This is a genomic window from Bifidobacterium aquikefiri, from assembly GCF_002259795.1.
Taxonomy (GTDB): domain Bacteria; phylum Actinomycetota; class Actinomycetes; order Actinomycetales; family Bifidobacteriaceae; genus Bombiscardovia; species Bombiscardovia aquikefiri.
On the sequence record NZ_MWXA01000007.1, the window covers coordinates 1 to 115,343 of the forward strand.

Genomic DNA, 115,343 nt, shown 5'->3' on the forward strand with positions numbered 1-115,343 from the left:
CACGAACGCTTGTGCCACACGCCGTCCATGAACACATACGGGTAGGGCTGGGATAGCGGGCGTTCGCGCCAGGCGTCGATGTCCCCGTAGACCTTCCTGAGCTTGTCCGACAGGGTCTGCGACGGCATCCGCGCTCCCCACAGCGCCTGGGAGATGTCGTCGACGCGGCGGGTGGACACGCCCGCCAGGTACATGTCGATCAAGGCCTCCTCCACGCTCTCCTCCCGGCGTCGGTACCGTTCGATGACCGCCGACTCGAACAGGGCGCCCTTCAGCTTCGGCACCCTCACACTCAATTTGCCGGCCTTGACCGTCAGATCGCGTTCGTAATGGCCGGCACGATACGCCTTCCTGCCGCAGGAACGCTCGTAGCGGGCCGCGCCGGTGATCTCGTCGGCCTCGGCGTCCAGCATCCGGTTGAGGATCTCGGTGACCTTCTCGCTCACCATCCGGTCCAGTTGGGTCTCGAACATGGGTTGATTCACCTGTAAAATGTGCTTGGGCATGGCCCGTACCTGCTTTCCAATCGGTTTTCTCTTTCAGCGATTGAAAATCGTACACACAGGACGGGCTATGCTCCCACCACCTCAAAACTGCGCAAGAATCCGGACGTTATCTTGGCATAATTATCTCGCTTGTTAAAAATAGAAATCGTCAGGAAGACGACGCTGTCTTCCACCCATAACCGAGACTTTCAACGAAGTCAGTTATCGCTCATCTCCTTTCTGATACTGCGCAATGCCGTATTCCGCATGAAATGATGACTTTTCTGACGCGGGCTTCATGGCACGGCATTTCCCTATAGACCGCAGGCATCTTCAACTCAGTTCAACACCGTGAAGAATAACTGCCTATCTGAGCATCTGACTATTTAACAGAGCCGGCAGTCAATCCAGACACAATGTATCTTTGCAGGAAGAGGAAAAATATGACTACAGGAACCGCCGCCAATACTGCTCCTGCTGAGAAAAGTCCCCAATTCTGCGAGAACTGCTGGGAGACAAATGCATAAAGTCCCACAGCCAAGGTTTGTTTCTGTGGAGCGACGAGAACGGTACTTGCCACGGCATATTCGCTCACCGTCCCTATGAATGAGAGCAAGGCGATCACTGCCAGAATTGGTGTCACCAGGGGAAGAATGATCGTGAAGAAAATCCGGGCGTGACCAGCTCCATCAATCTTTGCAGCCTCATCAATTTCTTTAGGAACCGTGTTGAAGAAACCATACATAAGGTAGGTATTCGTTCCCAACGCTCCTCCTAGATATACGCAGATAAGGGCTAGCTGGCTATCGATGCCAAGGGCAGGAACAATGTAACCGATGTTGGTGAGAAGCAAATAAATCGCAACAATCGAGAGAATCTGAGGGAACATCTGCAACAGGATTAAAGCCAACAGTCCCACCCGTCGACCTGCGAATCTTAATCGCGAAAAAGCATATGCTGCGAGAGCTCCCACAACAACCGAAGAGATTGCAGTGGACAGACCAATCACGATTGTATTGATATACCAATCGCCATAAGGCTGCTCGGGCAGGTGAAACAGCTGAATGTAATTGTCAATGGCGACATGCGAGAAAAGATTGTTGGCCGACATCAAAGTGCCCTGCTGATTCAACGATGCTGACAGGATATAGAGAATGGGGAATCCGGCAAAGCAACAGGCCACCACTGCAACGCAGTGCCTCCACCCAGTTCTTCTGAACCAACGTGCGAACTGGAAGAACCTTGGACTGGACTTTTGCGTCTTTGACTCGGCTGAGTTGCTACCAGACTCTGTGATTCTTTGAGCAGATCTTTCAACAATTGTATTTCTCATCAGTTCAACTCCTCCAAGGATCGTGAAGCTCTAAAGCCTATTGCCGAGACAACAGCCACCACGATAAAGATAATGATTGAGAAGGCAGACGCCAGTCCATAGTTGCGGTCGGCACCAACAAAAGCGATCTTATAAACCATTGAGATCAAGATGTCAGTGCTTCCAACGTTCATGTTCGTATTGGCATTGATCGGCCCACCGTTGGTCAGCATATAGATGAGGTTGAAATTATTGAAGTTCATGGCAAACGACGAAATCAATAATGGTGCGATTGATACCAGGAGCAGCGGGAACTTGATTAATCTGAAGATCTGCCATGCATTTGCCCCATCAAGTTCGGCAGCTTCTGAAAGATCTTTCGGAATCGATTGCAGGGCACCCATGGAAACCAGGAACATGTATGGGAAACCGAGCCAAAGATTAACTATCAAAACAGCAATCTTTGCAAGCGCAGGTGATTCCAGCCAAGGAATATCGACACCGTGCAGCAGGACTTGGTTGATATAACCGAATTTCTCATTCAATAATCCTTGCCACACAAGAGCTGATAGAAATGCTGGGAAGGCGTATGGCAAAATCAAGATTGACCTATAGACAGCGCGTCCTTTCATGCGCGAATTGTTAAACACAAGGGCCAGAAGAAGGCCCAGAACGAATGTTGAGGCAACTGATATCACTGAAAATTCAATAGTCCACACTAAGACTTGGAGGAAAGGCCCACGCATCTCTTGGGAAGTGAAAACTTGACGAAAGTTTGATATCCCGACATTAATCTGCCATCCCGGCGATAACCGACTCCCGCCCTTGGATGTAAAGGCTCCTACTCCAGTATCGTAATATCTTACCCGTGTTTGCGTGTTGATCATGATGTCTTTCGCAGCATCATATTTCAGTAAGGATTTGTATACCAGCGCCGTTTGTCCATCTGCTGTTTTCAAAGTGCCATCCTGAGAATCAGCACTCATCGGAACACGCATTGAGGTCACTTCGTCCTGCCGGCTCAAGAGGTCGTTAAAGCTCAGCGTGGAGCATCCAGGCGTTGAGACAGCCTGACCTGCATCATCCTTGGTGGCACTGGCAACTTCATGGAGTGGAGTCTTTTCGCTGCCTATTTGGGCTTCACCGTGTGGCATGGTGACGAGAAAGTTAAGCGTCTTTCCACATTCAACTATGGAAATTTTGTATGATGCCGATCCCTGCACCCTTCTCTGTGAAGATTGGATGAGCGAACTTATCGCTTGTTCCTTTGTACTGTTGTGCCCTGTGCCATAATCGGTAAAAGCGATATAGGTTGAATAGCAAATTGCAAAAAGTTGAAAAATCAGCAGAAAGATCAAACCCGGAGTGAGATATTTAGCCACCAGTCCATCACGACGGAAATAGATCCAGTTAACCACGATGGTGGTTGCCACGACGATTGAAAGAATGATCCAATTTCCCTGTTCGGCTAACATGAAGGCAGAATAAGCGCTTAAGGCATCCACGAGACCAAGTAGAACGATTTTAATCAGCATCGTACCAATCCGAGTGCTTGCCTGGCTCGCGACCCGATTCGCCTGCTTCTTCTTCCTGATATCTTTTCGACTCGGCGAAGAATCATGCTGTATCATGATTGTCACTCTCTCCTTGTTTGACAATCTGCCCACTGACTACTGTGGATGAATAGAGTGCAACTCCAAAATCGCAACGGCTATTCTCCCGTCAACGGGCAGGTTGTGCTTTGCTCTCCGCTTGATTGCTTTCTTCAGGAGGCACTTACCAGCTATGACTGTTTTGCAATCGAAGATTTGATGGAATCAGCCATATTGTTCCACAGAGTTGACGAATCACCTTGATTGTTGATGATCGAGACTTCAGCGGCATTCAGATACTGCCAAACAGACGACATCTGCGTAATGTTTGGCATTGGCACGCCGTTTTCACCAGCCTTTTTGAATCCTTGTATCACAGAATCCGATTGAGCCTCAGCATTGTATGCCTTAGTCAACGCAGATGGCACTCCACCAGACTTGAATAGGGCTTGCTGAACCTTTTCACTTCCAATGTATGTTGTCAGAAAGTTGGTTGCAGCCAGCTTGTTCTTGCTCTTGGCGCTCAGGAAGAAACCATTGACACCGACAAATGGTTTAGCAGCCTGGCCACCGGCGGAAGGAATCGGATCAACCGCAATCTTGATACCAGCCTTCTGAATGGCACTGATATTCCATGGACCGGTAATGATATAGGGTGACTGACCTTGTTCGAACTTTGACAGTGCAATATCAGCCGTCATCGATGTGCTCAGATTTCCTGCTTTGGCCTGAGTCTGCACCCATTTAGCGAAGGCAAGACCATTCGCATCGCCAACGGTGAGCTTCTTCGCATTGTATGAGCCATCGCTGTTCTGTCCAAAAACGAATGATCCGAAAGACGTTTGAACAGGATACATCGTGTAGGAATCGCCCTGCGAGCCGACCTGCAGCAAATATGGATACTTCGTTTTCGCGGCGGTCGCCGTGGTGGCCATATCATCCCACGAGCTTGGAGCGTTCGGAGCGAGTTGGGTGTTACGGATCAAAGCCACATTTTCAACCGAATACGGCAACCCATAAATATTGCCGTTGTAATTGAAAGCGTCAATGGCAACCTTTTGATATGCCGACTTCATATTACCCAGCTCGATTGGCTGAATCACGCCGTCAGTGGCCAATAAGCCAGTCCAATCATTTGGGCCAATCGCAACATCAGGTCCCTTGCCAGCCGGTATCTGTGTGATCATATCTTGCTCGATCGAACCCATATCCTTCTGCACAAGCTTGACTTTGACACCAGTTTTCTTGGTGAATTCTGCCGCCACACTTTTCAATGTGGCCGTATGATCAGCATCAGCCCAGACCGTTATTGTGCTGGAGCCTGCTGAAACCGATGCGTTGGTATTCGAAGCACCTGTGGAACCGCATCCCGTCAAAGCCACCAACATTGCGCTGGTCATCGCAGCCGCAGCCACGATGCTACGTTTTGAAAAGACTGCCATAGTGTCCCCCTTCTTTTTTCAGGATCATCCCGCAATACGTGATGAAGTCCTTAATCGAAGAGTATAGAAGCTCTGAAGCATTCTATAAAAATATTTCTACTTTCTGTAAAGATATTTCTTATATCTGATGTATTTTTTCATAGCTTTCATTGCACAATCGTTACTGATGCGCTGCCGTGGAACCGCGAATAACCAACTCCGGCGGAAATAGGGACTCTCCCGATGGCATTTCGCTACCGTTAATGCAATCAACAAGAGTATGCGCAGTGAAGGTACCCATCGCCAACATAGGTTGGCGCACCGTTGTCAGGGGCGTGGCCATATATGTCATCATCTTTGAATCACCATATCCGACCACTGATATATCCTGGGGAACCTGTTTCCCATGCTGCTGCAAAGCATGAATCGCCCCGATGGCCAACAAATCCGAATCACAGACGATACCTGTCATACCTTTTTCCAGCAGACGAATGGCACCGGCATAGCCCCCTTCTTCACCGGTGAAACTGACATCAATCCAATCTTCATGTGTCTCACCAAACGCACGCTTCATGGCATCACAATAGCCTTCAGCGAGCCGTATGTCAGAAACATTGGTCGCGGATGACAGCAAGAGTCCGATACGACGATGACCAAGAGTGAACAGATGACGAACAGCCAACTTCCCAGCAGCCTGATCATCGCAAGAAACAAAAGGCGCGGAAATCCCTTTCATGAACCCATTGACAAATACCATGGGAAGGTGCTGAGCCTCTAGATTTTCGTAATGGGCATTGTCAAACTTGGTGTCTGAATGACGGCCTGCAACAAAGATAATGCCGGAAACACCACGATCCAATAATATCCCAACATATTCATCTTCTTTGGTGCTACCTGAGTCTTGAATGCACAGCACCGGAGTGTATCCAAGATTGCCTAGATTTGTCTGAACGACCTGGGCAAAAATCGGATATATCGGATCTTCCAGACTCGGTATGATGAGACCAACCAGGCCTGAACTGCGGGGCCGTAAACCATTGGGGCGTTCCAGACCAAGAACATCAATCGCCGTGAGCACAGCCTTCTGCAATCGTGTGCTCACTCCTGGTCGCTCATTAAGAACCCGGGACACCGTTGCTTTGCTGACCGCTGCCTGCTTAGCTATCTGATCTATTCGAGAAGTCATAGGCTCATTATGCAGCACAAGAAATTTCTTTGCAAATCTTTGAAATTTAAATCATTCAACTGAAAAATCAATCTTGATTTGTAATTGGGCATTAACGTAAAGGAAGAATTGAACATTTCAAGAATATTAGGGAATACCATGAATGACGAAGACGTTGATCTATTGCAGGCTCCTCTGGCTCATCACGATGGTTCAGGCTGTTATGTGAGCAACTCCCGTCCTGAACTCGGCACGGTTGTCGAAGTATCCGCCCGTTTCGCTGATTCTTTGCACGTCAAGAGTGTCTATGTGCGAGTTGTCGTCGATGGTGAACCCCAATATAGAAAAGCCAAAGTTTCGAGGCACCACGCAGAAACCGCTGAAACATGGTGGACCGTTTCCATCGACATCATCAATACTCTGACGAGCTATCGGTTCATGGCGCAAACGGATCGCACAACCCTTTGGCTCAATGGAGCGGGACTGCACGAACACAATATCCCCGATGCGCAAGATTTCAAATTGTCTGTTCATCATGCTCCCCATTGGGCCAAAAGCGCCGTCATCTATCAAATATTCCCCGATCGCTTCGCACGATCGAGAAGTCACCCCCTACCCCCATACCCACAGTGGGCAATTCCTGCCGAATGGGAAACCCCTGTAGCTGCCAATACACCGGATGGGGTGCACCAAGTCTATGGTGGCTCACTCTGGGGCATTACCGAAAAACTAGACTACATTCAGGGACTCGGAGCCAATACCATCTATGTGACGCCATTCTTCCCCGGACAATCGAACCATCGCTATGATGCCTCGACCTTTGAATGTGTAGACCCATTGCTTGGTGGCAATGAAGCATTGAAAACCCTGACGGCAGCAATACATCAGCGTGGCATGCATCTGATCGGTGATTTAACGTTGAACCATACCGGCATCAGCCATGAATGGTTCACCACCGGATTATCCCAGCCAGAAAGCCCGGAAGCGGGCTTCTATTATATTGATCGAAACCCTCCATATTCCTATGCCTGTTTCAACGGTGCAAGCAGCCTGCCCAAACTCGATCATCGCTCCCCTCAGCTGCGTCGACGACTGTATTCGGGTTCAAATTCAGTGGTGGCCCGCTACATTCGCGATTTCGGACTTGATGGATGGCGCATTGATGTGGCTCAAGCAGCGGGAAAATACCATGATATTGACCTGGGACATCTTGTTGCCAGCGAAACGCGGAAGACAATGGACCAGACGCGTCCAGACCTGCTCTTGATCGCAGAGCACCAATTTGATGCATCAGCCGCACTCCAAGGGGATGGATGGCAGGGCATCATGGCCTACAGCTGGTTCACAAAACCTATCTGGGCATGGATTGGGCCATATCAAGATGGCAACAGCTGGGGCGCACCGGGAGAAGCCGAATCAATTGGCGGAAACGAGCTTGCCCAGATGATGCAGGAATATGCCTCACTGATCCCCTGGCAGTCATACATCACCAGCATGAACCTACTAGATTCGCATGATACTGCACGTTTCCGCACGATATCCAAGGAATTTCAACCCCTTGGCATTGCTCTTCTCATGACGTTACCGGGCATTCCGTCAATCTTCTCAGGCGACGAAGTGGGCGTCGAAGGCAATAGCCTTGAAGCGGGCCGTCAACCTTTTCCCTGGGACAAACACCAATGGGATGTAAACACATATTCGCTTTACCAACAATTAATGACTCTGAGGGCCAATCATCCAGCACTGCAAGATGGAGGCATCCGTTGGTTCAACTCCGATACGAATTCGATCATCTTTGAGCGGGCTGACAACACCGAGACACTGCTCATTGAGGTCAGTCGAGCGCCTCACAAGCCCCTTATATCAACAGTCAACGGCACCGATGTATATGGAGGTACAGATCTCATCGCAGGTCGGCGAATGCCGTCCGAAGGGCCTTCCTTCCATATTTGGCAAGTGTCATAGTACGGAACTGCCATGATACATAAGCAGTGGATCATTGCTTGATGGTGTTGCCAATCTTTTCGGAGAACTCGACGAGTCTGTTGGAGAATGCCCATTCGTTGTCATACCAGCCGAACACCTTGACCTGGCTGCCGCGGGCCTGGGTCAGTGGGGCATCAAAGATCGTGGAATGCGGGTTGCCGGTAATGTCACGTGAAACGATCGGCGCCTCGTTATATGCGAGATAGCGTGCAAGTTCACCGTTGGCTGCCTCGCGGAACGCTGCGTTGACCGACTCGACATCGGTGTGCTGTCTGGTGACCACAGTGAGATCGGTGATCGAACCCACTGGCACCGGAACGCGCAGAGCCAGACCGGTGAGCTTGCCGTCAAGTTCGGGAATGATCTTGCCGATCGTGCGTGCAGCCCCCGACGTGGTCGGGATGGTCGAGAGGGCGGCCGCACGGGCACGGCGCAGATCATGGTGCGGCGCGTCATGAATGCGCTGATCGCTGGTGTATGCGTGCACGGTGGTCATAAGACCACTTTCGATGCCGAAGGCATCGTTGAGCACCTTGGCCAGAGGTGCCAGGCTGTTCGTGGTGCACGATCCGTTGGAGAACACGTCATAGCGCGACACGTCAAGCGTGTTGTCATTCACACCAAGAATGATGGCCTGTGCATCGCCCTTGGCCGGCGCAGAAATCAAGACCTTCTTCGCGCCGCCCTGCAGATGCGCCCGCGCATCCTGCGCATCGGTGAACCTGCCAGTCGACTCAACCACCACGTCGGCACCGACCTGCGCCCAGGGAATCAGCGACGGGTCACGTTGTGAGAACACCCGAATCCTTGAAGACCCCACGCGGATGCTGTCCCCGTCGACGCTCACCCCATCGAGATGACCATTGATGGAATCCCACTCCAACAGGTCGGCGAGCGTTGCCACATCGGTGATGTCGTTGACCGCCACAACATTGACATCTGCGTGGCTGCTCAGCGCCGCACGGACATACGTGCGGCCGATACGACCAAAACCATTGATACCTATATTGATACTCATCTCACATTCACTTTCTCTTAGAGGGACAAGATGACATGAACACAATCATGAACGCACCATCGAGATGCAGCGCGGCCGGACGGCGAACCCGCCTCGGACAACCCTGCCGCATTCATGTGCTGGCATTCGCCCCATGCTCTGCGCTCAGGGCGTGCAGGACACCGATAATTCCATTCACCGCCTGGTCCATCGGCAGCTGAGCATGGTTCGCTCGCGCAAGCACGTATCCGCCCTGAATCACTGCGACCATCGTGCGAGCCAGATCCTCTGCATTCACGGTCGCAGGCAGCTCGCCGACATCGACGGCCTCCTGCAACACTCCAGTCCACAGGGTTAGCTGGCGCTGAAATGCTTCAGCGATCAGCGCGATCATCTCAGGGTCGTCAAACACCTGCGGGTCTTGAGTCATGCGCCCGATACGACAGCCCCGAGTTCCAGCACGGGGAACGCGCAGATAGCGTTCAATGCGGTCCAGCGGAGAGCCCGATTCCTCAAGAATCTCACGCCCGCCGAAAGACTGCGCAACGTTATGGCGTAACGCCTCCAACGCAAGATCATGCTTGCCCGCAAAAAAGTGGTACATGCTCCCCTGCCCGACCCCTGCGGCATGCAGTACTTCATGCGGACTCGTGTCCGCGTAGCCGCGCTCCCACAGCAGCCGGCTCATAGCCATAACAAGACGATTCCGGGACGATATTGAAGAACTTGTCATACCCAAAAGTGTAACTACTAGTATGTACACTGTCAAGTAGGCCCGCAGCCAACCTATGCTCCTTCCCAGGAACACCTGCATCGGCAGCCCAATGAACAGGAAGCATTGCAACCATACCAACGTCGACAATTACTCATGCACAGAAAATCACCACTGGACGGTCTACAGCGGGAATGCATGCGATCCGCAATCGACTGCGATCAACCAACACGGCAGCAAACCCGAAATCCATAACGTTCTCATGACTGCCGCCTGACAGATGGAGGCCTTGATGGCAGGAACCGGTAGATGAGACGTAGGTTGCCCTTCTGATGCATGATTCATGACGGAGTTTTTCATATTGGCATATTGTCTGCATGCAACGATTGTTCAGACAGAAGAAAGGGTGTCCGAAGCAGAGATACATGCTTCGAACACCCAGACTGTTTCAATGACTATTTATTGATTCACTTCTGAATTCGCCGAATCTTGAGGATGGTAAGTCCAAGAGCCAACGTCACCATCAACGCCACTGCAATCTGGCTGACATCGCTTCCAGTCTTTGAAAGCTCGGATTGCGCCGTCTTGCTCACCGGCTTGGCCACAGACTTGGCGGCACGTTGCGAAGTGGCTGTGCCTTTCTCATTGACGATCGGGTGAGTCTTTGAGTTTTCAGCCTCATTGTCAGGTACTCCTTCCGCAGGGTTGCCGGGCTTGGTGGTGGAACCGGATGAATGGCCGGAATCGTTGCTGGGTGCAGCGGTAACGACCAGGTCGGAGGATGCCGTGATGCCGCCAGTCGTAATGCTGATGGACACCGTTCCGGCCTTGTGTGCGGTTACCAGTCCGCTCTTTGCATCAACGGATGCAATGGTTGGATTGCTGCTTGCCCACACATGTGAGACCGGGTCGGCAATATGCAACGAGATTGCCGGGTTACCATTGTCTCCTTGCTGGGCGATGCCGGTTGCACTGTATTGCTTGGTCTGCCCTGTTTCCAGAGTGTCGCTCTTCGTGGAATCCACAACTTTCACAGTCGACGACTGGCCGTCTGCCGCTGTGGCCGCAGCTGTCCCTTGATCAATGGCAAGCGAGGATAAGAGTGGTTCCACTGAGAATTCGACAGAACCATCATCGTTTACATGGACCAACCCGAAATGATAGAAGCCACCTTGGTCTGGGGTTGAATAGGCAGGCATGCCGAGGTCGGCGAATGTGAATTGCGGTATTCCCGATGGCCAGGTGACGCTCTGCCCTTCAGGGTTGAGAAGCTGTTCTGAGAAACCGCGGGCATGTCCATAGACAATCATGACATGCTTGTCAGGATGAGCGTTCTGATAGTTTTGGACCAGCTGCAGGAACTGCTGCGCTTCCCAGCGGTCTGAGAATTCGCTGTTCTGTGCAGGGAACGGATCGTAGGCAGGCATATGAATGCCAACGATGACGACAGGCGTGGACGAGGATTCAAGCTGCTGCTGCAACCAGGGGTATTGACCGTTTGCCAGGCTTGGAGATTGATATTTGTCGGAACTCGTGACTCCACCGTGCGAATTGTCGACCGCGATGAAGGTGGATTTCCCGGTCCGATACATGTAATGGGTGTCGCCAAATACCTGGGCAAAGTTGTCTGCTTCGGAGAGCGTTCCCTGGGTATCTTCATGGTTGCCGACAAGGTCATGGTAGGGCAGTCCAATGTTAGCCACCAACGACTGTGCATACTGCAAGTCCTTGAGTTCGCCGTCGTCTGGCATGTCTCCGAGCATTTGTACCTGCGTCGGCGTGGCAGTCGATGAGAGTGGCTCAACGGTCTGGCCACTGTCGGTCGTATATGACTTGCCTGCCACGCGTTCAGCGATATGCTCCAGATTCACTGCGCTGGCGCTTTTGGTGTCTGACGCGAGAAGATGAGCGTCATCTCCCATGAGATAGGTGGTTCCACCTGATTTGAAGTCCGAGGAGTCTTCATCGAACTTCAACCATTCCGGGTTGCTTGCTATGCCTGAATACGCATACGCGCTGGCAGGCCTGGGCGAGTAATCGCCGGTGACATAGCCGAGGTGAATGGTCCCCTTGGATTCGGCGCTTGGTCGAATGCTGAGAAGATCGACAAAGTTGAACGTCACTGGCAGGGAACTTCCAGATGGGATCTGCACCGTGATGGGAGCCCATTTCCCGTAGGTCAGATTTGAAACGTACTCATTCGTTTTTTGTCCGTTTGCCTGTATGAAGGAAATGCACACCTCAAAGGCGCTGTGGACGGGATCGTCGATTTTTGCCCATACGGTTATGGATGTCGGCGTCACGCCTTCACCGTTCTTGTCGATGGTGACCGTGTTCTTGGGCCACATGACGAGCTGGTGCACACCGGAGCTGCTGGGCATGTCGTAGGACAGCCGTATCGACTGCTTCTGGGAGCTTGGAGTGTCGGTCGCATCGGCTGTGTATGCAGCATCCCCTGTGGCTCCTCCATAGTATGAGAGTGACCACGCGCTCGGGTCATCGGCTGTCGCGGCGGTTTCGTGCGCAGTTCCGACGGCGACCTGTGTCGTTGCGGTCTGCGTGCCGACAGTCGCTGTGACCGTTGCAAGACCACTGCCATCGGCTGCACCGGTGAACACACCTGTCTGAGAGATGGATCCCAAGGTTGGATCCGCCACCTTCCATGTAGCCGACTTTGCATCGAGCGTGGTGGTCGTCGTCCCATTCTTCCCGATCACTGAGAGGGTACCGGACCCGCCGTTGACAACATCCAGATCATCGGGGTTGATGGTGAGTGCATCATACTTGCTGGTCACAGTGAGGGACACGCTCGCCACGGCATCTCCGATGCGAGCGGTGATCGTTCCGGTTCCAACGCCTTTGGCCGTGAATTCATTGTTCGACCAGGTTCCCAGGCTCGCTGGAGAGACGGTGACTCGAGGCTGATCCTTGGTCGTTGCATTTCCTGCGGAGTCGCTTGCATACACGTCGACTGGAACCGTTGCTCCAAGGGCGGTCGATACCGCCTTGTCTGAATTGATGTGGGCCGCCTGGCTTCTGCCGTTTGCGGGTGCTGTGCTGTACAGGAAGATGCCATTAGTCACGGGTCGTTCCTGACCGTCCGAGGGAGTATTCATCACGGAAACCGTAGTGTTGCCCGTCTTTCGAGCGACCATTTCGGTCGATCCACCGCCGTCAAGTTGAACGGCATTGGTGACTCCCTTGCTGAGCATGTAGGAAGTCACCTGTGCCATGGTTACACCCAGAGCATTGCTGTTGGTCTGATGTCCATCAAAGGTAGCCATGATCAGATGACCATCTTCGGTCGTCCCTATCGCAGTTCTCGGAACGATATCCGTGTTGCCAGTGGAGACGCCGGCGGAATCGGTGTTGGCCTTCCCGTTGGCGATGATTCTGTATGAAGCCTCAACGAGTTGCTGGATACCAGCATTGGGAGTGATGCTTGACGTAAGGCTGACATCGTCACCCTGATGTATGTTCGTTCGAATCCACTTGCCTCCGGCGCTCGGCGAATCAGACGCAAGCAGCCCGTACGTGTCTGAAGGAAGCTTGTCGACGTGATCTGCGGTTGTTATGGAAGTGACGTGAATCGTCTTGCCGTTGTCGCTTGAAGTCCCCAAGACAATGAGGCGGGTACCTCCAAGATACTGCGATGAGATTGCTCCGGTATGCGGCGTAATCTCGGTTATGCCATCTCCCTGGGCATCTGACTCCCATCCAATTGAGGTCAATGCGTGGGTCGCACTACCGTCAGCGATCGTTCCCGAGAACCGTTGAGTGTCGAAAGTCACTTTCCCATCACTGGTCACGCCAAAACTGGCATCATAGGAGTTTTTGGGGCTTTTGTAGATTTCTCCATTGATAATCTCGCCATCGGTAGGTTCGCCAGAGGCATTGATGCTGAAGTATCCGCCGTTGATGCCCGCTACTGCGCCGGAGCGGTTTGCCATTGATGAAATCGTCTCATCGCTGGAATTCACCACCTCGTCGCCCGCTCCGACGACTCCAAGCTTGACGTTGGAGCTCGAAAGGTCGCTGTCCAGCTCTTCAACGGGCTGCTTTCCCTGCACGGAGTTAACATCCTCAGACGAATAATGCACGCCTGAGGTCACGTCATACGACGATGTGCTTTGTCTGCTTGCTATCTGTGGCCAGCCGTCGATCTGCGCAACGCCGCTGCTGGAATCTGCAGCCTGAGCATACGAGGGAATAAAGAGAAGAGGAAGAAGGAAACAGGACGTGGTTACTATCGCAATGTGTCTCATGGCATGCATGCGATGATTTTTTTGCTGTAATATTCGCACACGTTCACTCTAAAGCCGTGAGAACTGTGCAAGAGTCTTCGAAAATGAAATTCAGACCAACAATGAAGAAACATCTTCACTTCGCTCTCACATCAATATGAAAGCTTGTACCAGTGCCGGTAGATCAGGCAAAGAGAAAGAAGAGCAGTCAGAGAACAGCGAAAACAGATAAGGCTGGATGTATATCTGTTGCTGTTTTCGTTATTATCGTGGTGGTTGTGGTTCAGCTCGAGCAATGGATGAGCCACCTATCAATCAGGGCAGTATCCATAGATGTACAGTTCTATTTCACACTCTGAAAACAACGCGAGGTGGGTTTGCCGGTAATGCCTGTTCAGCAAATCATTTGGATATCAAGTTTGTCTGCGCTGAATTTGCTCCAGCGTATATGCAAGCGGACAGTCCGAAAGCGTGCATGCACCGATCTTCAACGACTGCTATGCACGATTCAAACGCAACTGGCTAAAGACCACACAGACATATCATCTGAAGGCTCCCCATAAAAGATGTTCCCCTTGCAGGCATGCAAAGCTGCCACTCAAGGGTAATCACCATTGCTCTTAAACGATTCACCAAGTTAGCAGTGTGTAGAAACAGTTGTTTTGCTGTGTGCGGCAACATAAACGCATCGGATCAATCTGTCCGCCCCGTTTCCCTGATAATTGTTTCTTCTTCAGCAGATGCCGTTGATGATAACGCGCTTATTTATCGTACGCTCTTCGAGCATGCCGTCTTGGAGCAGTATTTCAAGGATTGAGTATTCGGATTCCATCATTGTCACATTCTCTTTGTGCACGGTGGCAGAAATATCAGCAATTATAATTGTGCAATAATAGTTGTACAAATTGAGTTGTGGAGATATCGTTGCTCCTATGAGTTCCGAAGAATTGAGCAAAGATACACGGGCGGATGGTGCCCTGGCGACTATCAGACAGGATTCGATTCTGCTGGCGGTGGCCAATCCGCTGCGCATGAGGATATTGGGATTGTTGCGTACCGAAGGCGAAAAAACGGTAGGACAAATCAGCGAGCTCACCGGGGTGGCACCTGGGAGTGTGAGCTTCCACTTGCGCAAGCTCTCTGATGCGGGGATGGTATGTCAGGATGTCAAACCGCAGGGTGATGCGCGTAGAAGTTGGTGGAAGGCCACATATCAGGCAATGCGTCCCCCAACACGGGATGACGCAGATAGGACCAGCGATGCCGACTATGCATACCGTCGGGCCGTTGCGGTCACTTATGAATCGATCTATGAGCGCTATCTTGATGCACTGCCCGATCTGCCCCAGGATTGGCATGGTGTAGGCCTGAGCGAGGACAGAATCATGGAACTGACACCGGAGGAAACCGAGGAAATGAGCCATGAGTTCGATGAGCTGGCACGCAAGTGGCAGGGGCGCGCACAGCATCATGCGGATCATGATGACAGGCGCAAGGTGGCTCTGATCTTGCAGGCGTTCCCATGGATCCCATGATCGTGGACAAGCGCAATACCAATTCATCATGCAAAGCGGAAGAACACAGGACCAAGGGAATTTCGGCTCCGCTTTGGCGTCAACCTCGATATATGTCGTGGTTCACGGCCGACACTGCGTCAGCCGCTGGCACTGCCATGCAAGGATTCGCAATTTCCCTCGTTGCGTTTAAGCTGTCAGGATCGGTGGTGAGTGCCGGATGGCTCACCACACTCATGCGTGTGGTGCAACAGTTCGCGAACCTTTTCGGTGGCACCTTTGTTGACAGACACGGGCGAAAACAACTGATCATCATCAACTGTGCTGCCGAGGCTGCATTGTGGGGCACGGTATTCATCCTGCTCTTCCAAGGCAATCTCACATTCTGGGTTTTCGCAATGCTCGCCGTGTGCTCATCGCTCTGCAACGGCTTTCTGGGGGGTGCCACGGATGCAGTGCTCCGTTCGATCATCGATATCCGGGATTATCCGAAGGCACGAAGTGTCAGTGAGGGAAGGGATGCGACAATCAATCTTGTTGGCAGTCCGCTGGGCGGTGCTCTTTACGGCTTCACACCCTGGCTTCCCTTTCTTATGGCAGTCATTCTCTATGCATTAGCTGGAGTGTCAGCCAATCGGATCAACTTCAAGATTCATGACCAACAAATCGCAGGCAAGCGTCCAGCCAGAACGCCTTTCTTCGATGATTTCAAGACTGGCTGGCGTTACGTATTCTCCAGCGGTCTGATCGTGGTTCTGTTGATCATGACAGCGCTTCTCAATCTTGGTATCAACGGAGTGCAGTATGCGATACAGCTGTATCTGGTGAGCATACATACCAATGCCTTCTTCATCGGACTCATCGACTCCAGCACCTGCATCGGAGTACTCGTTGGTGCCTTCATGGCCGGCAAACTGAGCGATAGTGCGCCGGTCGGCACCAGCATCCTGGCATCATCCGTTATTACTCTCGCTGTCTGCATTCCTATGATGCTCAATGGTTCGTATGTGCTTGTACTCGTCTGCTCCGCGCTCATCGGTCTGCCCTTCCCACTGTATAATGCAATGTGTCTCGGCTTCATATTCGCCAAAACCCCCAACAGGCTTCAAGGCCGTGTAAAATCCGCAATGTCGGTAAGTGTGCAGACGCTATCCATATTTAGCAGTGCCATAGCAGGTATGCTGCTGGGACACTTTGGATTCACCGCTGCGATCATGGCGTTCGGCGTGCCCCTCACAGCAGCAACCATTGTTGCCTTTGCCTCGCAACGAATCCGCAAAATCCCGGCAGCCGACGAGTGGGAGCGGACGGGCTTATAGGGCGCTTACCCGTGGTGGGCGGACCAGTGGCAGCTTAACCGTTGGCAGCTTAACCGTTGAGGTCAAGAATAGTATGGCTGTAATGGTGTGCGGAGACAGTCTTGTCCACCACAAGGAGTGGTCTGAATATAGACGATTTCATCATTCGGCGCAATGCCGATTCCTATCGATAAGCAAGGGAGAAACACATGAATACAACAGTGGTAATCACTGGGGCAGTGTCGGGCATCGGGTTGAGCGCATCAAAGCAGTTCTTGGCAAAGGGATGGAATGTGATGATGGCCGACTTCAATAACGACCTGGGCCAGAAGGTATATAAGGAGCTATCAGAACAGTACTCCCCCGAACAAGTCGCCTTTGCACCATGTGATGTGTCAAATGCACAGTCCGTTGATGACCTGGCAAAGGCTGCGTACCAAACATTCGGACATGTTGACAGTGTGATCAACAATGCCGGAATCTTTGCCAAGGGCGCGGTTCACGAGATCGACGAGAAGGTTTGGGATCGCGTGATGGCAACCGATGTAAAGTCGATATATCTGACAACGAAGGCATTCGTGCCCAAAATGATCGAACGGAAGTCAGGGACAATCGTCAACACCTCCTCAATTTCCGGACTTCAGGGTGATTACAACATGGCAGTATATAACGCGGCAAAGGGAGCAGTCGTCAATCTGGTACGAGCCATGGCGCTGGATTATGGCAAGTATGGCATCCGTGTCAACAACGTCAACCCCGGACCAACCATGACTCCGATGTTCAAGAGCAACCCTCAGTCAGTGATTGACGAGTTTGCCAAGGCAAGTCCGCTCGGCAGACTCGTGAAGCCCGAAGACATCGCTCGAACCATGTATTTCTTAGCATCAGACGAGTCAGATCCGATTACCGGCGAAAACATACCAGTCTCTGCCGGCTTCGAAATCTACAGCGGTCAGCCCGTACAAGAGTAAGAACCGCACACATGAGTTCAAGGATTCAGAAAATATCCTGGTAGAAGGGACTCCTAACGGATGCCGAAAAGTCCCTTCTATACAAATACATGAAAAGCCCAGGCAGCAGTCCTTGAAAGCTCGAACACATTACGAGCGGCACATGCCGTTGTGGGCTTCTTTCCATACATTTACGCAGAGCAACGATAGTCCCACCAATGCTGCGGGAGCGATTCACAGACTTGCTATCAGTTCTCCTTGGGAACACAGACAAGGCTGCATGCAACAGACGCTGTCAGCCCGGCATATGCTCAATTATCATGGACTTATATTGTTGACACCCTTATACAACCACCAAGCTGCAGCTTGCTGAACTCTTTTGCGACTCGGGTCAAGTCTGTAAATATCCTAGGCAACTCAAACAGGATAACAATCTCAAGCGGTGCTTTGCCAAAGCGAGAGACTACTCGATCAAACTTGAATCAGCTCCGCTTTTTCACACATAGTGGCATATGACCTCAAGCACTTGAAAAAGGAGCAAGCCGCTATACACGTAACACTATGTTTACTGACGAAGCTATATTCAGAAACTTTTGATGATTTATATCATTCATATGAATAGATTATGAATTATCTCATTCATGCACGATATCCATTGAAGAGCGAACTTGGGAGATATAGATGAAGAATAAGTTTGTCGCAATAGTTGCAGCTTCGCTGGCAGCCATCACAATGCTTGGTGGCTGCGGTGCCGGGTCGGCAGATTCGACAGCCGCCGGGAACAGCACATTGACAGTGGGGACCGATGCCACATTTCAACCCTTCGAGTATCAAGAGGGCGGAAATTACAAGGGGTTCGACATAGACCTGGTACAGGCCCTTGCCAAGAAGCTCGGATATAGCAAAGTTCAATTCGTAAACACTGAATTCAAAGGATTGATTCCTGGGTTGCTTTCGAAGAAATTCGACATGGTGGCATCAGCTGTATACATTACCGACGAAAGAAAGCAGCAAATCGATTTCAGCGACCCCTATTATCCTGGTGGCCTTTCAATCATGATTCCCAGCGACGACACAACCATTTCCAAGGGCAGTGACCTTGCCGGCAAAACCGTTGTGGTTCAGACAGGGACCAAATCCGTTGAATGGCTCAAGGCCAATGTCCCCACTGCAAAAATAGTGGAAGTTGAGAGCAACAACGAAATGTTTCTCCAAGTGTCAAGCGGCAAGGCAGATGCTGCCGTCACAGGTAAACCAGCAGCGGAATCTTATGCAAAAACTGACCCCAAGGTCAAAGTAGTAGAACAAACATTGACAACGGAAGAATATGGTTTCGGATTCCGGAAAAATGATTCTGCTTTGAAAAATAAGATCAACGGTGCTTTGAAAGAGCTGAAGAGCAATGGCACATATGACAAGATCAAAAGTGAATACTTCTAGGAGAAGATTTGCAACTTTCAAGTTCATCACTGCCGACTTGAAAGTTGCAAACGGAATTTCACACTTTCGAACACACAGAGGCGAAAGGTAAGAGATGCTCGATTTCAATGCTTTGTTCAATGGCACTACATGGTTTATGCTCCTTGGCGGCTTAAAATACACGATATTGTATACTCTGGCAGGCTTTGTCATATCCTTGTTAATCGGTTTCGTGATTGCCCAATGCCAGTTATCGAAGAATCTTATCCTGAACAAACTGGCATGGCTCTATCTTCTTTGGTTCAGAAGCACTCCGCTGCTCATTCAACTCGTCCTCATGTTCTACGGTTTGCCCATACTCTTCAATATTGAGACTGATGCTTGGGTCGTCGGAGTCATATCTATGGGATTGTATTCGGGATCATATGTATCTCAAATCATGCGTGGTGCCATTATTTCCATCGATCGTGGACAGATGGAAGCTGGCCGATCTCTTGGATACAGCAATCTGCAGGTAATGCTCAAGATCATCTTGCCTCAGGCCGTTCGGCGAGCGATTGCACCCCTCACCAATGAATTCATCTCCCTGACCAAGAATTCTTCGTTGTTGTCGGTTATCACCGTTGTTGAGTTATTTAGAGAGGCAGATGTTGTGATTTCAACAAACTATAAGACTTTGGAAGTCTATCTCATCGCCGCAGTAATGTACTTCGTTTTGAACAATCTCATTGGCTGGCTCGGAATAAGGCTAGAGAAGCTTACGAAGACTGGGGAGGAACTGGCATGATTAGTATTTCTGCGTTGCATAAATATTTTGGTTCAAACCATGTGCTCAATAACATCAACTTGGAAATTCAAGATGGTGAGGTGGTGGTAATCATAGGACCATCCGGATCTGGAAAATCAACCTTGTTGCGTTGTATAAACTATCTTGAGACCTTTACACAGGGATCCATCAGAATACATGGTGAAGAGGTAGGACCGCAATCTCAAGATGGCAAGATGACCCGTCTTGATGAAAAGAGACTGAATGCATTACGCCAGGGGTTGGGAATGGTGTTTCAAGGCTTTAACCTTTTTCCACACAAAAGTGTCCTCGATAACATCATGATGGCACCGATTGACCTCCAACATCTATCTCGCACGGAGGCAAAGACCCGTGCAATGAAGCTATTGCAGCAGGTTGATCTTCAAGATAAGGCGGAAGCAATGCCTGCAAGCCTTTCAGGAGGCCAGAAGCAACGCATTGCCATTGCCCGGGCACTGGCAATGGAGCCTCAAGTGATGTTGTTCGATGAGCCGACATCGGCTCTCGATCCGGAAATGGTCGGGGAAGTCCTGAAAGTCATGGAGAAGCTCGCCAAAACAGGCATGACCATGATTGTTGTCACCCACGAAATGAACTTTGCCAGACATATTGCAGATAAGGTCTGCTTTATGGAGCATGGCCAAATAATTGACAGTGGCGCTCCTGAAGATATATTTAGTCGTAGCAATGATTCAAGAGTAGGAAAATTCGTAAATAAGCTGGAACAGCAATAGCGAATTGACTCATAACTTCGCGGTAATGCTCAGGTACTACTGCCATGTAGATTGAGCATCAAGAAAGGCTTTTATGACACAAAAAGTTGAAGAGCTTGCCTTAACGCCCTCACAACCCATGCAGCTTTCTTCTCTCGACGACCTTTTCGCTTGCCTCGTCAAAGCAGCCGAGAGCTCTCCAACCGCCCGAAAAGTCGCGACATGCATTGAAAAGAATTATTCAGAAATTGTGTTTATGACCGCGGCTGAAGTGGCATCGCGAGCTGGTGTCTCACAGGGAAGCGTGTCTAGGTTCTGTATGCTATTGGGTTTCGCTGGCTACAACAACTTTCAGCGAAACCTTCAGCATATACACGGTATCGGTCTCACCGCACCAGAAAGACTGGAACGCATTTCGCAACAGAATGAAAACAATCCAGCTTCAGCAACCCAACCGCGAGATTCGGGCCACCAGCAGAACGCCGCAAGTTCGGTCAAAGCAATAAGACACAGATCGTTACTCCAAGAAGATATCAATGCGATCAATCAACTGCAGCCTATCTTTGCACAAAAGCAATACAACAAGCTTGTCGAGTCTCTCGCAGCATACCCACATATAATTTTGACATCAGCAAGAATTTCGGCAACCTTGCTTCCCTATTTTGCTTACACACTCAATAAAATCCGTACTGGTATCCAGATGACCCTGCCCGGCGCCCAGGAATGGGAGCTTATGGACTTGAACAATCCGAAAGACACCCTTGTCGTCACTACTGTATTCCCCAGATATTCAGAAACTCTCATGAGAAAATTAGAGCAGCTCCATCAACGCGGTTTTACCATTATCGCATTGACTGATTCAAGGCTATCCCCCATTGTAAAGCTAAGCGATGAGTCAATAATTCTCCCGGTGAATATGACCTCAGCGTTTGACGATTATGCGGCACTTGCAGCATTCTTCAGCATCGTTTTGGAAGATTGCGCAGCAAAAATCACAAATCTCTCCCAACGCATAGAACTCATCAATGAATTGGAAGCAGAAAACAAGACATATCGAAACAGATGATCCAATCTCAGTTTCGTATGATTTCAGAAATGTTTGCAATGTCCCTGGCTGCGCTGATTCCACTACTGTGTCGCTTGTTCTGAACGATTTGTCGCCCATTTATGACGACATCGCTGACATCCTCACCCACAGCGGTAATTGGAACGCTCTCAGGGCTAGATCCTGCTGTGCGAAGCGACTCCATATCAATAGCTATAAAATCTGCATTGTATCCTTCACGCAGCAATCCGGAACGTTTCCAACCACAGGCTGCCTGGCCAACAGCCGTCAAATTATTCAAAAGCTCTTCGGGACTAAAAGCATCACGGTTCCCAGAAGCCAGACGCTCATGCGCATCCAACAGCCTTATCTCCTCAAATGGGTCTATACACACACATTCATCCGAACCAACACACAGAGGAATGCCATGTTCCTGAAACATTCTTGCAGGGCCAATCCCATCGGCCAGATCTGCCTCAGTGGTTGGGCACATAGCCACACTTGAGCCCGATGCTTCTAAGATGCTTATATCGTTGTGTTCCATATGCGTCGCATGTACGGCAACGGATTCAGGTCCCCAAAAACCCGCCTGATTCAGTAGCTGCGTTGGGGTCATGCCGGTATATTTTCGGCAGGATTCGTTCTCTGCAATCTGTTCAGAAAGATGGACATGCAGAGGATGCCCCTTCCCTGATTGAGCCCAGGCTGTCACTGCAGCTATCTCTTCGAGGGTGCATGCACGAACGGAATGTACAGCTGCGCCAATTTGTATTGTCGGATAGTCTCGTGAAACAATTTCATCATCAAGAGCTTCTGCCCGCTCTTGCCATTGTGCAACCGATCCGTCACCGAAGCGCTTCTGGTAACGGCCAAGTGAAGACCCTTCTACATCAGCGTGCAGATAGCATGCATCAAGTAGAGTCAATCGAATACCAGAGTCAAGTGCCGCCTGAATGAGCGCTTTTCCAAAGATATTTGGATCTTCGTATGGAGACCCATCACTGTGATGGTGAATGTAATGAAATTCTGCCACAGTTGTATAGCCATGCATGACCATTTCCGTGTATACCGCCCGCGCAAAGCAATAGTACAACTCTGGGGTGAGCCCATGAGCGACGTGATACATCGTCTCTCTCCACTTCCAAAACGTTCCACCCTCCTTTCCTAAGCCGCGCAGAGCACGATGGAAGGTATGAGCATGACAATTCGCAGCACCGGGGATGACCATTCCATGAAGTGCAATATCTTCGGCTCTTTTGGGGACATTGCACTCAATTTTTGCGATCACCCCTTCCTGAACGATAATTCTGGTCGAACTTCTGACTTTATTGTCTTTCCACACACAGGGAGCCCAGTATGCAAGCTGACTAGGTTGCATAGGTACATGGCGATTGAAAGGAAAACGCTGTGAAACGAAAATTTCATTATTCTCTGTCATCTGGCTGCTCCCATTCCGTTATCTCCTCGAATGCATCGTTTTGAAAAATCTTTGATTATTCCCATGTAGGCTCGCACTCCATATGCACAATCTTCGGGCGTCGCAAATTCAATGGGGGTATGCGAAGCACCACTAAAGTTCCGCACAAAAATCATCCCCGCCTGTACGCCTGCTTCTGCCAGAATTGCAGCATCATGCCCGGCAGCACTGCTGATGGTGGGAGGAATCACATGCCGAACGTTCTTCCGATTGCCAGAACCATATACCGATGCAGCTACCGAATTTACTAATGATTGTCGAATCGCATCCGGAAAAGTTGTTGATCGCGTCCATGATTCCTGAGTAATGTCACAGTCATATGGAAGGTCGCCAGCATCTGGCTCCCCATGCACGGCAATTGGATACGCATCGAATTCGCCAGACTTCGCAAGATCTCGAACCTCCTGCATCAGCCCCTTCACATCCCGCTCCAATTGGCCTCGGCAATCAATCCATGCAGTAATTCTTGAAGGAATCACGTTCACACCATTCGGCTGAACTATGACTTTACCAATGGTCGCTCTCACTTTTCTTCGTTTCGAAATATCTTGGACATCCAATACCAGTTTTGCAAAAGCGATCATCGGATTACGACGCTCCATCATAGGCGTGGTTCCAGCATGGTTGGCTTCTCCATGCATCACAATGCACCACCGGCCATGTGGCCATATTCCTTCTGCCACCGCGATGGGAGCATTCAAGTTTCGCTGATCGCAACCCTGTTCGATATGAAGCTCCGTATGAGAGAAAATCGATTGCTTAAAGGCAATGAGCCTATCTGCATCATAGTCATCGAGATGGGGCTCAGGAGCAGCCGACTTATTGATAGCATCCGTGATTTCCTGATCGCTGAAAGTTCCCAAGGCTCTTGAATGCGATGCCATTCTTTTGACGCTCCCCAGTTTCGACTTGAATTTCTGAAGAGCTTGCGCATAATTCAGCCCCTGCCTGTCTCTCATGGATATAGCTTGTTCCCATGTCAGTAGTCCCATTTTCATGCGAGAGCCGAAGCAAGCTATGGCAAAGCGCCCACCTTCTTCATCATGAAAGTTCGCAATGCCAAGTGGACATTCAGGTTTCCATCCTTCCTCGCTTAAGAGATCGAAAGCGACAATGGCGCTCAACACCCCTAAAGGCCCGTCGAATGCTCCTCCATCAGGAACTGAGTCCATATGAGAACCAAGAGAGATGCCGCGATTCTGTGGAGTCGGGACACCGCCAATCCATGCCCATTGATTTCCTGCTTCGTCCACTGAAACCTTGAAACCCCTTCGATTCATCTGTGCTGCAAACCATGTGCGCAGCCATGCTTCCTGATCGGTCCACGCCAATCTGTTATACGGCGTGGGATGATAATGATCTTTACCAGGAGTATGGCCAATATCATCGATTGACCAGAATAAATCTCCCAGCATTTGTGCAATCCGCAGATTCCTTTCATCATTCATTGACAGGTCTTGCGTCGTCCAGAAACTAGGCAAATGCACCAGTGAACCTCCTGAAGCCAAAATGAATTGTTATATTCATATTATTATAGTTTGAATTGTTTCATTCATATATATGCATGTGTCAGTTGGTATCATTGCTATCGATATTTCTTTGAAGCTGGAAACGCCGACACGCAAGGCAACGGCATACTGAACGCTGCCGATGCCTTTAACCCTGGATTTGGACAAGAGACCTCGCCCAAGAACTCATCGGGCAATACGGCATTGGTTGCGAATGATGGCGGCATGACACATTCGGATGATCCTGCGACGCACGGCGAGCATTCGGGAGCATACGACATAAACAGGGTCAAACCCCTTTTGCCCATAACCCAAACATTGGGGCTTAGGGCATGGAAAAGGGCTTTGAGACAAAGCTCAAAGCTCCTGCGGACGGGGCGAGATTCGACGAGGAAGCCTGAGAGGGCTTGAAAACATTAGCGTTTTATAAAATCATCAAAATCTCACACCACTGTTCACGCTATTAGGGAAACCATTACATGAGCCTTTATGTGCATGATACAGCGCAATTTACAGCAGGACGCGCATCACAGGGTTTGGGTTGTTTCGCCAAGTTCTCGATTGCACGCAGCATGTCTATAACATTGCATCTTAATTATGATGACTCAATTCCTTCCACAGCTCCTCACTCTCAGATTGGGTGAGTTCCAAAGCGTTCTCGCATGAACGTCAGCTTCGGGTTTGCCGCGCTGGTCGGCCGGGCAGTCCAATCCCTTACGCTGCATCACACGGTAGCGCCGGTCAAACCGTCTGGCGATATGTTCCCAGGGCTCGACCGGCTGCCCATCCACGCCGAACGCTTCGAGCATGTCGTCGCTGGCACAAAGCAAATGCTAGTCCGTGTGCTCATTATGCCGTCCCCTACCGAACAGATATCTGAGCAGCCCCTTGGGGTTCGAGCCTCGCGTGATGTTAGGAATCATATGACGATTCTTGCGTTTCTTCAAAGTAGCTCTGGTGTATAGAGAAGACACACTGTCATAAGATCGGTGACGATCAGTCGCAACAGATAACTAGCTGATTATCTTGGTTATTGGCTGACCACATCATTCAAGTGACAGCAAGGATCACAAATTGTGCAGATCAGCAGAATAAAAGGAGCAAAATAAATATGGTGAATTCCCAGAACAAGAATAATGAGAAGCCCAAGAACCGCTATACAGTCAAGGGTTGGGTTTTTTTCATCTGTTTCATAGCATCTATACCAGCTACGATATATATGTTTATTGGAGAATATTATTTCCACTCTGAAGCACGAACATTGTGGGATTCCATTGTTCATTGGGAATGGATGAACGGAAAAATTAATTTCGCTTCACTACGAAGTGTGATTCATCCAACTATTGAAAACTCTTTAGAAGTTGTTCTTGGATTCCAAATATTATTGATTACCGTTGCCATTGCGGTGTGCGCAGAACGATGGGAAACTCGACCGCTCAACCCAAATACAGATACTGGCGAAAATGTTTCTTTCGCGGAAATGTCGCGCATATTGTACTGGATGAGCTTCGCGGTAATGATTTTGATGTTTTTCTTCACACCAGGATTGGCTTACAAACTTGGAATTATCCCTTGTGCGTTGATTTTTATCCCCTGTTTATGGATGGATATAAAGTTCATTCTGTTCTCGTATCTAGACTCTGACATCAGGCACAGATATGCTGCCAATAGATTACTTATCAAACGCCTTGGTGATACTTTACAGGCACAAGAGTTCTCGGGCTTCGCGAAAACCGACGACGCTGCCACATTCAAACATGAACGACAGCAAGGAAACAACAACTACCGCACAGGAAAGACACTTCCACTATTTACTCGGATTGGGATATTATCCTGCTTTAGTACGATACCGAGATTTGCCCTATCTCTTTCGACGCTGTTCTTCTTAGTGGCAACAGCGACGATTGTATTTGCCGGAAACCATTCGTGGGAATATGGTCTGTTTTTTGCAGTATGCATTGCCTTATTGTGGTTACCAACGTTCGTGACGATCGGACTTGGCATTGCAAACTTGGAATTTAATCTGGACGAGTCTTATCGGAGACAAAACGCGAGTCTATGGTTCATGACTTCAGCTTTTTATACACTTCTCTTCCCAGTTTCAATCAGTGTGATGTTGATTCAAACCACATCGTATGGAATATCTTGGTTATCAATGCTTACTCCGTGCGCAGTCATCACCGTTGTTTGTATTCTTGCATTTTGTTTCAAGGGCAGGATACTCACTCGAAGTAGATTCAACAGACTAGTGAATCTTCAGAGAAACTTGGAACATTCAAATGAAAATCTTCAAACATCATATCCTGATCTTCATTTAGGAAACCTTGATAATCGGGAAATTGAACCTGATATAACAGTGAATTGTCTTGAAAACAAGCCAGGCTCAGACACTTTGAGTTGCCTAGAAGCTAAAGGGACTAAAGAGATTAAGTCACCAGCCCCCTCAAAAAATGCAAATTCAACGAACACGCTGAATCAAAAAGAGCCTACCTGCCATTATTACAATCGAGTCTCTCTTCTATTGGTGATTTCATTCACAGTCTCTCTCTTGCCCATAATAAAAATCGTTCATAACAAGCTGAAATCAACGAGAATAAGCTAGACGTAAGTAATTTGCGAAACTGCTACTTTGCCCAGCCGCTCTCGCTCGGGCTGTTGATTTCTCCGGATTCATATCCGATATCGAATACGTCAGTGGTCGATTGCGCGTCCGGTTCCGGCACATCTTTGTGTGTGCGCAGCTCAGGAAGAGATATTGACGGGTCGAAGAGCGTGGCCGTTTCGAAGGCTCGCAACGGCTGCATCGTACGCAACTGGCGGCTGCTCGCGTTTGCTAGAGCCAGTGCGTCGCGCAGATAGGTTGCGTGCTGCTCGAACGGTCGGTTGTCTACGTCGAAGCCAAGAAATCTGAGATATTGGATGGCAAACACGGCGCAGGTGCGTGTGTTGCCTTCCCTGAACGGATGTATCTGCCATATGCCGCTGATGAACGAGAACACGCCATCGGCTGTCGCTTTGTCGCCCATATCCGCGTAAGCGTCGAGCTGTCTGCGTTCCTGTGCGAAATCGTAGTCAAGGGTTGCCTCGATGTTCCCATAATCCGAGTACGATACCGATGCGCCATTGAGAACCGGCTCGCTCTTGGTGATGTTCACACTGCGCCATACGCCCACCCATTCCGCATTGAATACACCTTCGAACAGGCGCTTATGAATGCCCTGCAACGCTCCCGGTGATAGCGCAAATGTTCGTGTTTGCAACATCGCGCTGATGCGCTGGGCTACCAGGTCGGCCTCGCGGTGTGGTTCCTGACCGGGATTGTTCTGATGATATTCACGCAGTTGCTGCGATGCCTGTGCATATGAGATGCGTCCGTCGATGTGCTCCTGCGCCACTTCGACCGCATATCGTGATGGTGTCAAACCATCGGTCTGCTGGAGACCGAAGCCGACTTTCCAGCCATATTCACGTGATGCCTTATCGCCTTCACCACTGACGACTTGGTATTCATCATCCGTCATCTGCGCTCCCTTCGTATTCTCGAATGTCTTCGTTAGTCTGCCCGACAGTTCTCGATTCCGCTTATCCTATTGTCTCATTGTTCGGCGTTTTCGATTGGCTGCTTTAGCTTACGTGATCCAGTATTTGTTGCTGGCGGTCGAGGTGTTTTTCAATACGTTTGCCTGCTTGGTAGGCGCTGCTTTCGTCTTCGATGCTGGCGTTCATGTCGCGGTTGACGTTGTGCGCGATCTGGTTGACGTTGTGTCCTATGCGCCAGATTTCAGTGCGGATGCGTCGCAGTTCCACGACGGTTGGGGACTCATCTTCCACATCTTCTTCGTGAATCATTCCCGCTTCTCGACTTACCAGTTCGAGTATGAGACGCAACGTCTTGCATAGCGGAATAGGCGAACGCATGGTGCTCAGGTTGTGCTTTTGCAGTCAGTTTTTCTCCAGGTTGTGTTGGAAAGTCGCTTCTCACTTGAGTTTGCTCGAAAAGCGACTTTCCAAGCACAACCTGCGCAGTATACGCAACATGCAGCAGATAACGACCGGACACACTTTCTGCCTATAACCCCGGCATCGCTGAGGTGAGATCTCTCGACTCCGCTACGCTCCGCTCGAGATGACGGGGAAAAATGCCGCTCGAGATGACGGGGGGGGAATGCCGCTCGAAATGACGGGGACACACTTTTTTGCCTATAACCCCCGGGGTTGAGGGGCGAAGCTCGGATTGCCTATAACCCCAAGCCGTGCCATAGGCATGGAAAAAGGGCTTTGAGACAAAGCTCAAAGCCCCTGCGGACGGGGCGAGATTCGAACTCGCGGAACTTACGTTCAACGGTTTTCAAGACCGTCTCTTTCGACCGCTCAGACACCCGTCCATGTACTAGAAATAGGGCAACTCATATGCAGCCCTCTTCAAGCACGGGTTTCATGATAAACCTGACCATGGATTTCTACAAATTCAAATTCCGATGATTCAGACTTCCCTGAAATCAAATTCCAGACGACTACGCTTCCCATTTGGTCGGTTCGATGATCTCGCGACCACCCATGTAGGCACGCATTGCTTCTGGTACAACGATGGAACCGTCCTCCTGCTGATGGTTTTCCATGATGGCAACGAGCCAACGAGTCGTCGCCAAGGTACCGTTCAGCGTTGCTACTGCGCGAGTTCCACCGTCTTCAACGCGCTCACGAATGTTCAGACGACGGGCTTGATATTCCGTGCAGTTCGATGTCGAGGTAAGCTCGCGATAACGATCCTGTGTCGGAACCCAAGCCTCACAATCGAACTTGCGGGCAGCGGAAGAACCCAAATCGCCGGCGGCAGTATCGATGATGCGGTACGGAACCTCGACCTTGCCGAGCATTTCCTGCTCCATGCCGAGCAGCTGCTGATGCTGGTCGCGCGAATCCTCCTGCTTGCAATACACAAACATCTCAACCTTGTTGAACTGGTGCACGCGAATAATGCCGCTCGTATCCTTCCCAGCGGCACCAGCCTCACGGCGATAGCAGCTTGACCAACCGCAGTAGCGTAGAGGCCCCTGCTCCAGGTCAAGAATTTCATTCTCGTGCATTCCTGCGAGCGCCACCTCGGATGTTCCAACCAAATACTGGTCATCGGGTTCGCGCAGACGATAGATTTCGTCGGCATGGGAGTTCAGGAATCCGGTTCCTGCCATGACTTCCGGGCGCACCAGCGTTGGCGTGATCGTAGGGATGAATCCGTGCTCTTCTGCCTGATCAACCGCCATGGTGAGCATCGCGATTTCCATACGTGCGATTGCCCCACGCAGGAAGTAGAAGCGTGAACCGGAAACCTTGACGCCACGGCGCATATCGATGCCAGCCACACCAACGCCCAACTCAAGGTGGTCCTTTGGCTTGAAGCCCTTGGCCTCGAATTCTGGCAGCGTTCCAACCTTTTTCACGACAACATAATCGTCTTCGCCACCCTCTGGTGCCTCAGGCTCCACGACATTGCTCAGCTTCCACATCGCAGTGGTGTACGTTTCCGTGGCAGCATCGGCCTGAGCCTTGTATGTGCCTACCGTCGCTGCAAGCTCCTTGGTCTGCGCAATCAGCTGTGCTCGTTCTTCAGGGGCAGCGGAAGCGACTTTTCTACCCATTTCCTTCTGCTCAGCACGAGAGGTTTCAAAAGATCGCAGCGCTTCTCTACGCTCGGAATCCGACTTCAGAACTTCATCAACAAGTTCGACAGACTCCCCTCTTTTTCGTTGTGAATCTTTGACAATATCGGCATGATCGCGAATAAATTGGATATCAAGCATAAGGCAAAGCCTAATGCCGGATTGAGACACTCTGTGACCATCGCATCGCCATCATTGATACTACGTGCAGGATTCGTTGAGTTATTGCCGCGGCTGGAACATTTTGCACATGAGTATTGCACAATTACGGTATGCCCATTTCAGCGATAATCGTGCTCTCATCACTTGCGGGGCTCGTGCTCATTCTTGCAGTGACCATTGTTTCCATACGCATGTATCGCAGGCATTCCTTTCTTCATCGTCTCTTCAAACGTGGCAACGATCACGTTCACTATGCGTTCATCATCAACCCATCGAAGCCAAACGCCAAGCGGCTCAAAGGGCGAATTCGTAAGTACTGTGCAGAAAAAGGGCTGAAGGACATCACCTTCATCAACACCGAGCTCGATAAGGATGGAAGAGCGTGCGCATTGCAGGCGCTTGACGATGGTGCCGATGTCATCGTTGCCGTTGGCGGCGATGGAACGGTTCGCACCGTTGCGAGTGCCCTTGCGGGTACCTGCCATGCGATGGGCATCATTCCGATAGGAACAGGCAACCTCTTCGCCAGGAATTTGGGCATTCCCATCGATGACATTGATTCCGCTCTCGCAGTCGCAACTTCGCATGGCTCGCGTTTCGTGGATGTCGGTCGGTTGGAAATGCTGGATTCTGAAGAGGACAACGATGCTCACGCATTTCTTATCATCGCCGGCACCGGCTTCGATGCGCTGATGATTGACAATACCGATCCAACTTTGAAGAAGAACATCAGCTGGCTTGCATATTTTGTCAGCGGAGCGCAGCATCTCTTTGCAAAGAAATATACCGGCACTGTCACCATTACTGGGGCCGACGGTCAGACGCGCACCCAGGAGTCAATTGTCTTTCGCACGCTGATGGCTGGTAACTGCGGGCAGATTCCTGGTCTTTCACTGATGCCCGAGGCTTCTTGGAACGATGGTCTGCTTGACTTCGAAATCATTGATACATCTGGTGGCATCATTGGATGGGCGAACCTGTTTGGCGATGTGCTTCACCAGACCATAACGCACAAGGCTGAACAAAGTCCTCTCTCCACGAATTCTAAGGTCGAGCAGTTGCAGGGATTAAGCGCTGAAATCACTCTTGACAAGGCTGCTCCCGTGCAGGTTGATGGCGATGTCCTAGGTGAGACCAGCCATATTCGCTTCTCCGTTGAACAAGAAGCTCTTTGCGTGCGCGTACCTGACTTCCCTCAGGAATAGGCAGTGAGTCCCCTTTGTCGTTGCGTATATGCTGAGACGCTCAACAACACGGTCTTTTCCAGACATCCTCAGAGCGTGGCAGTATGGGTATATGGTTGCAAAAAATGCGGGCTTACCCGCCACAGAAAAGGATCTGATTGACGTCGATTACGTCATCGGACAATACTATGATTCCATTCCCGATCCTGATGTAGCCGAACAGCGTGTTATCTTCGGCACTTCCGGGCATCGAGGCTCGAGTCTCAAGACCTCGTTCAACGAAGCACACATCGTTGCCATAACACAGGCAATTGCAGAGCATCGCAAGGCCGCCAACATTACCGGTCCTTTATATATTGGCCGCGATACCCACGCCCTGAGCCACCCAGCCTGGAAAACCGCGATCGAGGTTCTTGTCGCGAACGGTGTACGCGTGCGCATCGATGCGAATGATGATTTCACTCCAACACCAACCGTTTCGCAGGCCATTCTTACACATAACCGTGCGGCTGATGGCACACAGCGCTTCACAGGCGACGACCTTGCGGATGGCATTGTGGTCACACCTTCGCACAACCCTCCAACTGATGGTGGTTTCAAGTATGATCCGCCAACAGGCGGCCCTGCTCCCGCGGAAACCACGAATGCGATTGCAGCCCGTGCCAACGAGCTGCTGGGATCATTCAAATCCATCAAGCGCGTACCTTTCGAACAAGCGCTGAAGTCAGAGCTGGTTGAGCGCTTCGATTACCGCGAGCACTATGTTGCTGATTTGGGCAACGTGATCGACTTTGATGTGATTCGTTCTTCTGGCGTGCGCCTCGGAATAGATCCTTTGGGTGGTGCAAGCGTTCATTACTGGCCGCTGATCAATGAAAAATATGGTCTTGACATCGGTGTCATCAACCCGGATACCGACCCAACCTGGCGTTTCATGACCATCGATCACGATGGCAAGATTCGTATTGATCCAAGCTCCCCATATGCAATGAAGGGCTTGGTCGACCGGCTGAATAACGGTGCATGGGATAAATACGACCTGGTTGGCGGAACAGATCCAGACGCGGATCGTCACGGTATTGTGTGCCCAGGCTGGGGTGTGATGAATCCTAACCATTACATCGCTGTATGCGTTGAATACCTGTTCTCGGGCAATCGTCCAGGATGGCCAGATCATGCAGGAATCGGGAAAACGCTCGTGTCGAGTTCGCTGATTGACCGCGTTGCCGAGTCCATCGGTGCCAAGCTGGTTGAGGTCCCAGTCGGTTTCAAGTGGTTCGTTGACCCGTTGTTCTCCGGCGAGGTTGCTTTCGGTGGCGAGGAAAGCTCTGGCATGAGCTTCCTACGCCGTGATGGTCGTGTGTGGACGACCGACAAGGACGGTCTGATTCCGGACCTTCTGGCTGCAGAAATCACTGCAAAGACTGGCAAGAATCCTGCGGAATTGCACAAGGATCAGGTCTCTCGCTTTGGTGAGAGCTGGTACAGCCGTGTCGATACGCCAACGACTCTTGCGCAGAAGCAAAAGTTTGCTCAGCTGAGTGGTGAGGATGTTGAGACTTCCAAGCTTGCAGGCGAAGACATCACTGCCAAGCTCACCGAGGCTCCGGGTAACCACGCCAAGATCGGTGGTTTGAAAGTCACGACCAAGGACAATTGGTTCGCAGCACGACCATCGGGCACGGAGAACATCTATAAGGTCTATGCGGAGTCCTTCGTTTCGCCTTCTGCGCTCGATACCGTGCTTGACGAAGCAAAGGAAGTCGTAGATAAGGCACTCGGAGAGTAATTTCTTCCATTCGCTGTTCAAATCGTCCTCGAATTGACGGAATTCAATCAATTCGAGGACGATTTTTACGAATCTAATTATTTTGTTGCCTATGGTTCTGTACTCTGGTTTGAAAACGTTGAAATGGCGTAGCGAATTTCGCTTGATACTCGGCATATTCTCAAAATAGGCAACAAAATAATTTGTAATGCGAAAAATGGTCAGTTTTTAAAGACTCGGACGCTATCTCGCACTTTCTGTATTCTAGAATCATGACTTATTCGATAGAAACCGAACAAACTCTCACAGTCTCCACCGACGGATCGGCATTGGGAAATCCGAAAGCTGAGCCGACAGGTGGAAAACCCAGCGGGCTTTCCACAGGCGAAGTGAGCGCCCCTCACAGGGCGCGAAGGGCCCATTCGGAGTCCCCAATGACAGTCTCCACCGACGGATCGGCATTGGGAAATCCGAATGGGCCTATGGGCTGGGGCTGGGTCGATCATTATGGTTCAGGATGTGATGCTGGAGGCGCCTCGAACGGCACCAATCAGATTGGCGAACTTTGCGCTGTACTCCAGGCACTACGCGCCCATCCCTCCGACGTGTCGCTGGTCATCGAGAGCGATTCGAAATATGCGATTCAATGCTCAACCGTCTGGCTCAAGGGATGGAAGCGCAATGGCTGGAAGAACAGCAAGAAGCAACCAGTAAAGAACGTTGAAATAATCAAGGCCATAGATCGTGAGATTGCATCGAGAGAAGCCCCCGTCAAGTTCGTATGGGTCAAGGGACATGCCGGAAATGAATTCAACGAGAAGGTCGACATTCTTGCTCACGGCTATGCAACAGCAGTCGGAAATGGCAGAAAATCAGGATATCTTCCCATCGAAGGTTGGCAGTCCCTTCTCGCATCGCCCTATGCCGCAGGTGTCTCGGTTCCCGCTGATGTCAGAGCACAGCTTTCAGCTTCTTCGCATGCGCGAAACGAAACCTCCTTCCTCTCTGATCGATCTTCTGCAGCACGTCCACAATCACTTGTGCACACGCATGAAAAGCCCAAGGAACCCGCACAAGATGTCTTGGACTTTGCTCTCCCTGAGGAACAGACAAGTCGATCCCAACTCGCTGTTTCCGGCGCTATTCGCATCACTCCTCCACCGTCATCGAGTTCGACACACCCAGATCATGTCATGCATGTCACGGGTACCGTTTCCATCGATGTTGCCGTCGATAGCGAGGGCAATGCAATATTGCGCAATGCACCCTTGCAGATCGATCGTGTGGAAAGACTCAGCAATAACAACTAATCGTATGATTTCGGGCATGCGGGCCACTACTATGGAGAATTGTGCTCTTCATTAAGAATTGAGCCCACACGGTATGAAACATGGTATGGAAAGAGGCACCTATGGATAAGTCTGAACAGGACGCGTTGAAGAAGGCAGCCGGCATTGAAGCCGCAAAACTGGTTGACAACGATATGATTGCGGGACTGGGTACTGGCTCGACGGTGAAGTTCTTCGTTGATGAGCTGGGCAGACGAGTCCAGGAGGAAGGTCTGCACTTCACCGGAGTCACCACGTCCAATCGCACCAAGGCGCAGGCTGAATCATTTGGTATCAAGATCGTCGACATCGATGATGTATCCCATATCGATATCACCGTTGATGGCGCCGACGAAGTTGACCAGAACTTCAACGGAATCAAAGGCGGCGGTGCTGCACTGCTGTGGGAGAAGATTGTTGCAACCAACTCAGACAGGATCGTCTGGATCGTTGATGAATCCAAGGTCGTTGACACGATTGGTCGCTTCCCACTGCCCGTAGAAGTCATCCCATTCGGCGTGCAGCATGTGATCACTCGCTTCAAAAATCGTGGATATGACCCGACACTCAGGGTTGATGCCGAAGGAACTCCAATTCACACCGATGAGAAGAACTTCATCGTGGACCTTCATATGAACCGCATCGATCATCCGCAGGATTTGGCCGAAGATCTGATTACCACCGTTGGTGTTGTCGAGCATGGTCTATTTCTCAACATGGTCAACACAGTGATTGTCGGAGATCCTCGCGGTCCACGCGTCTTGACGAATTCAAATAAGTAGCCATGTTCCGGCAGCCTGCCTCCATCAGAAAGCATTGAGTCCAGAATAAAAAAATCCCCGGCTTAACAGTCGGGGAATATTATAAAAGCTACTTGCGCTGGTGGCGAGTCTTACGCAGCATTTTACGATGCTTCTTCTTACTCATCCGCTTGCGGCGCTTCTTGATGACAGAACCCATCCGAGCCTCCGTTCCTTACTTGAAAGATTGCAACTCGCCCTATACTACACTGCTTCAACGACGATTATCGAGGTTTTTCCAAGCCAGACACTCCCGATCCTCTTCACAACGAATTGATGGCATGTGCAGAGTGTGAGAATTGCAATCATGTAGCCAACCATCGAAGAACACAGGCACCGGTAAGAATCGGTAAAATCGGGCACATCCGTTGTTATGGCTAACAGTTACGGCTTGCTGTTATAACCCATAATTGAGTTACAGTTGAGTTTCAGCTGACTTATAACGGGAACTTCTGATAGAAGTTCTTGACGGCTTCCTTCTCGCCATGAGCCTGAATCAGAACCGTGCTGTTCTGCCACAAAGCTGTAGCATCTTTCTCATTCGAGGTATCGGTTTTGACGACATACGCTCCGGTAGCCGAACCAGAAACCTTCACATTTCCCGATGCAATCTCGCTACCCGTGAGTGTTGCCGCGACAGTATCATATTGCTGCTTGGCCTCATCTGATGTCGCCCATTGCGCGACGGTGAGGGTGATGTCCTCGGTCGTGTCACCTGTCGAATACACCACCGTATATTCCTCGATTGGCGATGATGAGCTCCACGTCGTTGCCGAGGCTGCCTGAGTTCGTGCATAGTTGCGAACCGAATCCGGCATGGTCTTCAACAGGGTCGTTGCATCTGACGGCAATGCAGAAGGTGAAATTGTCGGAGCTGTGGGAGTTGCTGAAGCGCTGGTGCTCTGCGATGACGAGGCACTCTGTGTGGCTGTGACATCATTGGTGCTGCGAATCGCCCAACGTGGCCAGACAAATGCGCTGACAAGAACGATGACAATTATTGCTGCGATAGCCCACAGAACCGTGAACAGCATGCGACGGGATTTTGCTGATTGATATTGCGCCATGAAGCCGATTCTCTCACAGCCAGACGACTCAGAGCTGAAAATCAGCTGAATTGTCCGTCAAGTTTTATAGCGTTTCGGTATGGCGAAAAGCACGACCCAATACGTATGCACGGAATGTGGGTGGAGTGGTGTGAAATGGTTCGGTCGCTGCCCTCAGTGCGGCGAATGGGGAACCATCGAGGAATTTCATGAGGCAAAGATCAGTGGCATATCGAAAACGGGCGCATCCAATAGACGTGCACCGAGAATCGATGTTTCGCAGGCAGCCACACCCATAACCGAGATCGGATCCGATCAGGTACACCGCATTGCCACCGGCTTTGAGGAATTTGACCGCGTGTTAGGCGGTGGGATCGTTCCTGGATCGGTCGTTCTGATTGCCGGCGAACCAGGAATCGGCAAGTCCACTCTATTGCTCGAGTCTGCAGGACGCATAGCAGCGCGGGAGAATCAGACGGTTCTCTACATTTCCGGCGAGGAATCACAGGCTCAGATCCGCATGCGCGCTACACGTGTCGATGCGGTTCAGCCACGACTCCTCCTCGCCTCTACCACCGATTTAGGTACCGTCATCGCTCTGATCGAGCAGGAAAAGCCTTCTCTGGTCATGGTTGATTCTGCACAGACCATTTCTTCCGCAGACGTCGACGGCATCACCGGAGGGTCGTCGCAGGTGCGAGAAGTCGCGAGCGCATTGATTGATGCTGCCAAGACTCTTAATATTCCAACGTTTCTGGTTGGTCATGTAACCAAGGACGGGTCGATTGCCGGCCCCCGGACCTTGGAACATCTGGTGGATGTGGTTTGCCAGTTCGAAGGCGATTCCCAGACCGCACTGCGTATGCTTCGTGCGGTCAAGAACCGTTTCGGGCCGACCGATGAGGTTGGCTGCTTCGACATGAGTGGCGATGGCATTGAGGAGGTGCGCAATCCTGCCGGATTGTTTCTCTCCCCTGACGAGCATGCGGTGGAAGGAACATGCATTACCTTCACGGTCGATGGCCATCGCAGTCTTCCCATCGAACTTCAGGCGCTCGTCACAAACTCGGTGCTTCCTGCGCCTCGACGCGCCACGAACGGGGTTGATACGAATCGACTTGCGATGCTGGTTGCTGTGCTGTACCGCCACGGCCGAATCCCATTGCTCAGCAATGATCTCTATGTTTCGACAATGGCCGGAGCAACCGCCCGTGAGCCTGCCTGTGATCTGGCTGTCGTTGCCGCGCTTGCGAGCGCTGCAACGCATAGCCCCATTCCAAGAACGATGTGCGCGATTGGCGAGATTTCATTGACCGGGCAGGTTCGGCCAGTTCCACGATTGCAACAACGCATCGACGAGGCAGCGCGTCTCGGATTTTCCACTGCCGTGATTGCCAGGCAACGCCGTAGCGCCCGAGAATTGAACCCTCGAAAGATGAAGCTTCTCGAAGTTTCCTCCATAAGGGAGGCCTTGAATGCCCTTGGAATCTCCAGCAGCCACTAGATTCTCAGGACTATTCTCAGGACTATTCTCAGGACTATTCTCCGAAAATTCGCCCTTGCGTTGTTCATTGTGAACTTGTCAAAGTACAGTGGCACTTTTTACTGGAGTTTCAGGCAGAATCTCGTTCAAATAATGCCATTCCAGTGGTTTTATACTTTCGGAAGTTCACAATGAACGGCGCTTTTCCCATACTTAGCCTTGAAGTAACGTGAGTGCGCTGTGTTCGTCCTTTTTGAGCTGGGCGACAAGTTCCTCGGACGTGTCATATTTGAATTGGGGACGCAGGAAGTTGGTGAACTCGACGCGAACGTCGTGATCATAGAGGTCAAGCCAATGATCGCTCATCGCGTATGCTTCCACGACCCGCTGCTGCAACCCAGTCTCTTCTTCGTAGGTTTCCTTGGTGCCAATTGAAATTGCTGCCGGCCAGCGCCACGGTGATCCCGGCGAGATGCGCGCATCGACATTGGCCTGCGAAATTGCGGCAGTATCTTCTCCTGCAAGTTCGCCAAAATCCTTGACATGTTCGCCAAGATCAATCAGCCAACCAGCGTAGACCCCATCGACAGGAATGTAGCCGCCAACAGGATCGCCCAGGTTCGCGGTGGGGAAACCGAGATCTCTTCCTCGCTGCTCACCGTGTACGACCTTGCCTTCGATGACATGGTTGTGCCCCAGCACCTCGTTGGCTTCCACCATTCGACCCTGCGAGAGCAGAAAGCGTACATTCGTTGAACTCCATACACGAACTTTGGCAGCATCGTGGCTTTTACTCCATGCCCGCTGCTCATCCTTATTCAAGTGTGTGAGCGGATCATCCGGTTCTCCAGCCTCTTTCGGAGCTTGCGGAACAATCGTTCGAGGAACGCGGGTATATCCTGGGCCTACATCTTCGACAACATCCAATTGGAAAACGCCGGTAGCCTCAGCAAGGCGCTGAATCGCATCTATATCGCCTGCACGATTGGAGCCCATTTCTGCGTCGCTGCCAAGCACGAGCGTGCGCATGCCGATTTTGCCAACCAGTTGTCCGAGAAAGAAACGGTACGATTTGGCTGCAAATGCCATGCTATATGACACGATCAGCAAATGGTCGATGCCCAATTGAGCCATCCTGTGTGCACGCTCATCAACGCTCATCAACGCCTGAGAATCGACGGCGAGATCTTCTGCAGTTGGTTCCAAACCTTGATGTTCCTTCACAAAATGGTGAACCACGCCAGGACGCGGGTCGAACATGACTACAACGGAATACGCCCGTTGCTGCTCGGCAAGTGTCTTCACACGCTCGAGAAGCGCCGTATGCCCCCGATGCATGCCATCGAATACGCCAACCGTAACCACTGCCTTCTTGGACACGCTCAACGTTGGCCATGGAACAATGCCGCTTTCGTCAGGCGTAAGTCTGCTGATCCTCATTCAACTCCCATCGCTGCATTCGGTCGAGTCCGAATGCACACCGTCATTTCACCGAAACTTCAATCTAACCTCAACACATCTTACTCACTTCTGATGTAGTTGCTATTCCTTGAAGTTACAAGGGGAAAACGGTTTGAGGCCTAGCCATATCATTGCCATCGGGCACAAGAATGGCGCACAATCTTGGGGAGTTCAGCTCCTCGGCAATACGCGGCGCATCCGTTTCCACGCTGTCACGAGCCACATAAATGGCCGCAGTCGTTGCATTGATAGGCCTGTCGATAGCGCGTCCATGGGCAAGATCCATGGCTTCCTTGGGTGAGATCTCAACAAAGTCCATGATTGTTGAAGCCGCCTCCGCTGGGCTTAGAGCATATTCAAGAAGCGTTTCGGCGCTGTCCGCCATCACCGCTCGGTTACGGATCTCAACTTCGCCGGTTTTCCTGTCCTTGTGTTCTCGTTGCACGACTTTCACGGTGGCTATGTTTTCTGCAGACGTTGTGTCTTCATTGCGTTCTGTGGATTCGTCTCCAAAACTTCCACTCATCTCTGCAGAGCCAGAAGATTCGCTAGAACCAATGCGAAAGTTGCCGACTTGAGTCCTGCGCAGTGCGATAAGATGACCGCCCGTTCCCAATCGTGAACCCAGGTCTCGTGCCAGAGCGCGAATATAGGTTCCACTCGAACAGCTTACGCGAACCTTCACATCAACAACCGGCATCGCAATCATGTGCTCTCCCCCAGCTGACGACTCTGTGTCTCCGCCAAGAGAACGTTGGCTCGTCAATGACTGCTCATCCTCTGACGTCTGTGCAACAGCCGCAACTCCAGGTGCCTCATTGCCAGAAATCTCAACTTCGCTGTGCTGCACATCAAGAATCTGGAATGAGAAAATAGTGATTGCCCGTGCCTTGAGATTCGGAATTTCACCATTGCGTGCAAGTTCATATGCGTGCTTCCCATGCACGCGGACTGACGAGAATGCGCTGGGAACCTGATCAATCATGCCGACAAAGAACTCGTTGACAAGTGTCTGGAGACCTTCTTGCGTAATGGCTTTGAGAACGGATTCAATCTCATTCATCGCAGAATTCTCTGGGCGAATCAAGGTTCCATCTGCATCGTCTGAATCGGTAGCAAGACCGAGTCTTATCGTCGCGACGTATTCCTTATGATGACCAACCATATATCGCAACAGTCTGGTGGCCTTGCCAAATCCCACTACAAGAAGTCCGGTAGCCATCGGGTCGAGAGTTCCCGCATGGCCTACATGGCGTGTATGCAAAGTCCCTCTTACCGCTCCCACCACATCGTGGCTTGTGACACCTTGTGGTTTGTCGACAAGCAGGATCCCCGATTCTCCCATTTCTTATATCCATTCAGTTATGCCGTCTCAGCCTTACGAATCAGATATTTGAGGAGCTGCTGTGACTATCTTCGGCAGCGTCTTCACCTTCATCCTCAATCGTCTTTTCGCTCTGATCCTGTTCGTCAGTGGCATCATCATCATGGCGGTAAGGATCTTCATCACCAGCATAGCTTGCAGTGCTGCGTAAATCAGCTAATTCTTCATCACGTTTACGCGCAGCAACAAGAATGTCCTCGATCTCGGTTGCCTCTTGTGGAACCTCATCGAATTGGAATCTCAGCTGTGGCGTCAAACGCAGACCTGCCTTTGTACCCACCAGGCTGCGCAGACGACCTTTTGCCTGGTTCAATGCCTGCTGCGCACGCTTTCTCTCGCCCTGTTCGTGGCCTTCCTGGCCAAGCTGCGTCCAGAAAACATGTGCAATCTGCAAATCGTTCGTAACACGCACATCAGTGATGGTTACGCCTTGAAGTCGTTGATCATGAAGTTGTGACTCAATCGAGGATGCAATCACTCGCTGAATCAACGCTGCAATGCGAACCGCGCGCGGATTCGTTCCTGCCATTTTCCTCACCCCTAGTCTTTTTCACTGGAATTTTCCATCAAATGTCCGATTGAAATTATTTTGCGGCCTGATTTTGCGATATACCGAGTATCGGACTGATTTCTCTACGGTATTAAGCCAAAAATCAAGCCTCGTTTCAAACACAGGCAACAAAATAATTTGACTCGAAGAAAATTAGCCGCCGTAACGTGCTGCGGCGGCTAATTTTGTTCGTTTCTGTTTACTTTCGTTCAACTTCTTGCATTTCGAAGGTCTCGATGACATCCCCGATCTGGATATCGTTGAAGGTGCCAAGGTTGATACCTGCCTCATAGCCTTCCTTGACCTCGTTGACGTCATCCTTGAAGCGGCGCAGCGTTGATATCTCCAAATCATTGACGGTGACCACGCCTTCGCGCATAATGCGTGCCTTGGTTCCCTTGGTGACTGTACCGTCAAGCACCTTGACACCGGCAATGTTGCCCCACTTGGAGGAGCGGAAGATTTCACGAATCTCGGAGTGCGAGGTTGTAACCTCTTCATATTCAGGCTTGAGCATGCCCTTCAAGGCGGCTTCGATATCTTCAATTGCCTTGTAGATAACGGAGTAGTACTTGATTTCGACACCCTCACGGTCCGCGAGCTCCTGAACCTGACGGTTTGGACGGACATTGAAACCGATGATGACAGCCTTATCAACAGTTGCAAGATTGACATCGTTCTGTGTGATTGCACCAACACCACGATGAATCACCTGAATGCCGACCTCTTCGGAAACCTCGATCTTCATCAAGGAATCTTCCAAAGCCTCAACCGAACCAGAGGATTCACCCTTGATGACAATATTGAGCATATCAATCTCAGACTTGGCGAACTGTTCCTTCAAGCTCTCAAGCGATACGATCTTGCGACGCTTGGCAAGCTGTGCAGCGCGCTCGGTCGCCTGACGCTTCTCGGCAATCTGGCGTGCAGTGCGATCATCGGAAGCGACAAGGAACAAATCCCCTGCGCTTGGAACCGATGTCAGACCAAGCACCGCAACAGGTGTCGAAGGAGTGGCCTCCTGCATCTGCTGGCTGTTTTCGTCAAGCATGGCACGCACTCGGCCATACGATGTCCCAGCAACGATGGCATCGCCGACATGCAAGGTGCCCTGCTGGACCAGAACCGTTGCAACTGCACCGCGTCCCTTGTCCAAACGAGCCTCGACCGTTGCACCTCGAGCATCCATATCTGGGTTGGCGCGCAAGTCGAGTGAAGCATCCGCAGTCAAGAGAACTGCTTCAAGAAGCTTGTCGACATTCGTTCCCAACTTTGCTGAAATATCGACGAACATTGTGTCTCCGCCGTATTCCTCAGGAACCAGGCCGAACTCGGTGAGCTGACCACGAACTTTCTCAGGATTGGCGCCAGGCACATCGATCTTGTTGACTGCCACCACAATCGGCACATTTGCAGCCTGTGCATGGTTGATGGCCTCAACGGTCTGCGGCATCACACCATCATCGGCAGCTACGACCAATACGGCGACGTCGGTCAATTCCGCACCGCGGGCACGCATGGCGGTGAACGCCTCATGTCCTGGGGTATCAAGGAATGTGATCTTTCGCGCTTCACCCTCAAGATTCACATTCACCTGATAAGCACCAATGCGCTGCGTTATGCCGCCTGCCTCGTGAGCCGAGGTGTTGGTCTTGCGGATGGTGTCGAGCAGCCGCGTCTTACCATGATCGACATGGCCCATAACTGTGACCACCGGTGGACGAGGCTTCAAATTCGAGTCGTCTCGGCCCTCTTCTTCTTGCTCAAGATTGATGTCGAACTCCTGCAGAAGCTCTTTGTCCTCTTCTTCTGCGGAAACGATCTTGATATCCCAGCCAATTTCTTCGCCGAGAATCTGGAAGGTTGCCTCATCCAGCGATTGCGTTGCCGTTGCCATCTCACCCAAATGGAAGAGCACGGTCACCAACGACGCTGCATTGACATTGATTTTCTCTGCCAGATCCGAAAGTGTTGCGCCCTGACGAAGCTTGATTGTCTTGCCATTGCCAGCAGGAATTCTCACGCCACCGATGACAGGTGCTTGAAGTTCGTTGAACTCCTGGCGCTTTGCCATACGGTTCTTGCGAGACCTTGATGACTTTCCGCCCTGACGTCCAAATGCACCTGCTGCACCGCCACGACCACGTCCGCCGCGACCATTGCTGCTGCTCGATGGCCCATTCGAAGGCGTCGAGAAGTTGTTGCCACCGCCGAAGCGGTTGCCACCCTGCCCCGAATGCTGGCCACCCTGGCCAATGCCTTGTGTGTGGTTGTTGTGACCCCACTGCCCTTGGCCGCCACCCTGACGCTGACCCGGTCTTCCGTTGTGGAATCCTCCATTGCGGCCGCCAGGTCTTCCGCCCCTACCGTGGCCTTCATTGACAGTCGGTCGCGCCATTGGATGTGGACGTGGAATGTCGCCAGGCGTTGGAGCACTCATGCCCTGTCTGCGACTGAATGGATTGTTTCCTGGACGTGGCGTTCCTGTCGTGCGCGGACGCGGAGTCGACCCGCTGGCACCTTGTGGACGACCACCGCGGTTGTCGCGCGAATCGTGCCGGTCGCGACCGTCACGCTCATTGCGCCCATCGCGGCCGTCTCTGCCATCGCGGCCGAAGTGCTGTCCACGATTTGGACGATTTCCACCATTTGGACGGGGTCCACGGTCGTTGCGGCGCTGATCGCCGTGTTCACCACGCTCTGAGCGTTCGCCGCGCTCATTACGAGCATCACGGCGCTGATCGCCAAAGCCACCACGCTCATGTCGCGACTGCCCCGGCATGGGAGCGTGCGATGAACCGCCGGATCTTCCGGAACGACGCGAATCTCGGTGCTCCTCCTCAGCGGCCATCAACGGCGTTACATGCTGAGATGAGGCTGAATGTACATCTTCCGCCTGCTGCGCTTCAACTGCGCGGTTTGTTGCCTGTGAAGCACCGGAGTGTGGGGCTCCATTCTGCGATCCTGCTGACACATTATGTGGTCCGGGTCTGTTCATGCTCGAATTGGATGCATGAGAAGATCCATGTGAGGCACCTTTTGGCGTTGGGTGCTGCGATGACCCATGGGCTGGGGCTGCATGGGAATTCTGCTGGTTCTGATTCGATTGTGGGAATGCGTTTTTCAGTCTTCTGACAACTGGCGCTTCCACCGTTGAAGAAGCTGACTTTACGAATTCACCCATGTCCTTGAGCTTCTCAAGGACTGTTTTGCTATCCACGCCTAGCGCTTTAGCCAATTCATATACGCGTGCTTTGGGCACCAATATCTCCTATTCCAGACCGCGCATATGACCGGCGCGGTCACTCATCCATGACGGCGAACATATCCTGTCTCATCGTGCGACCATGATCGTGTTACCTCGTCTCTTAAGCCGAATCGGGCGCGACTTGCACCCACTCGGATACCGAGTTAAGCATACTCGACTCTATGGATGTGCTCTACGTGCGAGCGCGCCTGAAAGCGTGATTAATTCTCAGCGCCTTGAGATGACTCCTGTTGCGCATGTGCCTCGGCTGATTCGATTCCAATCTTCCAGCCTGTAAGTTTGGCTGAAAGTCGGGCATTCTGCCCTTCCTTGCCAATAGCCAAGGATAGCTGGTCATCGTGGATGAACGCAATCGCTGTCTTGTTTTTTTCGCTGATGACGTTAACCTGCGTTGCAACTGCGGGAGAGAGCGCTGCAGCAACGAACTTCGCCGGATCAACCGACCAATCGACGATATCGATCTTCTCGGGCCCAAGATTCTCCATGACTGCGCGAACACGTGCACCGCCAGGTCCGATCAAAGCGCCCTTGGGATTGACCCCCTGCGTGTTTGCACGAACCGCGATCTTGGTACGTGCGCCGGCCTCGCGTGCGATGGCCATGATGGAAACTGCACCGGATACGAGTTCAGGAACTTCGCGCTCGAACAGACGACGCACCAACTCGGGGTGAGAGCGGGAAACGATGATTTCGGGCCCCTTCAGACCACGCGCTACATTAACGACGTACACACGGATGCGCTCGCCGTGGCGATAGCGCTCTCCGGGGATCTGCTCGCGTTTTGGCAACAATGCCTCTGTATCGCCGACTGCAACGTGAACATTACTTGGGTCGTTGGCATCCTGCTGGACGATTCCGGTGACCAACTTGCCTTTTTGACCAGAGAATGCTCCGAAAATCTTGTTGTCTTCAGCATCTCTGAAAAGCTGCGTAATGACCTGACGGGCAGTTGCGGCAGCAAGACGTCCAAAGTTATGTGGCGTATCGTCGTATTCTTCGCCGAGATGAATGACCGGGCGATTCTCGCGTGCATAGGCTCCGAATGCTGCGTGGTTGCGCTCGTGAGAGCTTGCCACCGTAGGGGCCGCCGCGCGGGCTGACGTAGCAGGGGTTGGTGTAGCGGGGGCCTGCACAGGTGCCTGCTCTGATTCGTCGGACTGAGCCGTCTGAACCGCGTTGGGACTTTCTGGGTTCGTTGCGATTTCGGGGGTTACTGCGCTATTGGAAGTTTGTGGCATGGCACCCTCGGGTGTCGTCACGTCAGTCTTTTCGGCCGTATCAGGAGTGGCTTCTGCGGAAGTGTTGCTCTCAGCGCTTTCAGCGCTTGTAGCACTCTCCGTGCTTTTGGCGGTATCCGCGGGCTTATCGGATGTACCATCTGCCAACTCGGATTCACTGATCTCATCCTGAGCCCAGACGGTGAATGTTCCAGCACGATCATCAAGTTCAACGCGGGCATGTTTTGCTGCATGAGGTGTCTTCAAGTATGCCTGTCGCAAGGCCTCAGCCAATGCTTCATCAAGAGTTTCCGTGTCTATGCCCTGTTCAGCTGCCAACTGATGGATTCCAGTTAGGTCAAGTTCCATTGCTAGACCTCCTATGAAGTTATAAAACGGACTCCCTGCCCGTATGGTCTGCGTTCCAGACTACTCTAACGATTCATGCAGACACATCGGCGAACAATCATGAGTGGTAGTCGCAATCATGGAAGCGCCGTGTTTGCTCAGCATTCCAGATTTCGGCGGCTTTCAGCATCTTTCGCATCTTTTTTGACTGTCTTGGCTGTATTCACTTGCTCTGGCTGTGCTGGAGCCCCTGGCCTGAGCATGCGTCTGGCAGGCCGCGACGAAGGGCAGGACACGCTGAGTTCCTGCGAGTCGGCTTTGAAATCCGCAACTGAAAACGATGCCGATTCTGCCCCCGGACTTCCTCTGATGCTGCGACGATATGCCGCACAGCATGCGCAGGATGAATGGCTCGATGTTGCCGAATATTGCAGTGGCCGCTTCGCAGAGGGTTCACTTTCCAGCGCTTTGGCAGCATATCGCTATTATCAGCTTTCCCAACAGCGGGAAGATTCGACCGCTCCACACTCTGCACTAGCGCAGGACGGTTTGAATGAATCTGAGCTGTCATCTCTGGGCTTCGACTCATCAACTATCACGGAGACGCAATCCTCTGCAATCGCACTGGCGGAGGATCGATCCGCATTTGCGTTAGAAATTCTTGCGGCTAAGAACGACAACGATTCGACCTTGCTCGCATTGAGCGATAACCAGAAAGCTGTGGCGCAAACTTTTGTTTCGGTGAATCCCAAGGCGGATGACCCGCGCGAAAAGGTATATTCAATCACTAATCTCCTCACCCACACGCAGACCATCGACGATGCGTCGACAGGATTGCTTGCGCCGACCGCCTCCGCCGTATTGATGAACTGCGCACGTGCCGAAATTGCGGCGCTCACTGCGAAAACTGCGCAGGATGAATCTTCGGGAGATGCGTCTTCGGATGATGGTTCTGCCTCGGATGCAGACACAGAGTCCGGCACAACAACTGCCACAACGTCTGACGCAGCATCTGACACTGATTCAACTACCACCGATACAGCCAGCGCAACGCAACAAATGACCCGATTGGTTGCAGAACTCGTTGTGTTAAGGGCTTATCAGGCATTCAAGCTCGGATACCCCGCCTTCGAAGCCGCGATTTTTGCACCCACGAAATAATCACCGGCGTCTCCCCCGATTCAGGGTCAATGTTGCCCCGGCCAGCCTAACTGTGATAACACGTTCTCACACAATCTCGAGAGTTAGCTGGCTCTTCACATTTTGGTGTGCATGATTCCGAGGATTCTTGAATGCCGTCGGCTGGCAATCCTGTATACCAGTCGCAGTCGCCTTCGATGTGCAATTCACGATACGAAAGCAACTGCCCTGCAGCCTATGATCTCGGTGGCGAGTTGTGAGCGTCTGCACGTCGTAGCATTGTGCCAAGTAAAGATTGACGGGGTGCAATGCTTGCCGTCCTAGCGCTGATAATCCGTCATCCTCGACTGGTCTGGTTATTTTGCGGCCGAATTTTGGAATTTGCCAAGTATTGCTGATTTCCACCGTTGGTATGAAGCCATTCTTGAAGGGTCGGAAGGCATATTTTCCGAAGGCAGGCAACAATTTAGCCAAGGCGACCCCAGAGTGGTGGGACGGTCGCCGGCCGTCCCACATCTAGAGACAAGTCGTCTCAAATAATGGAATCTATGAAGGGATGCTGCTCAGCTTGCACTTTTGAGATCAGTTTTGCTACACGTTGCGTTTCGAGAGTTGCTTTTCAAGCAGATTCGAGAGAAAAGCGACTCATGAAGCGCAACGCGCGCTACATGCGCGGGGTTGGGGATAATAAAACAGAAAGGGCCTTGAGCCGAAACTCAAAACCCTTGGCGGCGGTTGAGGAGAGATTCGAACTCTCGGAGGTTTTCACCTCACACGCTTTCGAGGCGTGCTCCTTAGACCGCTCGGACACTCAACCAGTCACTTCTTTTCAGTCACTTCACTGCAAGCGCATCCATCTTTCCAACAGATGCGGATTCGCAAAAGCAACTTTGCTATTATGCCACAGAGAGCCGACCACACGCCCGGTGACATATTGATTGCTCTCGACTGCACCGTTTTTCCGCTCTGCGTTTTCGGCTTACGCGTTCATCATGCATTTTGCTGCACGGGTATAACCTCAAACGAGCGTGGAATCTTTTCTCGTTTCGAAAAGCGATACGACGATTCGTGTCAATGCTCATTTGTCATTGTTCGATTATCATTGAGAAGAACTGATTTCCTCATGAGATCGAATCAGCCGGCGGTAGCCGCTACCGGCATACCCCTGACTAGGACTTTAGCTGTTCCCCAGCTAGCATCGTGTGCCAAATCAGCTCCAACCCAGCAATGACTGAGACGTATGTGCGCTTATCGCCGCTCAATCATCCAGGCTGCGTTTCGCCTTGATGGCCGCTGCTCTGATTGCGAGTTCATCGTCAGGCGGATATTGCACGTGCTCCAGTGTCAGCCCGCAGGGTTCAATCGGTCCTGTTGACCCTTCACGCAGAGGGGTATTGATCTTTCTGCCAAACCATTCCTTGGTCCTCTTGCCAAGGCCGATACTCACGCAAGCATTCGTGAGAGATCTGACCATATTGTGGGCGAATGCATCGGCAACGATGGTGAACATGATCATGCCAGGGAGTGAGAGGATGTTACTTTTGGTTCGGGCTACTTCCTTGGTGCTGGTCGATGCTCGGAATTCGTCATTCTCAGGGATCGTGCGAATCCAGTGCGCTGACTTTACTTTTCGGATGGTTGTTCCGCCGGGATTGGCAGTTGCGAATGATCCGAAATCATGCAAGCCGATTATTAGTTGCACTGCATTGTCCATTGCCTCTACGTTAAGCGAGCCGCGGACGGTGAGTACGCAGTTTCGGAGCCTAGGATCGGCTTTGCAATTGCCATCAAAGATGCGATAGATGTAGGTGCGCTCGAGGGCGGAGAATCGTGCGTCGAAACCTTCGGGTGCCTGCGAAAGGCTCAGAATTGCAATGTCACTGGGAAGAATGTGTCGGAGCCGATGTTCGAGCGCGGAGATGCCGTCAAGGTTCAAGTATCCTACACAGTGCTGAAGCAGATTCTCATCAACGTCAAAATGTGTGACTTGATGAGCGGCGTGGACACCCGTGTCGGTTCGGCCGGCGACGGTAACGTGCAGTTTCTCGAAAGCACCCATCTGATTCTCTCTGCGATGAATCAACAGGGTATTCAGGGCCTTTTCCAACTCCCCCTGCACGGTTCGTAGCCCAGGTTGCTTCGCCCACCCATGAAATCCCGTCCCGTCATAGGCAATATCCATCCGAATTCGCATCACGCTCCATATTTTCTCATAACTACCGCTTTGCGCAAACGAGATTCTAGGTTTTGCGAACTCTATCAGATATAAAAGTCACAAACTGGGTTGTACACTTGATGAAGCTCACTTGATGAAGCTCCAAAAACTTGTTGAAACGTTTCGATGCTGGCACAGCAGCGTGACGTTGCGTGCCACCGACAATCATCTTAAGATAAGCGCGACGACGGAATTGGAGGCGCACGACATTGACCGTGACATTTGACTACGCAACGCGTGCCGATCTGCCTGCCATCGTCCATATTTACAACGAAATCATTCCCAGCCGCCTAGCGACCGCAGACCTGGAACCCATTTCAGTTGCCTCACGAGAAAACTGGTTTCAGTCCTTCGATTCCGCAACCCGGCCGCTTTGGGTGATAAAGGATGGGAACAGGATTGCCGGCTGGGTCGGTCTCGAATCGTTTTATGGCAGGCCGGCCTATCATCAAACGGCGGAAATCAGCCTTTACATCGATGCAGATTTCCGTCATCAAGGGCTTGGTCAGCAATCACTGGACCATGTGTTCGCCCAAATGCCACGATTGGGACTGCAAAGCATCGTTGCGTTTATCTTTAGCCACAATGCACCCAGCCAGGGCCTGTTCAGAAAGAACAGCTTCGAAACCTGGGGACACCTACCGAAAATCGCTGAAATGGACGGCAAGCTGCGGAGTCTGGATATTCTCGGCTGGCAGTCGAAGACCGAGTGAGCAAATGCAAGCAGTTCGTTATGGTCTGTCTCTATTGCCCGTTCTATTAATTGGCTCATGTCACAACTTCCGCTTCAGTATGCGTCCTCGGCGCCGCAAGTGAGCAGGCTGCAACACCGGCTATCCTACCTCTCAGCGACTTAGTCAATGCTGTATTTGCCGCTGCAAAATTTCCACCGTGCAGCAGATCCACTACGCTCCCTATCGTAGCGAGGCTGATCCGTCCTTTTTATGCTTAAATGCAGCCCATTATTATGCTCCTGGCTCTCACGAGGTGCCTCATTTAAGGATGAGCGGGAAATTGTCTATGAGATACGTGCGATTCCCTGATAAGATTCGGAATTCTGGACTTCAATGGAACATTATTCCTCTCATGATGCTAATTCTTTCTCTCTGTACACGAGAACGGCCAGCAAACTGCCTCTCCTCCACTGTTTGAATTTATTTTGCGGCCTGTTTCTGAAAGAAGTTGAGTATTGACGGTTTTCCGTGTTGGTATTTCAACGTTTTTACTCGGTGATTTTAAAACCAGGCCGCAAAATAATTATCCCGGGTTGAATAAACCGAAATTCGACATTCGACCACACGAGTGGGCTGCTTTGCGACTGGAAAAATGTGCAGTTAGCCTTTTGCGATGATAAATTTTCGTGACTTCACTGCAGATCAGAAACATAACTTCAATGTGGAAGCCGAGCGCTGCGCGGATATTGCGCGGCGGTCACGTAACGACGTGACTTTTTGTGGTCTGAGTGCAGTGCGTCTTTTGGGCATTACCGAACCGAAATACAAAAGGAAGATGGATACAGCAGTTCAGGTTTGCGTGCATAAACCAGGTCAGAGAACCCGTCTCACGGGTGTGCACTTCATAATGTGGACCTTGCCTTTCAACACTGAAAGCATTCAATTCGGCGAAGACGTGATCGAAGTCGTTGATCCGGTGACAGCGGCGGCACAGCTTCTCCGATATGTTGAAAAAGAAGAAGCGGTTGTCCTATTTGACGCTTTGCTCTGTCGAAATGCCCGAAACCGCGAGCAAACCTTGAATGACCTCCATGAGCTGCTTCATGTCGCGCAAAGATTCCCCGGAAAATTGAAGGGCCAGTGGGCATTGCAATATACGCGTGAAGGTACTGACTCGGCGATGGAATCAAGATTGCGACTCAAACTGGTTACCAATGGGTTCCAATGCCCCGTTGTCAATCATCAGATTGTTCATCCTCAGACAAGAGAAATCTGGTTTGCTGATCTTGCTTATCCGGAGCTCAGAATTGCAATTGAATATCAGGGTTTCGATTTTCATTCGTCGCGGGCAAGTCTTGCGCATGACAGTCGGAAAGTAACCGCCTTGCAAGGCACAGACTGGAACGTTCTTCCCATAACCTACGAGGAAATCAGCAGCGAAATGGCTTGGAATCGCTTTGTGGACACTCTCACGACGCTGATGAGGGCTCGAAATGCCTCGGAAAATTATTTTGTTGCCTGATTTGAGGAAATAGCGAGTATAAGCCCGATTCCGCTACGCCATTTCAACGCTTTTCGAGGGAGATATAAAACCACTGGCAACAAAATAATGGCTGACACCATTTTTTGGTGTCAGCCATTATTTTGTTGTTGTGTTTCACTCAATTTTGAGTGAAACACAACAGTTTTTAGAGATCAGAGATTACTTCTCGGCCTTTGTGTCAGCTGATTCGGCATCCTCTGCCTCATCGGCGTCTTCCTCGGCCTGGTCAGCTGCCTCATCGGCAGACTTCGCATCCTTTTCAAGGTCGACGGCAGCCTTGTCGGCATCGGCAACATCGGTGTCGGTTTCGTTAGCATCGACAGCCTCGTTCACCGCATCATCAGCCGCACCCTCGACGATCGCTGCCTCTGTTGCGTCTGCAACCTCAGCGGCTTCATCCTTGGCTGCAACCTTTGTCGCTGCTTCAGCTTCCTTTACAGTCGCCTGCTTGGCCGACACTGGCTCGGTAACAAGTTCAATGACGGCCTGAGGCGCATTGTCTCCGTGACGTGCAGGAATGCGCACAATGCGGGTATAACCACCCTCGCGCTGCTCCATTTGCTCAGCAATCTGAGTGAACAGAAGGTGGACAATGGACTTGTTGCGAATGACGCGCATAACACGACGACGTGAGTGAAGATCTCCGCGCTTTGCGAAGGTGATCAGGCGTTCCGCCACTGGGCGAAGGCACTTTGCCTTCTGCAATGTGGTGGTAATGCGACCGTGCATGAATAGGCTCGTCGACATATTGGCGAGCATCAGGCGCTCATGTGCTGGGCTTGAAGCCAGACGTGGCCCTTGCTTTGGTCTTGGCATGTGAATTCTCCTTATGTGTCCCGCATTCAGGTGGGCATCAGCCCGAACGTCCGAAAACAGAACGATTAAACAAAAACGGTTACGATCCCACCGTCGAAAACAGCAGCATCGGTCGGGAGCGAACTCCCGACCAAAAAACTACTCGTCTTCAGGCGAGAAGAAAGTGCCGCCTTCGAGGTTACTGGTATCGAAACCAAGCGGCGATGCCTTGAGAGACAGACCCATGGTCTGCAACTTCTCTTTAACCTCGTCAATTGACTTCATACCAAAATTGCGAATATCGAGCAGATCCTGCTCTGTGTGCGATACAAGCTCGCCTATGGTGTGAATGCCTTCACGCTTCAGGCAGTTGTATGAGCGTTGCGTCAGATTGAGGTCTTCAATCGGAACAGCCATCTCTGGGTTGGTTTCCTCAACCACAGGAGCTGGGCCTACTTCGACACCTTCAGCCTGAGTATTCAACTCACGGCAGAGTCCGAAGAGCTCAACCAGCGTCGATCCTGCAGAAGCTACGGCATCGCGCGGCGAAATCGCCGGCTTCGTCTCAACATCAAGAATCAAACGGTCGAAATCGGTGCGCTGCTCGACACGAGTTGCCTCAACCTTGTAGGTGACCTTAAGAACAGGAGAATAGATCGAATCGACCGGAATGCGGCCAATCTCGTCATTATCCTGCTTGTTCATCTGCGCTGGAACATATCCACGGCCGCGCTCAACGGTGAACTCAATCTCGAGTTCGCCATCATCAGCAAGGTTTGCGATATGCAGATCAGGATTTGCAATCACAACGCCAGCTGGTGGTGTGATGTCTCCTGCCTTTGCCTCGCCCTTGCCGCTCTTTCGCAGATACATAACGACTGGCTCGTCATACTCACTGGTAAGAACGATGCCCTTGATGTTCAGCATGATCTCGGTAACATCCTCTTCCACGCCTGGCAGAGTGGTGAACTCATGCAGGGCACCAGAGATCCTTACCGATGTAACCGCGGCACCAGGGATTGAGCTCAGGAGGGTACGGCGCAGGGAATTACCCAGCGTGTAGCCGAATCCTGGCTCAAGTGGCTCGATGGTGAAGCGTGAACGCTGAGCATTGACTACTTCTTCATTCAGTGTCGGACGCTGTGCAATAAGCACTGTGTTATCCTTTCAGCTCCAACCGATGGTGCACTCACCGGTTTTCGCGGGTGGATTGATGGTTTCCTAAGTGCTTCAGACGCGACGACGCTTTGGAGGACGGACGCCGTTATGCGCTTGTGGGGTGACGTCAGAGATGGAACCGACTTCGAGGCCGGCTGACTGGAGAGAACGAATTGCCGTCTCGCGACCTGAACCTGGTCCCTTGACGAACACATCCACCTTCTTCACGCCGTGCTCCTGTGCCTTGCGGGCAGCGGATTCCGCAGCCATTCCAGCTGCGTATGGCGTTGACTTTCGTGAACCCTTGAAACCGACATCGCCACCCGATGCCCAAGCGACGACAGCGCCGGATGGATCTGTGATGGAGATGATGGTGTTGTTAAATGTTGACTTGATGTGCGCCTGCCCCACCGGAACGGATTTGCGATCCCGACGGCGAGGTTTGCGTACGGCTTGCTTGGCAGCTGCCATGAACCCTCGTTTCCTAAATACGAATGACTTTAATTGTCCGTGATTATTGATTGCGAACGATGGAGTCTGTGTTGACGCTCCGTGGCTCGAATCAAGGCGTCAATTACTTAACAGCCTTTTTCTTCCCGGCTACAGTACGCTTCGGACCCTTGCGTGTACGCGCATTGGTCTTCGTACGCTGACCACGTACTGGGAGTCCTCTACGGTGACGCTGACCCTGATAGCTGTTGATCTGGATCTTTCGACGGATATCTGCATCAATTTCACGACGCAGATCGCCTTCGATCTTGTAGTTTTCTTCGAGATAATCACGCAGCGTAATGAGCTGCTCATCCGTGAGATCTTTAACGCGGGTATCCGGATTGATTCCGGTTGCTGCCAGTGTTTCATCTGCGCGTGTGCGTCCTACACCGAAAATATAGGTGAGGGCAATTTCAATGCGCTTCTCATTGGGGATGTCGACTCCGGCAAGTCTTGCCATTGCGATTCCTTCTTATTCTCCGTAGGTTGTGCACCAAGTCCTCCGGTTTCCCGGCCCGAGCCTACGTACCCGGGGTTCAGCTGTGTGACTAGTCCTTGTGAAATCTGATTCGTTTCTCACGAATCAGCTCATTTGACTGCCCGCTCGCTGTGGCTTAGCGCCTTTTCTGTTATGCCGCTGGAAATCTACTCAGCCTTGGCGCTGTTTATGGCGCGGATTGGAGCAGATCACCATGACGCGGCCGTGACGACGAATCACGCGGCAATTCTCGCAGATTCTCTTCACACTAGGGCTGACCTTCATGGTTTTCCTTTGCTTGTACCTTACTTGTAACGGTACGTAATACGTCCACGGTTCAAATCGTATGGACTCATTTCAAGCACTACACGATCCTGCGGAAGGATACGGATATAGTTTTTCCGCACTTTCCCTGAAATCGTGGCGAGTACAATGTGTTTGTTCTCAAGCTCGACCCTGAACATCGCGTTAGGCAATGCCTCAACAACCCGACCTTCGACTTCAATCACACCGTCTTTTGCCATGAGCCCCTATCCGTTCTATGGATGAATTACTACGTCATGTCCGAAGACACACCAAATTGCTAATATACCAGATTAGGTGTATTTTTCCACCTCGGCGTGTCAGACCATGACAGCGGGTGCCCGGCAACCACCCCTTCCCGTCATCCCAAGCGGAGCATCCCACACCGTCATCACGGCGAAGCACCACCCTATCCCATCACGTTAAGCACAGCGCCCCACGCCGTCATCGCCAAGCGAAGCACCCCCTTCCCTCCCTGTCATCCCGAGCGGAGCACCCCACACCGCCACCCCCGTCATCCCGAGCGAAGCACCCCCTTCCCTCCCCGTCATCCCGAGCGAAGCGTAGCGAAGTCGAGGGATCTCACCCCACTGGATGTCAACAGCGGAGATCCCTCGACTACGGCTACGCCTCCGCTCGGGATGACAGAAAAAAGAAAACGCTCGGGATGACAGAAAAAAGAAAACGCTCGGGATGATGGAAAAAGAACGTGCTCGGGATGACGAAAAAAAGAGCACGCACGAGACGACAGAAAAAATGCACACGTTAGATGACGGGGAAAGTGCACTATCAGGATGACGGGGTGCGGAGCGAGTGGGGTAAAAAAATAACTGCACTGCTTGCTGGGATTTATCTGGATTTGTTGACCAGATTATCCTAGTTTGCAGTACAGTTATCAATGCTGAAGGATGAAATACTCAGCCTTCGATGGCGATGTTGTGACGAGCCTCCACCTTTGGCATCTCAGCCTTCGGAACCTCGAGATGTAAGGTGCCGTCTTCGAACTTTGCGTGAATGTCGGAATCCTTCACTCCGTCACCAACGTAGAAGTTGCGTGAGCAAGAACCCGCATAGCGCTCACGACGCAGCCACTTGCCATCCTTGTCCTTGTCTTCCTTGGTGTCCTGACGCTTTGCGGATACCGTCAGATAACCATCTTCAAGCTGGATGCTGATGTCGTCCTTCTTGAATCCTGGCAGATCGATGTCGACAAGATAGTTATCACCCTTGTCTTGCACATCAGTGCTCATCATGTTCGTACTGGCACTGCCCTCTGGGAGTGCCGCGCTCGAACCACGGCCGCCGTTCCAACCCGAGAAGATCGGATCATCAAACAAATCACTGAAGATAGAATCATTCATCAATGCCGGAAACATAGCCATAATCTATACTCCTTCATTACTCAACCAAAACTTGAGGCGAAATGGTCTGGCAGCGAGCACCTCACGGTTTCATCAACCGCTTGGCATCGTGCCTCATAACCGTTCCCAGAACCTCTCGGTTCCTTTCTTGCCTTTCACTACTATCAAAAGGCGCATGGCTCAGTTTGTTCCAGAATTTTGCCTAGGGATAAAAACATGAGTCGAGAAGACTCAAGTTTTCATTCCGCACTATGACCCCACACTATGTGTCACACGGTGATAGACGGTGTTTTGACTGTGATTGGAAGGCAACCGTCCCATCACCACTGAGAAATATCGGCTCATCGTATTTTGGTGTGTAGGGTTGCCGAAGATTCTTGAATGTCATCTGCCCTGTTGCTCCGCGCATACCCTCCTTCCGCTGCCCTGAGCGCACCTTCTCTGCCGTCACCCTGAGCATTCCTTTCTTCTGTCATCTCGAGCGAGCGCAGCGGAGTCGAGAGATCTCACCTCACGGATGTCAACAGCGGAGATCTCTCGACTCGCTGCGCTCGCTCGAGATGACAGGGTATGAAAAACCACCCGTGACGACAGGGTGTGAAAAACAAGCCACCCGGGACGACAGGGTGTGGGGAACCAACCGTGACGCTAGGGCGTGGGGAACCAACCGTGACGACAGGGTGTGGAAACAACCCGAGATAACAGGGTGTGGAAACCGCTCGAGATGACAAGATAAGAGACGTAGCGCGAGATGACAAGATAAGAGACATAGCGCGAGATGACAAGGGGAAAAGCGGCACATCTCCACTGTCATCCCGAGCGAGCGGAGCGAGTCGAGGGATCTCCGCTGTTTCTGAGTTCAGATTCTCCTGCAGTGACGCACCAACAGCGAAAATCAGCCACAGCTCGGATCAGTTTTCAAGTTTTGGCAAGTGCCAAAACTTGAAAGCTGAGGGCGAAACGACCATAACAGCCCGGAAAGGAGTGGGGCAGAGTGAAGGGGCACCACGATACGCGCGCACCACAACCATCACAGCGGGTGTTCGCGTACTCGGACTCAACAAAGGCCCGAAATGCGCACGGTGAGAATCATGTGAGCAGGATCTTCGCAACGAGTTGCTATCTGAGCGAGACACAGCACTCAAATAGCAATCGCCGCGCAGTCACTTTCTGTCACTCACCGCGAAGACCCAATATGCCTACCAAATGCAAGGCGCTTTCCGAAAGAACGACGCTGCCCCGGAAGAGTAATGCCACTGACATGACGGTACATATTGCTCGGATACCGCAAACCCATATACGTTCCAACCAGCGTCACTCCCACACCGATTGACAAGCACCAGACGAGAATCGCAAATCCACCGGTATACGGCAAGTTCCTCACGTGGAATGAAGCATTGCTGATGCTCAAGCGAGTTCCACCGCTGATCACAGTCACCAGAGGAGAACCACTCGGAACATATCGGACTGCCACAAAACTTCCGTCCGTCTCACTCCAAATCGGCCCGAAATGGAGGTTGAAGCTGCCTAGCAAGAAGTAACCGTCGGGGGCGATCGTTTCGGTGATGACCAGATTCCCGGCCTCCATGCCAACCAAGCGCAATACTCCAGCATTGCCGCTCACCACCTCTTCGACGGCGGCATCTCCATCGTCCGTCACGGCCAGACGATAAGTACCCTGACCATCGAGACTCACGAATTTCAATGGTTCAGCCTGCGTTTGTCCATCGGCATCCATTCTGGTCACGGTGAAGGTAGCACCGGCAAGCAGTGCAGTGAGGTTGTCCTTATCTGTCTTTACTGCGTCCACACCATAGGTATGCACAGTGGCGGTGTCTTGTGCAGTATCGGGAGTGTCTGGATTTGTCACAGAACTTGCAGTCATTGTGGCGGTGTTGTCTATCGAGAGATGCGCGGATTCAGCACCCTCGGCCAGACTGGTGAGAATAGTACTAAGGAAGCGCACGCGGATATAGGAGCCGGCAAGAACGCTGCCGTCATTTTCGATATGGCTCGTTGCATCATTCTCAACCGCGAACAGTTCCTTGATGCCATCAACGGTGATGGTGCGATCATCAACGTCGATGTCAAGCTGATCGCTGACATCGACATCACTATCGCCCACAAATACGCTGATACCGTCATCGTCAGGCACCGACAAGTTGCCATTGAGCACATCGCTCAATGCAAAGTCGTAATCGTCATATGCTTGCGTTGACCCGAAGAGATCGGGCACACGAGCGGACAATTCAAATTCGACTTCCGAGCCCAGATCGAACCCGTCCCCTCCATCATCGTTCACAATCTGCTTGGTGACGGGACTCGTACTGTCGTCATACACGTAGGCGGTGATCTCTGCGGTCTCGCTGTCTTCAGGGTCAGCGTCGAGTATGGACAGCCCGAGTGGGTATGATCCACTTGCGTCGGCACTCACCAAAGCAGCAAGCGCATCCGAATCGACCGTGACCTCACTCAGGGGGATGTCCTGCGTGTTCTCATCCTTCGCAACCACTTGAGCGCGTTGCAAGACTTCCAAGGCGTTGAGACCGCTCACCTTGCTCAGTGGAATGCCGAAATCGTGACCGACGAGCGAGGCGACGCCCCTGTGCAGTGCAGTGCTGCGAACTTCGGGAATGTAATAGTACCCACTCTTCGTAACGGTGACATCCACCGGATCGCCTTCGTCCCACATTCCTTGAATGGAAACGGTGTAGACCCAGGTATCGTCCAAATCTTCATCGGTGCCGTCATACACTGCGGCCTCGCTCACGCCAGTAACCGTCACTTCGAGCGAGTCGGAAGCATCCTCTCCAGGCTCCACAACAATATCGTCAACGTCAAAGACGGCAAGCATCTCCGCATCGTCAACCCGCATGAACAAATGCAGCTCGCTCGTCCTCACGGCATTGGCCTCGCCGTTCGCCGCCACGCGCACGTATTCGTTGATTTTCCGTATTTCCGTGGAATGGAGCGCGGCTATCTGATATACCGGTGCAATCACATATCCAACCTTTTCAACCGACACCTTAACCTCGTCACCGTCGAACCAGGTGCCGCTCACTTGCAGCGAGTAGTTGTATACCGGATTATTCTCACCATCGAGTGACGAGGCAAGCTCTTCGACGCCGGTGGCAGTTATGGTGGAATCGTCATATTCACCCAGGAGTTCAAGAGAGAAATCGCTGGCATACAAGTTCGATATTTCCGTATCGAATGACAATGTCAGAGCGGTGGTCGTAGTGACTCTCGATGAACCATTTGCCACTGCGTCAAGATACTCGACGCGTATGCGGTCATCGTGATGCAGCTCGGCATTGCGCGACGATGGGTCAAACAGTATGCCGTTCTTGGCGACGGTGACCTTCGCCACATCGCCTTCAGCCCATCGGTGAGTGTCGTCGTCAAGACGGTCAATCGTGACCTGGTACGACCAGGTGTCGTCGGTGATGTCGTCAACGTCGCCTTCGTCATAGATTGGACCGGAAACAGAGAGCACCTTGATGGTCTTGGTATCGTCCGTCGAGAGTGCAATCTGCACCATGCTCGTGGTGAGTGATTGCGGGCTCACATTGGAGAAGGTAAGTGTCAGAACGTCGCTGTCTTCCATATGGGCAACGCCATCAGCCACGGCGCTTTGATAGACCACATCGAGGGCACTCAATATATAGGTGTTATCGCCACTCTTGGCACTGACGCTGAAATCCTCGATCTTCCATCGGAAATACCTGGCTTCAGCCTTGCTCACATCACTTCCATCGTTCTTTTGGGCTATGACGGTATCTTGTCCGTAACCGGTCTTTCCCACGATATCGATGCGTGATCCGACAGACAAATCACCAATGACACTGATAATGTCATCGTCGCCCATGACCAAACCTGCATTGGCGTGTGAAGCCTCGATTCGAGGGGTTCCCCACATTCTGAGCTCACCATCGTCAAAGATGACGCCATAGCTTAAGTTTGCACGAATCACCCCTCCGTAAAGGTCAACTCGGGCATCATTGGTGAAATCGATCGCGGCCTGGCCCTCAGAGATTGCATTTCCACTGATTTCACCACCTCCCAACGAGAACACACCATCGGAGACGTACACGACGGACTGCCCCACATCGGTACTCTCGTTCACTCGATGCCCATTGGCCGTGATTTCGCCGCCGAGCATGGAGAAGGAGCCCGTAGCTCCAGATACAACCACGGCCGATCCACCATATTGGGCCTCGCCAGAACCGCCCAAGGCACCTGTCAGGCGTCCAGAAATCATCGAAGCCGAGCCGCCATCGACATGAATCAACGTATCGGTCGCCGCGATGTTATTACCATCGAGAATGAGATCGTCGAGAAGTAGGTACCCACCCTGCTCAACGGTGATGAAAGCATCGGTGAAACTCGTGGCGCGCGAGACTGTCACCACATCGGCAGCATCAGCGTCGGGCTTCACCGTCACATCAAGACCATCAGGCACCACCGCGTTTTCCGACATGGTGATGCTATCCATAACGAACACAGTCGCCTGAACGTCCGCACCACCGCCGAGAGAGAGCGCCTGCGTAAATGCCTTGTTCAACGATGCATAGGGATAGGTTCTGGTTCCCAGACCGGTGATGTCGTTCCCCATGGATGCAACGTACAGCTCACTGACGGAGGCCAGGGAGTAATAATTGAGTCCATCGACCACCAGGCGCTGACCTTCCCCTTGCCCGTGGAAGAATTCGGATTCTTCGCGCGTGGCTTGTGCGGAGCTGCTTTTACTCACAATGATGGTGTAATTCACCGCATCCAGCTTGCCTTCGATATTGACACGCGAACCGGGATGCAGATCGCCTTCGTCAAGCACAATAACGCTTTTGAAGAAACTGCCCGAGCCGCTCTTTTGCTTTGGATAACCGATGTATACCCCGTTGTCGGCATCATTGGTGCCGATGCGCGGATATTGAGAGACGTGGAATTCGCCTCCATTGACATATACGGCATCACCGTTGCCTGTTGCGGTATTGTCGGTGATCACGCCGCCTGAGACCGTGACCTTTCCTGCGAGCACCGCGATTGCGCCGCCATTGCCAGAAACAGCATTATTGCTGATGGTGCCGCCACTCACCTTGACCACCGCGGCAGCGCCGTTGACGTTGATGGCACCTCCATTGACGCCACTGCCATCGACACTGCTGTTGTTACGGAGTTCACCCGAAGCCAGCTCAAAGCTTCCACCGGTCAGGGCAATCAAGGCCGCGGCATCACTCACCTCGTCCGCGTTGCCGTCCAGAATCGGTCCGTCCCAAACCAGTGCGCCCGAACTGATGGCGGCCATGGAACCGGAGAATGTTTCGGCCCGGCTCAACGTCACGCTTGTCTCCGATTCCGGATCGGCAAGAATCTTCACATTCTTCCCGTTAAAGTTCAAGGTGGTCGAGAACTCCAGGTCGTCCATCACATACCACGAGCGCTGCTCTCCTGAAACGCTGATTTCGTAAGCTTTCTGCAGCGTTGCGAACGGTCGTTCACGCGTGCCGTCACCCGTGGCATCACTGCCCGAGCTTGCGGAAACATAGAAGTCCGATGCAGCTCGAAGCACATATTCCGTGGTGTTAATCGGGTTTTGTATGATCCGGTAGCCCTTGTGTGCCTGGTAATAATAGTGCTGGGCCTCAGCGGGCGTGGTCTCTGCTCCGCTTTTCAAGACGATCCGGGAATAGCTCTCGGTGGTGGCATTCGTCTTGAATTCGACATTGATGCGTGCGATGGCATCGAGGTCACCGGATTGACTGATATACCCATTCTGGTTATACAAATACACTCCGTTGTCGCTCACGCTGGTACCAATGCGTGCGGACTGTTTGACTGTCAATGCAGAGCTGGTAGATGCCGAGTAGATGCCGTTGCCGGTGGTGGCCGTGTTGCCCGAAATCTGCGAGCTTCCGCCTATGCTTAGGGTTCCCGCTGTTCCCCTGTATATGCCTCCGCCCTGCGCTGTGGCGGAGTTCCCGGTCACCCGAGCGTCCCCTGACAACGTTACGGTCCCACTCGATAAGTTGATGCCTCCACCATATTGCGCCGTGTTTGATTCGATAGTGCCGGCAGTCATGGTAAATGTGCCGCCATTCACCAGCACGCCACCACTTGCAGTCGTAGTGCTGGCTGTACTGTGATTGTCGGTGATGGTCCCACCGCTCATGGTGGTGGTCCCTGCTTTGGCCACGAGTGGAGCAGTAGTACCAGATGAACTTTGGAATCCACTCAAACGAGAACCCGGCATCAGCGCGACCTTGGCCGTTGTCGCTTCGCTCACGATGAATGGAGCGGTTTGGGAATCAACCATGCGGGCTTGATTCCCCAGCGTGAAACTGCCTGAAACGCTCGCCATGGGCGCGTTGTAAGCCGGGGATAGCTGGCTTTTGTTGCCATTCAGCTCAATGTCTTGAACCGTGAGTGCTGCTGGTGATTGGACTGTGATGCCAGTGGCCGTCAACTGGCGGGTGACCGTCACGGACTCGTCGTTGTCAGGAGCACGCGAGTCGCTGTCATCACGCCACGCCTGGACTGAGATGTTCTTGTTCGCATTGAGCGTTACCGGCAGTGTCCATGAGAGATCATCCATGACGAACACATTCGACTTGTGCAAGGTCAACTCCGTCTCACCGACCGCGGCGACCGAAACCGCCTTCGCGATGCTTGCGTAAGGATGTTCCTTCGTGCCGTCACCGGTCGCATCGCTTCCCGCAGGGATGCCATTGTCTTTGAAATCGCTGTCATCGGCAACATAGAAGTCGCTGACGGCATCGAGGATATACTCGCTGTTATCAACATCCGACTCGACGAAATACACCGGCACATTGAGCTGATACAGCGCCGCCTCGTCGGCATTGACCGCCGTGCCCCCCGTCTTCTCGGCGAGCACCTTGCCTACGAAGTATTCAGAGGAGGATTCCAAGACAATGGCGGCATCGCCATCCAAGTCATCTGGCAATTCGAAATCGGCGGCCTTGGCAAGCCACACGCCCGCATCGCCACTGGTCCCAATGATTGGCTTATCTTCGAGGGTGATGCGGTCTTGCGAATAGATATCGTCTCCGGTAGAGCTCCCCGCTGTGTTGTTCTGCACAACCGTGTTGCCGCTGAACACCAGCTCGTGCTCAGAAGCGTTCGTTGGGTAATAGATGCCCCCACCAATACCTGTGGAGTTGGTTGTGGTGTTCTCTGAAATCTCGACGTCATCGAGCGTGACGGTCGAGGCTCCGCTGCCAACGCTCAGGCCACCGCCATGCAATCTTGCGCTGTTTTCACTGATGCTAAGTTCGGTTAGGGTAAGGTCCACATCGCCATCGACATATACACCCCCGCCTGACCCTGCGGTGGTATTTGGCAAGGAGTTCTCGGAAATATCAACGTCCTCGAGCGTGTAAGTCCCGGAGCCCATGAAGGCCAAGCCGCCCCCGCGAGTTGTATTGCTTCCATACGAATTGGACTTGAGATTATCATTTGATGAAACGCTGCCACCTGTCATGTTGAAGGTGCCCGTTACACCTGTCGAGATGTATATGCCTCCTCCCAGACCAGAGTACGATCCATATTGATTGATGGCATTGTCGTGGACGTTCACATCGGTAAGTGTCAGCGCGGTGTTGCTTGTTTGGTATAACCCGGCCCCGTTAGCGTAGCTGTTTGCATCCAAGGTGTTACTTTGTATCTCTACTCGTTCAAACGTGACTTGGCTGGAGCTCGCGATATACACGCCACCACCATAGCCAGCGCCTAACGTATTGACGATAGCATTCCCTGATATGACGGTGTCGGTCGCGTCGAAGGATCCGTTGTTAACATAAACGCCGCCACCGTTGGCTGGGGCAGTGTTGCCCGAAATGATGGAATCCTGTATTGTGACTTCAGCCTGTGCCCCCGTACTGTATATTCCTGCCCCGCCCCCACCACTATAGTTGATCTTGTTATTGCTTATGGCACCGTTTTCAATGGCGACTGAGCCCTGGTTGTTATACAGTCCCGCGCCATACAAATTCGTACTGTTGTTGGTGTATGCGTGCGTAAGGTCGCTTTCGGATATGGTCAGCGTGCCACCGTTAACATACACCAGCTGCAGGGTGGCGGTCTGCTTCGCTCCACTGACGATGACTCCGCTGAGAGTGAGTTCGCCCTCAGCCGCCACACTGAGCAGCCGGTATGCCGTCGCTCCGGTGCTACTGATGGTGGGCCTGCCGTCATCCGCCGAGGGGGCATAACCATCCCAGTCCTCGCCCTTGCCACTCTCGGCCGCAGGATCATCGCTGTCCCATTGCTGAATGGTCGTGTCCCGATAATCCGCAATAGTGAGAGCGCCTGTTATGTCGAGGTCGGTCATGACCGTCAGCGTCGAGGTGGATACATTCCCAGCACTGCCGGGTTTGCCAACGCTTATCGCATAGCTCAGGGTGCGTAGAGGATCCGTCACCGTGCCGGCTCCAGCGTCATCGCCATACGAGGCGATGAACAGGTTACTGGTGTCGCCATCAAGTGAATAGTATTCGCTGGAAGAGGCGTCACATTTAATGCTGAACAGGCTGTTGGCAAGCCAGTGGTATTTCGCCGCCTCACCATCGCTGATGCCGCCGCCACTTTTGTACACGATTCGGGTTCTGTACGTAGCTCCACTGACACCCAGCACATTGATATAGGCATCGTCACCCAGACTTCCTGACTGATTAATGGTGTAGTTGGTCCCTCGAGCGTTGTAGATGCCGTTGTGATCGGCGCTGCTGCCTATCTGAGCATTGCCGGCTACCGTCAATGTGCCGTTCGTCCAATAGACTCCGAGGGCAGGGCAACCCTGGCATGTGTTGCCAACGATTTTAGCTGTACCCTCGATGGTGGCGTTGGTGGAGATATTGATTGTGGCACCGGAAACTGTGGAGTTCCCGGAAATCTCACCACCGCTCATACTTGACAATGTCTCGACAATCGAGCCTGAATCAGTCGCCTCATTACCTGAAATTTCACCATTGGACATACTCAACGACCCAACGACCGCACCCGCGCCCGAAGTGGTATTACCGGAAATTTCACCACCGGTTACCGCTACGCTGGTGATCATTGAAGTCGCGGACGAAGACGAATTGTTGATGAGTCGCGCATCATTACCGAGGGTAATGTGACTGCCAACCATACCGCTATCGATCGGCTGCTCGAAAGCCTGAGCGTTGCCGCTCATGGTGATATCGCGCAGACTGAGATAGCTTACGCCTGTGCCACCTTTGAGCATGTAGTCAGAGGCTGTCCACTCACTGTCTCTAAGCATGGTGACTTCGCCGGTTGGAGCTCGTTCGTCGGTGGCATCCCGCCATGCCCGGATAATGACGGTTTTGTAGGTACCCTCGGTTGATTGCTGAGGAGCGGAAACCACAATGTTTTCCATGATGTGAATTGTCGTGGTGAAGAGAAGCGAACCAGAAGCACCTGAACCAGCCTGTGTCAAAGCTACGCCAAGCGTCGCGTACGGCTTCTCTATGCTGCCGTCTCCATCGGTATCACTACCTGCCGTGAGTTCTGGACTTACATCTGGATCTGCATGGGCAACGTATATATCCGACGATACTTTAAGCACATATTGCGTGTTTGGCTTGTCAATAATGGTGTACCGTGTGGATGCCTGATAGTGATACAGCGCTGCTTCCGTCTCGCTGACATATGTTGAGCTCTTATCAGTGATTATGGTCCCATTGATAGCGCTGGTCTTGGTATATACGTTTATTCTGGATTCGGCATCAAGATCACCCGTCTGCTTGAGGGTGACACCGGAACCCATGCGCACACCGCCCTGCTGGGCATCCGTGCCGAGCTTGACCTTACCGCTGATGGTCAACGATCCGTACAGGTAATCGATGACCCGCTGTCGATGCGCCACGTTGCCATTACCGCTGAACACGGTGTCTTGCAGCACAAGATTTGAGTTTGTGCTCGTCATGGTGATGAGCGTTGTGTCGTAATCGTCCTGTGAATAATTTTCAGAGAAGGTGCTCTGATCGATGTTGAGTGTGCCCAACGCAATGTGCATGATGTGATGCGTGCTGCTCTGCGAAGCCTTCGACACGGGGGTGAACTCCGAATCGGAGACGTTCACCACTGAACTTGCCGCACCCTTCATGTTGAGCACGCCGCCGATATCGCCGCTGTCCGATGAGAACGAGGTGCGTGTCAGATTCACGGTTACCGCTGCAACGGTGGTGGTCTGTGATATGTCTATGAACGCGTGGAGGGAGTTAGCCGCAGCCGCCGCTGTCGGCGCTGTCCACTCATGATCGTATCCGTCAACGTTCACATCGCTCATGCTGAAGGTGGTTTTGAATGACCCACTGTTCTGCACCGTGACAAAACTCGCTATTGTGGACGTGGTGAGGGTGACTGCTCCGGTGTCGCTAAGCACATCAGGTTCCGTGGCAACGGTGATGTTGTGCGAATTGGTGATGAACACGTTGCGCGAAAGCGTAATGTCATCAAGCAGGTACACATGCACTTCTGCAGGCAACGATGTTGCCGTACCTCCGGCGATGCTTTCCAAAGCGTATTCCACAGTACGATATGGCGCATCCTTGGTCCCCGCTGCCGTATCCGACCCAGAGGAAGACACATATACCGCTGATGGTGCGGCAGCGCGCGTGATGCGATGGTTCGAGCCGTTTGGCGCAACCAACCAGCCCGGAATATGGTAGAACGCGCTTTCGAAAGCTTGCGGAGCAATACCGCCTTGCACCGCTATGAGATTTTGGTTGTTGGTCAACACATTCGAATTCTCTACAGCGATATAGCTGCCACTGTTTTCGTCGAGATTGCCCTGCTGGCGCAGGTAGCCCATGTTCTCAACATACACACCACCAACGCTGGTAACACCGCCGATGTGGACACCCGAATACAGATTCACTGCACTCAAGCCGTAGCTAGTATTGGTATCAGCAAGCCAAATCTGCTGACCGCCGACCAAAGCCGAGTTCTCGACCACCTCGCCCTTAAAATGAGTGTTCACAGTGGTCAGTCTGGTGGTGCTTGTGTATGGACGCCGTTGAATGTACACGCCTCCACCCTGCTGTGCTTCGTTTCCTGCGATCCGTGAACCCTCCTCGAAGGTCGCTTCCATGGTTGTGGCAGCGTTGCTGGACGAGTACATGCTTACCACAGAGACGGCGCCTCCCTGCACGGCTCGATTGTTCGTCAACAGCGCGCCACTGGCTATGGTCACTAGTGTTGTGGTTTCGCCGCTCGTCGAGGTGGCTGAACCAGCATAGATCAGGGATTCTGCGTATTGCTGCGATTCGAGTCCATCCTTGCTCCCATCGAGGATGATATCTTGTACGGTCAGGGTGCCTTTTGGGGAGACATTGATGAAGCTTCCCTTGTAGAGGGTCCCGGAGTCGCTGGTACCTCGTGCGAGCCTCACTCGATTCGCATCATCGCTGGTATCAGCTTCTTCCCATGATTGGAGCGTGATGCGCTTGCCGTTGTCAACGGTGCCAACGGAGGTGATGTCAAGGTCGTCCATGACATGCACCGTGTATGCCCTGGGGTTACCATCGGCATCGTTGCCGCTTCGCGCCGTGCTGAAGGCCTTTGCAATTGACGCAAACGGATCCTCGAGTGTACCCCATGCGGAATCGCCGTCATCTTGGCCCGTGCTCGCCACATAGAAATCCGTCTGGGCGACACCGAGCTCGTATTGCGTGGTGTTCCTTGGCATAACGGTAAGCGGTGCAACTAATGATTGATATGCCGCCGCCTCTGCTTGCGAGGTGTTGGAACCGTCACTCTTATCGACCACTACGGTACCGATTGATGGAGGAGAAGCGGGATTCTCGATGGTCACACGAGTGGTTTGTGGGTCAAGGTCTCCGATTTGTCGGAACAAACTGGATAGATTATTAGCGCTGACGCCGCCGTCTTCATTGTCTTCACCGATGACCACGCCGGAATAGATGTCGAGCTTCGTATTGTGGGCATATAGCTGTTGGCCTCTTCCAGCGGTTGTATTCCCAGCAATGGTACCTTTGAGGCGTATATAATCCGAGCCCATGCCGTTTGTGCCACTCTGGCGCTGAACGAACACTCCACCACCCGACTCCGTGGCATGGTTGGCTGTAATGCTGCTCGAATCAGCAAGTGTGAGGTAGGTATTGAGATAGTTGTACCGAGTGGCACCGGTATAGGTGTTCGCCGGCCGGTAATCGGCATAGATGCCACCTCCGCGCTGCGCGCGGTTCCCGCGCAGCTCCGCCTGTTCTTCCAAAGTCACGTTGATGGTGTGCGTAACGTGAGCCGACGAATTGACTGTAGAGACGCCATTGATGTAGATGAGGGAATCACACACTACATCATCGCCCAGGCTGCTCATGCCACCATCGATAACAATGCCGCGAACAACCAATGTTGAAACATAACCATTGGTGGGAGAGGACTCGACGGTAATGAACGAGCCGAGGAAAGGCCCATCGCCAGTGTCGGTGTTCCTTGAAACCGTTACCCGCCCCTGATCGTCGGCACCTGCTGCCTGGTCCCATGAAGTCACGGTGACCGCAGTGTTGTCGCGCACCTTCGCCGTCGCCGAGAATGTGATGCTATCCATCACCACAATCGTCGTCTGATACGAATCGCCAAAGACATCCTTGCCACTTCGGGCCCATGACGCGGCCTGTGCAACGCTTGCGAGCGGTTTTTCAACCGTTCCCCACGCATCATCGCCAGTGTCATGCCCATCACTCGCTACGTAGAGCTGGCGCGCACGATCAAGCACGTACACTCCAGTGGTGCTGCCAACGGTGACGGCATATGCTCCCAGATAATGGTAGGCTTCTGCTTCTTCGTAGGAAATCGCATCGCCGCCGTTTTTGTTCACAACAGTTGATCCTGCCGTGTCACTGGTGAAACGTTCGATATCAATCCAAGTACTGCTGGGGTCAACATTGTCCGACTGTCTGAGACCTTTGCTTGAAGACGCGCGATACAGACCTCCAACGCTGCCAGTACCGCCAACCTGAGCGCCAGATACGATGGTGGCATAGCTTGTTGAGCCGAGAAAGACTTGATGCCCGACACCTCCGGAGGCAACGTTCCCAGTGATCGAGCCAGCGAGCACAAAGCCCGCATCTGCGTATTCAACGTAGGCGCCGGCACCACTGGCAGCTTCATTGTCGGAGACAAGCGACCCCGCTTCAAAGGTAACGCTTATGGCATTAGTATAGGTGTTTGAGCGAGTAACATGTATACCGCCTCCGGGCGTATTTGTTCTGTTATTGGTTATGGTCGCGCCATCTGAAAGAGTTAACGTGGTAGGTTGTGGATTGGTCATGGAACCGCTGCCAGAGACACCGATTAGCGCCTGGGCGTAGGTGTCTTCTGGCAGAGACTCCTTCGTGCCATTGATAATAATGTTTTGAATTGTCAGTTTGCCGTTTGTTGTCACCGTTGCAAAGCTACCCATGTAAAGCTCTGTGCTGGGCAGTGTTCCTCGCTTGACGGTCACACGGTTGTCTGCATCGCTGGTATCGGCTTCGTCCCAAGAAGTGAGGGTCACATTCTTACCCGAACCGATCGTTATTCCTGCGGAGAAAGCGATATCGTCCATGACGACCACGGTCTTTTGCACACCGCTGCTGGGTACCAGGGTCATTGCCTTGGTCAACGTTGCCACTGGTTTGCTGACCGTGCCCACCCCAGTGACATCGCTACCCCATGATGCGACGAATATCTCGTCCACCGTAACAAGCACATAGTCAGTGGTATTCGCTGGAGTCACTCCGATAATGAATGTCTCATCCTGATAGTGCCAGTGGGCCGCTGCCTCTTCTTCGGATGTGACACCGTTGGACTTCTTGGCAATGACCTTTCCTGCAGTGGGGCTCACGCTTTCGACGTTGATCCGCGCCGTGTCAGACAGATTACCATCCTGAGGTATGACGGCGGTGGTGTAGATGCCGTTGTCGTTGTCATTAACGCCGATGCGAATATTGCCGGCAACGGTCAGCGTGCCAGATCGCCAGAAAATGCCCTGGCCAGTGCCTTCGGTGATCACAGCCTCGGGCGACTCGCCATCATCGGGGTCATCATCCTCGGGCGTGGTGCTGTAACGTGCGGAGTTGTCTGTGAGTTCGCCTCCCCTCAAGTTGGTCGTTCCGGTGTACAAATACACGCCACCACCTTGACGATGGGCGTTGTTCTCGCGTATAGATCCCGAAAGCATGGTGAAGGTTGCATTGCTTCCGTTAACATACACACCACCACCAGTACCATACGTCGCGCTGTTGTGAATGGCTTGGTTCCGCCGAATCACGCCGCCATCAAGCACCACCGCACCTGCGGTCAGATTGACTCCAGCGCCCTCTCGTGCTCGGTTGTTCTGGATCACTCCTGATTCGCCCAAGGTGAAGACCACAGATGAGTTGGAGACTCTCACAGCGCTGCTCTGCTGAGCTAGAGTCGATTCCAGACCAGAGTCTTCCTCTGGCACGCCGCCATCGATGGTGATGTTTTCGATGGTGAGCGAGGAATTGTTGTTGCCGACTGAAAACAGCACGCCATCGTAATCGTTGGCCCGAATCACCGTCAGGGGGGTGCCGACATCTTTGAAGGTCGCCAAAGTGATGTGTGTGTCTGTTTTGGTATTCAGCGTGGAAGATATGGTCATGGCATGATTTGGATCGCCGGCCTCTCGATCGGCATCACCAGTGCCATATGGGTCTCCGACATCCAACACAAGAATGTCCGTCACGCCGCTGGCCGAGGAGAACGCCTTTGCAAGAGTTTGGTATGGCTTGGTAATGGTGCCATCGCCTGTGTCATCATCGCCGTCCTCAAACGACACGAACAAATCCTGTCCGACGCCCAGCACGTAGGTATTGTTTGAACCATCGCTGGATGCGGGAATGATCTTGTATCCTGAAGGAAGCCAATGCAAGGCGCTGGCCTCGCTGCTGGAGACATTCGCACCAGCAGTCTTGGTGGCGATGATCATGCCATTGCTGACAGCATCCATGCTTTTCTCAAAATACAGCTGAGAGGATGAAGACAGATCATCGGTGATCTCGATACTGCCGTTGTTGGAAATCAGTATGCCCGAGTTCTGTTGCAAATTTCCAATGTGCACATCGCCCTCGATTTGCAGCGTTCCACTATAGATCTGTATGTCTTGCCCCTCTGCGAGCGCGGAATTCCCAGTGACCTGGCCGCCTTGCATTGCAAAAACGCCGCTGTTGCGTATGGAGATGCCGCCGCCATACTGCTCAGTGTTTCCTCCCGTGATCACACCGGAAGTCATGGTAAGGGTGCCACCGTTGACGATGAATACCGACGAACCTTGAACGCCATTGCCATCGAAGGTGATGCCGGTGATGGTCAAGGCGCCATTGCTATTGACCTGGGCAATTGGATCGCCAAAGCCGTGGTCTTCTGAATCCTCAGCATCAGCAGACCGTTTGGTGACCGTGATATCGCGCGCAGCGTCATCTTCATCCGACTGATACGCCCGAATGGTCACATCACCCTGGTTGACGTTGAGCTGAGAGGAAGTCACCAAATCGCTCATGACATGTATGGTCATTTTCACGCCCGGGGCGATGGGGAGTGAGGCAAGGGCTCTTGTCAACGTGGCATATGGCTTGCCTTCCGATCCCCTTCCAAAAATCTTGGTGTCGCTGCCTTGCGGCGCATCCGTGGCATCTGGGGAAGAGACATAGACGTCGGTCGCGCCGAGTTTCAAAACGATATGCCCTTGTGCCCCGCTGTTGTCAGCCTCAAGGGTGTATGCAATTCCTCCGTACGAGAACAGCTCCGCGACTCCCGCGCCAATGGCCGCCCCATCGCTACGCTGTGCGATGACCGCGCCAACATGAGCGTCACCTTTTCCACTGATGGTAATGTGCGAGTCCTCATCGTCGAAATCGTCCCCGAGGACTATCACGCTTGAGGTTCCGAGATACAGGCCGTTGTCTGCAAACAGCTCTTCGGGGGTATCACCCTCACCAACGATTACTGTGCCATGGAGCGTCAAGGAACCACGGTTGCTGTAAATCGCCGAGCCGTCAGCGGCAGAGGCATTGCCCGTAAAGAGACTGTCTTCAAGGGAGACGCTCGCATCGCTGTTATCCATGTAAATCGCGCCCCCGCTGGTGGACTGCGATGCCGTTGCGATGTTGTCGCGAATGGTGACCCCGCTCAGCGTCAGATTGCCGACCACCTGCACTGCCGGCATGGAACCAGTTACCGAAGCGCCATCGATAACAAGATCTTGAATGGTGAAGTTGACCGTGGCACTTACTATGACCATGAAATCGGTGAAAGCAGGATCGCTTCCGCCATCACCTGCATGTCTGGTAATCGTGATGGGGTCGTCATCATCTTCAATCTCAGGATCAGGGAGAATTGTCAGGGAAATGTCTGCGATATCAGGCGATATGGTCTCGGATACTTCGAGATCGGTCATCACATAGATGGCATAGCCATCAGCGGCTTGCTCGACGGCATACGACAGCGTGGCGAAGGGTGCCTCGCGCGTTCCATAGGTCTGCGCCTGTTCGTTCGTGCCAGTCGCATCGGTGCCATCGGAGGAAACGTACACACCTCCCGTAAAAGTTTGCGATCGCATCGCGCGCGAAGCCTGCGATTCCAGCGAAGCCTGCGATTCCAGCGACAGATCCGATCCCAATTGCTTCTGGTCAAAGAGCTGCTGATTATCGAAGACGTTGACGTTACCATCGCCGAGATTCTCGGACGATTCTTCAAGAGTCTGAGTCTGGGACTGAGCATGCGAGCCAGTGAGCGAATCCGCGTCGGTAACGGCATTTGCGGAAATTGGAGAGCCGATCACCAACATATATATGGATATGCAAAGCATGGAAGCCGCGATAATCAGCAACCGGAAAATGCTATGTCTTCCGCGTTTCATGCTTGCTTTCCTCTCGGTAGATTCATACCAGTTCTGCTTCACCATCGTCATTATCTTCGCCATTATTAACGTTCTGTACACTATAGGACACTTAGTATAATTTAGCATATTTACCTGTTTGCCCTTTGCTGATAGCTGACAGCTGACAACTATCAGCCGCAGGCTCGCACGTTGCCCTCGCTCGCCAATCACTACCAATCACTACCAATCACTCACCAATCACTCACCACCAGGGAAGCCAGAGCGCATGCCTCGCACGCATGAAACGCATGGCTCGTCTTCTGCGTCGGGCTATGGCCGCGCATATCAGTGAGGCCAGAAGCATGATTCCCACAACCAGCGGAATCCACAGGATGTCCCTGCGCGCATCGGGTATGGGGGAAACCGGCTGCGGAATGTTCCCCCGATGCCCCGAAACCAGCAGACGATGCGTGTTGATGCCGTATGGGGTGCAGGTCATCAATGTCAGGCGTTCCTCGCCTTCCGTCAAGCCTAATTTGGAAATATCGGTAGGTTCGATCACCTCAATGCGATCGACGATGTAGCCAAAGGTTCTGCCCATCGTGGTCACATACATTTCATCGCCTTTCTGCAACTCGCCCAGACGAGTGAAGAACAGCGCGGTCGGCAATCCACGGTGCGCGGTGATCACAGTGTGGGATCCGGGCTGATCGACCGGAAAACTGGTTCCATAGAGATGGCCGGCGCCGGAATTCAGTGTGGAGCTCAGCGTGCCGTGATACACCGGCAGTTTCACCGAAATTTTCGGCACTTCGACCGAACCGATGATGCCATTGCCCTGATCCAGAATGCTCATGTATTCCTGATCCTTTTCAGAGGTGCTCTGTTCTCGAGGCTGAGGTTGACCAGAACCGGTGCCCAACAATTGCCCGAAAGCCTCTGAAAGATCACCCTCATGCTCTGCGGAAGAATAGGGGTCGTTCAACTCCCCAATATCATGCGGGCCGCTGGCGAAAAGCTTGCGGTTGTATTCCCTGGCCTTCTCCAAGGCAAGCTCACCTTCGGGGTATGGCCATTGCGCCACCTTGCGGTTCGACTCTTCGGCGATCATCGCGAATTTGTAGGCACTGTAAGTCTGATACAACATCGGATATAGCACTATTGCCAGGCCGCACAGCACGGCTATTCCGGCGATAATGCGATATATCGAAGCCTTGCGGCGTAGTTTGGCCTGCAACGCCCCTATCTCGGATGATTTCGCCAGAGATTCATCCATCAGGGCACGAAACGAATACCATGAACCATCGTTCTTCTGCCCACCTTGAGGCATCTCCGGGCGCGCCCCAGGCGTGGCTTTCTTGGCCTTCTTGGCCTTCTTCCCCTTCATGATCCCCCATTCAACAATCGACCTGTTTGGGCATCCCCTGCACCGGGGAGCACACAGCGGCTATGCATATCGCTGTGCCGATTCTCATATCACGGCGCAGAAACCCCTACCTTCGTTCCTTCGCTTTCACTTTCCTTGGCCTTCCTTCGCTTCAGCAGCACTCCGATCAGCAGGATCATCGCCGCGATGAGCGCAAAGAGTGCCATTCCCACACCGGTTTTGGCCAGAGTGTCCCACGGGAAGGGCGCTATCGCGTTCACATCCTGCGATGTCTTGCCGTTGAGCACGTCGATTTCGTGAGCATAGAAGGTGTGCTTGATGTGATCGACGTCATTAACCCATTCGTTGGTGGCTGGCCGTAGATAAGCCGGCAAACCGTTCGGGTGCATGAAGTTCGCCCCCGCATACAGATATTCCGCAGCCAGCACTTCCGTCGGCATGCTGTCGCTGTTGTAAGTCGGATCGATCCTCACCGTAAAATCGACCATCGTGAGGTTGTCTGCACTGTAGCCTTGCGGCTGCTTGACTTCCTGCACCCGATAGTCACTGTCCGCTTCCAATCCCTTGATGCGCACACGGCCCGAATCGTCGGCTTTCAAACTCTGAGTCTCGCCATCCCCACATGGGGCGCCGGAAGTGCGATGATACACATCCGAACGCAGCGTGAAGCATTGGTTGACATCACTGGCAGACACCGTGAATTCAGCGCCCGAGAGGGTCTCGTTGCTACGGGAATCAACCTTGGTGATGGTCAGCGGGAAGGTGAACACCGCCGCATGAGTTGAAGTGATCGAACCATACATTGTGGAGTCCGTGAAATCGGTGTAGTCGTGCATATAGGAGTTGTTGGTGAACTCAACCGTCGCCAAGGTGTTCTCATTGGTGGCGATACTGCCGTTATCGTCTGCCGCTCCAACGAGGATGCGCTGTTGATACTGTACGGTTACGGTTTCTCCCCCGTTGGCACGAAGCACCCAGTCCGGCAGCTGCACCACGAAATACCGCTCCCCTTGCGCATTTGATGCAGACTGGCGGAAAGCGAAACATGACGTATCGGTATTCGTAGCCCCCAACTCGCAGTTCTGCTGATATTGCAAGGTGGTCGATCCGACGGTGACGGTCATGGCTTTCGGATCCGCATCGGAAAGACCGGTGCCACGATAGTCAAGCGCGATGTCGAAACGTACGGGATTCTTGGCTTCGTCAGCGACCTGGTACACCTGCGCACCTTGTGCTGTTCGCAACTGCGTCGTGCTCAGCTTCGATGGGCTTTGCATGACGGCGTGGTTCAGAATGAGCGTTTCAGACGATGCACTCTCGGAACTTAAGGTTGAGAGCTGTTTGTCAACAGGCGTGTTTGTGCCGGTGGACGATTTTGATGACGCTGACAATGACTCAGCTGACTTAATTGCCCCAGATGACACCGAGGATGATTCAGAAACCGTGCTGCCGCTCTGCAATGCCGCTGCCTGATTGCCGAAAGCGTTGAGAATGGGCGTGCCGTTTGCGAGCGCACTGCCCGCCGTGCGCCCGCCCTCGTATGCGGCATGCCCCGATTCCTTCAGAAAATTGTCAAAATACGGGATGTTGGTGGTAATCACATATGGCACCAACTCGCCCATCGGGTACGTGGGGTGGTCGCTTTTCGATGGATGATCAATCTCGATGTTCGCCCCGACCGCGTCACCTTTGACTTTGAGATTGCCGAGCCGGTGCAGGACTTCGGTCCCTGCTGAGTTATACATATCAAAAAATGTGGTGCTGCCGTCGTGAGTGAGTGGAATCTTCGTGCCGAGAATCATCGCAGGAGCGTGTGTGCCTGCGAGTGGAGTCCCATAGTGATCTTGTGGATGCGGGTGCAGCAGCACGTAGAGGCCTGCACCATAGGCATCGGGGTGGCTACCGATGACCTGGGAAATCTCCGGGTCGGCGGCATCGTCTAGGTCGAATACCGCTCGTGATTTTCCGTCCGCATACTCCTCGCCGGTTTCCTGATCGAAATACAGGCCAAAGCATGAGGTGTCCGTTCCTGCGACGCAATCGTTAGTTTCGGTGACGCCGAGCTCTTCTTCGAGCCAGTCTGCCAGCTGCCTGAACGGGCCGGTGGTCTGCGTGTTGGTGTTGAACCATGGGTCGGCATTCTGCTCGCTCACTTTAGTCTGCCAGCTCGCCGAAGCCCAATGCAACGGATCGATGCCTTCGATGAGCCCGTCGGTATCGACCGTGGGCTTGTTGCCGGTGCGCATACCTTCGATGGCTGCAATCTCCAAGGCAAGAGTCTGCTTGAAGTTCAATGGATCGTCGCTTCCTCCAATGGTGCTGCCGTCCGACAGGGTGTTGGGAGAAGCGTTCACTCCGCCTTCGAGTGTGCGCAATGCCGCTGAAACGGGTTTGCCGTTCACCTCTTTGACGTCTGCGTATTCAGCGATCTTGTATGCCCAGAAAGTGTGACCACGGGTGGCATCGCCCGTCACCGTGATTTGTGGGCTTGTAGTGCTCTCGGCATATGCGCCGGTGTCTGCGGCAGATGCCGTGGAGGAAAGGCTCCCGCACAGCGCTACCGAAAGCAGCGCCACGAAGAGCAACGTCATGACCATTCCAGCAAAGGGGGTGCCGAGAGTCGCGCATCGCCGCCGCAAGGCGTTGCCGGCCTTATCACTATTGCGATCTTGCATAGCAATCACTTTCTCTGGAACGGTTGAGAGTGGTTTGAAGTGGTTGGATTCCGATGAAGTGAGATATCACAGGGATGAGATCTCTCGACTACGGCTTCGCCTCCGCTCGAGATGACAAAACAAGGGAACACTCGAGACGACAGAGTGAGGAGCTACTCGGGACGACCAGATAAAGGAACACTCGAGACGACAAGGTAAGGACAACGTCATTCCGTGCGCCCCCTATTTCTGTCATCTCGAGCGGAGGCGCGCAGCGCCGCAGTCGAGAGATCTCCCCCTCGCATATCGACACCTGAGTGGCTTGCGTTATGCGGGAAGCCCTCCCCCACGACTCGAAGAACGGGAGAGAGGGCTTTCGTGATGAGCATTGAGCTCTGAGGCCACAGAATCAGCTCGTTAGCTTAGAACTCAATGCCTCAGAACTCAATCGCTTCAGAACTCGCTGCCTCAGACTGCTGCGGCTGCGTTCTCGGCCTTGGCGCTTTGACGATGTGCGCGCAGACCAATGATGGTGACAATTGTTCCCACGATCAGGAAGAGCGCGATGCCGATGCCGCCGGTGTATGGCAGGTTGGCCAGGGTCTTGAGCGTGTTGCCAACGGTGACCACCGTGTCGTTCGCGGTGAGCCAGGTGTTGCTCGTGCCATCAAGCTCGTATGCTACGGATGCGAGGGTTTCGGTGTTCACATCGAAGCTTGGATTGATCTGCACCGTGAACTCAGGGATCTTGTAGTAGTCGGTCGGAGCCGCCTTCTCAGTGAAGACGAACTCTCCAGCCGCAACGCCATAGATCTTGAACACGCCGGTAGATGCAACTGACTTGACGTCTTCCACGATGTTGGCGTTCGCTGTGATTTCAGCTGGCGTGGCCAGACGGTAGGTGTCACCTGATGTCCAATAGAACTTCAGATTCGAAGCCTTGCCCGCACGCTTCACATTGAAGGTGGCATCTGCGAGTTTCACTACGTTGTCGGCCTTGTCAACCTTCTCAAGATTGATGCCGAAGGTGGCAAACTCGGCAGTGTCGCCATCATTTGTTGACGTGGTGGTGGGGTCTTCGTAAGTGACCGTGTTCTTGTTGGCGTCGTTGCTTGTGGCATTATCCGTTGCGTAGGTTCCAACGGCCTGGTTGTTGATGGTCGCCGTGTAGGTGATGCGGATAAGGTCTCCTGCTTTGACAGGTATGTTGTCGTCCCTGCCAGGCACCTTGGAGAGGTTCTCCCACTTGTCTTCATTCTCACTGTTGGCAAAGGCGTAGAGTGTCTCCAGACCCTTGATGGTCAGAACCTTGCCGGTAGACGCATCATAGGTGATGCTGTTTTCGGGGAGTCGGTCGGCGACATCAACGGTGCTGGTGCCTACGAAGATCTTGATGCTCGCAGCGGTCGGAGGGTCCAGCGCAGCAGGGAAGGTATCCACGATGGTGCTGTTCCAAGAGGTCTGATCCGCCGTAACGCTCGGCACCTTGAAGGTGATTTCGTAGTCGACCGTGTCACCGATGTTGAAGCCTTTGCCGCCACCGACAATGGTCTTGCTGACGATGCTGGTGTCATTCTTCAGCGTCGCCACACCCAGTGCTGGCTTGGCACCCTGGCCGACATCAGCAAAGTCCACGAACTTCTCTGTCGTGGCGTTCCACGCCTTCGTGCCGACGATGATCGGCAGCGACTTTGCAGCAGCGTCGCTGTTGGAATCGACGATCAGGTACAGGCCAGTCGTCAGACCGGTGAACTCCCATGGGCCAGATCCGGTCGGAGACTTCTCGACGTAATCAGTTTCGTTTACCTCCGCAGCGAGGCTCTGGGCAAAGAGCTGCAGCTTACCGGCGTATGGCGTCACTGCCGAAGCGGTGTCGTCAGTAAGAGGCGTACTGGAATAGCCCAGCCAGTTCGCCGCAACCCATCCGAGAGGATTGGTTTCATCCAAAGCCGCATCCGCTCCGGCAGCCTTCGCCGCCGCGACCAGATCAGCCAGAGCGTTGGTGTTGCTGTGGGCCTTGATTGTTACGCCGTCCAAGTCACCTGCGGCATCGAATTTGGTCGATTCATACTCGCCGATCAGATACGCCTTGAGCGATGTTCCTGACGCCTCCTCATTCTGATTGACGGTGATGGTCGCGTTGGTGGTGTCCGCCTGCGCAGTGTTGGTGAAGGCTAGTCCCGCCAGCGCAAGAGAGGCAGCAACCGCTATGCCGGTTACCCTCTTCACACTTCTCTTCGTAAACATGGTAGTGATTCCTTATAGTGTTAGTCGAAACAATATGTTGTCGAATTGTATTGTTGTCGAAACGCTTGGCGTGCCTGACTACCTCACACGACTCTTCGCTTCTCCATATACGGCCCCCTCTGAACTACACGCGCCTCTTCATGGTGAAGAGAGCAGAAACTGTTCACCCCCCACTGAAGACACACTTTGAGAGAATCGAGATACGCTATACACAATAACCAGTGTTATACATAGTGTCAAACTATGATCTAACTGTTCAGTTCTCAGCTGAGAGCATCTTGTGAAACCTGAGTTCTTGTTTTTTATACGCACTATATAATTTATCTAATCGGTCAGTCAGCCAATCATCACCATCATTCACCGAAACGAGGAGGCAGCATGGCAACCGAACGGCTCAATACCGCATTGCGGCAACAATATCAGGCATTCTCAGAGTCAGGCGTAGATGCGAATGGGAGCTTCGCACCCTATGAGGCGGCGGTTGCATATGCCGTGCTTTCAGGTGCCTGCCTTGAAGGGTGCCTGAACCATGTCGACACGCTTGTCTCAGGCGGTGTTGTGGGCGTGAACCAGCGTCTGAGTCTTGGCGAGATAGTTAAGCTCACGGAGGGTTTGCAGGGAGCGGATGCATTTTCTTCCGCTGTGGCAAGTGGGCGGGATGCGCTTGCACCATATACGTCGAGCTGGGATAAGGAGATCAATTCGCCCTCTGAGTTCAGCGGCATCAATGCGGACTCATATCGGGTGTTGCAGAGCAAGAGCAGCGGAACATTCCGAGATTGCCACTTCGGTACGCTTGAATACCGGATCGATACGAATACCGACACCACTCTTGAGCGATGCAGCGGCGGCTACATCGATATGGATATTCGCACATGCGCAGCGGTGGATGTGCGGGACAGCGTGTTCACGGTGCGCTCCACATTTGGTGTCAGTACCGGTCGTGATGTTGACATTGCCGTCACGTCGCAGTATCTCGACATTGACATCAGCACCTGCAACTGGTTCCAATTCACGATGAACAACTATCTCAACGGGAGCACGCTGCCCATCATGGGCATCACCGTGAAGGTCTCCTCTGCGAATCCAGACCACTGCCACGCATTGCGATTGCCCTTGCACGGAGCCAATGGCGAGGACCTGCACTATTACGTCACGGGCGACACACCCACCATCACCGGCGATCTGGCTGACCATATCGTTCCCGGATGGCAGGCGGGGGCTGTGGAAATCAAAGTGACCCTAGGCACCGGGGCTCCATTGGAACTTCGCGCGCGGTAAGGGGCTTGCTGCGCCATCCCGAGCGCCACACTCTCCCCCACGTCATCCCGAGCGGAGCGCAGTGGAGCCGAGGGATCTTTGCACTTGGCACCCAGGGGGTGGGATCCCTCCCTTCGACTCACTGCGTTCGCTCAGGGCAAGCTGACTACGGCGCTACGCGCCTTCGCTCGAGATGACAGTTCAAGCTAGCGCCTTCGCTCGGAGTGATAGTGCCGGAACGCGTAGGAAAAACTCAGCGCCAATACCTCAATACCGTTGTGCAACGTTGCGGCTAGTATTCACTGATTTCATCTGAAATCTGCTGAAGATACTGAACAGAGCCGGAGCGCATATCAAGAGAATATTCCGGCCCCAGCGGATGTTGACGATCAATTTCCAAGGGAGATACGCCAGCTTTCCGCATCATCGCCCGTTCGACAAGCGCGGCAAAAAGAGGACATGATGCCTGTCGGAGAAGATCACATTGTCTGGGTGAGTTATCCATCATTTTCCCCGACCAGTAATTTAGCTGACTCGTAAGCGCTCTATCGAGAATTATGGCCGATGCCTCAGCAGCGAGGCAAAAGAAATCATCAGCTGTGAAAACTGTGTATGGCAGAGCATCAAGTTCATCTTCATTCAGTTGTGCATATAACTTACGATCATTACTCAGCAAGTAATCACAGCGACCCTCCACTGCAGCAGCGTGCACATGCAAGTCACCAGGATCAGCGCCTACAAAGGTCTTACCGGCCTTCACACAATCATAATCTGTTATTACTTGTGTGATTTCCTGTATCTGCTGTCTGATACCAGTGATTTGGCCACCCGATAATTCCGGCCTGTTATCGCGTATGTGAGCAATCGTTTCCGCGAAAACGTCTTCCGTTGAATACAACTGAAATAAGGGGCCAGCTTGGTAAAAAGCATAAAGCCAGTCCCTTTGAGTCTTGCTATATAAGATGTTTGCGTCTACAAATACTCTCTGCACAATAGGAGATGATATCCCAACCCCCACTACCGTCGATGACTCTACTTATTCGAACTTATTCGAGTGCGTCGAGCTCTTTGCGCAGGGCCTCGAAGGCGGCAACTTTTTTGGCACGTTGAACATCTCGTAACTTCAGCACATCGCTTGTCTCAAAGCGCTTCTGCTTACCGACTCTTCTGAACGATGTACCATGCTCCTTTGCCCATTTAAGAAATGTTGGGCGAGAAATACCCAACATGTCTGCAGCAGTGTTGGCCGATATCTCTTTGGGCGTGGTCGATATGGACACACGCGTACCTTTGCCCAACGCTTCAAGAACATTAAGAATCAATAACGATACTTCGTGATTGAGCTCAACAGTCCGCCCATTGGCCATCAGCGCAAGATCGGAACGTATGTCCCCAACATCATTCATCACTTGGGAAACACTGCGCGCCATCGCCTCGTTATCGACGAGAAGTTCTAATGTATCAGTTCTGTCTAGGACCTCCATAACGAACATCCTTTCTATACAATTGTGATGATTCTTTTATAACCTGGATCTATTTACACAAGAGTAAGCTGATATTCCATATTTTTCCTTTTCATATTACAGATAATACAGTAACCCTATTACTAAAAAAGGTAAATGCTCTCTTTATCAAAGGAACGGTTACAGCGTGTTCACGGTGCGTTCCACATTTGGAACTTCGAGCACGGTAAGCCGCTTGCTGCGCCATCCCGAGCGCAGCGCGGGGGTAGCAAGGTGCACTAGGATTATCACCATGGACGGCGATGCTGGCGTTACATCGCCTGAAGCTTAATTATGTATTACATATATGTATTACAATATTAGAAGTGGAAAGATTTCATGCACGAGGAGAATGACCTGGCAGTCCACCCACGGGTTCGCGAGCGACATCCCGAGATCAAGGAGGAGGATGTGCTTGCCGCTTGGAGATCCGCACTGCTCTCCGCTCCCAGGATGAACGGTACAGGTTCGTGGATCACAGTCGGAGTAGATGGCCGGGGAAGGCTCCTGGAGATGGTGTCTGTTCGCAATGGTGAAGGGAAGTGGCTTGTCTATCATGCGATGACACCGCCTTCGAGGAAGACCATGAATGTATTGAAATCAGCAGGGAGGAAAGCATGAACCGCGAGGAAATCAACAGGATGTTCGGCGTGACCGATCAGCAGCTCGACTCCATGGCTGAGGAATACGAGAACGGCACATGGAAGGGTCATGTCGGACTCGTCAAGCCGGGACGCCCTAGAGTGTTCGACGAAGAGTTGGAGACTATTTCGTTCCGCATCCCCAAGTCTCGTGTGGAGGAAATCGACAGGAGCGCAAAAGCTCGTGGCGAGTCCCGCTCCCAATTCCTGCGCCGCACCATTGACCAAGCACTGCCGGTCTGACGTCGGTGCGCGCCACCCTCCCGTCACACCCCGAGCGGATCAGCCCCCCACGTCATCTCGAACCTGCCTTTCCCCGTCATCCCGAGCGGGCACACATCCTTCCCGTCATCCCGAGCGGAGCGTAGCCCGTGCATCAATACCGTGCGCCACCCCCGTGCGCACCTTCTTCGTCATCCCGAGCGCCACTCTCCCCAACGTCATCCCGAGCGAAGCGCAGCGGAGCCGAGGGATCTTTGCACTTGGCACCCAATGGGGTGAGATCCCTCCCCTCGACTCACTTCGTTCGCTCAGGGCAGGCTGACTACGGCGCTACGCGCCTTCGCTCGAGATGACAGGATTGGGGTCTATCTCGCTACTTCAGAGCGGAAATGATGTTCTTTGAGATGGTTTCAACCTCGCCAACGCCGTCGACTTCGACCAGAGCGCCACGCTTTTTGTAGATTGCCAGCAATGGCTCAGTTTCATGGGCATAGACATCGAGCCGTTTGGCAATAATCTCAGGCGTATCGTCTGCGCGGCCCTCGATTTCGGCACGCTTCTTCATACGCTCAATCAAGACCTGGCGATCGGCGTTCAACGCGACGGCATGATCCAATGGTGTGCCTAGCTCTTCAAGAATTGTGTCAAGCGCTTCCACCTGGGACGCGTTACGCGGGTATCCATCAAGGACCCAGCCGTTCTTCGCATCATCCTTGGCAAGGCGATCCTTCACAATTTTGTTGGTGAGCTCATCGGGAACAAGCAGCCCCTTGTCAATGAATGCCTTGGCTTCGAGTCCGAGCGGCGTTTCATTCTTCAGGTTGTAGCGGAAAATATCGCCTGTGGAGATGGCAGGAATGTTGAAATACTTGCTCAGCAGTTCGGCCTGTGTGCCCTTGCCAACGCCTTGTGGTCCCATGATCAGTAATCTCATTGCTTTTACCTTTTCTCTTAACGATGTTGAGTTCAACGGTTATTTTCGATGATATGTGGTTCACCGATGTTTAAATCCATGATGAATCAATTATTCAAGAATGCCGCAAACAGTATTGCCACGCAAACAATCAATCAGCAGTTGAGCCAAGTACCAAAGTTCACAGACTCATAGGCGCATAACCCGATACATCCACAACCTGAGCATCACAGCCACATGCGCTGACTACTCATACAACAATGCCCCGGCAACCATGGCCGGGGCATTGAAAGATCAGCCTTCCTTATGGTCGGTATCCTCGAAGAGGAATCCGGCATATTGGAACTGCTCGGTCTGAGCCTTAGCCTGACGGAGCGTATCCAAGCCGACACCCGCGATGATCAGAATCGTGGTGCCACCGAATGGAAGCTTGGTTCCAAGCTTCAGGCTCATGATCAGCACCGTAGGAATCAGGGCGACGAAGAGCAAATATACGGCACCAACCGTATTCAGACGATTCATAACATAATTCAGATATTGGCTGGTTGCTCGACCTGCACGAATACCCGGGATGAAGCCACCGTATTCCTTCATGTTGTCTGCGGTTTCGTCGGGGTTGAAGGTGATCGAGGTGTAGAAGAAGCAGAAGAATACAATCATCAACGCATAGAGGCAGATGTACCATACCGAGGTTGTGCTGGCAAGGTTGGTGTTAATCCACGAAACCCAGCTCTGCTCCGTGTTGCCGAATTGAGCGATAAGCGTTGGAATTGCGAGAATGGAAGATGCAAAGATTGGCGGAATAACACCAGACATATTGATCTTCAATGGCAGATAGGTTGATGAACCACCGTATTGCTTGCGGCCGATCATGCGACGCGTGTATTGCACAGGAATGCGACGCTGGGCAAGTTCAACATAGACGACGAATACGAGGATAACGATCAGCACACCAGTGATGATGCCGAACTTGGTCCAATTGCCGTTCTTGCCAGTGGTACCCCAACCGATGGCCCAGAGCTGTGGAAGGAAGCCGGAGCAGATCGACATGAAGATCAGCACAGACATACCATTGCCGATGCCCTTCTCGGTGATGAGCTCTGCCATCCACATGATCAGACCAGTGCCACCAGTCATGATCAGAATCATGACGATCAGGTTCCATGGTGAAGAGTCAGGAATGACCTGGCCGGTGCAGGCATAATTGAAGAGCGCACCAGAACGTGCAGTGACCAGAATCGTGGTCGACTGCAGAACTGCCAGACCGATGGTCATGTAACGGGTGTACTGCGTGAGCTTTGCCTCGCCGGACTGCCCCTCTTTGTGCAGCGCCTCGAATCGAGGAATGACCACACGAAGCAGCTGAACCACGATGGAAGCGGTGATGTATGGCATGATGCCCAGCGCAAAGATGGAAAGCTGCAGGAGCGCGCCACCCGAGAAGAGGTTCACAAGACCGATGAAGTCTTCGCTGCCAGTCGACGTAATGCACTGCTGCACTACCTTGTAGTCAACGCCAGGTGTAGGTATGAACGAACCTATGCGATAGACGATAATGATTCCGAGGACGAAGAGGATTTTATTCCTCAACTCCTTCGTCCTAAAAGCTTGAATTAGCGTCCGCACCTGGATCCTCCTAAAGCATTCTGAACGCACAGCGCATGATGCACCGACACACTAGTGTATGAGTCTAGCCGAAAGTTCTGAATAACACACATACACATGATAATAAAATGACCCTTCGCGTTTTGACGGATGGGTTCACGCCGATTCGTGAATATCATCTGCCCGAATTATATCGAGCAAAGCATCCGTCAGCCCGAGCAGCCTCCGGTTATCCCGAGCAAACCCACCATCATGAACAAGCCCATCATCACGGACTAGTGTTCCTGCCAGCCACCAAACTAGTGTTCATGTCATCCCGAGCGGAGCGTAGCGGAGTCGAGGGATCTCATTCCGCGGGATACCAACAGCGGAGATCCCTCGACTCGCTACGCTCGCTCGGGATGACAAAATGGTCTATCGCTCGCTCGGGATGACAGAAAAAGGGGGCCGCTAGGGACGACGGAGGGACGGGGGGATTACAAAAATGACCCTCCCCAAGCAGGGGAGGGTCAGGAACCACCACAATTTTCATCCCCGATGACGTATCAGTCTTCGGAAACAGAACCTCCAGCGGTTTCAATCTTGGTCTTGGCCGAAGCCGAAACCTTGACACCCTTGATGGTAACGGCTGCGGAGATATCTCCATCGCCGAGAACCTTCACCGGGTATCCTGAGCGCACAGCGCCCTTTTCTACGAGTGCCTCGACGGTAATGTCTCCACCCTTCGGGAAGAGCTCAGCAAGTGCGCCAACATTGACGACCTGGAACTGCTTCTTGAATGGGTTCTTGAAACCGCGGAGCTTCGGCAGACGCATGTAGAGAGGCAGCTGGCCACCTTCAAATCCTGGACGGACCTGGTAGCGAGCCTTGGTGCCCTTGGTGCCACGTCCAGAGGTCTTACCCTTTGAACCTTCACCACGGCCTACACGGATTCTGTTCTTCTTCGCACCCTCTGCAGGACGAAGATCATGCATCTGAATGATGCTTGGATCGCCCGACTTGGTATCTTCTGTGGAAGTTGTTGCTTCAGTTGTAGATGCCATAATCAGTCCACCTCCTCAACGGTGACCAGGTGACGAACAGCGTGTGCCATGCCACGATACACAGGTGTATCTTCACGAACAACGCTCTGCCCGATCTTGTGCAGACCTAGCGAGAGAACATTGTTTTTCTGACGAGCTGTCTGGTTGACAAAGCCCTTGACAAGTGTGATCTTGATTTGCTTAGTCATCACTCACCATCTTTCTGCTCAGCAGCAGCAGCCTTGGCCTTGGCCTCTTCGCGCTCCTTGCGAGCCTCGGCAATGCCCTCTGCACGTGCACGAAGCAGTGCGTCAGGAGCAACCTGCTCAACGGTAAGACCACGGCGAGCCGCGATCTCTTCTGGCTCTTCAAGCTGCTGCAAAGCTGCAACAGTTGCACGAACCATGTTGATGGCAGTTGCGGATCCCATTGACTTACTCAGGATGTCGGTGATGCCGGCGCACTCAAGGACTGCACGAACCGGACCGCCGGCAATAACGCCGGTTCCCGGAGCAGCTGGACGAAGCAGCACGGTACCAGCTGCCTCATGCCCGATAACAGGATGAGTCACAGTACCACGAACACGTGGAACAGTGAACATGTTCTTCTTCGCATCAAGCTGACCCTTGGCAATTGCAGCAGGAACCTCACGGGACTTGCCATAGCCAACGCCAACGGTGCCCTTGCCATCGCCAACAACTACGAGAGCTGCAAAGCTGAAGGTACGACCACCCTTGTGAACCTTAGCAACACGGTTGATGGTAACAACGCGGTCGAGCAGTTCGTCACGGTTGTCGTCACGATCCTTGCGACCACGACGGCCTTCTCCACGGCGTCCCTCGCCACGACCACCACGACGACCACGGCGGTCGTCATTACGGTTGTCATTGCGATTATCGCTGCGGCCTTCATTGGTGGAAGCACCCTGTGCCGACTGAGTTTCGTCAGCCACCTTGGTGTCCTTTGTATTCTGGTTGTCGCTCACAGTGCCAAACCTCCCTCACGGGCTCCGTCTGCAACAGCTGCGACGCGTCCATGATACTTGTTGCCGCCACGGTCGAAGACAACCTCAGAAATACCTTTTTCCTGAGCCTTCTTCGCAACCAACTCGCCGACCTTCTTGGCAGCCTCGGTCTTGTTCCCCTTGAAATCAGAGAAATCAGACATCAGTGTGGACTCGCTGACCAGAGTCAGGCCCTTGGAATCATCAACGATCTGAGCGATCATGTTGCGGTTCGATCGGGTGATGACGAGACGTGGACGTGTTGCCGTTCCTACCACACTCTTGCGCAGGCGGGCATGACGGCGGATACGAGCGACGCTCTTACCCTTACCGAAAATCTTGACTGTCATGGTTACTTACCAGCCTTTCCAGCCTTGCGAATGATGTGTTCGTTATCATATTTGATTCCCTTGCCCTTGTAAGGTTCGGGAGCGCGGAGCTTGCGGATGTTTGCAGCAACCTGGCCAACAGTCTGCTTGTCCGTTCCATGCACGATGACCTCGTTGGCGTTGGGCAGCTCGAAAGTGATGCCCTCCGGAGGATCGACCGTAATGGTGTGCGAGTATCCAAGGAAGAACTCGAGGCCCTTGCCCTTGGCGACCACGCGGTAACCGGTTCCGATGATCATCAAGTGCTTAGAGAAGCCCTCGTGAACACCCTGAACCATTGAAGCAATGATCGAGCGGCTCAAACCGTGGTTTGCACGGGTTGGACGCAGATCGTCCGAGGCTTCCAAGGTGATGGTGCCATCTTCGAACTTTCCTGTAATACCTTCAGGAATAGTGTAAGAATCGGAACCCTTGGAGCCCTTAGCGGTGAATTCCTGTCCCTTGATCGCGACTTCGACGCCAGCCGGAACGGCGATAGGGAGCTTACCAATATGTGATGCCATGAGTTAGCTCTCCTTTCTCACCAAACGTAGGCGACAATTTCGCCGCCGATGCCCCGGTCGAGGCATTCCTTTTGAGTCAGCAATCCGGCACTTGTCGAAATGATTGCAATGCCGAGTCCACCCAATGGCATGGGCAGTGAGTCAGACTTTGCATAACGACGAAGGCCAGGCTTGGAAACGCGCTTGATGCCCTGAAGGCTGCGCTCTCCGGTCGGGCCATACTTGAGCGTTACCTCAAGAGTCTGGCCAACCTTTGCCTCTTGTGCCGAATAATTTGAGATAAATCCTTCACGCTGAAGAATCTGGGCGATATTCGCCTTGAATTTTGAATACGGCATTTGAACAGTCTCGTGTTTTGCCGCACTCGCATTGCGCAGACGCGTAAGCATGTCTGCGATTGGATCTGTCATTGTCATGTGGGCTTATGCCCTTCCTCGCCGTGGTTTCCGCCGCTCACCGAATTGAATTCCGATGAGCCGCGGACCTTCAGCGTCGATGTTTACCAACTGGACTTCGTAACTCCGGGCAGTTCACCACGGTGGGCCTTCTCGCGAAGGCAGATGCGGCACAGGCCGAATTTGCGATAGACGGAGTGGGGACGACCGCAAACCTGGCAACGTGTATAGTCACGCACCTTGAACTTGGGCTTTGCGGCCGCTTTGTTCTTAAGAGCGGTTTTTGCCATATCAGTTCTCCTTGAAGGGGAAGCCAAGGTGCTTCAGGAGCACGCGAGCTTCCGCATCTACCTTCGTGGTGGTGACAACGGTGATGTCCATACCACGCTGGTGATCAATCTCGTCTGGATCAATCTCATGGAACATCGACTGTTCTGTGAGACCAAAGTTGTAATTGCCGTTGCCATCAAACTGCTTGCCGCTGATACCGCGGAAATCGCGGATTCTTGGCAGAGCCAGGGTGAGCAGACGATCGAGGAATTCCCACATGCGATCGCCGCGAAGCGTCACATACGCACCAATGGCCTGACCTTCACGCAGATGGAACTGTGCGACGGACTTCTTTGCCTTGGTGACCTTGGGCTTCTGGCCGGTGATTGCGGTGAGATCCCTGATTGCGCCTTCGATGAGCTTCGAGTCACGTGCTGCGGCTCCGACCCCCATGGAGACGACGATCTTCTCGAGACGTGCAACGCGCATCGGGTTGGAATACTTGAATTCCTTCTCGAGCTCAGGAACGATGGCCTCGTTGTATTGCTTCTTGAGACGTGGAACTGCAGGTGCTTCTACAGCAGTAGATGTTGCTTCGCTCATGCCAGCTCCTTTCCTGACTTCTTTGCAACGCGTGTGCGCAAAGTCTTAACCTTGCCGTCACGTGCCTCTTCCGTGACCTTGATTCCCACGCGGGTGGGAGCCTTGGTCTCGGGATCAACAACCATGACGTTTGAACGATGGATTGGGGCTTCAACCGAAACAATGCCCGACTGCTGACCCTGCTGAGTCGCACGAACATGCTTCTTGACAATCTGCACACCCTCGACAATGAGACGGTCATTGCTGAGGATACGGGTTACCTTGCCCTCTTTGCCGCGATCCTTGCCACGAATAACCTTGACTTGGTCGCCTGTTTTGATCTTCGCTACCATCTCAGATCACCTCCGGTGCGAGAGACACGATCTTCATGAAGCGCCTGTCACGGAGCTCACGACCGACCGGTCCGAAAATACGCGTACCACGAGGTTCACGACCTGAACCGAGGATAACAGCTGCATTCTCATCGAATTTGATGTAGGAGCCATCTGGACGACGGTGCTCCTTTACTGTACGGACGATAACGGCCTTGACCACTTCGCCCTTCTTGACCGACCCTCCGGGAATGGCATCCTTAACGGAGGCGACGATAACATCGCCGATGCCGGCATAGCGTCGCTTCGATCCACCGAGCACTCGGATGGCCAAGATCTCCTTGGCACCCGTGTTGTCGGCGACATGAAGCCGCGATTCCTGCTGAATCATTGATTCTCCTTAGCCGAGCTGGTTCTCCCTGCACACCACCTGGAAACCCGGGCGGTGTGCACGGAGCCTTGCCGAACTTGTTTACTTAGCGCGCTCGACGATTGATTCGAGACGCCAACGCTTGGTCTTGCTCAGTGGACGAGTTTCCATGATACTCACGAGATCACCCAAGTGAGCATCATTCTTCTCGTCATGAACCTTGACCTTACGAGTGGAACGCACGACCTTGCCATACAGCGGGTGGGTCGAACGCTGCTCGAGCTCGACGGTGATCGTCTTGTCCATGGTTTCAGACACGACGTATCCACGACGAACCTTGCGGAAGTTACGCTCTTGCTTTTCAGCCATGCTTACTTCTCCTCAGCTTCACTAGCGGTGTTGTCACCCTCAGCAGGGGTAGGACTGATGCCGAGTTCGCGTTCGCGAAGAATGGTATACATTCTTGCGATGTCGTGCTTGACTGCCTTGATCCTGGTCTGATTGTCGAGCTGACCGGTTGCGGCCTGGAAGCGCAGGTTGAAGAGCTCTTCCTTTGACTTCTTGAGGAAGCCTTCAATTTCCGTGTTGGTCTTCTCGCCGAGGGTCTTGATTGTGTATTCAGCTGTTCCGACTGACATCAGATGTCACCGCCTTCACGAGCGATAATTCTGCATTTCATTGGTAATTTGTCGATTGCACGGCGCAGAGCCTCGCGAGCGACATCCTCGGTAACGCCACCGATCTCGAACATAACGCGACCTGGGTGAACGTTAGCGATCCAGAACTCAGGCACACCCTTGCCGGAACCCATTCGGGCACCGAGTGCATGCTTGGTGAGTGGACGATCAGGGAAGATCGTGATCCACACACGACCGCCACGCTTGATGTAACGGGTCATGGCGATACGTGATGCTTCAATCTGACGATTGGTGACATAGGCAGGAGCAAGAGCCTGGATTCCGTAATCGCCGAAAGCGATTTCGTTCCCGCCCTTGGACATCCCCCGACGAGTCGGGCGTTGCTGCTTGCGGTATTTTGTCCTCTTTGGGATAAGCATCAGCTCACTCCTTTGCTTCTGTTGTCGCAGGTGCGGCAGCTGCTGCCGGCTGAGCCGGTGCGGCTTGCGGAGCAGCGTTCTGCTGAGTCTGCTGACCGCGACCTTCTGACGGACGTGAGCCTCTACGTGGGCGGCGGTCACCACGGCGGCCCTGTCGACCACCCTGCTGAGCCTGCTGCTCTTCGAATTCACGTTCGGTCATGTCACCCTTGTAAATCCAAACCTTGACGCCAATGCGGCCATAGGTCGTACGGGCTTCAAAGAATCCGTAATCAATGAGTGCACGCAGAGTCTGCAGAGGCACGCGGCCTTCACGATAGAACTCCGAACGGCTCATCTCAGCTCCACCAAGACGACCGGAGAGCTTGATACGGATACCCTTGGCGCCTGCACGCATGGCATCCTGCTGTGCCTTGCGCATTGCACGGCGGAAGGTCACACGATTGGTGAGCTGTTCCGCAATGCCCTGAGCGACAAGCTGAGCATCCAACGTTGCATTCTTGACTTCGAAGATATTGAGCTGAACCTGTTTGCCGGTCAGCTTCTCGATCTTTGCACGAACGCGCTCTGCCTCTGCACCACGACGACCAATGACGATGCCTGGACGTGCGGTGTGGATATCGACGCGAACGCGGTCACGGGTACGCTCGATGATCACGCGGGACACGCCTGCGCGCTCGAGGTCCTTGTTCATGACCTTGCGAATCTTGTCATCTTCGAGAACGAAATCACGGTAACGTTCACCGGACTTGTTGGAGTCCGAGAACCACTTGCTGCGATGATCCTCGGTAATGCCGAGTCGATACCCGAACGGGTTAATCTTCTGTCCCATTATCGGGCTCCTTCCTTGTCGGCCACTACCACGGTGATATGACTGGTCCTCTTGTTGATGCGCGCTGCGCGGCCCTGTGCACGTGCACGGAAACGCTTCAATGTAACGCCCTCATCAACGTAAGTCTCAGTGATCACAAGATTGTTCTCGTGGAACGCCTCGTTGGCCTTATCGGCCTTGACGCGGGCATTCGCAATCGCGCTCTCCAGGGCCTTGCGAACGGGAACCGCCGCATCCTGTGGAGCGAATTTGAGAATGGTCACAGCCTCACTCGCCTGCTTGCCTCGGATGAGGTTGACCATGCGGCGAGCCTTGCGCGGCGCCACGCGTACGTGACGAGCGATTGCTTTAGCTTCCATGTGTCTCTACTCTTCCTCGCCTCAGCGGCGTACTTTCTTGTCGTCCTTCACATGCCCCTTGAAGGTGCGGGTTGGCGCAAATTCTCCGAGCTTGTGGCCAACCATTGCCTCGGTGACGAACACCGGAACATGCTTACGACCATCGTGAACAGCGAAAGTGTGTCCGATGAAATCAGGAGTGATCATCGACCTGCGTGACCACGTCTTGATAACGTTCTTCGTACCCTTTTCGTTCTGCTCGTCGACTTTCTTCTGCAAGTGGGCGTCGACGAATGGGCCCTTCTTGATGCTTCGAGTCATCTTTTCGACACTCCCTTACTTACGGTTCTTGCCACTGGTACGACGACGAACAATCATCTTGTTCGAAGCCTTCTTAGGATGACGTGTACGAACCTCACCCTTGCCCCAAGGCGAAACCGGCGGCTTGCCACCGCGCGTACGACCACCATGTGGATGGTCTACAGGATTCATTGATTCACCACGTGTGATAGGACGCTTGCCTACCCAACGTGCACGACCGGCCTTACCCAACTCAAGGTTGGCATGATCGGAGTTACCGACCTCACCAATCGTTGCGCGGCAACGTGCATCCACGTTTCTGATTTCTCCGGATGGCATACGCAACTGAGCGAAAGCACCGTCCTTAGCAACCAGCTGAACTGCAGCACCTGCCGAACGAGCAATCTTTGCTCCACCAAGTGGACGAAGCTCGATTGCATGAACAACGGTACCTGTTGGGATATTGCGCAGAGGCAGGTTGTTGCCAGGCTTGATATCGGCCTCGGCACCGGTCTCGATGCGGTCGCCCTGGCTGATGCCTTCAGGAGCGACAATATAGCGCTTCTCACCATCAGCGAAATGCAACAGAGCAATACGAGCCGAACGATTTGGATCGTATTCGATATGCGCAACAGTTGCTGGTACGCCATCTTTGTCCCAACGCTTGAAATCGATGAGACGATACTGGCGCTTGTGGCCGCCACCACGATGACGGCTCGTGATACGGCCGTATGAGTTACGACCGCCAGTCTTGCTGAGTTTGCGCAGAAGCGACTTCTCAGGCGTCGAGCGCGTGATCTCGGAAAAATCCGAAACTGACGCATTGCGACGGCCCGCAGTAGTCGGCTTATATGTGCGGATAGCCATAATGTAGTTCTTCCTAACTTTTGTCGGCTAGCCTTCAGTTGCCGAAGATATCAATCGTCTGACCTTCAGCAACGGTAACGATGGCGCGCTTTTGACCTGCACGCTGGCCGAAACCGGTGCGAGTGCGCTGCGTCTTGCCGCGACGGTTGAAGGTATTGACATTGGTTACCTTGACATTGAAGATCTGCTCAATTGCTTGCTTGATCTGAACCTTGTTGGAATTCGGGGCAACCACGAAAGTGTATTGGCCACGATCTGAATTCGCATAGCTCTTCTCGGAAACAACTGGCTTAATGATGACATCATGCAGTGGCTTGTGAATTGCTGACATGAGAATCAGGCCTCCTTGGCGAGCGCGGTCTCGGAACCGGTTTTCGCAGCGATGAAGGCATCGAAGCCATCCTTGCTGAAAACGAGATCCTGAGCGGTGACCACGTCGTATGTGTTGAGCTGATCTGCGAAGAGGACATGCACGGTTGGCAGGTTCCTTACGGAAAGCCATTCGTTGACATTCTCTCGTGCCAGAACCACAGTTGTGAAACGCTGTTCGACAACTTGAAGCAGCACTGCATTCGCAGTCTTTGTGGATGGTGCATCAGAGATACCGAAATCAACAATATGCACGCGACCTGCATTTGCACGATCAGAAAGCATGTAGCGAAGTGCTGCGGCTTTCATCTTCTTTGGAGTGCGCTGTGCATAATCACGAGGCACTGGTCCGTGGACGATCGCGCCACCAGCCCATTGTGGAGAACGAATCGAACCCTGACGAGCACGACCGGTTCCCTTCTGCTTCCATGGCTTGCGACCACCACCGGAAACGGTGGAGCGAGTCTTGACCGAATGCGTGCCCTGACGAGCAGCCGCAAGCTGGGCCACGACTACCTGGTGCACCAGTGGGATGTGATTTTGAATATCTTCAGATGAAATTCCGAACAGGTCCTCGGGTGCTTCCACAGAAGAAGTGGTCTTGCCCGAACCATCGGTAACGTTCAGAGAAATGTTAGCCATGATTTCAGGCTCCCTTCACTGCGGAACGAACGAGAACGATGCTGCCCTTTGGCCCTGGAACAGCGCCCTTGACGGCGATGACTCCATTGGCTGAATCTGCGGAAACGATTGTCAGATTCAACGTCGTTGCGGTCTCATTGCCCATGCGGCCAGCCATGTGCTTGCCCTTGAGAATGCGGCCTGGAGTGGCGCATGCGCCAACTGAACCTGGACGACGTTCGTTTTTGTGTGAACCGTGGGTACGACGATAGGACTTGAAGCCCCAACGCTTGATGGTTCCTGCGAAGCCCTTGCCCTTGCTGGTGCCTGTGACATCAACCTGAGCGCCTTCGGGAAGCAGTTCCACGGTCAGCTCCTGACCTGGCTTGTAGTTTTCGGCGTCCTCGGTGCGAACCTCAACGAGGTGGCGACGAGGAGTGACACCGGCCTTGGCAAAATGGCCAGCGAGTGGCTTGGTCACCTTGAGTGGGTCGATCTGTCCGTAACCGATCTGGACGGCATGATAGCCGTCAGACGCTTCGGTCTTGACAGCGGTGACAACATTGGTGGAGACGTCCACCAGAGTCACTGGAACGAAGAAGCCGTTCTCGTCCCAGACTTGCGACATACCTAGCTTCTTGCCAAGTAGCGCAGTGCGATGTGCTTGCTGTGCAGTCATAACGGTTCCCTCCCCCCTAGAGCTTGATCTCGATATTGACATCTGCGGGCAGGTCGATATGCATCAATGAATCCACAGCCTTAGGTGTGGGATCAACGATATCGATGAGACGCTTATGTGTGCGCATCTCAAAGTGCTCACGAGAATCCTTGTATTTATGAGGAGAACGGATGACACAGAATACGTTCTTCTCTGTCGGCAGAGGAACTGGGCCAACAACTGTTGCACCCGCATTCGTCACTGTCTCGACAATTTTCTTCGCCGACTGGTCGATGACCTCATGGTCATAGGACTTAAGCCTGATGCGGATTTTCTGTCCCGCCATTGCCTTCCGCCCTTTCTTGCGATTGATTCTGATTAACAACCTATCTACGGGCACTGAAGGCAGGCAAACTGAGGCAAACTCAGCCGAGCCAAACCACATCAATGCGTGACCATGCAACAACCGCTTTCGCGACTGTTGTGCCACGCTCGCTTTTTTAATTACAAAGTGCGAGCCCAAAACAGGCAACTGCTCTATTAAAGCACAAGGTGCCCCTGACATAAACCGGGCGTGTCGCCGAGCCGCCGAGCGAACAGCCCGGTGAGCTGTTCATAGGCGAGGTGAGCAACCGCTAAGGTTGCGAAGATTGTGCGAAGCGCAATAATCAGCGAGGAAACCGCCCACCCCGCCAGCCAGACATCACCGTCATCCCGACCCCACTTCGTCATCCCGAGCGTAGTCGAGGGATCTCCACTCTTGACGGACTGTAGGGTGAGATCTCTCGACTCCGCTACGCTACGCTCGAGATGACAGAAGAGTAGGAACTACGCTCGAGAGGACTGGGGGACGGGAGCTACGCTCGAGATGACAAGGGAGTGGAAGTTATGCTCGAGAAAACAGGAAAAATGCAAGCACCTGACACAACCAAGTAAAACGCAAGCACCTGATACGACCGGGTAAAATGCAAGCACCTGACGACCGGGGAGGAAAGCAAGCTTTTCGAGTTTTGTTGCCTTTTTTTGGATGACTACCGCAATTCCTGCATCATTTTGGTCAGATATCTTAGTGAATTCGGTACTTATACTTCAAAAGTCAACCAAACTCGATATTGCGTCACAACCTCGCCAGAATATCGGCTCCAACTTCAGCTGTAGAACGTTTAGCGGCGGCCAATTCCTTGATATCTGCCTCCACTGCCGCTTCGATGCGGTCTGCGGGCTCGTCAATTCCCAAGTGGCGTAGCATCAGAGCCGTTGAGAGGATTGCTGCCGTAGGATTCGCGATGCCTTTGCCCGCAATGTCTGGAGCGGATCCATGGATTGGCTCGAACATTGATGGGTATTCATTGCTGGCATTGATGTTGCCTGATGCCGAGTATCCTACTCCCCCTACGACTGCGCCGGCTTCATCGGTAAGAATGTCACCGAAGAGATTATCTGTCAGGATCACATCGAAACGGCTTGGATCAGTAACGATAAATATGGTCGCCGCATCAACATGCTGATAGTCGGTCGTAACCTCGGGAAATTCCCTTGCAACGGCATTGACGATTCTTTGCCACATATCGCCGGCATTCGTGAGCACATTCTTCTTGTGCACCAGCGTCACATGCCTACGACGCTTCATCGCGAGCGCGAATGCGTATCGAACCACGCGTTCAACGCCGAATGCAGTATTAATGGACACTTCGGTCGCGACTTCGTGCGGGGTTCCTCGGCGAATAGCGCCACCGGCTCCAACGTAGAGTCCTTCCGTACCTTCGCGAACGACGACGAAATCGATCTTTCCCGGGTTGGCAAGCGGCGACTTCACTCCGTCATAGAGTCTAGATGGGCGAAGATTGATATATTGATCAAGCGCAAAACGAAGTTTCAGCAACAGGCCGCGCTCGATGATTCCCGCCTTGATGCGAGGATCACCAACGGCTCCAAGAAGAATGGCGTCCTTCGTCTTGATGCGTTCAAGCTCGTCGTCCGGCAGCGTAGATCCGTCACGAAGATATCGTTCTGCACCCAGATCGAAGGTCTCGTAATTGAAGTTCACGAGACCTTCGGTTGCTTTCTCCAGAACTGCCTGAGCTGGCGGGACAATTTCCTTGCCAATGCCATCGCCCGGAATGACGGCGATATTATATGTGCGATTTGATGCTTGTTCTGTGCTGTGAGTCATGTCTCATGACAATAGGCAGAATTATGCGCTGAGCAATGACGCAGTCCGAGTATTGGACATATCAGTCCCACATTGCGGTATGCGTGCGGCAGGGAGCGGGCAATCGCAACTGGCATTCACAACGATGAGCGCTGCGATGACCTTGACGGGACAGGCAGTGGTGAAGGTGGCTGGGCTGTGACCGCTACGGTGAAGTCGGCGACAATCTCCGCGAGGACATGCTATAGCCATAGCCATAGCTGACCGCGTCACATTGAAATGCCAGGTGCGCAGCCCATAATCGACAGACACCATGCCGTTTCGAAGCAGAGTTCCTCCCACTGCTTGTATCTTCCGGTGGTGCCGCCGTGACCGGCTTCGACCTCGATTTTTATGCAAACCTTTGCGCCGACTTCCGGCTCGCTCAGCCGTGCCGCCCATTTCAGCGGTTCGACATAGAGAACGCGGGTATCGTTCATGGAAGTCGTGATAAAGATCTGCGGGAAATGAGCCGTTCCGAAACGTTTCACGCGTTCCTCGGCGGTGGGCACATTCTCATATGGTGAATATGATCTCATATATTGATACACATCGGGATTGTGCAGCGGGTCTCCCCACTCATCCCATTCCGTGACGGTCAACGGCAGACTCGGATCCAGGATCGAGGTCAGGGCGTCAACGAATGGTACGTCCGCCTCGATGCCCGCATAGAGTTGCGGGGCCATATTCGCAATCGCCCCCATGAGCAGCCCGCCTGCGGAGCCGCCATTCGCCACCGTTCGATCAGGATCGGCGAAACCGGCTCTCTGCAAGGCTGCTGTCGCATCGATGAAGTCCTCGAAGGTGTGCTTCTTATTGAGTCTGCGACCTTGCTCGTACCAAGCCCTTCCCATTTCGCCGCCACCGCGCACATGTGGGAGCGCATAGAGCACGCCGCGATCGAGCATGCTGAGCCGGGCGACCGAGAACCCAGGATCCGAGCTGATTTCATAGGCGCCATAGCCCGTGATGAACATCGGGGATAGTGCTGAAGACGGTTCTGAAGATGGAACGGCGGATGGAACCGCATCGCGCGCGTCGGCATCGCCGGTCTCAGCGGTATCGCCGATCTCAGCAGTTTCCGTTGTTCGGATATCCGTAAGCAGAACATCCGTCATACCGCGATGACCGAATGCATCAAGGGCAGGTGCCATTCCCCTCTTCCACAACAGCGAGACCGGAATGCGAGCTGAGTCTCGCGCCTCAACCCAGACTTGGCATTCTGCATAGTCGTCGGGATTGAAATTGCCCATGACCTTCGCGCGTTTCAGGAGCACATCGCTCCCCGTTGCAGGGTCAAGTTCATGAAGTTCTGCAGGATTGGTGAAACTCGAGAACGAGTAGCGCAGACGGGGAACCTCATATGATGGATTGCCTGCTGTTCCAATCGAGAATAGAGCTTCACCCCGGGCGTCACCTCCCACAGGCTGAGGGATTATTTCCTTGAAATCCCAAGGCCTTTGCGCACGATAGTCCTCAATGGCCTGCTGCTTTGTTATGACCGCGAGATGCGTCAGGCTATTGGAGCGATAGCCCAGCGTGATGAAATGCTCATGGATATCAAGGCTCTCAATATTGAGGCCGCGCGCACCTTGCAAAATCTTCGGATTCTGCGGGTTTGAGTCCGGTGTATCAATCGGCAGGGTGGCCTGGCTGCCGCCATGCTCGCAACCATACTTGCTTCCCGCTGCAATGCACACTCCCTCGTTGAGCTGATATGGGGGTTTGTGGCTGCGCATGTCGATGATGTTGATTTGAAAATTCGGGTTCGTGACATTGTGGCATACCACCGCTATCGGGATGTCAGAGCCATCGTCGGCCGCTTTCTCGAAGCACGAGAAGCTGACATCATATTCGATGCCCTCATGCCTTGGAATGAAGGGGACGAAATCGCCCTCTGGAGTATCGATGGGAAGCATCAGCACTTCGCTGGTGGTTTTCGAACTGGTGCCGATGATGATATGACGCTCGTCGAAACTCAGGCCAACACCGACCCAGAAACGTTCGTCGTCTTCGTGCCAGACGCGGATATCCTCGCTTGTCGCACTGCCCACGCGGTGCCGCCACACCGAATCGGGACGCCATGCGTCATCCACGGTCACGTAGAAGACCCATGCTCCGTCAGGGGTGATGAGTCCTCCGGCCGACACCTGAGATATCTTTTCCGGCAGATCGCGCCCGGTTTTCAGATCCCTGATGAATAGGTCGTAGCGTTCGTTGCCTGTGATATCGACGCCATAGAGCAACCAGCGACCATCATTGCTCATGCTCATTCCGCCAATGCGGAAGAAATCATGGCCTTTGGACTCTGCATTGCTGTCGAAGACGATCTCTTCGCCTGGCAGGGAGCCGGGTTCTCCTTCTTCGTTGATCGTCGGAACGTTCCAGTCGCCGTCGCTGGCTATCGGAATCCGGCATTGGACCGCGTATTGTTGACCTTCGCGGGTTCGTGCAAAATACCAATAACCGTGTGAACGCAGCGGCACGGACATGTCAGTTTCCTGAATGCGGGATTTCAACTCATCGAAGAGTTCCTTGCGAGTGGATTCCAATGGTTTCATCACGGCTTGGCAGTACTCGTTTTCCGCCGAAACAAAGGATTGCGTGGCTTCAGCTTCTTTGTCTTTCATCCAGGCGTAATTGTCAACGAAATTTCCTCTCCCAGCGGTGCGAGTAGAAGGAGATTTTGGCGCGATGGGCCTCGAAAATTCACTCATGAGGGTCGATTATAAGCTGGCATTCCAAGTTTTGCGAACTTCCCAAGGCATATGGCATTAATTTTGGCTGAATGGCACGTGATTTCAACGATTGCAGGCACTTTATGCTTTGGAAAGTTCGCAAAACTTGAAAGTTCGATTATTTTGCGGCCTCTTTTGAGAAAAACCCGAGTATCAGCCCAAATTGGTGACGCCATTCCAACGTTTTTGGAACTATGATTTTGAAACCAGGCCGCAAAAAAACAAAATGCCTCTTATTTTGGATCTTGTGAAGCCTTTTGGCACTGCGCGAGATACGGAATGAGCGTTTTCATCAGATTCGAGCCCGTGGTTCCATAAAAAACGGGAATATCGGTTTCGGGCATCGGCTGGGTTGTTGTCATGCCCGCCAATGATGGCAATACGGATTCCTTCGGACTCAGCTGGCGCATGCCGATGGCGATGATTCGTCCAGGATAGCGCTTGGCGATGGTTGCATATGTGGTCGGGTCTTTCTGACCGTCGTCACCAATGAGTACGAAGCGCATTTTGGGGAAATCAGCCATGAGCTGGCCGATGAATTCGAGTTTGTGCTGAACGCCCGATGGAATGAAGGTCTTGGGGCGGGGATCTAGATCGCGCAGCAGCAGTGGCCCCGCGGGGAAACCTTGGTATGAGATGAAATGCCGAATGGAACTTTCCACGTTCCATGGCGATGTTGAGAGATAGAAGAATGGGGCGTCTGGGAAAATATCCGAAATCTTCGAATAGAGAACGCTCATTCCCGGAACCGACATTCTCTTGCGTGGATTGAGCAGCAGCATGTTATAGGCTGCCTTCCAGATGGTGGGAACCTGAGTGACCATGATGGTGTCGTCAACATCCGAAACAACACCGATTCCCGCCGACCTTGCAATGGTATACAACGCTGAGCGCACAGGTGCACGGCCACGAATCTTATACGAGACGTCGTGGATTCCTGGCGAGAGATGATGCTGAGCCAGCAGATCCAGATAACCGCGCGTATCCGACCAGGCGTATTTGCTGCTCAGCTCCTTAGATGAATCGGGCTTGTCATGCAGCTCGGATTCGCCGATTTGAACCGTGCGCAGCGGAGTATCATCGATGCTTATCTTCACTCGCGTATGCGGCGCCGGGACTGTGAACACCGTACGAATGCCACGAACCACTGCACCGGACTTTCCACGCTGAGGAGCCAGCATGGTTCGGCAGATCAGCCTTGAATAGGAATCCGTACCGTAGCCGACGTATGGCTCGACACGAGGAAACCAATCCAGCTGACGTGTGACTGCCGTGGAAAAACGCGTCCAAAGATTGAAGGAATGAATCAGCGCCCTTCTTGAGATCTGGATCAACAACGGCTGACGTTCAAGCCTCAGGCGCGGAGAAACTGTGTCAAAGCTGCTCGCGGTCTTCCTCGCACGTATTGGTGATGAGTCAGGAGTATCCATATCTTCTACCATACACAATCTCCACACATTTCACTGAATCAGTTTGCTTCGAAGCACATCATCAGGCTGCAAACACGGGTTATAGGCACTGAAGTGTGGGTTTATGCCTTCGCTGGTGTGTCGGAGTGTAATTCGTTCCAGTTGATGCCATGCTTCTCTCCCGTCATTCCGAGCGAGCGCAGCGAGTCGGTGATATGAACTTGACAGTTCCATCGTCATTCCGAGCGAGCGCAGCGAGTCGAGGGATCTTGGCTGTTGATGCTCGCAAGAGTGAGATCTCTCGACTCGCTGCGCTCGCTCGAGATGACAAGGAAGGCGGATTCGGTCGAGATGACAAGAGAGGCGGATTCGCTCAGGGTGACAAGGAAGGTGGATTCGCTCGAGATGACAAGAGAGGTCGGGGTGGCGGGCATCGACATTGGGTTGTTCCTGCTCTCGTGGTTGTGTTGCGATGCATGATGATGCCGCAATGCGGGTATAGGGTAGCGTTCATGCACCCCAAGTCACGCAGGATTATCAACCAGCATAAACCCCCAGTTGGGAGAACGTCTCACGGCATGTTTCACATATGCTTTCATGCCGTGACGTTATACCAGCGTAAAAAATTATCAAACAGGAGCAACGCCTGCTCCCACAAGGGCTAGAAAACGATTCCCCACACACTTCTGCGCCTATAAGCTGCAAACACAACGATGCACCGCAGCGGTCTGCAACGGTGCATCTATGAATTGGTTTCACATGCGATTTCGGGGCGCATGCCGGAACGACTACAATTCATCAAGTCCCAATCGTTTCGACTTGACGAGCATTACTTATTTGATGATTTTTGCGTATTCCTCGGCACTCAATAAATCAGGCTCATCGTCATCAAGCTCAATCTTGAGCAACCATCCCTCGCCGTATGGGTCATTGTTGATGACAGCTGGATCTTCGGATGCCTCACGATTCACGTATTTGATCGTTCCAGAAACCGGACTGACAAGCGGTTCGACAGCCTTCGACGATTCAAGTTCAACAACCTCATCGCCAGCTTCAATATGGCCACCTGCTTCTGGAAGATCAACGAATACCAAATCACCAAGCTGATCCTGCGCATATTCGGTTACACCAACAACCGCCGGCGATGTTGATGTATCAATCCAGACATGATCCTGTGAATACTGAAGATGCTCAGGAACATCAAGATTGCCTGTATTTGCGTTCTGTTCTTCACTCACGACTATTTCCTACCTTTCTCATTGCCGGTCTCTGTGACATATGCCAGCTCTTGTCAAGCAGCTGAAACGGTAATCGAATTCAGCGAACCGGTCCTGTGGGCTGTGCACCAGTGACCTTGACCATGGTTCCAACCTCTGCATTCTGATAAATCCATTGGGCATCCGACGTCAACATGTTGACGCAGCCATGGGAGCCGTGCGACACGGGGTCACCCGTCGCTATGCCAACCGTGTTCCACGGTGCAGCATGGAATCCCTCGCCGCCGTTGAAATAACTGATCCACTTGACACCTGGGGTGACATAGTCTGTACCACGCATGTCCTGTGTCTGATACTTGATATTGATATAGAAGGTGCCGTTGTCGGTCTGTGTAGAATCCTTGCCTGTGCAGACGTTGAAGGACTTGACCTTCGTGGATCCCTTATAGACGGTGACCGTCTGCTTTGCGCGATCAACCTCAATCCACATATCACCATTCGCCTTGGAATAATCGGCAACATGCGACTCGGTCTTGAATTTCTCGACTGAGGTCTCGGCTGCAATGGCGTCGGTCGAACCGTTCGTAAGGCTGGAGAGAACCTTTTGAGCCGTGGTATCGGTGTCTTTGATGCCGATGCCGTTGACACCCTTGGTGGTAACCGTCAGGACAGTGCCTTGCGCATTGGTGATATCCTTCTGCGTCACGGCATCCTGATTGAGCTGCTTCGGAAGCTCCGACTGCAGATATGCGCTTATCGCATCCTGATCGTATTGCAACGTCAGGGTGCCCTTGTCGAGGTTGCTCGTCGGTGTGATCCATGTTGCGAGCACATCGGACGGAATCGTGAAGCTCTTTGCCCCACCATTGTTGATCTTTACGCTTTGGGTGATTCGCTGATTTGCAGTATCCGCAGCCTGCTGGGCAGTATCCTCGGTGATTGGCATTGACACCGATGCATAGGTGATCGCCGCCGAGGTCGTCGTGCCAGGATTATCGACAATCTGGGCAACCGCAGACTCCACCGAATCAAGCTTTGGAGCCTTGCCCTCTTTGCCGACGGTGACCACGAATTTCTTGGCAGTCTTGTCATAGCTGACCGTTGATGCCTTCGCGCGTGCGCCTTCCGAGACAAATGTGGTGGTGAGGTAATCGCTCATGGCAGACTCATCAGTCGATGAGACGAGCTTGACCTGCTGACGCTGGAATGGATTGATTCTCAAGGCACCTGCTGAGGATTTCGCCTGCAAGAGGTTATTGACGGTCGCCTTGACATTGACCGTGACTCCCAAGTCCTTCAGACTCGCCTTCGTGTCTTGCTCTGCATTATCGGCAACCTCTACACGTGAATCGGAAACGGCTGATGTGACCGTCTGCGTCAGCTGAGCTGCATTTTGCCCGGCAACACTGTGGCTACCGAACATGACACCGGGTGCTGCCTTATCTGAAAAGTACGACTGTGCTGCGAAGAAACCACCAACAGCGGCAGCGATAAGCACAACAAGCATCACTAAGGTCACGATCAATCCCACGTGCCCATGAGATTTGGCGGCACCAGCGCCCGACCGATCCTCAAACTGCGAGAGAGTCGAATCCGAAGCATGCATACCAGCAAACTGACCTGTTGGAGGAAGCGGCGAGAACTGCATCGTGCTCTGCAAATCATTGTTGTCATTGTCGGGGCCAGAACCAGTCCCATAGCGGCTTCCAGAAGCAGCGGGAGCACCGGTGCCCCCAGGGGTTCGTGCGTTTGCACCACTATATGACGCCCCGTATTCATTGGCATTGGACTCGGTACCTGCGTCATCGCTTGAATTCCCGTGTGGCACAGGCGGTTCTGGAATACCTGAGTCAAAATACCCGTTATCTGACATACTGGGCCTTTCTATGTTTCTCACGCAGCTCGTCAAGCCTTGCCGATCGTTATGAACGTGCTGCGTTCGCCGTGCCGATTCTACTAGCAAAGTGAGTTACAAGCCACCATATAACCCAATTATTGCAGTTGGCATGGCATATGTTGCGAATTTCACACTTCGACTAAATTATCTGCGGTGTATAAAAGGCGTATAAACAATGCACGATAGCCTAGAACTCCGCTCCATACCATTCCTCAATCATGTATCGTGCGATGGTTGCCTTACCGGGGGCCTGCATTTCTCCGGTGGTGAGGGCCCGAATGAACTCGTCCCTGCTCACCCACCGAGCGCTTTGCGTCTCGACCCCGTCCACGTGTATTGCCGTATCGCGAGCGTAGCCCTTGAACGACATCATCAGCGAGGATGGGAATGGCCACGGCTGAGAACCGGTGTAGATAAGATCCGAGATTGCTATTCCCGTTTCTTCACGTGCCTCACGTCGTGCCGCATGTTCGAGGTTCTCGCCAGCCTCGACGAAACCCGCGGTGACCGAATAGAATCCTGGATTCCACGCACTATTATGCTGCAGCAGCAATCTGTCTTGTGCATCGACGATTGCCGTGATGACGGCGGGCTCAATCCTGGGAAATATGATTCTATTATCGTCCGCCGCATTCTGGCAGCGCTGCGCCCAACCGGAGTAGACACTTATGGTCGCAGTGCCGCAATATGGGCAGTAATGCTGAGCCCTATGCCACATGGATAACGTTGCAGCCGTGGTGGCGAGGCTTGCCTCGACAGTGGATGCGTGTGGAGCAAACTCCCGCAGTCCCACCCAGTCGCAGCGGCTCTGTGCAAGTTCGAGAATCGATGGTCGAGCCGATGAAGCGGCAAGTGATGACTCGTCGGCAACGAAGGCATTGTCGGCACTGACATTCCTAGGGTTCGGTACCTCCGCTGCAATGACGCTCTGTGAAATGTCAAGCGCAATGTAGGCGTGGTCCGCACGCGTACCAAGGAAAATAGGGATGCATTGCGAGTCCTGCACTGCGTTCCTAACTGCCTCCGCCTGCGTATCGGTCCGCATGCCCGACTGTGCATGCGGTATGAGATCACGCACATAGCTGCCGGCCAGCATGGTCAGTCGAATCTTGGCTACATCGTAATCGACGAGCTTGCCCTGTCCCTTGGGAATGGCGACCTTGCCTGACCGCACCAACATGACCCGTGTCGAATCATCGCCAAGAAGCCTGGCAATCAATTCTGGATCGTCCCTGCGATCCACCTGATAGTCAACACCATTCTGGGCTAGCGGCAGGAAAGGCAGAACATGGGTCAGCGCCAAAGGCGCAAACATGGATGCATGGTTGGATTGCTTGTCTTCATCATCTTCTGCAAGTGCCTGATCAGTCATGTACCCTGCCTACCAGATCAAGGAGTGCCCGAGCCACCTGCTCAGGATGCTCGACGGCACTGAAATGACCACAATCTTCAATGGCAGTAAAACTTGCATCCGTCGAGGTCATCGCCTGTTGCAATTCCTTCATGACTGCCGGTGGACTGGAAGGATCCTTGTCTCCAGACACAATCGCTGCAGGAACCGTGATCTGCGGTAGTACATCGCTCAGATCCGGTCGTCCGGCTGCCATGCGCTCACGCCATGCCACGCCTTCAGGACTTTGTTCGTTCAGCCAGGCGGTGAATTTTCTGATGAATGCCGCCGACTGCTTGACCGATGAATCCTTGTCTGTGGCCTTTGCAAAGCCCATCACTGGATCGACTGAATTCCCCTTCTCACACTGCCGTGCAATATTCAACCTGTTTTCGCGGCTGTGGCCGGCATCGCCCTGTGCCTTGGTGTCACACAGCGCAATCCCAGCAACCATTTCAGGGTGCAGCTTCTGCATCATGAGTGCAACGTAACCGCCCATGGACAATCCAACCCATATAGCCCTGGTGTGCCCCAGAGACTTCAGCAGCTCTGCATACCCCTGCGTCATTCGTTCCAACGCCTGCGGATATGCCCCATCTGGATCGACCGACCCGCTTTCCACGGCTGTCGGTATCTCGCTCGTTCCGGCTCCAGGCATCTGTGGAGCATAGATTGAGAATGGCGGTACGTCGTTGAGCGCAGACAAGTCACAGATCGCCTGTGCACATTCATCCCACATACGATGATCGATGGGGAATGCGTGGATCAACACAAGCGGAATGCCGAAACCATCCCTATATGTGGTGTTTTCTATCTTCATGGTCATATGTGATACTCCCATCACCATCAATTCACTGTGTCAGTCCACAGCGAATTGCCTACACAGTGAAATTGCCTAACACAGTGTCATTTTCTAACCCAGTGTGATTGCCTAACCCGGTGTCATTGCCTAACCCGGTGTCATTGCCTAACACAGTTCTATCTCAGGATTGTGAACCTGCCCATGCGAGAGCCTGTTGCACGATTCTTCCATGGCCATTCGGCATCTGGCTGATGAATTGATCGAGAAGCACGTTGGATGGTGCAACCCATTCAACGTCCAAGGTCTCATCACGAGGCTTGCAATCCCCTGCTATCGGAATGACATAGCACAGCGAGATGGCGTGCTGACGTGCATCGTAGAATTCCGAAACCCCAGGAGTCGGGAAGAATTCCGCAACGGTGAATGGTTGCAGACTCACCGGAATCAGTGGCAAGGCAAGCTCACCAAGATCCTTTGCGATGTTTCTGGCAATTGCCTCGCGAAGAGACTCATGAAACAGCACTCTGCCGGTGATGAGCGTACGCTCGATCGCTCCATCCTCACACATGCGAAGCAGCGAACCAACCTGTTCGATCTGACCGAAATCGTTGGTGCGAACCGGCACAATCTCTACATATGCAATCGGCAGCTGATGTCTGGCGCGATCGATATCCGCACTCCCCAGCCAACCTGGAGGGTTGTCAGACCCACTGACAAAGTCTTCAGGCGTAATGTGGTCAAATTCGCCGCGCTTGCGAGCCGAGTCGAAGTCGCCATCGTCAGGAATCTCATCATGTAAAACTGGCATAGCCCCATTATCTGTACAACACATGACCAAAGCCTTTCCCAGGCAGGGTCAGGTCATGGCAATGAGCCTAGAGCGTATAAGCCGTGGGTGAGTTAGATTGTTGTTCACATAGGTACTTGTTAGAGTGTGAGACTAAGCATGCGGAGGCAACACCGCAGATGAAAGGCAATGACGATGGCAACACAGACAGTAACTTCACAGAACTTCGAGCACACCATTAACGACAATGATCTTGTCTTTGTCGATTTCTGGGCAACATGGTGCCGTCCGTGCAAGGCGTTCGGGCCGATCTTCGAAAAGGCATCTGAATCCAATCCTGATATCACGTTCGGCAAGGTCGATATTGACGCCAATCAGGAACTGGCGGCCGCTGCCGACATTCAAGCCGTACCTACACTGATGGTGACCAAAAAGGGCCAGATCATCTTCAAGCAGGCAGGTGCTCTGCGCGCCTCCGATCTGGACGACTTGATCGCACAGGCGAAGAAGGCGGACCTTTCAGCTTCGGCGAAGTAATGGCGTTGCTCATTGTAGAAGTTTTTCACTCAAGGCACGATGGTCATATCGTGCCTTTTTTGTGTAGGCGGTCGTCTGTTCTGATGCCATGTGGAAAAATGCCCAACACACCTTTTTATGTGCATAAGTAAGTTGGCTGCGCTATGATATTGCAATTGTGTAAGCATTAGCGCCAATGCACAGTGGAGCTTCCGCCCAGCGCGGGGCGAAACCGCACTGTGGCCCGATATGGAATATGTCGGCACACGCTGCTTTGAGGAATCTGTAGTCGAAGACAGAGGAGAAAGATGGTAAGCCACCGCAGAGAACGAGTTTCCGTGTTCAAGGTCTTGACTAGAAGACAGCGAACCAGGCTTATTGCAGGAGCCGCGGCACTCATTCTGGCTGGCACCGCGGGCATTGTGTCGCGCGGCTTCTACAGCGAACCAGAAGCCCAGGCGAAAACTCAGGTCACATCGTATTCTGCAACGCAGATGCAAGGTCTTGAAGTTTCCAGAGATTCAGTGCGCAAGGCAATCAACGAAGGTCAAGGGGGATCTTCCACCGGTACGGCCTACGTCAAGGTAATCATCAACGGCAAATCAAAACTCATTCTTGGCGATAATTTCACCACCGTGAAATCGGTGCTCGATGCAGGCGATATCACACTTGAGCCTGACGACACCGTTGCACCCGGACTCAACACCAAGGTCACGGAATCGACGGTCATCCAGATTTCACGCTCGAATAGCGAGATTCAGTCTTCTGAGAGCGAAATTCCTTTCAACACCATCGAGGAAAAGACCGATAGCCTTCCCGCAGGCACAACCAAGGTGAAAACTGAGGGTAAGGCCGGCGTTATGGAGACCACGAGCCTTATTACCAAGGTCGGTGGCAAGAATTCCTCGAGCAATATCTTCGCCTCCTATGTCAAGAATGCTCCAGTGAACAAGGTCATTCTCATTGGCACGGGGAAGGTTCAGGCCACGACTTCCAGCTCGAGTGCTGCAACGACGACTGCAGTCTCCGTATCTTCGACATCCACCACCCCTGTCGGCACTGCGCAGAGCATTGCACATTCCCAGGTTGTGGCACGCGGATGGAGCGAAAGCGACTTTACCTGCCTCGTGCAGCTATGGAATCGCGAGTCGGGCTGGAGCACGACTGCTGCAAATCCTTCAGGCGCATATGGCATTCCTCAGGCTCTCCCGGGCAGCAAGATGGCATCCGCAGGATCGGACTGGGCCACCAATGCCGCAACGCAAATCACCTGGGGCCTTGGATACATAGCGGGAGGTTACACAAGCCCGTGCGGTGCCTGGTCCCATTCTGAATCGACCGGCTGGTACTAAATCCATCCGATCGTTACCTGCCGAATGTTGCGCGTGGTGCGCAGCTTGTGTTTTGGGAGTCGTTTTTCGAGCAAACTCAAGTGACGACTGACTGCAAAAGCACCACATGAGCACCACATGAGCACCACATGAGCCCCATGCATGCGTTCGCCTAGACACGCAGCCAGTGCCGTTGATTCAGTGCCGTTAATTCAGTGCCGTTGATTCATCAGACTCTGAAAATGCTCCCAGGACGCTTGTATATGAGTTCGGGTGAGATGTGCCGCTTCATCCCTACTGCCATTCATGATGGCATGCGCAATGGCTATATGCTCATCCCAAGCTTCGATGCCCCTTTTCGTCGTGATATTCACCGTAAAGTACATCTGCGTTTTCTTGTTCATCAGATCGATCATTTTGATCAAAATGGAATTTCCTGAATCCTGCGATAATTTCTCATGAAAACGCTCGTTGATATCCGAGAGCTCCTTCGTCATGCCTTCAGGATTGGAAAGAATGAGCTGCCGACCCTGCTGCGCCAGTCTCAGAAGCTCTGCAGAGCCTTCGTTATGCCGATCAGACGCGAGAGCTGCTGCATCGGATTCAAGTGCCATACGAACCTGAAAGATCTCTTCGACTTCATTGGATCGGGGAACATGGACCTTCGCACCCTGTGACTGCTGCATGTCAATCCATTGGTCCCCTTGCAAAATAAGGAACGCCTCACGAATCGGCACTCTGCTCACACCCAGCATGTTGGCCATACCCAATTCGGTAAGCCGTGTGCCGGCCGGCAATTCCCCAGAAACGATCAAATGGGTGATTCGCTCAACGACTTGATCTCGTATGGTCTTGGCCTTAGGAATGGGATTCAAGCCCACAGGGAGCAACTCTGTCAATGAAGGAGAATTGGCCGATTTCGCCGATTTCACAGAAGAATCAATACTCATTGTGCCTGTTCTTTCGATTGCTCTGACGCCGTCACGATATCGTATCCACGATACACGCTTGCCTTCGTGTTCATACGATCGCGAAGCTGTTGATCACATGTTCACCTGGTCAGTGATTGCACGAAATTGGACACATGCAAGCCCTTGAGTCTTACAGACAGGAGATATTGCTGTCGGTGCGGGATTCCGTTCCTCCAATCAACACTCCGGGAGCGGGCGAAACTATCATCTGTCCACGGCCAAAATCAGATAGATCCATACTCATCAGCATGTGGTGACCCCGTCGCTGAAGCTCAAGGGCAATGGATGTATCGAAACGATCCTCAACCCGAACGTTATTGTGGTCATCCCATCGCCATCTCGGGGCATCAAGCGCCTGCTGAGGGTCAAGTCCGAAATCAATGTAGTTCATGGCAACCTGCACGTGACCCTGTGGCTGCATGTAGCCGCCCATGACACCGAACGGACCGACCGGGTCTCCATCCTTCATCAGGAATCCTGGAATAATGGTGTGGTAGCTTCGCTTGCCAGGCTTCAATGCATTTGGCCTGCTTGGATCGAGAGAAAAGTCATACCCTCGGTTCTGCAGCGCGATACCGGTATTGGGAATCACTATGCCAGAGCCGAATCCCATGAAGTTCGACTGGATGTACGAGACCATGTTGCCCTCGTCATCAGCACAGCACATGTATACGGTTCCACTATTCGATGGCGTGCTCGTAGTGCGGACCTCTGCCGTGTCACCAATTCGAGCTGCCTGTTCAATGCCGAACTCTGGAGTGAGAAACTTTCCATAATCGACATCCGTATCATCCGGGTCAGTCACCGAATCGAAGGCGCAGCCGAAAGCTATCTTGATTGCCTCGATCTGTCGGTGATAGGTCAGTGCAACATCCTTGGCATCAAATGCAAAGTTCTTCAGAATGTTGAGCGCAATCAGTGCGACGATCCCCTGCCCGTTTGGAGGAATCTCGCATACGTCATAGCCTCGGTAGTTAACACTTATCGGATCGACCCATTCCGGTTTGAATCGTGCAAGATCCTCATATCTGATATATCCTCCTGAAGCTCGACTTGCAGCGTCTATCGCCTTGGCCAGCTCGCCGGTATACATCGCCTCGGCATGCGTATCGGCAATCTTTTCAAGAGTGTTGGCATGATTCGGCAAAGTGATGATATCGCCAGGCTGCGGGGTGCGACCATCCTTGGTAAATGTGGAGAACCACTCATCGAACACCTCGGGTGCGTGCGTCGCAGCATATCGCGCCGGTCCGCGGCTCCACAGCAGAGAGAGGTTGGGGTTGCAGGGATATCCGTTCCTTGCATAGTCAATTGCGGGAGCAAGATCCTGTGCGAAGGTCAGCTTTGCGAAACGATCATGCAGCGCAGCCCACGCGGCAGGGGCACCGGGCACGGTCACGGGAGTCCAGCCGAACCTTGGCATATGACCATCTACTGCATTGCCATCCTCGATCACCCGTTCTATGGAAAGTCCCAAGGGAGCTGGCCCACTCGCATTGAGACCGACCAGTCTGTGCTCCTTGGCACTCCATGCAATGCAGAAGGCATCGGCACCGATGCCGTTCGAGGTCGGTTCAACGACGGTCAATGCAGCAGCAGCAGCGATTGCAGCATCAAAGGCATTGCCCCCTTTAAGCATCGTTTGCAATCCCGCTGCAGATGCCTGTGGCATGGAGCAATTGACCATTGCCCGGCCGGCATAGAGTGGGTAACGTTTCGATGCATAGCGCTGAGATAGCGGATCAAACATGATTTTCTTTCCTAAGGTTGAATAATTCTTCAATGTGGTTGTGTCGTTCAGCGAAAATTCGCATGAGGAATTGCATTGAGCAGCTTCTTTGTGTATTCCGACTGTGGATCGTTGAACACCGTCTCGATGCTTCCCTGTTCCTGAACCGTTCCCTTGTAGAGCACCACAACGTTGTCGCAAAAGTATCGTGCCACGCCAAGATCGTGGGTAATCAGAAGATAGGTGTATCCAAACTCCTGCTGCAGCTTTCGCAGCAGCGACAGTATCTGATTCTGGACAAGCACATCCAGGGCAGAGACTGCCTCGTCCAGAATCAGCATCTTGGGGTGGATCGCCAGTGCGCGCGCTATGGCGATACGTTGCCGCTGGCCTCCGGAAAGCTGATCCGGTCTCCTGTGTGCGAATGCATGTGGCAGATCAACGTAGTCAAGCAGCGTGAGGACCCTGTTGCTGCGTTCTTCCGCGCTTCCCTCTCCCACAATGTTCAAGGGTTCCTGAATCAGATCCATCACGGTATACGAAGGATCGAGACTGGCATAGGGGTTCTGGAACACCGGCTGAAGGTATGTTCGCATCACTTTCATGGCTTCTCGGTCACCTGCATCGACAAGGTTGCCATCAACGATGATTCTACCCGAAGATGGCTGTTCCAGACCGAGGATCATGCGTGCCAGTGTGGTTTTACCCGATCCGGATTCACCGACCAGGGCCGTCGTCGTGCCTTTCGGCACTGTAAACGAAATATGGTTCGAAGCCAGAATCTCCTGTTTATGGAAACTACCCATCGTGAACAGCTTGGACACATCATCCACAAATAAAGCTGGCTGCATATCATCCGGCTTCGTGAGCGTGCGCTCGCCTTGGCTTCCATGGCTCAGGGCAACATCCGAGCTGATGAGCCTCTTCGTATATTCCTGTTGCGGATGCAGCACTATCTGCTCGGCAGTACCTGACTCAATGATTCGGCCATCATGCATCACTCCGATGTGGTCTGCCCTTTCGGCTGCCAGACCAAGATTGTGGGTGATGAAGAGCAGTGTGATTCCTCGATTCTTCACGAGCGATACCATATGATCAAGAATCGTCTTCTGAACCGTCACATCCAATGCACTGGTTGGTTCATCGGCGATGATGAGCGCAGGATTTCTTGATATCGCGATGGCAATGAGGATTCTCTGGCACATGCCTCCTGAAAATTCGTGCGGGAATTGATGCATTCTCCGTTCAGGATCGTCAATGCCCACCTCGCTCATCAAGGTGATGGTGGCTCGTCTGGCCTCTTTTCTGCTCACTTGTCCACCAGCCAGCAAAGCGTCCTCAATCTGCTTTCCCACTCTCATCGAAGGATTGAGATTGGTCATAGGATCCTGAGGAACATAGCCAAGATGGTCGCGACGGAATTCCCATCGAGACTTGTCTTGCAAGGCATTGGTCTGAGTGCCAAATATCGAGATATCTCCACTGAGTATCTTCTCGTCACTGGCATAGAGGCCAAGGATCGTTGAGAGGAATGTTGATTTTCCTGATCCAGAGGCGCCAACAACCGCATAGATCTCACCTTTGCCGACGCTAAGATCAACGCCGTGAAGCACTTCCTTCTCGCCGTACGCAACGGTGAGGCCCTGGACGCTTACGGCAGGAGCCGAATCACTCGCTTCGACCTTGGTATTCGTTTGCATGTCAACTCCTTTCATTGCAAGCAATCCTTGACGGCGTCCCCGAGGATGTTGAAGCTCAGACATATGACTGCAATCATCAGACCGGGGAAAATGCCCATGTATGGATCCACGCTGACATATTGCTGCGCATCGGAAAGCATCACTCCAAGACTGGGCGTCGGCGGCTGAATACCCAAACCCAGGAATGAAAGCACCGATTCTCCAAGTACAGCTGCAGGAACGATGATCGTATCCTGCACGATGATTGCAGGAAGGATGTTCCGTAGAATGTGCCGATACAGAGTCCGCTGCTTCGTTGAATTCATGGTGTAGGACGCGACGACATAATCCAACGCAGAAACTCGAAGGACTTCTCCGCGAACGATTCGAATCATCTGCGGTACATGGGCAATTCCCAGAGCTATCACCACGTTATTGAGACTTGCGCCACGAATGGCAGCAAGGCCAACGGCGATGATGAGCGAGGGGAAGGAGAGCATGATATCGGTGATTCGTGAGATTATCCCGTCACAGAACTTCCACTGGCCAGCCATGAGTCCAAGCGGCACGCCGATCACGTCGCAAAAGACGACGGTCAGCACACCAACAAGAAGTGAAGCTCGCATGCCGAACAGGATTCTCGTAAATATGTCACGTCCAAGATTGTCGGTTCCCAGCGGGTAGCCAACCGTGCCAGGAATTTGGTACACCGCCGAGAGATTCGTCTTGTCTGGCGAATAGGGAGCTATGATATTGGCACTCAATGCCACGAGAATAATGATGAGGCATAAGCTCAGACCAATGATTCCCGTTGGGGAATGCAGAAGCCTGTTCCAGAAGCCCCGCTGCCGTGAGGCATCGGCAGTGCTGATGGCGGCCGCTGTTCCACGGGTTTTCTTTGAAGAGGATTTGGTGAGGAAATTCATTGCTGGCCTCCCACTGCAATGCGCGGATCGAGATAGGAATACAGCACGTCCACAACGAAGTTGATCAGGATGTAGGCAACCGTGATGATG

General features: G+C 52.7%; 92 protein-coding genes, 2 tRNA genes and 1 pseudogene (1 of these 95 running past the window's edge). 22 read left to right on the top strand and 73 right to left on the bottom strand.

Features of this window, described 5'->3' with window-relative positions:
* The 5 genes from BAQU_RS07435 to BAQU_RS07455 all read right to left on the bottom strand — a co-directional run.
* On the bottom strand, positions 1-506 hold a 506-nt coding region (locus BAQU_RS07435; protein ID WP_211277143.1), incomplete at its 3' end, for a transposase.
* Between the two features lie 361 nt (positions 507-867).
* Positions 868-1,818, bottom strand: a complete 951-nt coding sequence (locus tag BAQU_RS07440) for a sugar ABC transporter permease (protein ID WP_094694319.1) — start codon at positions 1,816-1,818, stop codon at positions 868-870.
* A complete protein-coding gene (locus BAQU_RS07445; protein ID WP_094694321.1) occupies positions 1,818-3,428 on the bottom strand; it encodes an ABC transporter permease subunit in 1,611 nt (536 codons plus the stop codon). Before BAQU_RS07445 ends, BAQU_RS07440 begins: the two co-directional genes overlap by 1 nt.
* 152 nt (positions 3,429-3,580) lie before the next feature.
* On the bottom strand, positions 3,581-4,831 hold the full coding sequence (locus BAQU_RS07450) for a sugar ABC transporter substrate-binding protein (RefSeq protein ID WP_094694323.1): 1,251 nt from the start codon (positions 4,829-4,831) through the stop codon (positions 3,581-3,583).
* A gap of 160 nt (positions 4,832-4,991) precedes the next feature.
* Positions 4,992-5,996 (bottom strand): LacI family DNA-binding transcriptional regulator, encoded by a 1,005-nt coding sequence (locus BAQU_RS07455; RefSeq protein WP_094694325.1) that lies wholly within the window; start codon positions 5,994-5,996, stop codon positions 4,992-4,994.
* 138 nt (positions 5,997-6,134) lie between these two features.
* On the opposite strand from BAQU_RS07455, the gene BAQU_RS07460 reads away from it, so the two are divergent.
* A complete protein-coding gene (locus BAQU_RS07460; protein WP_094694327.1) occupies positions 6,135-7,940 on the top strand; it encodes a glycoside hydrolase family 13 protein in 1,806 nt (601 codons plus the stop codon).
* 31 nt (positions 7,941-7,971) lie between these two features.
* On the opposite strand, the gene gap is transcribed toward BAQU_RS07460, so the two are convergent.
* The 3 genes from gap to BAQU_RS07475 form a co-directional block, all read right to left on the bottom strand.
* Complete coding sequence (gene gap / locus BAQU_RS07465) at positions 7,972-8,979, bottom strand: type I glyceraldehyde-3-phosphate dehydrogenase (protein WP_094694329.1); 1,008 nt, start codon at positions 8,977-8,979, stop codon at positions 7,972-7,974.
* A gap of 112 nt (positions 8,980-9,091) precedes the next feature.
* The gene (locus BAQU_RS07470; protein ID WP_158215671.1) at positions 9,092-9,691 is read right to left on the bottom strand and encodes a TetR/AcrR family transcriptional regulator; all 600 of its coding nucleotides are present in this window, start codon (positions 9,689-9,691) and stop codon (positions 9,092-9,094) included.
* Positions 9,692-10,137: 446 nt separating this feature from the next.
* Positions 10,138-13,944: a phosphodiester glycosidase family protein gene (locus BAQU_RS07475; RefSeq protein ID WP_094694333.1), complete on the bottom strand. Its 3,807-nt coding sequence runs from the start codon at positions 13,942-13,944 to the stop codon at positions 10,138-10,140.
* Between the two features lie 902 nt (positions 13,945-14,846).
* Here BAQU_RS07475 and BAQU_RS07485 point away from each other — a divergent pair.
* The 7 genes from BAQU_RS07485 (at position 14,847) to BAQU_RS07515 (ending at position 21,682) form a co-directional block, all read left to right on the top strand.
* A complete protein-coding gene (locus tag BAQU_RS07485) occupies positions 14,847-15,449 on the top strand; it encodes an ArsR/SmtB family transcription factor (RefSeq protein WP_094694337.1) in 603 nt (200 codons plus the stop codon).
* Positions 15,437-16,747 carry an MFS transporter gene (locus BAQU_RS07490; protein WP_094694339.1) on the top strand — a complete coding sequence of 437 codons (1,311 nt, stop codon included), beginning with the start codon at positions 15,437-15,439 and terminating at the stop codon, positions 16,745-16,747. The genes BAQU_RS07485 and BAQU_RS07490 overlap by 13 nt, the downstream gene beginning before the upstream one ends.
* Before the next feature lie 188 nt (positions 16,748-16,935).
* A complete protein-coding gene (locus BAQU_RS07495) occupies positions 16,936-17,697 on the top strand; it encodes an SDR family NAD(P)-dependent oxidoreductase (RefSeq protein WP_094694341.1) in 762 nt (253 codons plus the stop codon).
* 660 nt (positions 17,698-18,357) lie between these two features.
* A complete protein-coding gene (locus BAQU_RS07500) occupies positions 18,358-19,116 on the top strand; it encodes a transporter substrate-binding domain-containing protein (protein WP_094694343.1) in 759 nt (252 codons plus the stop codon).
* Between the two features lie 94 nt (positions 19,117-19,210).
* Entirely contained in the window at positions 19,211-19,882 is a 672-nt protein-coding gene (locus BAQU_RS07505; protein ID WP_094694345.1) for an amino acid ABC transporter permease, read from the top strand.
* The gene (locus BAQU_RS07510; RefSeq protein ID WP_094694347.1) at positions 19,879-20,637 is read left to right on the top strand and encodes an amino acid ABC transporter ATP-binding protein; all 759 of its coding nucleotides are present in this window, start codon (positions 19,879-19,881) and stop codon (positions 20,635-20,637) included. The genes BAQU_RS07505 and BAQU_RS07510 overlap by 4 nt, the downstream gene beginning before the upstream one ends.
* A gap of 73 nt (positions 20,638-20,710) precedes the next feature.
* Positions 20,711-21,682, top strand: coding sequence for a MurR/RpiR family transcriptional regulator (locus tag BAQU_RS07515; protein ID WP_094694349.1), 972 nt, complete (start codon positions 20,711-20,713; stop codon positions 21,680-21,682).
* Positions 21,683-21,689: 7 nt separating this feature from the next.
* Here the strand turns inward: BAQU_RS07515 and BAQU_RS07520 are convergent, their stop codons facing one another.
* Entirely contained in the window at positions 21,690-23,099 is a 1,410-nt protein-coding gene (locus tag BAQU_RS07520) for a formimidoylglutamate deiminase (protein WP_094694351.1), read from the bottom strand.
* Complete coding sequence (locus tag BAQU_RS07525) at positions 23,096-24,553, bottom strand: Zn-dependent hydrolase (protein WP_158215673.1); 1,458 nt, start codon at positions 24,551-24,553, stop codon at positions 23,096-23,098. The genes BAQU_RS07520 and BAQU_RS07525 overlap by 4 nt, the downstream gene beginning before the upstream one ends.
* A gap of 1,204 nt (positions 24,554-25,757) precedes the next feature.
* Between BAQU_RS07525 and BAQU_RS07530 the strand changes: the two genes are divergently transcribed.
* Positions 25,758-27,248: a hypothetical protein gene (locus BAQU_RS07530; RefSeq protein WP_094694355.1), complete on the top strand. Its 1,491-nt coding sequence runs from the start codon at positions 25,758-25,760 to the stop codon at positions 27,246-27,248.
* A 22-nt stretch (positions 27,249-27,270) separates the two neighbouring features.
* Here BAQU_RS07530 and BAQU_RS07535 read toward each other — a convergent pair whose 3' ends face one another.
* The 4 genes from BAQU_RS07535 to serS all read right to left on the bottom strand — a co-directional run bounded on the left by BAQU_RS07535 (position 27,271) and on the right by serS (position 30,447).
* Positions 27,271-28,167, bottom strand: coding sequence for a Fic family protein (locus tag BAQU_RS07535; protein WP_094694357.1), 897 nt, complete (start codon positions 28,165-28,167; stop codon positions 27,271-27,273).
* Positions 28,168-28,270: 103 nt separating this feature from the next.
* Positions 28,271-28,495: a hypothetical protein gene (locus BAQU_RS10285; protein WP_143241980.1), complete on the bottom strand. Its 225-nt coding sequence runs from the start codon at positions 28,493-28,495 to the stop codon at positions 28,271-28,273.
* A gap of 453 nt (positions 28,496-28,948) precedes the next feature.
* Positions 28,949-29,031 (bottom strand) — tRNA-Ser (locus BAQU_RS07545).
* 129 nt (positions 29,032-29,160) lie between these two features.
* Positions 29,161-30,447 carry a serine--tRNA ligase gene (gene serS, locus BAQU_RS07550; RefSeq protein WP_094694361.1) on the bottom strand — a complete coding sequence of 429 codons (1,287 nt, stop codon included), beginning with the start codon at positions 30,445-30,447 and terminating at the stop codon, positions 29,161-29,163.
* Positions 30,448-30,578: 131 nt separating this feature from the next.
* Here serS and BAQU_RS07555 point away from each other — a divergent pair, with 131 nt between their 5' ends.
* The 4 genes from BAQU_RS07555 (at position 30,579) to rpiA (ending at position 35,530) form a co-directional block, all read left to right on the top strand.
* The gene (locus tag BAQU_RS07555) at positions 30,579-31,673 is read left to right on the top strand and encodes a diacylglycerol/lipid kinase family protein (protein ID WP_094694363.1); all 1,095 of its coding nucleotides are present in this window, start codon (positions 30,579-30,581) and stop codon (positions 31,671-31,673) included.
* Between the two features lie 91 nt (positions 31,674-31,764).
* Positions 31,765-33,441 carry a phosphoglucomutase (alpha-D-glucose-1,6-bisphosphate-dependent) gene (gene pgm / locus BAQU_RS07560; protein WP_094694365.1) on the top strand — a complete coding sequence of 559 codons (1,677 nt, stop codon included), beginning with the start codon at positions 31,765-31,767 and terminating at the stop codon, positions 33,439-33,441.
* Between the two features lie 251 nt (positions 33,442-33,692).
* Positions 33,693-34,730, top strand: a complete 1,038-nt coding sequence (locus BAQU_RS07565; RefSeq protein WP_462934139.1) for a ribonuclease H family protein — start codon at positions 33,693-33,695, stop codon at positions 34,728-34,730.
* Between the two features lie 101 nt (positions 34,731-34,831).
* Positions 34,832-35,530, top strand: a complete 699-nt coding sequence (gene rpiA, locus BAQU_RS07570; protein ID WP_094694369.1) for a ribose-5-phosphate isomerase RpiA — start codon at positions 34,832-34,834, stop codon at positions 35,528-35,530.
* A gap of 88 nt (positions 35,531-35,618) precedes the next feature.
* On the opposite strand, the gene BAQU_RS07575 is transcribed toward rpiA, so the two are convergent.
* Positions 35,619-35,708, bottom strand: a complete 90-nt coding sequence (locus BAQU_RS07575; RefSeq protein ID WP_003817716.1) for a 30S ribosomal protein bS22 — start codon at positions 35,706-35,708, stop codon at positions 35,619-35,621.
* Between the two features lie 277 nt (positions 35,709-35,985).
* Complete coding sequence (locus BAQU_RS07580; protein ID WP_094694371.1) at positions 35,986-36,615, bottom strand: hypothetical protein; 630 nt, start codon at positions 36,613-36,615, stop codon at positions 35,986-35,988.
* Positions 36,616-36,694: 79 nt separating this feature from the next.
* Here BAQU_RS07580 and radA point away from each other — a divergent pair, with 79 nt between their 5' ends.
* Entirely contained in the window at positions 36,695-38,098 is a 1,404-nt protein-coding gene (radA, locus tag BAQU_RS07585) for a DNA repair protein RadA (RefSeq protein WP_094694373.1), read from the top strand.
* A 192-nt stretch (positions 38,099-38,290) separates the two neighbouring features.
* Here radA and BAQU_RS07590 read toward each other — a convergent pair whose 3' ends face one another.
* The 5 genes from BAQU_RS07590 to nusA all read right to left on the bottom strand — a co-directional run bounded on the left by BAQU_RS07590 (position 38,291) and on the right by nusA (position 46,326).
* Positions 38,291-39,517: a riboflavin kinase gene (locus BAQU_RS07590; protein WP_094694375.1), complete on the bottom strand. Its 1,227-nt coding sequence runs from the start codon at positions 39,515-39,517 to the stop codon at positions 38,291-38,293.
* A gap of 115 nt (positions 39,518-39,632) precedes the next feature.
* Entirely contained in the window at positions 39,633-40,883 is a 1,251-nt protein-coding gene (truB, locus tag BAQU_RS07595) for a tRNA pseudouridine(55) synthase TruB (RefSeq protein WP_094694377.1), read from the bottom strand.
* Between the two features lie 40 nt (positions 40,884-40,923).
* Positions 40,924-41,451: a 30S ribosome-binding factor RbfA gene (gene rbfA, locus BAQU_RS07600; RefSeq protein ID WP_094694379.1), complete on the bottom strand. Its 528-nt coding sequence runs from the start codon at positions 41,449-41,451 to the stop codon at positions 40,924-40,926.
* 220 nt (positions 41,452-41,671) lie between these two features.
* Positions 41,672-44,734 carry a translation initiation factor IF-2 gene (infB, locus tag BAQU_RS07605; protein ID WP_094694381.1) on the bottom strand — a complete coding sequence of 1,021 codons (3,063 nt, stop codon included), beginning with the start codon at positions 44,732-44,734 and terminating at the stop codon, positions 41,672-41,674.
* 206 nt (positions 44,735-44,940) lie between these two features.
* Positions 44,941-46,326 carry a transcription termination factor NusA gene (gene nusA / locus BAQU_RS07610; protein ID WP_415447748.1) on the bottom strand — a complete coding sequence of 462 codons (1,386 nt, stop codon included), beginning with the start codon at positions 46,324-46,326 and terminating at the stop codon, positions 44,941-44,943.
* 192 nt (positions 46,327-46,518) lie between these two features.
* Here nusA and BAQU_RS07620 point away from each other — a divergent pair, with 192 nt between their 5' ends.
* Entirely contained in the window at positions 46,519-47,466 is a 948-nt protein-coding gene (locus tag BAQU_RS07620) for a hypothetical protein (RefSeq protein WP_158215674.1), read from the top strand.
* Positions 47,467-48,177: 711 nt separating this feature from the next.
* Here the strand turns inward: BAQU_RS07620 and BAQU_RS07630 are convergent.
* Together BAQU_RS07630 and truA are read right to left on the bottom strand one after the other, a co-directional pair.
* Positions 48,178-48,262: transfer RNA gene (locus BAQU_RS07630), tRNA-Ser, on the bottom strand.
* Between the two features lie 441 nt (positions 48,263-48,703).
* A complete protein-coding gene (gene truA, locus BAQU_RS07635) occupies positions 48,704-49,639 on the bottom strand; it encodes a tRNA pseudouridine(38-40) synthase TruA (protein ID WP_094694387.1) in 936 nt (311 codons plus the stop codon).
* 236 nt (positions 49,640-49,875) lie between these two features.
* On the opposite strand from truA, the gene BAQU_RS07640 reads away from it, so the two are divergent.
* Both BAQU_RS07640 and BAQU_RS07645 read left to right on the top strand, forming a co-directional pair.
* Positions 49,876-50,373 carry a GNAT family N-acetyltransferase gene (locus BAQU_RS07640; protein WP_211277146.1) on the top strand — a complete coding sequence of 166 codons (498 nt, stop codon included), beginning with the start codon at positions 49,876-49,878 and terminating at the stop codon, positions 50,371-50,373.
* 634 nt (positions 50,374-51,007) lie between these two features.
* The gene (locus tag BAQU_RS07645) at positions 51,008-51,856 is read left to right on the top strand and encodes a hypothetical protein (protein WP_094694391.1); all 849 of its coding nucleotides are present in this window, start codon (positions 51,008-51,010) and stop codon (positions 51,854-51,856) included.
* Positions 51,857-52,177: 321 nt separating this feature from the next.
* Here BAQU_RS07645 and rplQ read toward each other — a convergent pair.
* From rplQ to BAQU_RS07700, 11 genes and pseudogenes are all read right to left on the bottom strand, one after another.
* A pseudogene (gene rplQ, locus BAQU_RS07650) lies at positions 52,178-52,693 on the bottom strand (50S ribosomal protein L17); the annotation flags it as partial.
* Positions 52,694-52,831: 138 nt separating this feature from the next.
* Positions 52,832-53,827, bottom strand: a complete 996-nt coding sequence (locus BAQU_RS07655; protein ID WP_094694395.1) for a DNA-directed RNA polymerase subunit alpha — start codon at positions 53,825-53,827, stop codon at positions 52,832-52,834.
* 75 nt (positions 53,828-53,902) lie between these two features.
* Entirely contained in the window at positions 53,903-54,301 is a 399-nt protein-coding gene (rpsK, locus tag BAQU_RS07660) for a 30S ribosomal protein S11 (protein WP_094694397.1), read from the bottom strand.
* A gap of 103 nt (positions 54,302-54,404) precedes the next feature.
* Entirely contained in the window at positions 54,405-54,782 is a 378-nt protein-coding gene (gene rpsM / locus BAQU_RS07665) for a 30S ribosomal protein S13 (protein WP_094694398.1), read from the bottom strand.
* Positions 54,783-54,971: 189 nt separating this feature from the next.
* Entirely contained in the window at positions 54,972-55,085 is a 114-nt protein-coding gene (rpmJ, locus tag BAQU_RS07670; RefSeq protein WP_043164480.1) for a 50S ribosomal protein L36, read from the bottom strand.
* A 20-nt stretch (positions 55,086-55,105) separates the two neighbouring features.
* Positions 55,106-55,324: a translation initiation factor IF-1 gene (gene infA / locus BAQU_RS07675; protein WP_094694400.1), complete on the bottom strand. Its 219-nt coding sequence runs from the start codon at positions 55,322-55,324 to the stop codon at positions 55,106-55,108.
* Positions 55,325-56,020: 696 nt separating this feature from the next.
* Positions 56,021-56,485, bottom strand: a complete 465-nt coding sequence (locus tag BAQU_RS07680) for an Hsp20/alpha crystallin family protein (protein ID WP_094694402.1) — start codon at positions 56,483-56,485, stop codon at positions 56,021-56,023.
* Positions 56,486-57,641: 1,156 nt separating this feature from the next.
* Positions 57,642-73,370, bottom strand: coding sequence for a SpaA isopeptide-forming pilin-related protein (locus tag BAQU_RS07685; protein WP_143241981.1), 15,729 nt, complete (start codon positions 73,368-73,370; stop codon positions 57,642-57,644).
* Between the two features lie 223 nt (positions 73,371-73,593).
* On the bottom strand, positions 73,594-74,718 hold the full coding sequence (locus BAQU_RS07690) for a class C sortase (protein ID WP_094694407.1): 1,125 nt from the start codon (positions 74,716-74,718) through the stop codon (positions 73,594-73,596).
* Positions 74,719-74,807: 89 nt separating this feature from the next.
* Positions 74,808-77,393: a SpaA isopeptide-forming pilin-related protein gene (locus tag BAQU_RS07695; RefSeq protein WP_094694409.1), complete on the bottom strand. Its 2,586-nt coding sequence runs from the start codon at positions 77,391-77,393 to the stop codon at positions 74,808-74,810.
* 447 nt (positions 77,394-77,840) lie between these two features.
* Complete coding sequence (locus tag BAQU_RS07700) at positions 77,841-79,619, bottom strand: isopeptide-forming domain-containing fimbrial protein (RefSeq protein WP_094694411.1); 1,779 nt, start codon at positions 79,617-79,619, stop codon at positions 77,841-77,843.
* Positions 79,620-79,997: 378 nt separating this feature from the next.
* On the opposite strand from BAQU_RS07700, the gene BAQU_RS07705 reads away from it, so the two are divergent.
* Positions 79,998-80,900 carry a hypothetical protein gene (locus tag BAQU_RS07705; protein ID WP_094694413.1) on the top strand — a complete coding sequence of 301 codons (903 nt, stop codon included), beginning with the start codon at positions 79,998-80,000 and terminating at the stop codon, positions 80,898-80,900.
* A gap of 271 nt (positions 80,901-81,171) precedes the next feature.
* Here BAQU_RS07705 and BAQU_RS07710 read toward each other — a convergent pair whose 3' ends face one another.
* Positions 81,172-81,870, bottom strand: a complete 699-nt coding sequence (locus tag BAQU_RS07710; RefSeq protein WP_143241982.1) for a PIN domain-containing protein — start codon at positions 81,868-81,870, stop codon at positions 81,172-81,174.
* Positions 81,871-81,925: 55 nt separating this feature from the next.
* The gene (locus BAQU_RS07715; RefSeq protein ID WP_094694417.1) at positions 81,926-82,363 is read right to left on the bottom strand and encodes a helix-turn-helix domain-containing protein; all 438 of its coding nucleotides are present in this window, start codon (positions 82,361-82,363) and stop codon (positions 81,926-81,928) included.
* Positions 82,364-82,720: 357 nt separating this feature from the next.
* Between BAQU_RS07715 and BAQU_RS07720 the strand changes: the two genes are divergently transcribed.
* Together BAQU_RS07720 and BAQU_RS07725 are read left to right on the top strand one after the other, a co-directional pair.
* Complete coding sequence (locus tag BAQU_RS07720) at positions 82,721-83,002, top strand: hypothetical protein (protein ID WP_094694419.1); 282 nt, start codon at positions 82,721-82,723, stop codon at positions 83,000-83,002.
* Positions 82,999-83,265, top strand: a complete 267-nt coding sequence (locus BAQU_RS07725) for a ribbon-helix-helix protein, CopG family (RefSeq protein ID WP_094694421.1) — start codon at positions 82,999-83,001, stop codon at positions 83,263-83,265. The genes BAQU_RS07720 and BAQU_RS07725 overlap by 4 nt, the downstream gene beginning before the upstream one ends.
* A 352-nt stretch (positions 83,266-83,617) precedes the next feature.
* Here BAQU_RS07725 and BAQU_RS07730 read toward each other — a convergent pair whose 3' ends face one another.
* From BAQU_RS07730 to BAQU_RS07900, 32 genes are all read right to left on the bottom strand, one after another.
* Positions 83,618-84,178, bottom strand: coding sequence for an adenylate kinase (locus tag BAQU_RS07730; RefSeq protein WP_094694423.1), 561 nt, complete (start codon positions 84,176-84,178; stop codon positions 83,618-83,620).
* A 273-nt stretch (positions 84,179-84,451) separates the two neighbouring features.
* Complete coding sequence (gene secY, locus BAQU_RS07735) at positions 84,452-85,783, bottom strand: preprotein translocase subunit SecY (protein WP_094694425.1); 1,332 nt, start codon at positions 85,781-85,783, stop codon at positions 84,452-84,454.
* Positions 85,784-86,307: 524 nt separating this feature from the next.
* Entirely contained in the window at positions 86,308-86,736 is a 429-nt protein-coding gene (rplO, locus tag BAQU_RS07740; RefSeq protein ID WP_415447359.1) for a 50S ribosomal protein L15, read from the bottom strand.
* A 71-nt stretch (positions 86,737-86,807) separates the two neighbouring features.
* Positions 86,808-86,993, bottom strand: coding sequence for a 50S ribosomal protein L30 (gene rpmD, locus BAQU_RS07745; protein WP_094694429.1), 186 nt, complete (start codon positions 86,991-86,993; stop codon positions 86,808-86,810).
* Positions 86,993-87,769, bottom strand: coding sequence for a 30S ribosomal protein S5 (gene rpsE / locus BAQU_RS07750; RefSeq protein ID WP_094694431.1), 777 nt, complete (start codon positions 87,767-87,769; stop codon positions 86,993-86,995). Before rpsE ends, rpmD begins: the two co-directional genes overlap by 1 nt.
* Positions 87,766-88,137, bottom strand: coding sequence for a 50S ribosomal protein L18 (gene rplR, locus BAQU_RS07755; RefSeq protein ID WP_094694433.1), 372 nt, complete (start codon positions 88,135-88,137; stop codon positions 87,766-87,768). The genes rpsE and rplR overlap by 4 nt, the downstream gene beginning before the upstream one ends.
* Positions 88,138-88,139: 2 nt before the next feature.
* The gene (gene rplF, locus BAQU_RS07760) at positions 88,140-88,679 is read right to left on the bottom strand and encodes a 50S ribosomal protein L6 (RefSeq protein ID WP_094694435.1); all 540 of its coding nucleotides are present in this window, start codon (positions 88,677-88,679) and stop codon (positions 88,140-88,142) included.
* Between the two features lie 17 nt (positions 88,680-88,696).
* On the bottom strand, positions 88,697-89,095 hold the full coding sequence (rpsH, locus tag BAQU_RS07765) for a 30S ribosomal protein S8 (RefSeq protein WP_094694437.1): 399 nt from the start codon (positions 89,093-89,095) through the stop codon (positions 88,697-88,699).
* 83 nt (positions 89,096-89,178) lie between these two features.
* On the bottom strand, positions 89,179-89,364 hold the full coding sequence (locus BAQU_RS07770; RefSeq protein WP_094694439.1) for a type Z 30S ribosomal protein S14: 186 nt from the start codon (positions 89,362-89,364) through the stop codon (positions 89,179-89,181).
* 1 nt (position 89,365) lies between these two features.
* Positions 89,366-89,947, bottom strand: a complete 582-nt coding sequence (rplE, locus tag BAQU_RS07775; RefSeq protein ID WP_094694441.1) for a 50S ribosomal protein L5 — start codon at positions 89,945-89,947, stop codon at positions 89,366-89,368.
* Positions 89,944-90,279 carry a 50S ribosomal protein L24 gene (rplX, locus tag BAQU_RS07780; protein ID WP_094694442.1) on the bottom strand — a complete coding sequence of 112 codons (336 nt, stop codon included), beginning with the start codon at positions 90,277-90,279 and terminating at the stop codon, positions 89,944-89,946. The genes rplE and rplX overlap by 4 nt, the downstream gene beginning before the upstream one ends.
* Before the next feature lies 1 nt (position 90,280).
* Positions 90,281-90,649 carry a 50S ribosomal protein L14 gene (gene rplN, locus BAQU_RS07785; RefSeq protein ID WP_094694444.1) on the bottom strand — a complete coding sequence of 123 codons (369 nt, stop codon included), beginning with the start codon at positions 90,647-90,649 and terminating at the stop codon, positions 90,281-90,283.
* Between the two features lie 81 nt (positions 90,650-90,730).
* A complete protein-coding gene (gene rpsQ, locus BAQU_RS07790) occupies positions 90,731-90,997 on the bottom strand; it encodes a 30S ribosomal protein S17 (RefSeq protein ID WP_094694446.1) in 267 nt (88 codons plus the stop codon).
* 2 nt (positions 90,998-90,999) lie between these two features.
* Positions 91,000-91,266: a 50S ribosomal protein L29 gene (rpmC, locus tag BAQU_RS07795; RefSeq protein WP_094694448.1), complete on the bottom strand. Its 267-nt coding sequence runs from the start codon at positions 91,264-91,266 to the stop codon at positions 91,000-91,002.
* On the bottom strand, positions 91,266-91,685 hold the full coding sequence (rplP, locus tag BAQU_RS07800; protein WP_094694450.1) for a 50S ribosomal protein L16: 420 nt from the start codon (positions 91,683-91,685) through the stop codon (positions 91,266-91,268). The genes rpmC and rplP overlap by 1 nt, the downstream gene beginning before the upstream one ends.
* A 4-nt stretch (positions 91,686-91,689) precedes the next feature.
* Positions 91,690-92,517, bottom strand: a complete 828-nt coding sequence (rpsC, locus tag BAQU_RS07805) for a 30S ribosomal protein S3 (RefSeq protein ID WP_094694452.1) — start codon at positions 92,515-92,517, stop codon at positions 91,690-91,692.
* Positions 92,517-92,876, bottom strand: a complete 360-nt coding sequence (gene rplV / locus BAQU_RS07810) for a 50S ribosomal protein L22 (protein WP_094694454.1) — start codon at positions 92,874-92,876, stop codon at positions 92,517-92,519. The genes rpsC and rplV overlap by 1 nt, the downstream gene beginning before the upstream one ends.
* Before the next feature lie 21 nt (positions 92,877-92,897).
* Positions 92,898-93,176: a 30S ribosomal protein S19 gene (rpsS, locus tag BAQU_RS07815; protein ID WP_094694456.1), complete on the bottom strand. Its 279-nt coding sequence runs from the start codon at positions 93,174-93,176 to the stop codon at positions 92,898-92,900.
* 15 nt (positions 93,177-93,191) lie between these two features.
* Positions 93,192-94,022, bottom strand: coding sequence for a 50S ribosomal protein L2 (rplB, locus tag BAQU_RS07820; RefSeq protein ID WP_094694458.1), 831 nt, complete (start codon positions 94,020-94,022; stop codon positions 93,192-93,194).
* Between the two features lie 34 nt (positions 94,023-94,056).
* Positions 94,057-94,353 carry a 50S ribosomal protein L23 gene (rplW, locus tag BAQU_RS07825; protein ID WP_094694460.1) on the bottom strand — a complete coding sequence of 99 codons (297 nt, stop codon included), beginning with the start codon at positions 94,351-94,353 and terminating at the stop codon, positions 94,057-94,059.
* Positions 94,354-94,358: 5 nt separating this feature from the next.
* A complete protein-coding gene (gene rplD / locus BAQU_RS07830) occupies positions 94,359-95,033 on the bottom strand; it encodes a 50S ribosomal protein L4 (protein ID WP_094694462.1) in 675 nt (224 codons plus the stop codon).
* 4 nt (positions 95,034-95,037) lie between these two features.
* Positions 95,038-95,691, bottom strand: a complete 654-nt coding sequence (rplC, locus tag BAQU_RS07835) for a 50S ribosomal protein L3 (protein WP_094694464.1) — start codon at positions 95,689-95,691, stop codon at positions 95,038-95,040.
* A gap of 16 nt (positions 95,692-95,707) precedes the next feature.
* Positions 95,708-96,016: a 30S ribosomal protein S10 gene (rpsJ, locus tag BAQU_RS07840; protein ID WP_003827292.1), complete on the bottom strand. Its 309-nt coding sequence runs from the start codon at positions 96,014-96,016 to the stop codon at positions 95,708-95,710.
* Positions 96,017-96,787: 771 nt separating this feature from the next.
* Complete coding sequence (locus tag BAQU_RS07850; RefSeq protein ID WP_094694468.1) at positions 96,788-97,843, bottom strand: 3-isopropylmalate dehydrogenase; 1,056 nt, start codon at positions 97,841-97,843, stop codon at positions 96,788-96,790.
* Between the two features lie 248 nt (positions 97,844-98,091).
* Entirely contained in the window at positions 98,092-100,578 is a 2,487-nt protein-coding gene (locus BAQU_RS07860) for a S9 family peptidase (RefSeq protein ID WP_094694472.1), read from the bottom strand.
* Positions 100,579-100,832: 254 nt separating this feature from the next.
* Positions 100,833-102,041, bottom strand: a complete 1,209-nt coding sequence (locus BAQU_RS07865) for an App1 family protein (protein WP_094694474.1) — start codon at positions 102,039-102,041, stop codon at positions 100,833-100,835.
* A gap of 203 nt (positions 102,042-102,244) precedes the next feature.
* Complete coding sequence (locus tag BAQU_RS07875) at positions 102,245-102,442, bottom strand: hypothetical protein (RefSeq protein ID WP_158215675.1); 198 nt, start codon at positions 102,440-102,442, stop codon at positions 102,245-102,247.
* Between the two features lie 399 nt (positions 102,443-102,841).
* Positions 102,842-103,246: a glycine cleavage system protein GcvH gene (gcvH, locus tag BAQU_RS07880; protein WP_415447107.1), complete on the bottom strand. Its 405-nt coding sequence runs from the start codon at positions 103,244-103,246 to the stop codon at positions 102,842-102,844.
* A 79-nt stretch (positions 103,247-103,325) separates the two neighbouring features.
* Positions 103,326-105,098 carry a L,D-transpeptidase gene (locus BAQU_RS07885; protein WP_094694482.1) on the bottom strand — a complete coding sequence of 591 codons (1,773 nt, stop codon included), beginning with the start codon at positions 105,096-105,098 and terminating at the stop codon, positions 103,326-103,328.
* A gap of 211 nt (positions 105,099-105,309) precedes the next feature.
* Entirely contained in the window at positions 105,310-106,437 is a 1,128-nt protein-coding gene (nudC, locus tag BAQU_RS07890; RefSeq protein ID WP_094694533.1) for an NAD(+) diphosphatase, read from the bottom strand.
* A gap of 49 nt (positions 106,438-106,486) precedes the next feature.
* The gene (locus BAQU_RS07895; RefSeq protein WP_169713288.1) at positions 106,487-107,338 is read right to left on the bottom strand and encodes an alpha/beta fold hydrolase; all 852 of its coding nucleotides are present in this window, start codon (positions 107,336-107,338) and stop codon (positions 106,487-106,489) included.
* A 157-nt stretch (positions 107,339-107,495) separates the two neighbouring features.
* Positions 107,496-108,122, bottom strand: coding sequence for an NUDIX hydrolase family protein (locus BAQU_RS07900; RefSeq protein WP_094694484.1), 627 nt, complete (start codon positions 108,120-108,122; stop codon positions 107,496-107,498).
* Positions 108,123-108,296: 174 nt separating this feature from the next.
* Here BAQU_RS07900 and trxA point away from each other — a divergent pair, with 174 nt between their 5' ends.
* Together trxA and BAQU_RS07910 are read left to right on the top strand one after the other, a co-directional pair.
* Entirely contained in the window at positions 108,297-108,638 is a 342-nt protein-coding gene (gene trxA, locus BAQU_RS07905) for a thioredoxin (protein WP_094694537.1), read from the top strand.
* A gap of 287 nt (positions 108,639-108,925) precedes the next feature.
* The gene (locus BAQU_RS07910) at positions 108,926-109,969 is read left to right on the top strand and encodes an aggregation-promoting factor C-terminal-like domain-containing protein (protein ID WP_094694486.1); all 1,044 of its coding nucleotides are present in this window, start codon (positions 108,926-108,928) and stop codon (positions 109,967-109,969) included.
* A gap of 191 nt (positions 109,970-110,160) precedes the next feature.
* Here the strand turns inward: BAQU_RS07910 and BAQU_RS07915 are convergent, their stop codons facing one another.
* The 5 genes from BAQU_RS07915 to BAQU_RS07935 form a co-directional block, all read right to left on the bottom strand.
* A complete protein-coding gene (locus BAQU_RS07915; protein ID WP_094694488.1) occupies positions 110,161-110,898 on the bottom strand; it encodes a GntR family transcriptional regulator in 738 nt (245 codons plus the stop codon).
* A 151-nt stretch (positions 110,899-111,049) separates the two neighbouring features.
* Positions 111,050-112,669, bottom strand: a complete 1,620-nt coding sequence (locus tag BAQU_RS07920; RefSeq protein ID WP_094694490.1) for a gamma-glutamyltransferase family protein — start codon at positions 112,667-112,669, stop codon at positions 111,050-111,052.
* Positions 112,670-112,716: 47 nt separating this feature from the next.
* A complete protein-coding gene (locus BAQU_RS07925; protein WP_094694539.1) occupies positions 112,717-114,348 on the bottom strand; it encodes an ABC transporter ATP-binding protein in 1,632 nt (543 codons plus the stop codon).
* A gap of 11 nt (positions 114,349-114,359) precedes the next feature.
* Positions 114,360-115,253 (bottom strand): ABC transporter permease, encoded by an 894-nt coding sequence (locus BAQU_RS07930; RefSeq protein ID WP_094694492.1) that lies wholly within the window; start codon positions 115,251-115,253, stop codon positions 114,360-114,362.
* Positions 115,250-115,343: the 3' portion of an ABC transporter permease gene (locus tag BAQU_RS07935; RefSeq protein WP_094694494.1), read on the bottom strand. It continues 860 nt past the right edge of the window; the window shows 94 of its 954 coding nt (coding positions 861-954); its start codon lies beyond the right edge, outside the window — the gene reads right to left on this strand; the stop codon is at positions 115,250-115,252. Before BAQU_RS07935 ends, BAQU_RS07930 begins: the two co-directional genes overlap by 4 nt.

What these genes read in the sequence shown, in the direction of transcription:
- rplO (WP_415447359.1), bottom strand. Translation starts at nt 86,736, where the DNA reads ATGCATGATCTTCGTCCTGCAGAGGGTGCGAAGAAGAACAGAATCCGT.
- rpmD (WP_094694429.1), bottom strand. Translation starts at nt 86,993, where the DNA reads ATGACTAAGCAAATCAAGATCACACTTGTCAAGGGCTTTGTCAACCAG.
- BAQU_RS07865 (WP_094694474.1), bottom strand. Translation starts at nt 102,041, where the DNA reads ATGGTAGAAGATATGGATACTCCTGACTCATCACCAATACGTGCGAGG.
- rpmJ (WP_043164480.1), bottom strand. Translation starts at nt 55,085, where the DNA reads ATGAAGGTCAGCCCTAGTGTGAAGAGAATCTGCGAGAATTGCCGCGTG.
- BAQU_RS07930 (WP_094694492.1), bottom strand. Translation starts at nt 115,253, where the DNA reads ATGAATTTCCTCACCAAATCCTCTTCAAAGAAAACCCGTGGAACAGCG.
- rpsQ (WP_094694446.1), bottom strand. Translation starts at nt 90,997, where the DNA reads ATGGCTGAAAAGCAAGAGCGTAACTTCCGCAAGGTTCGTCGTGGATAC.
- BAQU_RS07575 (WP_003817716.1), bottom strand. Translation starts at nt 35,708, where the DNA reads ATGGGTTCTGTCATCAAGAAGCGCCGCAAGCGGATGAGTAAGAAGAAG.
- BAQU_RS07470 (WP_158215671.1), bottom strand. Translation starts at nt 9,691, where the DNA reads ATGACAAGTTCTTCAATATCGTCCCGGAATCGTCTTGTTATGGCTATG.
- rpsH (WP_094694437.1), bottom strand. Translation starts at nt 89,095, where the DNA reads ATGACAATGACAGATCCAATCGCAGACATGCTTACGCGTCTGCGCAAT.
- truA (WP_094694387.1), bottom strand. Translation starts at nt 49,639, where the DNA reads ATGCGAATTCGGATGGATATTGCCTATGACGGGACGGGATTTCATGGG.
- BAQU_RS07475 (WP_094694333.1), bottom strand. Translation starts at nt 13,944, where the DNA reads ATGCATGCCATGAGACACATTGCGATAGTAACCACGTCCTGTTTCCTT.
- BAQU_RS07590 (WP_094694375.1), bottom strand. Translation starts at nt 39,517, where the DNA reads ATGAGGATCAGCAGACTTACGCCTGACGAAAGCGGCATTGTTCCATGG.
- BAQU_RS07850 (WP_094694468.1), bottom strand. Translation starts at nt 97,843, where the DNA reads ATGACTCACAGCACAGAACAAGCATCAAATCGCACATATAATATCGCC.
- rpsM (WP_094694398.1), bottom strand. Translation starts at nt 54,782, where the DNA reads ATGGCAAGACTTGCCGGAGTCGACATCCCCAATGAGAAGCGCATTGAA.
- BAQU_RS07690 (WP_094694407.1), bottom strand. Translation starts at nt 74,718, where the DNA reads ATGAAGGGGAAGAAGGCCAAGAAGGCCAAGAAAGCCACGCCTGGGGCG.
- BAQU_RS07875 (WP_158215675.1), bottom strand. Translation starts at nt 102,442, where the DNA reads ATGCCCGCCACCCCGACCTCTCTTGTCATCTCGAGCGAATCCACCTTC.
- rpsC (WP_094694452.1), bottom strand. Translation starts at nt 92,517, where the DNA reads ATGGGACAGAAGATTAACCCGTTCGGGTATCGACTCGGCATTACCGAG.
- BAQU_RS07530 (WP_094694355.1), top strand. Translation starts at nt 25,758, where the DNA reads ATGGTGAATTCCCAGAACAAGAATAATGAGAAGCCCAAGAACCGCTAT.
- BAQU_RS07725 (WP_094694421.1), top strand. Translation starts at nt 82,999, where the DNA reads ATGAACCGCGAGGAAATCAACAGGATGTTCGGCGTGACCGATCAGCAG.
- BAQU_RS07535 (WP_094694357.1), bottom strand. Translation starts at nt 28,167, where the DNA reads ATGACGGATGATGAATACCAAGTCGTCAGTGGTGAAGGCGATAAGGCA.
- trxA (WP_094694537.1), top strand. Translation starts at nt 108,297, where the DNA reads ATGGCAACACAGACAGTAACTTCACAGAACTTCGAGCACACCATTAAC.
- BAQU_RS07525 (WP_158215673.1), bottom strand. Translation starts at nt 24,553, where the DNA reads ATGCTGGGAGATTTATTCTGGTCAATCGATGATATTGGCCATACTCCT.
- rpsJ (WP_003827292.1), bottom strand. Translation starts at nt 96,016, where the DNA reads ATGGCGGGACAGAAAATCCGCATCAGGCTTAAGTCCTATGACCATGAG.
- BAQU_RS07440 (WP_094694319.1), bottom strand. Translation starts at nt 1,818, where the DNA reads ATGAGAAATACAATTGTTGAAAGATCTGCTCAAAGAATCACAGAGTCT.
- rplB (WP_094694458.1), bottom strand. Translation starts at nt 94,022, where the DNA reads ATGGCTATCCGCACATATAAGCCGACTACTGCGGGCCGTCGCAATGCG.
- rplF (WP_094694435.1), bottom strand. Translation starts at nt 88,679, where the DNA reads ATGGCATCACATATTGGTAAGCTCCCTATCGCCGTTCCGGCTGGCGTC.
- rplV (WP_094694454.1), bottom strand. Translation starts at nt 92,876, where the DNA reads ATGGAAGCTAAAGCAATCGCTCGTCACGTACGCGTGGCGCCGCGCAAG.
- BAQU_RS07895 (WP_169713288.1), bottom strand. Translation starts at nt 107,338, where the DNA reads ATGACCATGAAGATAGAAAACACCACATATAGGGATGGTTTCGGCATT.
- BAQU_RS07495 (WP_094694341.1), top strand. Translation starts at nt 16,936, where the DNA reads ATGAATACAACAGTGGTAATCACTGGGGCAGTGTCGGGCATCGGGTTG.
- BAQU_RS07900 (WP_094694484.1), bottom strand. Translation starts at nt 108,122, where the DNA reads ATGCCAGTTTTACATGATGAGATTCCTGACGATGGCGACTTCGACTCG.
- BAQU_RS10285 (WP_143241980.1), bottom strand. Translation starts at nt 28,495, where the DNA reads ATGATTCACGAAGAAGATGTGGAAGATGAGTCCCCAACCGTCGTGGAA.
- rplC (WP_094694464.1), bottom strand. Translation starts at nt 95,691, where the DNA reads ATGACTGCACAGCAAGCACATCGCACTGCGCTACTTGGCAAGAAGCTA.
- BAQU_RS07705 (WP_094694413.1), top strand. Translation starts at nt 79,998, where the DNA reads ATGGCAACCGAACGGCTCAATACCGCATTGCGGCAACAATATCAGGCA.
- BAQU_RS07695 (WP_094694409.1), bottom strand. Translation starts at nt 77,393, where the DNA reads ATGCAAGATCGCAATAGTGATAAGGCCGGCAACGCCTTGCGGCGGCGA.
- BAQU_RS07920 (WP_094694490.1), bottom strand. Translation starts at nt 112,669, where the DNA reads ATGTTTGATCCGCTATCTCAGCGCTATGCATCGAAACGTTACCCACTC.
- rplE (WP_094694441.1), bottom strand. Translation starts at nt 89,947, where the DNA reads ATGAGCGAAGCAACATCTACTGCTGTAGAAGCACCTGCAGTTCCACGT.
- BAQU_RS07680 (WP_094694402.1), bottom strand. Translation starts at nt 56,485, where the DNA reads ATGGCTATGTTTCCGGCATTGATGAATGATTCTATCTTCAGTGATTTG.
- BAQU_RS07515 (WP_094694349.1), top strand. Translation starts at nt 20,711, where the DNA reads ATGACACAAAAAGTTGAAGAGCTTGCCTTAACGCCCTCACAACCCATG.
- rplN (WP_094694444.1), bottom strand. Translation starts at nt 90,649, where the DNA reads ATGATTCAGCAGGAATCGCGGCTTCATGTCGCCGACAACACGGGTGCC.
- infA (WP_094694400.1), bottom strand. Translation starts at nt 55,324, where the DNA reads ATGGCAAAAGACGGTGTGATTGAAGTCGAAGGTCGGGTTGTTGAGGCA.
- pgm (WP_094694365.1), top strand. Translation starts at nt 31,765, where the DNA reads ATGGTTGCAAAAAATGCGGGCTTACCCGCCACAGAAAAGGATCTGATT.
- nudC (WP_094694533.1), bottom strand. Translation starts at nt 106,437, where the DNA reads ATGTTTGCGCCTTTGGCGCTGACCCATGTTCTGCCTTTCCTGCCGCTA.
- BAQU_RS07730 (WP_094694423.1), bottom strand. Translation starts at nt 84,178, where the DNA reads ATGAGATTACTGATCATGGGACCACAAGGCGTTGGCAAGGGCACACAG.
- rplX (WP_094694442.1), bottom strand. Translation starts at nt 90,279, where the DNA reads ATGGTAGCGAAGATCAAAACAGGCGACCAAGTCAAGGTTATTCGTGGC.
- rpmC (WP_094694448.1), bottom strand. Translation starts at nt 91,266, where the DNA reads ATGTCAGTCGGAACAGCTGAATACACAATCAAGACCCTCGGCGAGAAG.
- BAQU_RS07450 (WP_094694323.1), bottom strand. Translation starts at nt 4,831, where the DNA reads ATGGCAGTCTTTTCAAAACGTAGCATCGTGGCTGCGGCTGCGATGACC.
- BAQU_RS07915 (WP_094694488.1), bottom strand. Translation starts at nt 110,898, where the DNA reads ATGAGTATTGATTCTTCTGTGAAATCGGCGAAATCGGCCAATTCTCCT.
- BAQU_RS07490 (WP_094694339.1), top strand. Translation starts at nt 15,437, where the DNA reads ATGGATCCCATGATCGTGGACAAGCGCAATACCAATTCATCATGCAAA.
- radA (WP_094694373.1), top strand. Translation starts at nt 36,695, where the DNA reads ATGGCGAAAAGCACGACCCAATACGTATGCACGGAATGTGGGTGGAGT.
- rpiA (WP_094694369.1), top strand. Translation starts at nt 34,832, where the DNA reads ATGGATAAGTCTGAACAGGACGCGTTGAAGAAGGCAGCCGGCATTGAA.
- rbfA (WP_094694379.1), bottom strand. Translation starts at nt 41,451, where the DNA reads ATGGCAGGAACGAATCCGCGCGCGGTTCGCATTGCAGCGTTGATTCAG.
- BAQU_RS07715 (WP_094694417.1), bottom strand. Translation starts at nt 82,363, where the DNA reads ATGGAGGTCCTAGACAGAACTGATACATTAGAACTTCTCGTCGATAAC.
- nusA (WP_415447748.1), bottom strand. Translation starts at nt 46,326, where the DNA reads ATGGAACTTGACCTAACTGGAATCCATCAGTTGGCAGCTGAACAGGGC.
- BAQU_RS07700 (WP_094694411.1), bottom strand. Translation starts at nt 79,619, where the DNA reads ATGTTTACGAAGAGAAGTGTGAAGAGGGTAACCGGCATAGCGGTTGCT.
- BAQU_RS07510 (WP_094694347.1), top strand. Translation starts at nt 19,879, where the DNA reads ATGATTAGTATTTCTGCGTTGCATAAATATTTTGGTTCAAACCATGTG.
- rpsS (WP_094694456.1), bottom strand. Translation starts at nt 93,176, where the DNA reads ATGACTCGAAGCATCAAGAAGGGCCCATTCGTCGACGCCCACTTGCAG.
- BAQU_RS07925 (WP_094694539.1), bottom strand. Translation starts at nt 114,348, where the DNA reads ATGCAAACGAATACCAAGGTCGAAGCGAGTGATTCGGCTCCTGCCGTA.
- rplP (WP_094694450.1), bottom strand. Translation starts at nt 91,685, where the DNA reads ATGCTTATCCCAAAGAGGACAAAATACCGCAAGCAGCAACGCCCGACT.
- BAQU_RS07685 (WP_143241981.1), bottom strand. Translation starts at nt 73,370, where the DNA reads ATGAAACGCGGAAGACATAGCATTTTCCGGTTGCTGATTATCGCGGCT.
- BAQU_RS07505 (WP_094694345.1), top strand. Translation starts at nt 19,211, where the DNA reads ATGCTCGATTTCAATGCTTTGTTCAATGGCACTACATGGTTTATGCTC.
- BAQU_RS07455 (WP_094694325.1), bottom strand. Translation starts at nt 5,996, where the DNA reads ATGACTTCTCGAATAGATCAGATAGCTAAGCAGGCAGCGGTCAGCAAA.
- BAQU_RS07445 (WP_094694321.1), bottom strand. Translation starts at nt 3,428, where the DNA reads ATGATACAGCATGATTCTTCGCCGAGTCGAAAAGATATCAGGAAGAAG.
- truB (WP_094694377.1), bottom strand. Translation starts at nt 40,883, where the DNA reads ATGGGAGAATCGGGGATCCTGCTTGTCGACAAACCACAAGGTGTCACA.
- BAQU_RS07910 (WP_094694486.1), top strand. Translation starts at nt 108,926, where the DNA reads ATGGTAAGCCACCGCAGAGAACGAGTTTCCGTGTTCAAGGTCTTGACT.
- BAQU_RS07555 (WP_094694363.1), top strand. Translation starts at nt 30,579, where the DNA reads ATGCCCATTTCAGCGATAATCGTGCTCTCATCACTTGCGGGGCTCGTG.
- BAQU_RS07485 (WP_094694337.1), top strand. Translation starts at nt 14,847, where the DNA reads ATGAGTTCCGAAGAATTGAGCAAAGATACACGGGCGGATGGTGCCCTG.
- BAQU_RS07460 (WP_094694327.1), top strand. Translation starts at nt 6,135, where the DNA reads ATGAATGACGAAGACGTTGATCTATTGCAGGCTCCTCTGGCTCATCAC.
- BAQU_RS07580 (WP_094694371.1), bottom strand. Translation starts at nt 36,615, where the DNA reads ATGGCGCAATATCAATCAGCAAAATCCCGTCGCATGCTGTTCACGGTT.
- rpsK (WP_094694397.1), bottom strand. Translation starts at nt 54,301, where the DNA reads ATGGCAGCTGCCAAGCAAGCCGTACGCAAACCTCGCCGTCGGGATCGC.
- rplW (WP_094694460.1), bottom strand. Translation starts at nt 94,353, where the DNA reads ATGTCAGCAATTCACAAGCCACTGCATGATGTCATCATTAAGCCAGTT.
- BAQU_RS07770 (WP_094694439.1), bottom strand. Translation starts at nt 89,364, where the DNA reads ATGGCAAAAACCGCTCTTAAGAACAAAGCGGCCGCAAAGCCCAAGTTC.
- BAQU_RS07520 (WP_094694351.1), bottom strand. Translation starts at nt 23,099, where the DNA reads ATGACAGAGAATAATGAAATTTTCGTTTCACAGCGTTTTCCTTTCAAT.
- BAQU_RS07645 (WP_094694391.1), top strand. Translation starts at nt 51,008, where the DNA reads ATGATAAATTTTCGTGACTTCACTGCAGATCAGAAACATAACTTCAAT.
- BAQU_RS07565 (WP_462934139.1), top strand. Translation starts at nt 33,693, where the DNA reads ATGACTTATTCGATAGAAACCGAACAAACTCTCACAGTCTCCACCGAC.
- BAQU_RS07885 (WP_094694482.1), bottom strand. Translation starts at nt 105,098, where the DNA reads ATGTCAGATAACGGGTATTTTGACTCAGGTATTCCAGAACCGCCTGTG.
- BAQU_RS07720 (WP_094694419.1), top strand. Translation starts at nt 82,721, where the DNA reads ATGCACGAGGAGAATGACCTGGCAGTCCACCCACGGGTTCGCGAGCGA.
- rplD (WP_094694462.1), bottom strand. Translation starts at nt 95,033, where the DNA reads ATGGCTAACATTTCTCTGAACGTTACCGATGGTTCGGGCAAGACCACT.
- BAQU_RS07860 (WP_094694472.1), bottom strand. Translation starts at nt 100,578, where the DNA reads ATGAGTGAATTTTCGAGGCCCATCGCGCCAAAATCTCCTTCTACTCGC.
- serS (WP_094694361.1), bottom strand. Translation starts at nt 30,447, where the DNA reads ATGCTTGATATCCAATTTATTCGCGATCATGCCGATATTGTCAAAGAT.
- rplR (WP_094694433.1), bottom strand. Translation starts at nt 88,137, where the DNA reads ATGACAGTCAAGATTTTCGGTAAGGGTAAGAGCGTCGCTCGTATCCGC.
- BAQU_RS07500 (WP_094694343.1), top strand. Translation starts at nt 18,358, where the DNA reads ATGAAGAATAAGTTTGTCGCAATAGTTGCAGCTTCGCTGGCAGCCATC.
- gap (WP_094694329.1), bottom strand. Translation starts at nt 8,979, where the DNA reads ATGAGTATCAATATAGGTATCAATGGTTTTGGTCGTATCGGCCGCACG.